Origin of the sequence: Pseudomonas sp. Pseusp11, assembly GCF_047304405.1 — a bacterium.
GTDB lineage: Bacteria > Pseudomonadota > Gammaproteobacteria > Pseudomonadales > Pseudomonadaceae > Aquipseudomonas.
In genome coordinates this window covers 1-113,417 of sequence record NZ_JBGLZF010000021.1, presented here as the reverse complement: position 1 = coordinate 113,417, position 113,417 = coordinate 1, and the positions used below count along the sequence as shown (strand labels likewise).

98 protein-coding genes are annotated in these 113,417 nt (G+C 60.3%); 52 read left to right on the top strand and 46 right to left on the bottom strand.

From position 1 onward, the window contains the following. Positions 1–170: 170 nt before the first annotated feature. Genes pepN through ACCC96_RS18615 form a run of 6 tightly spaced genes read right to left on the bottom strand, consistent with a single transcriptional unit; the run spans position 171 to position 6,685 of the window. Positions 171–2,828: an aminopeptidase N gene (gene pepN, locus ACCC96_RS18640; protein WP_413696561.1), complete on the bottom strand. Its 2,658-nt coding sequence runs from the start codon at positions 2,826–2,828 to the stop codon at positions 171–173. 10 nt (positions 2,829–2,838) lie between these two features. Further along, positions 2,839–3,669, bottom strand: a complete 831-nt coding sequence (locus ACCC96_RS18635; RefSeq protein ID WP_413696560.1) for a DUF2797 domain-containing protein — start codon at positions 3,667–3,669, stop codon at positions 2,839–2,841. Then, positions 3,666–3,926, bottom strand: coding sequence for a YeaC family protein (locus ACCC96_RS18630; RefSeq protein WP_007937782.1), 261 nt, complete (start codon positions 3,924–3,926; stop codon positions 3,666–3,668). The genes ACCC96_RS18635 and ACCC96_RS18630 overlap by 4 nt, the downstream gene beginning before the upstream one ends. A gap of 31 nt (positions 3,927–3,957) precedes the next feature. Beyond that, positions 3,958–4,827, bottom strand: a complete 870-nt coding sequence (locus tag ACCC96_RS18625) for a rhomboid family intramembrane serine protease (protein ID WP_258668661.1) — start codon at positions 4,825–4,827, stop codon at positions 3,958–3,960. Continuing rightward, a complete protein-coding gene (locus ACCC96_RS18620) occupies positions 4,824–5,798 on the bottom strand; it encodes a metallophosphoesterase (protein WP_413696563.1) in 975 nt (324 codons plus the stop codon). Before ACCC96_RS18620 ends, ACCC96_RS18625 begins: the two co-directional genes overlap by 4 nt. Further along, entirely contained in the window at positions 5,795–6,685 is an 891-nt protein-coding gene (locus ACCC96_RS18615) for an NAD(+) kinase (RefSeq protein WP_007906781.1), read from the bottom strand. Before ACCC96_RS18615 ends, ACCC96_RS18620 begins: the two co-directional genes overlap by 4 nt. A 123-nt stretch (positions 6,686–6,808) precedes the next feature. On the opposite strand from ACCC96_RS18615, the gene ACCC96_RS18610 reads away from it, so the two are divergent. Next, complete coding sequence (locus tag ACCC96_RS18610) at positions 6,809–7,759, top strand: DUF1853 family protein (protein ID WP_413696559.1); 951 nt, start codon at positions 6,809–6,811, stop codon at positions 7,757–7,759. Between the two features lie 158 nt (positions 7,760–7,917). Here the strand turns inward: ACCC96_RS18610 and ACCC96_RS18605 are convergent, their stop codons facing one another. Beyond that, positions 7,918–9,201, bottom strand: a complete 1,284-nt coding sequence (locus ACCC96_RS18605) for an arsenic transporter (RefSeq protein WP_258668665.1) — start codon at positions 9,199–9,201, stop codon at positions 7,918–7,920. Between the two features lie 143 nt (positions 9,202–9,344). Beyond that, a complete protein-coding gene (locus ACCC96_RS18600; RefSeq protein WP_018929616.1) occupies positions 9,345–9,905 on the bottom strand; it encodes an NADPH-dependent FMN reductase in 561 nt (186 codons plus the stop codon). Between the two features lie 184 nt (positions 9,906–10,089). Between ACCC96_RS18600 and ACCC96_RS18595 the strand changes: the two genes are divergently transcribed. Both ACCC96_RS18595 and ACCC96_RS18590 read left to right on the top strand, forming a co-directional pair. Beyond that, a complete protein-coding gene (locus tag ACCC96_RS18595; protein WP_018929617.1) occupies positions 10,090–10,326 on the top strand; it encodes a hypothetical protein in 237 nt (78 codons plus the stop codon). Between the two features lie 88 nt (positions 10,327–10,414). Further along, positions 10,415–11,308, top strand: a complete 894-nt coding sequence (locus tag ACCC96_RS18590) for a LysR substrate-binding domain-containing protein (protein ID WP_019579322.1) — start codon at positions 10,415–10,417, stop codon at positions 11,306–11,308. Here the strand turns inward: ACCC96_RS18590 and ACCC96_RS18585 are convergent. The 5 genes from ACCC96_RS18585 to ACCC96_RS18565 form a co-directional block, all read right to left on the bottom strand. Beyond that, on the bottom strand, positions 11,274–11,888 hold the full coding sequence (locus tag ACCC96_RS18585) for a GNAT family N-acetyltransferase (RefSeq protein WP_007937773.1): 615 nt from the start codon (positions 11,886–11,888) through the stop codon (positions 11,274–11,276). The genes ACCC96_RS18590 and ACCC96_RS18585 overlap by 35 nt on opposite strands. Before the next feature lie 14 nt (positions 11,889–11,902). Further along, positions 11,903–14,158 carry an Orn/Lys/Arg decarboxylase N-terminal domain-containing protein gene (locus ACCC96_RS18580; protein WP_019648958.1) on the bottom strand — a complete coding sequence of 752 codons (2,256 nt, stop codon included), beginning with the start codon at positions 14,156–14,158 and terminating at the stop codon, positions 11,903–11,905. Between the two features lie 314 nt (positions 14,159–14,472). After that, positions 14,473–15,231 (bottom strand): DNA polymerase III subunit epsilon, encoded by a 759-nt coding sequence (gene dnaQ, locus ACCC96_RS18575; protein WP_007937771.1) that lies wholly within the window; start codon positions 15,229–15,231, stop codon positions 14,473–14,475. A 211-nt stretch (positions 15,232–15,442) separates the two neighbouring features. After that, positions 15,443–15,895 (bottom strand): ribonuclease HI, encoded by a 453-nt coding sequence (gene rnhA, locus ACCC96_RS18570; RefSeq protein ID WP_003180633.1) that lies wholly within the window; start codon positions 15,893–15,895, stop codon positions 15,443–15,445. Positions 15,896–15,988: 93 nt separating this feature from the next. After that, positions 15,989–16,747 (bottom strand): methyltransferase domain-containing protein, encoded by a 759-nt coding sequence (locus ACCC96_RS18565; RefSeq protein WP_007937770.1) that lies wholly within the window; start codon positions 16,745–16,747, stop codon positions 15,989–15,991. A gap of 65 nt (positions 16,748–16,812) precedes the next feature. Between ACCC96_RS18565 and gloB the strand changes: the two genes are divergently transcribed. The 8 genes from gloB to fabI all read left to right on the top strand — a co-directional run bounded on the left by gloB (position 16,813) and on the right by fabI (position 27,618). After that, the gene (gene gloB, locus ACCC96_RS18560) at positions 16,813–17,580 is read left to right on the top strand and encodes a hydroxyacylglutathione hydrolase (RefSeq protein WP_413696558.1); all 768 of its coding nucleotides are present in this window, start codon (positions 16,813–16,815) and stop codon (positions 17,578–17,580) included. Positions 17,581–17,679: 99 nt separating this feature from the next. Beyond that, positions 17,680–19,134, top strand: a complete 1,455-nt coding sequence (locus ACCC96_RS18555) for a transglycosylase SLT domain-containing protein (RefSeq protein WP_413696557.1) — start codon at positions 17,680–17,682, stop codon at positions 19,132–19,134. A gap of 309 nt (positions 19,135–19,443) precedes the next feature. Further along, a complete protein-coding gene (locus ACCC96_RS18550; protein WP_408981126.1) occupies positions 19,444–21,252 on the top strand; it encodes an extracellular solute-binding protein in 1,809 nt (602 codons plus the stop codon). Further along, the gene (locus tag ACCC96_RS18545) at positions 21,249–23,090 is read left to right on the top strand and encodes an extracellular solute-binding protein (RefSeq protein WP_413696556.1); all 1,842 of its coding nucleotides are present in this window, start codon (positions 21,249–21,251) and stop codon (positions 23,088–23,090) included. Before ACCC96_RS18550 ends, ACCC96_RS18545 begins: the two co-directional genes overlap by 4 nt. Before the next feature lie 4 nt (positions 23,091–23,094). Beyond that, positions 23,095–24,168, top strand: a complete 1,074-nt coding sequence (locus ACCC96_RS18540) for a microcin C ABC transporter permease YejB (RefSeq protein WP_413696555.1) — start codon at positions 23,095–23,097, stop codon at positions 24,166–24,168. Between the two features lies 1 nt (position 24,169). Further along, positions 24,170–25,189, top strand: coding sequence for an ABC transporter permease (locus ACCC96_RS18535; RefSeq protein WP_007906755.1), 1,020 nt, complete (start codon positions 24,170–24,172; stop codon positions 25,187–25,189). A 1-nt stretch (position 25,190) separates the two neighbouring features. Beyond that, entirely contained in the window at positions 25,191–26,801 is a 1,611-nt protein-coding gene (locus ACCC96_RS18530; RefSeq protein ID WP_018929627.1) for an ABC transporter ATP-binding protein, read from the top strand. Positions 26,802–26,823: 22 nt separating this feature from the next. After that, positions 26,824–27,618 carry an enoyl-ACP reductase FabI gene (gene fabI / locus ACCC96_RS18525; protein WP_007937760.1) on the top strand — a complete coding sequence of 265 codons (795 nt, stop codon included), beginning with the start codon at positions 26,824–26,826 and terminating at the stop codon, positions 27,616–27,618. Between the two features lie 69 nt (positions 27,619–27,687). On the opposite strand, the gene ACCC96_RS18520 is transcribed toward fabI, so the two are convergent. Continuing rightward, positions 27,688–28,542 (bottom strand): LysR family transcriptional regulator, encoded by an 855-nt coding sequence (locus ACCC96_RS18520; protein ID WP_018929628.1) that lies wholly within the window; start codon positions 28,540–28,542, stop codon positions 27,688–27,690. Positions 28,543–28,656: 114 nt separating this feature from the next. Here ACCC96_RS18520 and ACCC96_RS18515 point away from each other — a divergent pair, with 114 nt between their 5' ends. Both ACCC96_RS18515 and ACCC96_RS18510 read left to right on the top strand, forming a co-directional pair. Continuing rightward, positions 28,657–29,082: a VOC family protein gene (locus ACCC96_RS18515; protein ID WP_019579332.1), complete on the top strand. Its 426-nt coding sequence runs from the start codon at positions 28,657–28,659 to the stop codon at positions 29,080–29,082. Further along, entirely contained in the window at positions 29,079–30,356 is a 1,278-nt protein-coding gene (locus ACCC96_RS18510; RefSeq protein ID WP_413696554.1) for an amidase, read from the top strand. Before ACCC96_RS18515 ends, ACCC96_RS18510 begins: the two co-directional genes overlap by 4 nt. Here the strand turns inward: ACCC96_RS18510 and ACCC96_RS18505 are convergent. The 4 genes from ACCC96_RS18505 to ACCC96_RS18490 all read right to left on the bottom strand — a co-directional run bounded on the left by ACCC96_RS18505 (position 30,347) and on the right by ACCC96_RS18490 (position 34,265). Further along, positions 30,347–30,955 carry a GGDEF domain-containing protein gene (locus ACCC96_RS18505; protein WP_413696553.1) on the bottom strand — a complete coding sequence of 203 codons (609 nt, stop codon included), beginning with the start codon at positions 30,953–30,955 and terminating at the stop codon, positions 30,347–30,349. The two genes, ACCC96_RS18510 and ACCC96_RS18505, sit on opposite strands and share 10 nt — an antisense overlap. 74 nt (positions 30,956–31,029) lie before the next feature. After that, the gene (locus ACCC96_RS18500) at positions 31,030–31,608 is read right to left on the bottom strand and encodes a hypothetical protein (RefSeq protein ID WP_413696552.1); all 579 of its coding nucleotides are present in this window, start codon (positions 31,606–31,608) and stop codon (positions 31,030–31,032) included. 1 nt (position 31,609) lies between these two features. Continuing rightward, positions 31,610–33,778: a molybdopterin cofactor-binding domain-containing protein gene (locus ACCC96_RS18495; RefSeq protein WP_413696551.1), complete on the bottom strand. Its 2,169-nt coding sequence runs from the start codon at positions 33,776–33,778 to the stop codon at positions 31,610–31,612. 31 nt (positions 33,779–33,809) lie between these two features. Beyond that, entirely contained in the window at positions 33,810–34,265 is a 456-nt protein-coding gene (locus ACCC96_RS18490; protein WP_413696550.1) for a (2Fe-2S)-binding protein, read from the bottom strand. 377 nt (positions 34,266–34,642) lie between these two features. Here ACCC96_RS18490 and ACCC96_RS18485 point away from each other — a divergent pair, with 377 nt between their 5' ends. From ACCC96_RS18485 to ACCC96_RS18475, 3 genes are all read left to right on the top strand, one after another. Further along, positions 34,643–35,146 (top strand): VOC family protein, encoded by a 504-nt coding sequence (locus ACCC96_RS18485; protein ID WP_413696549.1) that lies wholly within the window; start codon positions 34,643–34,645, stop codon positions 35,144–35,146. Between the two features lie 34 nt (positions 35,147–35,180). Beyond that, positions 35,181–36,014: an AraC family transcriptional regulator gene (locus ACCC96_RS18480; protein ID WP_413696548.1), complete on the top strand. Its 834-nt coding sequence runs from the start codon at positions 35,181–35,183 to the stop codon at positions 36,012–36,014. Between the two features lie 171 nt (positions 36,015–36,185). Continuing rightward, on the top strand, positions 36,186–39,869 hold the full coding sequence (locus ACCC96_RS18475; RefSeq protein WP_413696547.1) for a hypothetical protein: 3,684 nt from the start codon (positions 36,186–36,188) through the stop codon (positions 39,867–39,869). 22 nt (positions 39,870–39,891) lie between these two features. Here the strand turns inward: ACCC96_RS18475 and ACCC96_RS18470 are convergent, their stop codons facing one another. After that, positions 39,892–40,479, bottom strand: a complete 588-nt coding sequence (locus tag ACCC96_RS18470) for a LysE family translocator (RefSeq protein WP_413696546.1) — start codon at positions 40,477–40,479, stop codon at positions 39,892–39,894. A gap of 268 nt (positions 40,480–40,747) precedes the next feature. Between ACCC96_RS18470 and ACCC96_RS18465 the strand changes: the two genes are divergently transcribed. Beyond that, a complete protein-coding gene (locus ACCC96_RS18465; protein WP_007937743.1) occupies positions 40,748–40,960 on the top strand; it encodes a DUF1059 domain-containing protein in 213 nt (70 codons plus the stop codon). Between the two features lie 188 nt (positions 40,961–41,148). Next, positions 41,149–41,769 carry a LysE family translocator gene (locus tag ACCC96_RS18460; RefSeq protein ID WP_413696545.1) on the top strand — a complete coding sequence of 207 codons (621 nt, stop codon included), beginning with the start codon at positions 41,149–41,151 and terminating at the stop codon, positions 41,767–41,769. Between the two features lie 3 nt (positions 41,770–41,772). On the opposite strand, the gene ACCC96_RS18455 is transcribed toward ACCC96_RS18460, so the two are convergent. After that, positions 41,773–42,186: a VOC family protein gene (locus ACCC96_RS18455; protein ID WP_019648941.1), complete on the bottom strand. Its 414-nt coding sequence runs from the start codon at positions 42,184–42,186 to the stop codon at positions 41,773–41,775. Between the two features lie 126 nt (positions 42,187–42,312). Here ACCC96_RS18455 and ACCC96_RS18450 point away from each other — a divergent pair, with 126 nt between their 5' ends. From ACCC96_RS18450 to ACCC96_RS18440, 3 genes are all read left to right on the top strand, one after another. Continuing rightward, positions 42,313–43,395, top strand: a complete 1,083-nt coding sequence (locus ACCC96_RS18450) for a bifunctional transcriptional activator/DNA repair enzyme AdaA (protein ID WP_413696544.1) — start codon at positions 42,313–42,315, stop codon at positions 43,393–43,395. A gap of 60 nt (positions 43,396–43,455) precedes the next feature. Continuing rightward, on the top strand, positions 43,456–44,268 hold the full coding sequence (locus tag ACCC96_RS18445; RefSeq protein ID WP_019579343.1) for an isocitrate lyase/PEP mutase family protein: 813 nt from the start codon (positions 43,456–43,458) through the stop codon (positions 44,266–44,268). A 74-nt stretch (positions 44,269–44,342) separates the two neighbouring features. Beyond that, positions 44,343–44,960: a DNA-3-methyladenine glycosylase family protein gene (locus tag ACCC96_RS18440; RefSeq protein WP_413696543.1), complete on the top strand. Its 618-nt coding sequence runs from the start codon at positions 44,343–44,345 to the stop codon at positions 44,958–44,960. Positions 44,961–45,002: 42 nt separating this feature from the next. Here ACCC96_RS18440 and ACCC96_RS18435 read toward each other — a convergent pair whose 3' ends face one another. After that, the gene (locus tag ACCC96_RS18435; protein WP_018929644.1) at positions 45,003–45,899 is read right to left on the bottom strand and encodes a LysR family transcriptional regulator; all 897 of its coding nucleotides are present in this window, start codon (positions 45,897–45,899) and stop codon (positions 45,003–45,005) included. A 128-nt stretch (positions 45,900–46,027) separates the two neighbouring features. On the opposite strand from ACCC96_RS18435, the gene ACCC96_RS18430 reads away from it, so the two are divergent. From ACCC96_RS18430 to ACCC96_RS18410, 5 genes are all read left to right on the top strand, one after another. Next, positions 46,028–46,693 (top strand): RraA family protein, encoded by a 666-nt coding sequence (locus tag ACCC96_RS18430; RefSeq protein ID WP_018929645.1) that lies wholly within the window; start codon positions 46,028–46,030, stop codon positions 46,691–46,693. A 10-nt stretch (positions 46,694–46,703) separates the two neighbouring features. Then, positions 46,704–47,912, top strand: a complete 1,209-nt coding sequence (locus ACCC96_RS18425) for a pyridoxal phosphate-dependent aminotransferase (protein WP_019579346.1) — start codon at positions 46,704–46,706, stop codon at positions 47,910–47,912. A gap of 95 nt (positions 47,913–48,007) precedes the next feature. Then, on the top strand, positions 48,008–49,279 hold the full coding sequence (locus ACCC96_RS18420; RefSeq protein WP_413696542.1) for a cation:dicarboxylate symporter family transporter: 1,272 nt from the start codon (positions 48,008–48,010) through the stop codon (positions 49,277–49,279). Positions 49,280–49,428: 149 nt separating this feature from the next. Next, complete coding sequence (locus tag ACCC96_RS18415; RefSeq protein WP_413696541.1) at positions 49,429–49,917, top strand: GFA family protein; 489 nt, start codon at positions 49,429–49,431, stop codon at positions 49,915–49,917. Positions 49,918–50,018: 101 nt separating this feature from the next. Further along, positions 50,019–50,561 carry a hypothetical protein gene (locus ACCC96_RS18410; protein WP_413696540.1) on the top strand — a complete coding sequence of 181 codons (543 nt, stop codon included), beginning with the start codon at positions 50,019–50,021 and terminating at the stop codon, positions 50,559–50,561. On the opposite strand, the gene ACCC96_RS18405 is transcribed toward ACCC96_RS18410, so the two are convergent. The 3 genes from ACCC96_RS18405 to ACCC96_RS18395 form a co-directional block, all read right to left on the bottom strand. Continuing rightward, positions 50,558–51,844 carry an ATP-binding protein gene (locus tag ACCC96_RS18405; RefSeq protein ID WP_413696539.1) on the bottom strand — a complete coding sequence of 429 codons (1,287 nt, stop codon included), beginning with the start codon at positions 51,842–51,844 and terminating at the stop codon, positions 50,558–50,560. The two genes, ACCC96_RS18410 and ACCC96_RS18405, sit on opposite strands and share 4 nt — an antisense overlap. Next, complete coding sequence (locus ACCC96_RS18400; RefSeq protein ID WP_413696562.1) at positions 51,845–52,552, bottom strand: winged helix-turn-helix domain-containing protein; 708 nt, start codon at positions 52,550–52,552, stop codon at positions 51,845–51,847. Positions 52,553–52,712: 160 nt separating this feature from the next. Then, positions 52,713–53,321 (bottom strand): tRNA-(ms[2]io[6]A)-hydroxylase, encoded by a 609-nt coding sequence (locus ACCC96_RS18395; RefSeq protein ID WP_008010271.1) that lies wholly within the window; start codon positions 53,319–53,321, stop codon positions 52,713–52,715. Positions 53,322–53,481: 160 nt separating this feature from the next. Between ACCC96_RS18395 and ACCC96_RS18390 the strand changes: the two genes are divergently transcribed. Next, a complete protein-coding gene (locus ACCC96_RS18390; RefSeq protein WP_413696538.1) occupies positions 53,482–54,345 on the top strand; it encodes a universal stress protein in 864 nt (287 codons plus the stop codon). A 154-nt stretch (positions 54,346–54,499) separates the two neighbouring features. On the opposite strand, the gene ACCC96_RS18385 is transcribed toward ACCC96_RS18390, so the two are convergent. Next, a complete protein-coding gene (locus tag ACCC96_RS18385) occupies positions 54,500–54,970 on the bottom strand; it encodes a DUF1289 domain-containing protein (protein WP_007937731.1) in 471 nt (156 codons plus the stop codon). Positions 54,971–55,379: 409 nt separating this feature from the next. Between ACCC96_RS18385 and acnB the strand changes: the two genes are divergently transcribed. Continuing rightward, on the top strand, positions 55,380–57,989 hold the full coding sequence (gene acnB / locus ACCC96_RS18380; protein ID WP_019648931.1) for a bifunctional aconitate hydratase 2/2-methylisocitrate dehydratase: 2,610 nt from the start codon (positions 55,380–55,382) through the stop codon (positions 57,987–57,989). A gap of 148 nt (positions 57,990–58,137) precedes the next feature. After that, the gene (locus ACCC96_RS18375; RefSeq protein WP_413696537.1) at positions 58,138–58,818 is read left to right on the top strand and encodes a glycosyltransferase; all 681 of its coding nucleotides are present in this window, start codon (positions 58,138–58,140) and stop codon (positions 58,816–58,818) included. Between the two features lie 12 nt (positions 58,819–58,830). Here the strand turns inward: ACCC96_RS18375 and ACCC96_RS18370 are convergent, their stop codons facing one another. Continuing rightward, positions 58,831–60,111, bottom strand: coding sequence for a serine/threonine transporter (locus tag ACCC96_RS18370; RefSeq protein ID WP_019648930.1), 1,281 nt, complete (start codon positions 60,109–60,111; stop codon positions 58,831–58,833). Between the two features lie 565 nt (positions 60,112–60,676). Here ACCC96_RS18370 and ACCC96_RS18365 point away from each other — a divergent pair. Then, positions 60,677–61,648, top strand: coding sequence for a 2-hydroxyacid dehydrogenase (locus ACCC96_RS18365; RefSeq protein WP_019648929.1), 972 nt, complete (start codon positions 60,677–60,679; stop codon positions 61,646–61,648). Here ACCC96_RS18365 and tssA read toward each other — a convergent pair. The 5 genes from tssA to ACCC96_RS18340 form a co-directional block, all read right to left on the bottom strand. Further along, positions 61,645–62,742 carry a type VI secretion system protein TssA gene (gene tssA, locus ACCC96_RS18360; protein WP_349747296.1) on the bottom strand — a complete coding sequence of 366 codons (1,098 nt, stop codon included), beginning with the start codon at positions 62,740–62,742 and terminating at the stop codon, positions 61,645–61,647. The two genes, ACCC96_RS18365 and tssA, sit on opposite strands and share 4 nt — an antisense overlap. After that, positions 62,739–66,557: a type VI secretion system protein gene (locus ACCC96_RS18355; protein ID WP_413696536.1), complete on the bottom strand. Its 3,819-nt coding sequence runs from the start codon at positions 66,555–66,557 to the stop codon at positions 62,739–62,741. Before ACCC96_RS18355 ends, tssA begins: the two co-directional genes overlap by 4 nt. Then, complete coding sequence (locus ACCC96_RS18350; protein WP_258668698.1) at positions 66,554–67,321, bottom strand: DotU family type IV/VI secretion system protein; 768 nt, start codon at positions 67,319–67,321, stop codon at positions 66,554–66,556. The genes ACCC96_RS18355 and ACCC96_RS18350 overlap by 4 nt, the downstream gene beginning before the upstream one ends. 18 nt (positions 67,322–67,339) lie before the next feature. Then, positions 67,340–68,671, bottom strand: a complete 1,332-nt coding sequence (gene tssK / locus ACCC96_RS18345) for a type VI secretion system baseplate subunit TssK (protein WP_413696535.1) — start codon at positions 68,669–68,671, stop codon at positions 67,340–67,342. Positions 68,672–68,737: 66 nt separating this feature from the next. After that, positions 68,738–69,187 (bottom strand): hypothetical protein, encoded by a 450-nt coding sequence (locus ACCC96_RS18340; protein ID WP_018929661.1) that lies wholly within the window; start codon positions 69,185–69,187, stop codon positions 68,738–68,740. Positions 69,188–69,415: 228 nt separating this feature from the next. Here ACCC96_RS18340 and tssB point away from each other — a divergent pair, with 228 nt between their 5' ends. The 11 genes from tssB (at position 69,416) to ACCC96_RS18285 (ending at position 83,631) form a co-directional block, all read left to right on the top strand. Continuing rightward, a complete protein-coding gene (gene tssB, locus ACCC96_RS18335) occupies positions 69,416–69,964 on the top strand; it encodes a type VI secretion system contractile sheath small subunit (RefSeq protein WP_026331704.1) in 549 nt (182 codons plus the stop codon). 29 nt (positions 69,965–69,993) lie between these two features. Continuing rightward, positions 69,994–71,481, top strand: a complete 1,488-nt coding sequence (tssC, locus tag ACCC96_RS18330; RefSeq protein WP_019648924.1) for a type VI secretion system contractile sheath large subunit — start codon at positions 69,994–69,996, stop codon at positions 71,479–71,481. A gap of 259 nt (positions 71,482–71,740) precedes the next feature. Then, entirely contained in the window at positions 71,741–72,238 is a 498-nt protein-coding gene (locus ACCC96_RS18325) for an Hcp family type VI secretion system effector (RefSeq protein WP_007937704.1), read from the top strand. Between the two features lie 15 nt (positions 72,239–72,253). Continuing rightward, positions 72,254–72,697 (top strand): type VI secretion system baseplate subunit TssE, encoded by a 444-nt coding sequence (gene tssE / locus ACCC96_RS18320; protein ID WP_258668705.1) that lies wholly within the window; start codon positions 72,254–72,256, stop codon positions 72,695–72,697. Next, complete coding sequence (gene tssF / locus ACCC96_RS18315) at positions 72,681–74,474, top strand: type VI secretion system baseplate subunit TssF (RefSeq protein ID WP_413696534.1); 1,794 nt, start codon at positions 72,681–72,683, stop codon at positions 74,472–74,474. The genes tssE and tssF overlap by 17 nt, the downstream gene beginning before the upstream one ends. Beyond that, entirely contained in the window at positions 74,438–75,463 is a 1,026-nt protein-coding gene (gene tssG, locus ACCC96_RS18310; protein ID WP_413696533.1) for a type VI secretion system baseplate subunit TssG, read from the top strand. Before tssF ends, tssG begins: the two co-directional genes overlap by 37 nt. 2 nt (positions 75,464–75,465) lie before the next feature. Further along, a complete protein-coding gene (tssH, locus tag ACCC96_RS18305) occupies positions 75,466–78,009 on the top strand; it encodes a type VI secretion system ATPase TssH (protein ID WP_413696532.1) in 2,544 nt (847 codons plus the stop codon). Positions 78,010–78,099: 90 nt separating this feature from the next. Beyond that, on the top strand, positions 78,100–79,035 hold the full coding sequence (locus tag ACCC96_RS18300; protein WP_258668710.1) for a hypothetical protein: 936 nt from the start codon (positions 78,100–78,102) through the stop codon (positions 79,033–79,035). 148 nt (positions 79,036–79,183) lie between these two features. After that, on the top strand, positions 79,184–80,914 hold the full coding sequence (locus ACCC96_RS18295) for a hypothetical protein (RefSeq protein WP_413696531.1): 1,731 nt from the start codon (positions 79,184–79,186) through the stop codon (positions 80,912–80,914). 152 nt (positions 80,915–81,066) lie between these two features. Continuing rightward, positions 81,067–83,076, top strand: a complete 2,010-nt coding sequence (gene tssI, locus ACCC96_RS18290; RefSeq protein WP_413696530.1) for a type VI secretion system tip protein TssI/VgrG — start codon at positions 81,067–81,069, stop codon at positions 83,074–83,076. A 12-nt stretch (positions 83,077–83,088) separates the two neighbouring features. Then, positions 83,089–83,631 (top strand): toxin-antitoxin system YwqK family antitoxin, encoded by a 543-nt coding sequence (locus tag ACCC96_RS18285; protein WP_019648916.1) that lies wholly within the window; start codon positions 83,089–83,091, stop codon positions 83,629–83,631. Positions 83,632–83,814: 183 nt separating this feature from the next. On the opposite strand, the gene ACCC96_RS18280 is transcribed toward ACCC96_RS18285, so the two are convergent. Beyond that, complete coding sequence (locus tag ACCC96_RS18280; RefSeq protein WP_018929674.1) at positions 83,815–84,210, bottom strand: DUF4280 domain-containing protein; 396 nt, start codon at positions 84,208–84,210, stop codon at positions 83,815–83,817. A 188-nt stretch (positions 84,211–84,398) separates the two neighbouring features. Between ACCC96_RS18280 and ACCC96_RS18275 the strand changes: the two genes are divergently transcribed. The 3 genes from ACCC96_RS18275 (at position 84,399) to ACCC96_RS18265 (ending at position 87,626) form a co-directional block, all read left to right on the top strand. Next, entirely contained in the window at positions 84,399–85,466 is a 1,068-nt protein-coding gene (locus tag ACCC96_RS18275) for a phosphotransferase family protein (RefSeq protein ID WP_413696529.1), read from the top strand. A 25-nt stretch (positions 85,467–85,491) separates the two neighbouring features. After that, positions 85,492–86,259, top strand: coding sequence for an SDR family oxidoreductase (locus ACCC96_RS18270; RefSeq protein WP_018929676.1), 768 nt, complete (start codon positions 85,492–85,494; stop codon positions 86,257–86,259). 251 nt (positions 86,260–86,510) lie between these two features. Next, positions 86,511–87,626 carry a Gfo/Idh/MocA family protein gene (locus ACCC96_RS18265; RefSeq protein ID WP_413696528.1) on the top strand — a complete coding sequence of 372 codons (1,116 nt, stop codon included), beginning with the start codon at positions 86,511–86,513 and terminating at the stop codon, positions 87,624–87,626. A 547-nt stretch (positions 87,627–88,173) separates the two neighbouring features. On the opposite strand, the gene ACCC96_RS18260 is transcribed toward ACCC96_RS18265, so the two are convergent. Together ACCC96_RS18260 and ACCC96_RS18255 are read right to left on the bottom strand one after the other, a co-directional pair. Beyond that, positions 88,174–88,422, bottom strand: a complete 249-nt coding sequence (locus ACCC96_RS18260; protein WP_413696527.1) for a DUF1652 domain-containing protein — start codon at positions 88,420–88,422, stop codon at positions 88,174–88,176. Positions 88,423–88,615: 193 nt separating this feature from the next. Continuing rightward, positions 88,616–90,112, bottom strand: coding sequence for a PAS domain S-box protein (locus ACCC96_RS18255; protein ID WP_413696526.1), 1,497 nt, complete (start codon positions 90,110–90,112; stop codon positions 88,616–88,618). A gap of 168 nt (positions 90,113–90,280) precedes the next feature. Between ACCC96_RS18255 and ACCC96_RS18250 the strand changes: the two genes are divergently transcribed. Further along, the gene (locus ACCC96_RS18250; protein ID WP_413696525.1) at positions 90,281–90,715 is read left to right on the top strand and encodes a YeeE/YedE family protein; all 435 of its coding nucleotides are present in this window, start codon (positions 90,281–90,283) and stop codon (positions 90,713–90,715) included. Positions 90,716–90,717: 2 nt separating this feature from the next. Further along, complete coding sequence (locus ACCC96_RS18245; RefSeq protein ID WP_413696524.1) at positions 90,718–91,131, top strand: DUF6691 family protein; 414 nt, start codon at positions 90,718–90,720, stop codon at positions 91,129–91,131. A gap of 21 nt (positions 91,132–91,152) precedes the next feature. Here the strand turns inward: ACCC96_RS18245 and ACCC96_RS18240 are convergent, their stop codons facing one another. After that, positions 91,153–92,436 (bottom strand): Zn-dependent hydrolase, encoded by a 1,284-nt coding sequence (locus ACCC96_RS18240; protein ID WP_413696523.1) that lies wholly within the window; start codon positions 92,434–92,436, stop codon positions 91,153–91,155. A 227-nt stretch (positions 92,437–92,663) separates the two neighbouring features. Continuing rightward, the gene (locus ACCC96_RS18235; protein ID WP_413696522.1) at positions 92,664–94,148 is read right to left on the bottom strand and encodes an NCS1 family nucleobase:cation symporter-1; all 1,485 of its coding nucleotides are present in this window, start codon (positions 94,146–94,148) and stop codon (positions 92,664–92,666) included. A 621-nt stretch (positions 94,149–94,769) separates the two neighbouring features. Between ACCC96_RS18235 and hydA the strand changes: the two genes are divergently transcribed. From hydA to preA, 3 genes are all read left to right on the top strand, one after another. Further along, positions 94,770–96,209, top strand: coding sequence for a dihydropyrimidinase (gene hydA / locus ACCC96_RS18230; RefSeq protein WP_018929684.1), 1,440 nt, complete (start codon positions 94,770–94,772; stop codon positions 96,207–96,209). 211 nt (positions 96,210–96,420) lie between these two features. Continuing rightward, positions 96,421–97,788 (top strand): NAD(P)-dependent oxidoreductase, encoded by a 1,368-nt coding sequence (locus tag ACCC96_RS18225; RefSeq protein WP_413696521.1) that lies wholly within the window; start codon positions 96,421–96,423, stop codon positions 97,786–97,788. Further along, a complete protein-coding gene (preA, locus tag ACCC96_RS18220) occupies positions 97,789–99,063 on the top strand; it encodes an NAD-dependent dihydropyrimidine dehydrogenase subunit PreA (protein WP_413696520.1) in 1,275 nt (424 codons plus the stop codon). 78 nt (positions 99,064–99,141) lie between these two features. Here preA and ACCC96_RS18215 read toward each other — a convergent pair whose 3' ends face one another. After that, entirely contained in the window at positions 99,142–99,762 is a 621-nt protein-coding gene (locus ACCC96_RS18215; protein WP_007937670.1) for a TetR/AcrR family transcriptional regulator, read from the bottom strand. Between the two features lie 139 nt (positions 99,763–99,901). Between ACCC96_RS18215 and copC the strand changes: the two genes are divergently transcribed. Both copC and copD read left to right on the top strand, forming a co-directional pair. Continuing rightward, positions 99,902–100,267 (top strand): copper homeostasis periplasmic binding protein CopC, encoded by a 366-nt coding sequence (gene copC, locus ACCC96_RS18210; protein WP_349747308.1) that lies wholly within the window; start codon positions 99,902–99,904, stop codon positions 100,265–100,267. Between the two features lie 3 nt (positions 100,268–100,270). Then, positions 100,271–101,131 (top strand): copper homeostasis membrane protein CopD, encoded by an 861-nt coding sequence (copD, locus tag ACCC96_RS18205; RefSeq protein WP_413696519.1) that lies wholly within the window; start codon positions 100,271–100,273, stop codon positions 101,129–101,131. 152 nt (positions 101,132–101,283) lie between these two features. On the opposite strand, the gene ACCC96_RS18200 is transcribed toward copD, so the two are convergent. Both ACCC96_RS18200 and ACCC96_RS18195 read right to left on the bottom strand, forming a co-directional pair. Beyond that, entirely contained in the window at positions 101,284–102,429 is a 1,146-nt protein-coding gene (locus ACCC96_RS18200) for an HlyD family secretion protein (protein WP_413696518.1), read from the bottom strand. Further along, a complete protein-coding gene (locus ACCC96_RS18195; protein WP_413696517.1) occupies positions 102,426–104,090 on the bottom strand; it encodes an MFS transporter in 1,665 nt (554 codons plus the stop codon). Before ACCC96_RS18195 ends, ACCC96_RS18200 begins: the two co-directional genes overlap by 4 nt. Before the next feature lie 332 nt (positions 104,091–104,422). Between ACCC96_RS18195 and ACCC96_RS18190 the strand changes: the two genes are divergently transcribed. Then, positions 104,423–105,373, top strand: coding sequence for a polysaccharide deacetylase family protein (locus ACCC96_RS18190; RefSeq protein WP_413696516.1), 951 nt, complete (start codon positions 104,423–104,425; stop codon positions 105,371–105,373). Between the two features lie 61 nt (positions 105,374–105,434). Here ACCC96_RS18190 and ACCC96_RS18185 read toward each other — a convergent pair whose 3' ends face one another. From ACCC96_RS18185 to ACCC96_RS18155, 7 genes are all read right to left on the bottom strand, one after another. Next, positions 105,435–107,162: a NahK/ErcS family hybrid sensor histidine kinase/response regulator gene (locus tag ACCC96_RS18185; protein WP_413696515.1), complete on the bottom strand. Its 1,728-nt coding sequence runs from the start codon at positions 107,160–107,162 to the stop codon at positions 105,435–105,437. Continuing rightward, positions 107,146–108,309: an alcohol dehydrogenase-like regulatory protein ErcA gene (gene ercA / locus ACCC96_RS18180; RefSeq protein ID WP_018929698.1), complete on the bottom strand. Its 1,164-nt coding sequence runs from the start codon at positions 108,307–108,309 to the stop codon at positions 107,146–107,148. The genes ACCC96_RS18185 and ercA overlap by 17 nt, the downstream gene beginning before the upstream one ends. A gap of 116 nt (positions 108,310–108,425) precedes the next feature. Then, positions 108,426–109,559 (bottom strand): pyrroloquinoline quinone biosynthesis protein PqqE, encoded by a 1,134-nt coding sequence (gene pqqE / locus ACCC96_RS18175; protein ID WP_413696514.1) that lies wholly within the window; start codon positions 109,557–109,559, stop codon positions 108,426–108,428. Then, positions 109,556–110,308, bottom strand: a complete 753-nt coding sequence (gene pqqC / locus ACCC96_RS18170; RefSeq protein ID WP_413696513.1) for a pyrroloquinoline-quinone synthase PqqC — start codon at positions 110,306–110,308, stop codon at positions 109,556–109,558. The genes pqqE and pqqC overlap by 4 nt, the downstream gene beginning before the upstream one ends. Positions 110,309–110,350: 42 nt before the next feature. Continuing rightward, on the bottom strand, positions 110,351–111,265 hold the full coding sequence (pqqB, locus tag ACCC96_RS18165) for a pyrroloquinoline quinone biosynthesis protein PqqB (protein ID WP_413696512.1): 915 nt from the start codon (positions 111,263–111,265) through the stop codon (positions 110,351–110,353). 53 nt (positions 111,266–111,318) lie between these two features. After that, positions 111,319–111,390, bottom strand: coding sequence for a pyrroloquinoline quinone precursor peptide PqqA (gene pqqA, locus ACCC96_RS18160; protein ID WP_081499480.1), 72 nt, complete (start codon positions 111,388–111,390; stop codon positions 111,319–111,321). A gap of 267 nt (positions 111,391–111,657) precedes the next feature. Next, positions 111,658–113,178, bottom strand: a complete 1,521-nt coding sequence (locus ACCC96_RS18155; protein WP_413696511.1) for an aldehyde dehydrogenase family protein — start codon at positions 113,176–113,178, stop codon at positions 111,658–111,660. Positions 113,179–113,417 lie beyond the last annotated feature (239 nt).

The window sequence follows — 113,417 nt, the reverse complement described above, 5'->3', positions numbered from 1 at the left end:
TTTAGGCGCTTGTAAAAAAGGGAGTCGCCGTAAGGGCGAAACCATAAGTAGCCGTTACCGCAGAAACGGATATGTACACCATCAAAAACCCGGCCGGCCATCAGGCCGCCTTCGCGGGCAAGCCTCGCTCCTACAGGGTCCAAGTGAACCCTGAGGGAGCAAGGCCAAACTCAGGCCAGGCTTTTGCTGACCACTTCGTACACGTCGCTGGACAGCTGCCCCGAAGCGAGAATCCGCTCCAGTTCGCCTTTCATCAACGCCTGACGGGCGCTGTCGTACTTGCGCCAGCGGGTCAGCGGCGCCAGTTGGCGAGAAGCAATCTGCGGATTGAAGCCGTTGAGCTCAATCACCAGATCCGCCAGGAAGCGATACCCGGAACCATCCGCCGCGTGGAAGTTGATCAGGTTCTGCCCGGCAAACGCGCCGACCAGTGCCCGCACCTTGTTCGGGTTCTTGATGTTGAACGCCGGGTGCTGCATCAAGGCTTTGACCCGCGCCAGACCGTCTGGCAATACACTGCCGGCCTGAACGCTGAACCACTGATCCATGACCAGCGGATTGTCCTTGAAGTGCTCGGCGAAGCTCGCCAGTGCCTTGGCTTTCTGCGCTTCGAACGGCGAATTCACCAACACGGCCAACGCGGTCAGGCGCTCGGTCATGTTGTCGCAGCTGTCGAACTGTTCAAGGGTTGCCGCCAATACTTCTGGCTTGTCGCTGAGCATCAGGTAGGACAACGCAATGTTCTGCAGTGCGCGGCGGGCGAAGTGCTCGGCCTCGGCCACATACGGAGTCTTCTTCGACAGATCACGATTGGCCTGATAACGCAGCCACAGCGCTTCGAACAGCGTGTCCGCCAGTTGCTTGCGCGCAAATTCGCGAGCGGTGTGGATCGCTTCGACATCAGCCACTTCGCTGATTTCAGTCAGGTACGCCTCGCTTGGCAGCGAGAGCATTTCAGCGACCATCGCCTGATCCAGCGTCTCGTCGGACAGCACGGTACGCAGGGCTGCAACCAGACGCTGATCCAGCACCAGCGCCTCGCCCTTCTGCTGCTGGGCGATCAACTCTTGCAGCACCTGCACCGACAACTGCTGGCCGGCATCCCAACGGTTGAAACCGTCGCTGTCATGCTGCATCAGGAACATCAGTTGATCGCGGTCGTACGGGAAGCTCAGTTTCACCGGCGCCGAGAAGCCGCGCAGCAACGACGGCAGTGGTTTTTCAGCAATGTCGACGAAGGTGAAGGTCTGCTCGGCTTCAGTCACCGAGATCACCCGCGAAGTGCCTTGAGCACTGGCTTCACCGGACAGACGCAATGCAATTGCCGCGCCTTTCGAATCAAGCAGACCCAGCTCCACCGGAATCACGAACGGCAGCTTCTCAACCTTGTCCGGGGTTTCCGGGCAGCTCTGGCGGAAGGTCAGGCTGTAGGTTTTCGCCGTGGCGTCGTAGGACTCGCTCACCGCCAGACGCGGTGTGCCGGCCTGGCTGTACCAGCGCTTGAACTGGGTCAGGTCGACGCCATTGGCATCTTCCATGGCCTTGATGAAGTCGTCGCAGGTCACGGCCTGGCCGTCATGGCGTTCGAAGTACAGGTCGCTGCCTTTGCGGAAGCCATCGGCCCCGAGCAAGGTGTGGATCATGCCGACCACTTCCGAACCCTTTTCGTACACGGTCAGGGTGTAGAAGTTGGAAATCTCGATGAAGCTGTCCGGGCGCACGGCATGGGCCATGGGGCCGGCGTCTTCGGCGAACTGGTGGGTGCGCAGGTACGCCACGTCCTGGATGCGCTTGACCGTGGCCGAGTTCATGTCGGCCGAGAACTCCGAATCGCGGAACACGGTGAAGCCTTCCTTGAGCGACAGCTGGAACCAGTCGCGGCAGGTCACGCGGTTGCCCGACCAGTTGTGGAAGTATTCGTGGGCGACGATCGCTTCGACCCGCTGGTGCGCGGCGTCGGTAGCGGTTTCGGCACGGGCCAGCACGGCGCTGGAGTTGAAGATGTTGAGGCCCTTGTTCTCCATGGCGCCCATGTTGAAGTCGTTGACCGCGACGATCATGAAGATGTCCAGGTCGTACTCGCGACCGTAGACTTCTTCGTCCCAACGCATGGACTTCTTCAGGCTGTTCATGGCGTGCTGGCACTTGTCGATGTTTTCTGGCTCGACATAAATGCGCAGCGCCACGGAGCGCTCGGTCATGGTGGTGAAAGTGTCTTCGACACACCACAAGTCACCGGCCACCAACGCGAACAGGTAGGCAGGCTTCTTGAATGGGTCTTCCCAGGTCGCCCAGTGGCGGCCGTCTTCGCCGGGACCGGAGGCAATCGGGTTGCCGTTGGACAGCAGCACCGGATAGCTGTGCTGCTCGGCGACCACTGTTGTGGTGAACGTGCTCATCACGTCCGGGCGGTCGAGGTAATAGGTGATCTTGCGGAAACCTTCGGCCTCGCACTGGGTGCAGAACATCGTGCCGGATTTGTACAGGCCTTCCAGGGCGGTGTTGGTTTCCGGGTGGATCCGGACGCTGGTGTCGACCGTAAAGCTCGTTGCGGTCGGGTGCAGGGTCAGATGGTTCTCGGTCAGTTGGTAGTCGGCGGCGCTCAGCTCCTGGTCGGCCAGGGTCACCGACAACAGCTCGAGTTGCTGGCCGTCGAGCACCAGCGGCGGCAGGCCCGGGCCACGTTCAGGGTTGCGGCGCATCACCAGTTGCGCATGGACCAGGCTGTGGTCCTCGAACAACTCGAAGGTCAGGTGCGTCTCGTCGATCAGGTACTCGGGCGCCTGATAGTCCTTCAGGTAAATCATCTTCGGTTGTTCGGTGCGCATACTGGAGTCCTTACTGATGCACGGCGAGCTGGTAGGCCGTGTATTTACGAATATTGATCACGCCGGTGTCGAAAATCAGGTATTGACCCTTGATCCCCAACAGCGTGCCTTCGGCAATCGGGTTCTTGTCCAGGTTGAAGCTGACGATTTTGGCCGGGTACTGCTCGACCGGATAGCGGATTTCCAGAGGTTCGACATCGGTAATCGTCTGGATTGCTTGTAGGCCGAATCGCTCCTGCAAACTGTGCAAACCTTCAGCGCAGCTTTCAAACAGCTGATCGCGAACCTGCGCCAGGTCCACCGACACCGCATCGCCCTTGAGCAAAGCACGCCAGTTGGTCTTGTCAGCGACCTGACTGCGGAACAGGTCTTCGACGAAGCCCGACTGCTGGCGGGTCGAGACGCGCACGATCGGCAAGGCCTGGCTGGCACCCTGATCGAGCCAACGGGTCGGCAGTTGGGTGGCGCGGGTAATGCCGACCTTGATCCCCGACGAATTGGCCAGGTAAACCACGTGGTCGGTCATGCAGAACTTCTCGCCCCACTCAGGCTCCCGGCAAGTGCCAGCGTCGTAGTGGCAGCGCTCCGGGCTCATGATGCAGACGTCGCACTGGGCCAGTTTGGTCATGCACGGGTAGCAGTAACCCTGGCTGAAACTGGTTTTGGTCTTGCGTCCGCAATGGGTGCAGTGGATCGCCCCCAGATATTCCAGGCGCACCGTGGTGCCGATCAACGGATTGACCGGCACCTCGACGTCGCCCAGACGAAAAGCGTACTGCACGTTCGGCCCGTCAAGGCGCGCCGACATTTTGCTGATTGCACCGCGGCCAATCTCGATCAATGGATGGCATCCGACTTGAACAGAATATTCGGCACTTCGATCGACTTCGACGCGCACTCCTGCGGGCCCATGTAGCCGGTGCGCTGTTCCTCGGGCAGGTTCTGGATTTCCCAGGCGATCATCGCTTGCAGGGAAAGTTCGCGCTGCTCGGCGGTGAGCTTGCCACCGTCGGACCATTTGCCGATTTCCACCGCCAGTTTCAGGCTCTGGTAGATATCCGGGGTAATGTTTTTGATCATTTCGTTAAAAGAGGACATCAAGGGCTCCGCGCTCTTCATTCATAACTGTTTAGACGGCCAGTTTACGGCGGTTGTACAAACCGCCCAACAAACCGGTGAAGCATCCGATGAGTAACCCGCCGACGTGGGCCGCGTTGGCAATCTCGCCGAAGCCGATCATCGAGACCAGCCCCGACAGGCACAACAACAGCCACACCAGCATCATCACCAACACCCCTCGGGGCAGGCGATAAGCCGGGTTCGGCGACAGAAGCTGGAAGATCCAGCAATGCCCGAGCAGGCCGTACAGCACCCCGGACAACCCGCCAAACAGGGTCGGGCCGCTGAAATAGAACTGGGCATAGTTGGACACCAGGCTGAACAGCAACGTCAGGCCGATCAGGTTGATGCTGCCCTGCCGCGACTCGATGCGCCGCCCCAGTTCCCAGTACCACATGCCGTTCATGGCCAGGTGCAGGATACCGAAGTGGATCAGCATTGGCGTCACCAGACGCCACCACTGCCCCGCCGCCAGGCTGTCGGCCAGTGGTGTGAAATGGATGTATTCGCCGACCACGCGGAAATCGAGGAAGGTCAGCCAGCGCATCGTCTCGAGGTTCTCGCCCAGCAGTGTCACCACGCCGACGATCAGGCTCAGCAACAGCACGAACGCCGTGGCCTTGCTGTGGCGCAACTGCTCGACAAAACCCGGACGCTGCAGGGTCGGCGCCACCGGGATATCCAGTTGCTGATCGGGGTCGCCGGCCGGAAAGCGTTCATACAACGAGCGCACGTCTTCGCTGATGCTGGCCGGCACCCACAGCACCTGCTCGCCCGCCTCTTCGCTGACCCGATGGGGCACTTGCATGCGCTGCAGCAGTTTGACGAACCCGCTCAAATCCACCGCCAGCGGCAGGCGCAATACCGCCACCGCCGTCATTGCATCACCTCCGGCCGCTCGACATCCACCCAGACAAATTTATGCGGGTCGAGACGGGTTTCCTGATCCAGACGATACGCCACCAGTTTGCCGTAGAGCACCGCGCTGTAATCCAGGCACGCCAGGTTCGGGCGGATCGGCGCCGGTTTGCCGCTGCGCCAGTAGTGACCGACGAACAACATCGGCTCATCGATACCGTAGCGCAGCAGGTTGTCTTTTTCACTGGACGACAGCGGTGTGCGGGCCACCGGCTCGGGCAAGGCGTCGGGCTGGAACACGATGTCTCCGTAGGTTTGCGGGTCGTCTTCCCAGAATTTGGTGCGGAAGAAGGAACGGGTCAGGCCGTCGCCGCTGGTCATGGTCAAGCCGTGGGGCAAGCGCATGTCGGTGCCGCGCAGCAGGCGATCGAACACGGTGCAGGCGAAACTGCCGGGCACCGCGGAGGCCTGGAGGAAATGCTCGTCGATGCAACCGTCGGGGAACAACCCGCGCAACGGCTCGATGAGGCTGGCATCCCAACAGGCATGCACCACGCGGAAACGCTCGGCATCGACGAACAATGGCAGCTTGTAGAACCATTGCAGGAAGTCGTGCCAATCCTGGGGGTGATCTTCGAACTGGGTCAGGGTTTCCTGAAGCAGGCGGGCGTGGCGCGGGGTGTGCTCGCGCACGAACTGTTTGCCGCTGCCCGGCAGCGCCGGCGTGCTCCAGCCGAGGGCGTTGAATTCATGGTTGCCCATGATGCACAGCGCCTGGCCGGCCTCGACCATGTCGTGGACGATGTGCAGCGCCTCGCGAATCCGCGGGCCGCGGTCGATGATGTCGCCGAGGAACACCGCCATGCGCGACGGATGCCGCCAGACACCTGCCTGTTTGTGGTAACCGAGCCGGTCGAGCAAGTGCTCAAGGGTCAGAGCGCAACCGTGCACGTCACCGATCAGGTCGTAGCTACGCGCGGGATCGAGCATCAGTCGCCTCCACCACCCAACTTGCTGCCCCAGCCGAGCTTGGTCCGGCAGACTTCGTAGTAGTTGTGGTCGAGTGGGTGAATCAGCCGCAGCTTCTGCGCTTTCTTGCTGATGGTGATGGTGTCACCGGGCGCGCAGGTGAAGTGGTTCTGCCCGTCACAGGAGACTTGCGGGTAAATCTGCATATCTTTGGACACGACGATTTTCAGCTCACTGTTGCCATCGACCACAATCGGCCTACCCGACAAGGTATGGGGGTACATCGGCACAATCACAATAGCGTCGAGCTTGGGATGCATGATCGGGCCGCCCGCCGACAGCGCGTAAGCGGTCGAACCGGTCGGCGTGGCAACGATCAGGCCGTCGGCCTTCTGGCTGCAGACGAACTGGCCGTCGATGTACAGCTCGAACTCGATCATTCGCGTCGACTTGCCGGGGTGCAGCACTACATCGTTCAGCGCATCGCCCTGGCCGATGGCCTCGGCGTGGCGCCGGACTTCGGCTTGCAACAGGAAGCGGTTTTCCACCAGGTAATGGCCGTCGAGCACTTCGGCGACTTTGACTTCCAGCTCATCGGGGCGAATATCGGTGAGGAATCCCAGGCTGCCACGGTTGATGCCGAGCACCGGGATGTTGTGCCGGGCCAGCGCCCGGGCAGCGCCCAGCAGGCTGCCGTCACCACCGACCACAATCACCATGTCACAGACTTCACCGAGCATCTTGCGCGACGAAGTTTGCAGGCCATGGCCCGGCAGGACTTCGGCGATGGTGTCTTCGAGGATCACGTGCAGGTGACGATCGAGCAGAAACCGTTTCAGTCGGCGGACGGTATCCAGCACCTGAGAACTGCCCAGGCGACCGATGATGCCGATATTACGAAATTGCTCCATGGGGCTCCTATTGGGACGCGGCGGCCTGCGACGGCGAAAAACACGATTATGGGCGAAAGCGCGGCGTAGACAAAACCCTTTCAGCTACAACGGTGTGCTCTAGTTTCGGGCTATGCTCGCAAGATGATCCTATTTCCAGACTTGCTCCAGTTACCTCACCAGTTGCGCCACCCTGAAGTGCGCGACCTGGCTTGGGTCATCCTCGCGCCGCCGATGCTCGACGCCACCCCGTGGCCGCAGCGTCACCCCCTGGCCGGCAGTGATTGGGTGCAGGCGCCGGAGCGCCTGGAACACTGGCTCAGGCAACTGGATCGTGACAGTTACGATTTGCTGCACTGGCTGGCCCAGGCCAGGACCCGGCGCCTGGGTTTGTACTACGAACGGCTGTGGCAGTACGCCGTGCGGCACGCGCCGGGGATCGAGCTGATCGCCGCCAACATGCCGATCCGCCGTGAAGGCCACACCTTGGGTGAACTGGACATGCTGCTGCGCGATCGCGATGGCGTGCATCACCTGGAACTGGCGATCAAGCTCTACCTCGGCCCGCAGAACGGTGACGGCCATGACACCGCGCAGTGGCTCGGACCGGGTTGTCATGATCGGCTGGACCGCAAACTGGAACACCTGAGCCGGCATCAATTGCCGATTTCCGCGCGGGCGGAGAGCCGTGAGGTGCTGGCGTCGCTGGATATCCAGCAGTTCAGCGCGCATCTATGGCTGGGCGGTTATCTGCTCTATCCGTGGCCAGGGCAGGCCGAACCACCGAGCGGCGCACACCCTCAGCATTTGCGCGGTAGCTGGCTGCACCAGAAGGACTGGGCGGAGTTTGTCGTGCAGCGTCCGTTCGGTCGCTGGCAACCTCTGCCCCGCCACGCCTGGTTGGCGCCGGCGCACTATCCCAAGGAGCAGACCTGGAGCGCTGAACAGCTGGACACGTGGCTGAGCGATCTGGACCCGCTGGCACCGGCGCAATTGATGGTGCGGCTGACAGAGAATGCCAAAGGGGATTGGGAAGAGGCCGAGCGGCTGTTTCTGGTGTCCGATCTTTGGCCGAATGTGCCGGGCCAGAGTTGATTCGATTTTTGTAGGTACAGCAAAAAAGATCGCAGCCTTCGGCAGCTCCTACAGGAATCGGGCATGACCGCGGAAATTGGGTCGTCCACGGTCAACGTAGGAGCTGCCGAAGGCTCGGGCCGCGTTCGGACGATCTTTTGATCTTGATCTTCAGCAACCTAAAAGGACAACCGCAACGCCAAGGCCGCCAACGTCACCAACAACACCGGCACCGTCAGCACAACCCCGACCTTGAAGTAATACCCCCAGCCAATCCGGATATTCTTGCGCTGCAGCACATGCAGCCACAGCAAGGTCGCCAGACTGCCGATCGGGGTGATTTTCGGCCCCAGGTCGCTGCCAATGACGTTGGCGTAGATCATCGCTTCTTTCGCCACGCCGGTCGCCTGACTGGCATCGATCGAGAGCAAGCCGATCAGCACGGTCGGCAGATTGTTCATCACCGACGACAGCAACGCCGTCAGCACCCCGGTGCCCATGGCCGCGCCCCACACGCCGTAACCGGCGAAGCCATCCAGCCAACCGGCCAGATACCCGGTTAGCCCGGCGTTGCGCAGGCCATACACCACGAGGTACATCCCCAAGGAAAAAATCACGATCTGCCACGGCGCTTCTTTCATCACCTTACGCGTGGAAATCTTGTGGCCACGGGCGGCAATGGCCAGCAGCAATGCAGCGCACACCGCGGAGATCGCGCTGATTGGAATGCCCAACGGCTCAAGGGCAAAGCAGCCGAGCAGCAGAATCACCAACACCACCCAACCGGCATAAAACGTTGCGGTGTCGTGAATCGCGGTGGCCGGGTCTGCCAATTGCTCGGGATGGTAATCACGGGGGATGTCGCGACGAAAAAACACCATCAACATCGCCAGGGTCGCTGCCACGCTTACCAGATTGACCGGGATCATCACCGCGGCGTAGCGGTTGAAACTGATCTTGAAGAAGTCAGCCGAAACAATGTTCACCAGGTTCGACACCACCAGCGGCAGGCTCGCGGTGTCGGCGATGAAACCGGCCCCCATCACGAACGCCAGGGTCGCCGCCGGGGAAAAACGCAACGCCAGCAGCATGGAAATCACGATCGGCGTAAGAATCAGCGCCGCGCCATCATTGGCGAACAACGCCGAGACCAGTGCGCCGAGCAGCACCATATAAGCAAAGAGCTTGCGCCCGCTGCCCCGCCCCCAACGGGCCACATGCAACGCGGCCCAGGCAAAGAACCCCGCCTCATCCAGCAGCAGGCTGATGATAATCAGCGCAACGAAGGTGCCGGTGGCATTCCAGATGATCTGCCATACCAGCGGAATATCGCTCAGGTGCACCACCCCGGACAGCAGCGCCAGCACCGCGCCGAATACCGCACTCCAGCCGACGCCCAGGCCTTTGGGTTGCCAGATCACCAGGGTGATGGTCAGCAAAAAAATCAACGATGCGATGAGCATATAAACCCGGTTCCAGCCCGACGGAAAAACGAAGCGCGGAATATAGGGAGGTTTGAATAGACCGTAAAGTGAAGGCTGGATGAAATGCCTGATGTAGCAGCAGCCTCGCAGGCTTGGCAGCTGCTACAAGCTACAAGGCAGGGTCATGGCTTTTTATGCTGCTCGACCCACTGCGCATACGCATTGATGAATTTCTGCAGGAACGGCTTGAGCGACTCCGACAATTTGCCCGCCTCATCGAACGCTGAACCCGCGCCGCCCAGATAAGCTTCCGGCTGCTGCATGCACGGCACATTGAGAAACACCATCGACTGGCGCACATTGTGGTTGGCGCCAAATCCGCCGACGGCGCCCGGTGAAGCGCTGATCACCGCACCTGGCTTGCCGTCCCAGACACTCTGGCCATAGGGACGCGAACCAACGTCAATCGCATTCTTCAACGGCGCCGGCACCGAACGGTTGTATTCCGGGGTCACGAACAGCACCGCGTCGGATGAACGCACCTGTTGTCGGAAAGTGCTGTAGGCTGCCGGCGGTGAATCGCCATCGATGTCTTCGTTGTACAGCGGCAAATCGCCGATTTCGACGATAGTCAGCTTCAGATTGGCAGGCGCCAGCTCGGCCAGCGCCAGCGCGACCTTGCGGTTGATCGATGCTTTTCTCAGGCTGCCGACCAGAACGGCGATCTCGTAGACGTTGCTCATGGAAGATACTCGACTGTTCGATGGAAAGAGCTTCTAGTTATAGATGATCAAATGACGATTCAACCAGCGGGCGACGGAAAATCACCGCCCCTGACTATTTTTTTCCTGTAGGAAAACTTACCTCGCCCAACCACGGTCTACAGAGCCGCAAATTGAGTGATTTATCTCCAGAGGTTCTAAGCAGATGGCAGCAGTACTCGTCGGTCAGTTCCATGCAAGAGACGCGGAAGGCCGTGTTTATTCCGTGCATGAGTTCCAGGAATCCACCCTGTCGCACGACGGCCTCGCCGGCTCTGCGCCTGTCACCACCTATAAACTGGCCATTGGCGATCGGGTCAACAAACTCGACGACAACGCGTTTGTGCTGGTGCAAACCGGTGTCACCCTCATTCGCGAACCTGAAACGAACGTCGCTTCATAACCCGCTGTTATGAGCAGAAGTCATATGCGCGCACTTGAGTTAGGATTCAGTCACTGACTCCCTCACCTGCTGAACATGGACTTCACGCATGCGTTTACGTCATATCGAAGTGATCCAGGCGCTCCTGCAGACCGGTCACCTGGGCACCGCCGCCGAATGGTTGCAGTTGCCCGTGACCGAGGTTGAACGCACGCTGCGCGATGCCGAGGATCAGTTGGGTTTCATGCTGTTTGCCAGCGTGCGTGGCCGTCTGCAAGCCACGCGCGAGGCGCGGGAGTTGCAGGTCGAGATCGCCCGCGTCTACGAGGCCCTTGAGCCGGTCCAGCGACTGGCCAGCAGCCTCAAGCAATATCTGGCCCCACCCTTGCGAATCATCTGCACCCCGCCATTGGCGCAACAGCTGTTGCCGCAAAGCATTGCGGCGCTGCGCCGACGCCTCCCCGATGCACCTTGCACCCTCCTGAGCCAACCGACCCGCGAGATTGTCAGAAGCCTGCTGCTGCGCGAAAGCGATCTGGGCCTGAGCCTGCACGACCCGGATCATGCCGATATCGATTGCCAGGTCATCGCCCAGGGCAAGCTCCAGCTATTGGCACCCCATGGCTGGCTGCAACCGAAACAGAAGTACATCTCGCTGCAAGACCTGGCCGGCCAGTCAATGGTTGGCCTGGAAGGTCACGACCCGCTCAGCCCGGCGCTGGACAACAAGCTGCATGCGCTGCGCCCTGCCCCGGTCATCCAGACCCGAGTGCAGACGCATCAAATGATGCGCAGCATGGTCGAGGCCGGTGAAGGCCTGGCGATTGTCGATCCGTTTACCGCCCTCGGCGCCAAATCGGCCGGGCTCGATGCCTGCCCGCTGGCACCTGCGGTACCGGTCAGCGTCTACGCCCTGCGCCTGAAAAACGCCGAGCCCTCTCCGGCGGTTCAGACGCTGCTGGACATCATCACGGAACAAGCCGTGGCGATGCTGGCGAGCTGATCGGTTTTTCCAGCGGGTTATCGAACAATCGATACCAGAACAATGCGACTTCGGCGGTGTTCGGGTCGATCCCGCGATAACGCAGATGATCGATCCCGCCAACCACGTAGCCACAGCGTTCATACAACCGGCAGGCCCCAAGATTATTGTTCTGGGTTTCCAGCATGATGCCCGGCAGCTTTTTCTTGCGGCTCCAGAACTGCGCTACGTCCAGCAACGCCTTGGCCACGCCATGGCGACGCGCCGGTGCATGCACCGCCAATTCATCGATATGGGCGAAACCGTTCCAGTTGGTGCTGACCACCAGGTGGCCCACCGGCTCATCATCCAGATAGGCCATGAAAATCGCACTGTCGGCGGCGTCGCGAAAACTGCTGAACTCTTCGGGATCGATGCCGTAGCACTTTCGATACGGGGTGATTGGCGTTACCGGCCACTGCGCCACCGGCTTGCCGATTTCTGCTGCGCCATAGGCGGCGACTTCAAAACTGAAATCACTGCCCCAGATATAAGCCGCAAAACCCTCATCGGCGACACGCACCGAGAGGCCCGGGTATTTGGGATTCATGACGGGCTGCATACTCGCAAAGGTCCTCATTCCTTGATGCAATCGACGGTGTAGTGCCGTCCATTGCCCTCGTCTTCATGTTGCAAGCCATGCACATCGGCGACAAACCCGGGGAAGCTGCTGTCGAACGCCCGGGCAAACTTCAGGTAATCGATAATCGAGCGGGTCGACTCGGTGAAACGCTCACCGGGCATGATCAACGGGATCCCCGGCGGGTATGGCACCAGCATCACTGCCGCGATCCGCCCGTCCAGGGCATCGATCGAAACGGCCTCCACTTCCCCGCGTACCAATTGATCATAGGCGTCCGCTGGCTTCATCGCGACTTCCGGCAACACTGTGTACATGCGTTTGAGGTGTTTGGCCGTGGCATTACTGCGATAACAGGCGTGCAATTGATCGCACAGATCGCGCAACCCCATGCCTTGATATCGGGCCATGTTCTGTTGCGCCACGCACGGCAGGCAGGTAGCTAGGCTGACGTTGGCGTCGTAGCTGCGCTTGAACTCCAGTAACTCGGTCAGCAGCGTGCTCCATTTGCCCTTGGTAATGCCCATCGAGAACAGCACCAGGAACGAATACAGCCCAGTCTTTTCCACGACCAGCCCGCGCTCCCAGAGGAACTTGCTGACCACCGCCGCCGGAATCCCGCGCGCACTCAGCGCGCCGCCCGCCGTCAGCCCCGGCATTACCAGTGTGACCTTGATCGGATCGAGCAGCACGTAGTCGTCGGTCACGCCGCCAAAGCCGTGCCAGTCAGCGTCGGGTTGCAGCAGCCAGTCTTCGCTGACCACCTGCTCGATCGCTTCCGCCGAGGGCGGCTGCCAGATGGAAAACCACCAGTCATCGGCGGCGATATGCTGGCGCAGATTGGCCAGCGCCCGGCGAAAACTCAGGGCTTCGTCGAACATTTCCTGTAGCAGCGAACGACCGGCCGGCCCTTCCATCATCGCCGAGGCCACGTCCAGCGAGGCGATGATGCTGTACTGCGGCGAGGTCGAGATGTGCATCATGAACGCTTCGTTGAAACGGTCGCGATCCAGCTGCCGCGCACCGCCGTCCTGCACGTGAATCATCGATGCCTGGCTGAACGCCGCCAGCAGTTTGTGCGTGGAGTGGGTGGTGAACACCAAGGGGCTGTCTTCGCTGCGGGACGTGCCCATGCCGTAACGGCCGGCGAAGAACTCGTGGAACGCCGCGTAAGCGAACCAGGCCTCGTCGAAATGCAGCACCTCGACACTGTTGCCCAGGCTCTGCTTGATCAGCTCAGCGTTGTAACAGAGGCCGTCGTAAGTCGAGTTGGTCACCACCGCCAACTTGACCTTGGGCTCGCGCCCCTGAGTCAGTGGACTCGCGTCGATCTTGGCCTGGATCGATTCGCGGCTGAACTCACTCAACGGGATCGGGCCGATGATCCCCAGCTCATTGCGCTCCGGGCACAGGTACAGCGGAATCGCGCCGGTCATGATGATCGCGTGCAACACCGACTTGTGGCAGTTGCGATCCACCAGCACCAGATCATCGCGGGCCACCATGGAATGCCAGACGATCTTGTTGGCGGTCGAGGTGCCGTTGATCACAAAAAAGGTGTGATCGGCGCCGAAGTTGCGTGCTGCTCGCGCTTCCGCCTCGGCCAAGGGACCGGTGTGATCGAGCAGCGAACCGAGTTCCGGCACCGACACCGACAAATCCGAACGCAGGGTGTTTTCCCCGAAAAACTGGTGAAACGCCTGCCCCACCGGGCTTTTGTGATACGCCACACCGCCGCCATGCCCCGGCGTGTGCCAGGAATAATTGGAGTCGGCGGTGTGCTGCACCAGCGCCTTGAAGAACGGCGGCAACAGGCCATCCAGGTACTTGCGCGCCGCACGGGCAACCTGACGGGCGAGGAATGGCACGGTGTCTTCGAACAAATAGAGAATGCCGCGCAGCTGATTGAGCTCGGCCATGGCGTCGGCCGGAGCATTTTCCAGGGTGACTTGCTCGCCCAGGGCGAAAATCGGCAGGTCCGGCGCCCGAACCCGTGCCAGGCGAATCAGCTCGGCCATGTTATGCAGCAGATGGGCGTGGGTGCTGGCGTCTTCGGCGGCAATCAACATGCAGGCAAGGCCGTGATGGGTCGAGGCAACCAGACGCCCCTCGGTGTAATCAACCGCCGAAACGATACTGAAACCTTCCTGCTCCAGCTCCCGGGCAATGCCACGCACACGATCACCGGCAACGGTGTCGGCCTTGATGTCGCGGTGGACGATCAGGACCGGGAATTTCAAATCTTTATACATGAGGCTCGGCGTCCTGAAGCGGCAGATCGTGGCCTGCCAATTACCTCAGGGTAGAGGGTTGGAGCGCATGTGGCGAGGGGGCGTGCCCCGTGGCGGGTCGGCTGACGCACCAATATGTGGCCTGACACCCCGGATGAGAGAGGATTTTTGTAATGGAGATTTTGGAGGGACAGGTTTTTCTGTGGCGAGGGGGCTTGCCCCCGTTCGGCTGCGCAGCAGTCGTAAATCCTGCCAACGCGGTGAATTTGAAAAAATCCGGGGCCGCTTCGCGCCCCAACGGGGGCAAGCCCCCTCGCCACAAAAGCCCATCACGATCAGGCCTGAGCCTTGGCCTCGGCCAGTTGCTGCCACAGCGACGGCGCGCCGGCGGATTTGGCAATGGCTTCCAGGCGCGCAACGTGTTGGGCCAGATCCTCTTCACTGGCGCGGATGATCCGGGTCGGCTGACGATCGGCCGGCAGACGACGGATTTCCGTGGCGGAATTATCGGCGCCTTCGCCCGAACCGTTGCCATCGGACGCGTTACCGGCCAGCGACAGGCTGGTCTGACCGCCGGTCATGGTCAGGTAAACGTCGGCGAGAATCTCGGAGTCGAGCAAGGCGCCGTGCAGTTCACGGCCGGAGTTATCGACGCCATAGCGTTTGCACAAGGCGTCGAGGCTGTTGCGCTGCCCCGGGTGACGTTCCCGGGCCATTATCAGGGTGTCGAGGATCGTGCAGTGCTGTGTGATGTCCGCGCGATCGTGCTGGCCCATCAAGGCAAATTCGTTGTTGATGAAGCCAACGTCGAACGCCGCGTTATGGATGATCAGCTGTGCGCCCTTGATGAACTCGAAAAATTCATCGGCCACTTCAGTGAAACGCGGTTTGCCCACCAGAAATTCGTTAGTGATGCCGTGGACGCCGATGGCGCCTTCGTCACTCTCGCGATCCGGTTGCAGGTAAACGTGGAAATGCCGGCCGGTCAGGCGCCGACCGATCAACTCGACACAACCGATTTCGATAATCCGGTGGCCGTCGGTCACCGGCATGCCGGTGGTTTCGGTATCGAGTACAACGGATCTGGTGGCCATCAGTGCTCAGCTCTCAACGGGTCAATCGTGCAAAAGCGGCGATGTTAACACGCTCGCGGGATCGGGCGGGCGTCCGCCGCTCTGCCTGATCGTTCCCACGCTCCGCGTGGGAATGCATCCCGTGACGCTCTGCGTCACATCCGAAGCGGAACGCGGAGCGTCCCTGGCGGCATTCCCACGCAGAGCGTGGGAACGATCATCAGTAGAGGGTCTAGGCCTGCTTGTACCCGCGCACTTCATCCACGCCACGGTTGGCCAGTTGGTCGGCCCGTTCGTTGCCATGATGGCCGATGTGCCCGCGCACCCATTTCCAGGTGACGTTGTGGCGGTTGACCTGCTCGTCGAGCAGTTTCCACAGGTCGGCGTTTTTCACTGGTTCCTTCGCGGCGGTTTTCCAGCCGCGTTTCTTCCAGTTGGCCATCCACTCGTTGATGCCTTTCATCACGTACTGGGAGTCGGTCACCAGCAGCACGTCGCAAGAACGCTTGAGCTCTTCCAGGCCACGGATCGCCCCCATCAGCTCCATGCGGTTGTTGGTGGTGTTGGCTTCGCCGCCCCAGAGTTCTTTTTCGACGCCCTTGCACACCAGCAACGCGCCCCAGCCGCCTGGGCCAGGATTGCCCTTGCAGGCGCCATCGGTGAAGAGTTCTACGCTATCGCTCATGCCAATCTATCCAGAAAATGCGCTGGCTCGCCGATCGGTGACCGACGATGCCCGAGGCCGGGGCATACCCGGCCGGGAATATAAAAAAGTGTATTACGGCTCGATGTGACGACGATTGACCTTGGCCATCGGCAACGGAATCAGCTTGCCCATCGGTTCGCGCCGTACCTGGCGCACCGGCCGCAGCCCCACCACGATCTTGCGCGCGACTAATAAATAGAAGCCGCCACCCGACAATTGCCAGTCACCGGCCTTGCGCTCCCAACCGGCCAGACGAGCTTGCCAGGCAGGTGACGCAAGCGGCGGACGATAGCACCCGAAGCGGCGTTTCTCCAGCGCGAAGCCCAGCAGGTTCAGCCAGTCGCTGACCCGCGACGGCGAAATGCAGCGGGCCTGGCGCAAGGCGTCATGGGCGAACACATGACGCAGGCCCCAACTGCTCCAGGGGTTGATTCCGATAATCAGCAGATGCCCGCCGGGGCGCACACTGCTCGCCGCTTCGCGCAACAAGCCGTGTGGCGACAGGCAAAAATCCAGCCCATGCTGCAACACCACCACATCGGCGGCATGCTCGCTCAAGGGCCAGGCCTGCTCTTCGCAGACGATCTCGACCCCCGGCAACGGCGCGCCGAGTCGCACATTGCGCTGCACCTGCGGCGCCGACGGTGGCGTCTGTGCCGAGGGGCCGTAATGCACCAGATAGCCACCGAAGAAGCGCCCCAACTCGTCTTCGAGCATGCGTCGTTCTTCGTCCAGCAAAAATTGCCCGATGGGACCGGACAGCCAGTCACGGGCCGCGCTGATCAATGCCAGCCAGTCAGGATCAGCCTGAGCGAACGCTTTATCGGTCATTGCATTCTCCAACGCGCCAGGAAGCTCTAAGATGCGCCAATGTTTTCCGCTTGGCGAATCCGACGATGATACAGATCAGTGCCCTGCCCGCCTTCACCGACAACTACATCTGGTTGTTACAAGACCACAGCTCCCATCGCTGCGCCGTAGTCGATCCGGGCGACGCCGCGCCCGTAGAGGCGTGGCTCGCGGCGCACCCGGGTTGGGTGTTAAGCGATATTCTGATCACTCATCACCATCATGACCATGTCGGCGGCGTCGAGCGGCTGAAAAAAGCGACAGACGCAACCGTCCATGGCCCGGCCAGCGAGACCATCCCGGCACGGGACGTGGCCCTCAAGGACAGCGACCGGATCAACGTGCTGGGCTGGGACTTCGATGTCATCACAGTACCGGGCCATACCCTCGGGCATATCGCCTATTACCACCGTGGTCATTTGTTTTGCGGCGACACCCTGTTCGCTGCCGGTTGCGGACGCTTGTTCGAAGGCACGCCCGAGCAAATGCATCACTCGCTGAGCCGCCTCGCGGCGCTTCCCGAAGACACGCTGGTCTACTGCACCCACGAGTACACCCTGAGCAATCTGAAGTTTGCCGTGGCGGTCGAACCGGGCAATCCCGACACCCTCGAACGACTGGCCAAAGTCACCCGTCAACGGGAAGCCGGAATCATGACGCTGCCTTCGACCCTGGCGCTGGAAAAGCTCACCAATCCGTTTTTGCGTACCGGCGAAACATCCGTTAAAGAAAAAGTGGACGAACGGAATGGAACCGAAAACCGGGCGCCGAGTGCGGTCTTTGCTGCATTGCGGGCTTGGAAAGATACGTTCTAAGCTGCCTGCGCAATGGTACAAAAATTCTGAATGGTTGACCGCAGGGGGTGTGCTTTCTAGAATCGCCCGACATTTTCGCCCGGAACTTACTTCCAGCCAATGTCGTCACCTATTCGTAAAGCCACCAATTCAGACGCATTGACCCGCTTGGCTCAAGCCATCGCGGTGGCTGTGTCCGCCACTTTGGCGGGCTGTTCAAGCCATGTGCCGCAGACCGAAGCGACGCACACACCGAATATCGCCGCGCGAGCCAAGCAAAAACCAATCTGGCTCAGCGAAAAACCAACACCGCAAGTTCCCCAGGACGTCTGGGAGCGCATGCGCCAGGGCTTCCAGTTGCAAGACAACCTGGGCGTCAACCCGCGCATCGAGCAGCAGCGCCTGTGGTTCGCCAGTAACCCGTCCTTCCTCGAAAACGCCGGCGAACGCGGCAGCCTCTACATTCACTACATCGTCGAACGCCTTGAAGAACGCAACATGCCGCTGGAACTGGCGCTGTTGCCAGTGATTGAAAGCGCCTACAACCCGATGGCCTATTCCCGGGCCGACGCGGTGGGTCTTTGGCAATTCATTCCTTCCACCGGGCGTTACTTCAACCTGCGTCAAACCCGTTTCTATGATGGCCGTCGCGATATCACCGCCTCGACCACCGCGGCCATGGATTACCTGACCCGCCTGCACGACATGTTCAACGGTGACTGGCTACTGGCCCTGGCGGCCTACAACGCCGGCGAAGGCACGGTCAGCCGGGCCATCGAGCGCAACGAGAAGCTCGGCCTTCCAACCGATTATTGGAACCTGCCGCTGCCAGCGGAAACCCAGGCCTATGTGCCGAAGCTGCTGGCGTTGTCGCAAGTGGTGTTGGCGCCCGATGCCTATGGCGTGAACCTCAAGTCGATCGCCAACGAACCGTACTTCCAGGTCGTCGAAATCAACCAGCGCATGGACCTGTCCAAGGTTGCCGCGGTGGCCAACATCGACGAAGACGAACTGTTCCAGCTCAACCCAGCCTTCAAGCAACGCACTACCATCGACGGCCCCCAGCATCTGCTGGTGCCGACGTCCAAGGCGCAACTGCTGACTGCCAGCCTGTCGACCATGCGTCCTGAAGAGCTGATCAGCCAGCGGCCGCTCAAGCCGGTGTTCGAAGGTGCCGACGACAGCGAAATCGCCAGCATCAAGCGCGCCTACCGGGTCAAGCGCGGAGAAAATCTGGCCTCCATTGCCAGGGCCAACAAGGTCGACGTCAAGGACCTGCAACGCTGGAACAAGCTGAACGGCAAGAACCTCAAGGTCGGCCAGACCCTTGTGATGCAGGACACCAGCAAGCGCAGCGGCGGTCGCATCAACACTGTCATGGCGGCGAACAGCAAAACCAGCGGCAAGTCAGACAAACAGAAACCGCAGACCCAGTACAAGGTCCAGCAAGGCGACTCGTTGTACATGGTTGCCAAACGTTTCAATGTCGAAATGCAACACCTCAAGCGCTGGAACCCTCGGGTAGGCCAGGCGCTGAAACCGGGTCAGATGCTGACGGTTTCTTCCCCGCATTAAACAGCACGCCCTGCCTAGGGGCTTTTGTGGCGAGGGAGCTTGCTCCCGCTGGGTTGCGAAGCAGCCCCAAAACCTGAAATCCGGTAACTTCTGACACGCCGCGTACTAGGGTTTACGACTGCTTCGCAGCCGAGCGGGAGCAAGCTCCCTCGCCACAGGTTCTGCGATCCGCAGGGCTATCGAGGCAGCGGTTAACAACGCATTAAGCCCCCGTCTTTTTCCTGTCGATACAAGCTGTTACTGTACGGCCCACAAAGCCCAAGCCGCCTGGATCGGATCTCTGACTTGAAGCGTCCCCTCCTCCTTCTCCTGATCAGCCTGGCCTTGAGCTCCTCCGCAAGCGCGACGATCAGCGAAAGCCACGGTTATGCGCAGTTCGGCACGCTCAAGTACCCGGCCAGATTTACCCACTTCGACTGGGTCAACCCGCAAGCGCCCAAGGGCGGTACGTTGCGGGTGATGGCGTTTGGCACCTTCGATACGCTCAACCCTTACACCTTCAAAGGTTCGAGCCCGGTTTCCACGCCCAACTTCCTGCAATACGGCATCAACGAACTCAACGAACCGCTGATGGTCGGCACCGGCCAGTACGCGCCGTCGGGCGATGAGCCGACGTCCAGTTATGGCCTGATCGCCCAATCGGTGGAATACAGCGAGGACCGCAGCTGGGTGGTGTTCAACCTGCGCCCCGAAGCGCGCTTCCACGATGGCACGCCGATCACCGCCTATGATGTCGCGTTCTCCTATCGCCTGCTGCTCAAGGAAGGTCATCCGCAATACCGCACCAACCTGCAGGAAGTGTCGCGGGTCGACATCCTCAACCCGCAGCGCATTCGCTTCGTCTTCAAGCGCTCCGGCAATCCGTTGCTGATCCTGCGCCTGGGCGAGTTGCCGGTGCTGCCCCAGCATTACTGGAAAGATCGCGATTTCAAGGCCACCACCTTCGAGCCGCCATTGGGCAGCGGGCCGTATCGCATCACTTCGGTAACCCCCGGGCGGCAGATCGTCTTCGAACGGGTCAAGGATTACTGGGGCAAGGACCTGCCGGTCAATCGCGGCAAATACAACGTCGATCGCATGGAAGTCGAGTTCTACCGTGACAGCGACGTGGCCTTCGAAGCGTTCAAGGCCGGCGAGTTCGACATCTACATCGAGCATCAGGCAAAAAACTGGGACAACGGCTACGACTTCCCGGCCGTGCGCCGTGGCGAGGTGATCAAAGCGCAGATCCCGCACCAGATCCCGACCCAGAGCCAGGGCCTGTTCATGAACACTCGGCGGTCGACCTTCGCCCAGATCAAGGTCCGTGAAGCGCTGGGGCTGATGTTCGATTTCGAGTGGACCAACCGCACGCTGTTCAGCGGCGCCTACACACGCGCCATGAGTTACTACCCCAACAGCGAGTTCTCTGCCACGGGACTGCCGGTCGGCCACGAGTGGCTGTTGCTCAAGCCCTATCGCGATCAGTTGCCCGCCAAGCTGCTCACCGAGCCGTTCAGCCTGCCGCAAACCGAAGGCCGCGGCATTCCGCGCGAAACCATGCGCAAGGCCTTGGGCCTGCTCGCCGAAGCCGGCTGGAAGCTCAATGGCCAGCGGCTGCAGAACAGCATCGGCCAACCGCTACGCTTCGAGATCCTGCTGGTCAACCCGAACCTGGAGCGGATCCTTCAGCCTTACGTCGAGAACCTCGCCAGCATCGGTATCGACGCACGGCTGCGCACGGTCGATCGCGCCCAGTACAAACAGCGCCTCGATCAATTCGATTTCGACATGATCCTGATGACCCTCAACCAGACCCTCAGCCCGGGCCTGGAGCAATGGCAGTACTTCCACTCCAGCCAGGTCGGGATCAAGGGCAGCAAGAACTACGCAGGCATCGCCGACCCGGTGGTCGACCATTTGCTCGAACAGCTGCTCGGCGCCCAGACCCGGGATGAACAAGTCGCCGCCGGCAAGGCGCTCGACCGGGTGCTGCTATGGCAGCACTACATCATTCCCAACTGGTACCTCAATTATCACCGTTTGGCCTACCGCAACCGGTTCGCCTTCGTCACCACGCCGCCCTATACCCTGGGCCTGAGCGCGTGGTGGCTGAAATCTTCGGAGAAAGATCAATGACTCCCTTACGCGCCCTGCTCTTGCAGGCCAGCGGTCTGTTGTTCGCCGGGCTGGCCTGCGCCGCCCCGCAACATGCCTTGACCCTGTACAACGAGCCGCCGAAATACCCGGCCGACTTCAAGCACTTCGATTACGTAAACCCCGACGCGCCCAAGGGCGGGATCTTCCGTCAGGCCGGGTTCGGTGGCTTCGACAGCCTCAATCCGTTCATCAGCAAAGGCGTGCCGGCCGACGACATCAGCATGATCTACGACACCCTGGCCAAACAGGGTCTGGATGAACCCTTCACTGAATACGGCCTGATCGCCGGCAAAATCGAGAAAGCCCCGGACAACAGCTGGGTGCGCTTCTACCTGCGTCCCGAAGCTCGTTTTCACGACGGCCACCCGGTGCGCGCCGAGGACGTGGTGTTCAGCTTCCAGACCCTGATCAAGGACGGCGCCCCGCTTTATCGCGGCTATTACAGCGACGTGGAAGAAGCGATCGCCGAAAACCCGCTCACCGTGCTGTTCAAGTTCAAGCACACCAACAACCGCGAACTGCCGCTGATCCTCGGCCAATTGCCGGTATTGCCCAAGCATTGGTGGGCCACCCGCGACTTCAACAAGGGCAACCTGGAACTGCCGCTCGGCAGCGGCCCGTACAAAGTCAGCGAAGTGAAGGCCGGGCGTTCGGTGCGCTATGAACGGGTCAAGGACTATTGGGGCAAGGACCTGCCGGTCAATCGCGGGTTCTACAACTTCGATGTGATGACCACTGACTATTACCGCGACAACACCGTTGCGCAGGAAGCGCTCAAGGCCGGTCAATTCGACTACTGGCTGGAAATGTCCGCGAAAAACTGGGCCAAGGCCTACAACATTCCGGCGGTGACCGAAGGGCGGCTGATCAAGGAAGAGATCCCCAACGGCAACCCCACCGGCATGCAAGGCTTCGTGTTCAACCTGCGTCGTCCGGTGTTCCAGGATGTGCGCGTGCGCCAGGCGCTGACTCTGTTGCTGGACTTCGAGTGGACCAACAAGCAACTGTTCAACGGTGCCTACGTGCGCACCCGCAGTTACTTCGAAAACTCGGAGATGGCCGCCACTGGCCTGCCGGACGCCGATCAACTGGCGATTCTCGACCCGTTCCGCGGCAAGATTCCCGAGCAGGTGTTCAGCGAGGCGTTCCAGAACCCGCTGACCGACGCCAGCGGAATGATCCGTACCCAGCAGCGCAAAGCCTATCAACTGCTGCAAGAGGCCGGCTGGCGGATCGTCGACGACAAGATGGTCGACGCCACCGGCAAACCGGTGACTATCGAGTTCCTGCTGGCCCAGACTGAGTTCGAGCGGGTACTGCTGCCGTTCAAGCGCAACCTCAGCGACTTGGGCATCGACCTGGTGATCCGTCGGGTCGACGTCTCGCAATACATCAACCGCGTACGCTCCCGGGACTTCGACATGATTGTCGGCAGCTTCCCGCAATCCAACTCGCCGGGTAACGAACAGCGTGAGTTCTGGATGACCGCCGCCGCCGACAAACCCGGCAGCCGCAACTCCATGGGCCTGAAAGACCCGGTGGTGGACCAACTGGTCGAGCAACTGATCAACGCCGATTCACGCAAAAGCCTGGTGGCCCACGCCCGGGCGCTGGACCGGGTGCTGCAATGGGGCTATTACGTGATCCCCAACTGGCACATCAAGACCTGGCGCGTGGCGTACTGGAACCACATCGGCCACCCGAAGGTTTCGCCCAAATATGACATCGGCATCAACACCTGGTGGGTCAAGCCCGACGCGACACCTGCGATAGAAGTCGAAACCAAACTGCAAGCCGACCCTGCGGGCACGGAGTAATCAGATGCTGGCGTATATTTTTCGGCGACTGCTGCTGATCATCCCGACCCTGTTTGGCATTCTGCTGATCAACTTTGTGATCATCCAGGCCGCCCCCGGTGGGCCGGTGGAACAGATGATCGCCAAGCTCGAAGGCTTCGAAGGCGCCACCAGCCGCATTGCCGGCGGCGGTGCCGAAGTGTCGGTGGCCGGCTCGGCCTATCGTGGGGCGCAAGGCCTGGACCCGGCGCTGGTCAAGGAAATCGAGCACATGTACGGCTTCGACAAATCGGCGCCGGAACGCTTGTGGATCATGATCAAGAACTACGCCACCCTGGATTTCGGCGACAGCTTCTTCCGCGACGCCAAGGTCATCGACCTGATCAAGGAAAAGATGCCGGTGTCGATCTCTCTCGGGCTATGGAGCACGCTGATCATGTACCTGGTGTCGATCCCGCTGGGGATCGCCAAGGCGACGCGACACGGCAGCCACTTCGATGTGTGGACCAGTTCAGCGATCGTTGTCGGCTACGCGATCCCGGCGTTCCTGTTCGCCATCCTGCTGATTGTGGTGTTTGCCGGCGGCAGCTATTTCGACTGGTTCCCGCTACGGGGCCTGACCTCGAACAACTTTGATGAGCTCAGCACCGGCGGCAAGATCCTCGATTATTTCTGGCACCTGTCTCTGCCGGTCACTGCACTGGTGATCGGCCACTTCGCGACCATGACGCTGCTGACCAAAAACAGCTTCCTCGACGAAATCAACAAGCAATACGTGGTCACCGCCAAGGCCAAGGGCCTGACCCGTCACCGCGTGCTCTACGGCCATGTGTTTCGCAACGCGATGCTGTTGGTGATCGCCGGCTTCCCTTCAGCGCTCATCGGGATCTTCTTCACCGGCTCATTGCTGGTGGAAGTGATCTTCTCCCTTGACGGCCTCGGCCTGATGAGTTTCGAAGCAGCGATCAACCGCGACTACCCGATCGTCTTCGGCACGCTGTTCATCTTCACGCTGCTGGGGCTGGTGCTCAAGCTGATCGGCGACCTCACGTACACCCTTGTCGATCCGCGCATCGACTTCGAAAGCCGGGAGCATTGAGATGAACCTGTCCCCTCTCAATCGCCGACGTTTCGAGCTGTTCAAGGCCAACAAGCGAGGCTGGTGGTCGTTGTGGCTGTTTCTGATTCTGTTCGGCGCAAGCCTCGGCGCCGAGCTGATCGCCAACGACAAACCGCTGGTGGTGCATTACGACAACGCCTGGTACTTCCCGGCGCTCAAGCGCTATCCGGAAACCGCGTTCGGCGGCGAATTCCCGCTGGAAGCCAACTACAAGAGCCCGTACATCCGCGAACTGCTCAAGGCCAAGGACGCCTGGGTGGTGTGGGCGCCAATCCCCTACAGCTACCAGAGCATCAACTACGACCTGAAAGTCCCGGCCCCCGCGCCGCCGTCCGCCGACAACCTGCTGGGCACCGACGATCAGGGCCGCGACGTGCTGGCCCGGGTGATTTACGGTTTCCGGATTTCGGTGCTGTTCGCTTTGACGCTGACCATTCTCAGCTCGATCATCGGCGTGATCGCCGGCGCCTTGCAGGGCTTTTATGGCGGCTGGGTCGACCTGGCCGGGCAGCGTTTCCTGGAGATCTGGTCCGGGCTGCCGGTGCTGTACCTGCTGATCATCCTCGCCAGTTTCGTGCAGCCGAACTTCTGGTGGCTGCTGGGGATCATGTTGCTGTTTTCGTGGATGAGCCTGGTGGATGTGGTACGCGCCGAGTTCCTGCGCGGGCGGAATCTGGAATACGTGCGCGCGGCCCGGGCGCTGGGCATGCAGAATGGTGCGATCATGTTCCGCCACATTTTGCCCAACGCCATGGTCTCGACCATGACCTTCATGCCGTTCATCCTGACCGGCGCCATCGGTACGCTGACCGCCCTCGACTTCCTTGGCTTCGGTTTGCCGCCGGGCGCCCCGTCGCTGGGTGAGTTGGTGGCGCAGGGCAAATCCAACCTGCAAGCACCGTGGCTCGGTATGAGTGCGTTTGCGGTGCTGGCGTTGATGTTGAGTCTGCTGGTGTTTATAGGCGAGTCCGCTCGCGATGCCTTCGACCCGAGGAAGTGAAATGAATCAGGACAATCTGATCGAAGTGCGCGACCTGGCCGTCGAATTTGTCGTTGGCGAGCACGTTCAGCGGGTGGTCGAAGGCGTCAGCTTCGACATCAAGCGCGGCGAAACCCTGGCGCTGGTGGGTGAAAGCGGCTCCGGCAAATCGGTGACCGCCCACTCGATCCTGCGGCTGTTGCCCTACCCGCTGGCCCGGCATCCGTCCGGCACCATCACCTATTCAGACCGGAACCTGTTGGAGCTGAAAGAGAAAACCATCCGCCACATCCGCGGCAACCGGATCGCGATGATCTTTCAAGAGCCGATGACCTCGCTCAACCCGCTGCACTCGATCGAGAAGCAGATCAACGAGGTATTGGGCATCCACAAGGGCCTGACCGGCAAAGTCGCGACCAGGCGCACGCTGGAGCTGCTGGAGATGGTCGGCATCCCGGAACCCGAGAAACGTCTCAAGGCCCTGCCCCACGAATTGTCCGGTGGCCAGCGCCAGCGGGTGATGATCGCCATGGCCCTGGCCAACGAGCCGGAACTGCTGATCGCCGACGAACCGACCACCGCGCTGGATGTGACTGTTCAGCTGAAAATCCTCGAATTGCTCAAGGAATTGCAGGCCCGCCTGGGCATGGCGTTGTTACTGATCAGTCACGATTTGAACCTTGTACGAAGAATTGCGCATCGCGTATGTGTCATGCAGCGCGGTTGCATCGTCGAACAGGCATCGTGCGAAGAATTGTTCCGCGCGCCGCAGCATCCGTACACCCGGGAACTGCTGGCAGCGGAGCCCAGCGGCAAGCCTGCGACCAATGTAATTGGCCCGCCATTGCTGCAGGTCGAGGACCTGAAAGTCTGGTTCCCGATCAAGAAAGGCTTTCTGAAAAAGACCGTCGACCACATCAAGGCGGTGGACGGCATCAATTTCAGCCTGCCCCAGGGACAGACTCTGGGGATTGTGGGAGAAAGCGGTTCCGGCAAGTCGACGCTAGGTTTGGCGATTTTGCGGCTGATCGGCAGCAAAGGGGCAATCCGTTTTGAAGGCAAGCAGCTAGACTGCCTGACGCAGCAACAGGTTCGGCCGCTGCGGCGGGAAATGCAGGTGGTGTTCCAGGACCCTTTCGGCAGCCTGAGCCCACGGATGTGCGTGAGCCAGATCGTCGGTGAAGGCCTGCGGATCCACAAGATGGGCACCGAGGCCGAGCAGGAACAAGCGATTATTGCGGCACTCAAGGAGGTAGGCCTGGATCCGGAAACCCGGCACCGCTACCCCCATGAATTTTCCGGTGGGCAGCGGCAGAGAATCGCCATTGCCCGGGCTTTAGTGCTAAAACCGGCGTTGATTCTGCTGGACGAGCCGACTTCGGCCCTCGACCGCACCGTGCAACGCCAAGTGGTGGAGCTGCTACGTTCACTGCAAACCAAGTACAACCTGACGTATTTGTTTATCAGCCATGACCTGGCTGTCGTCAAAGCGCTGAGCCACCAACTGATGGTGGTCAAGCATGGCCAAGTGGTCGAACAGGGAGACGCGCAAAGTATTTTTGCCGCCCCCCAACATCCGTATACACAGCAGTTGCTGGAAGCCGCTTTTCTGGCACCAGCCACTGCGCAATAAACCTGAAAGAGAGGAGCAACACATGGGTTTTCTCGCCGGTAAGCGCGTACTGATCGTCGGTGTCGCCAGCAAGCTGTCCATCGCATCCGGCATCGCTGCCGCCATGCATCGCGAGGGCGCTGAGCTTGCCTTCACTTATCAGAACGACAAACTCAAGGGTCGTGTCGAAGAGTTCGCACAAGGCTGGGGTTCGAGCCCTGAGCTGTGCTTCCCGTGCGACGTGGCCAGCGACGCAGAGATCGCCAAGGTCTTCGAAGAGTTGAGCAAGAAGTGGGACGGCCTGGACTGCATCGTGCACTCCGTCGGCTTCGCACCGGGCGACCAACTGGACGGCGACTTCACCGAAGCCACCACCCGTGAAGGTTTCCGCATCGCTCACGACATCAGCGCCTACAGCTTCGTGGCCCTGGCCAAGGCTGGTCGCGAAATGATGAAAGGCCGCAATGGCAGCCTGCTGACCCTGTCGTACCTGGGCGCCGAGCGCACCATGCCGAACTACAACGTAATGGGCATGGCCAAGGCTTCCCTGGAAGCTGGCGTACGTTACCTGGCCGGCTCCCTGGGCCCGGACGGCACCCGCGTCAACTGCGTATCGGCTGGCCCGATCCGCACCCTCGCCGCTTCCGGCATCAAGAACTTCCGCAAAATGCTGGCCGCCAACGAAGCGCAAACCCCGCTGCGTCGTAACGTCACCATCGAAGAAGTCGGCAACGCCGGCGCCTTCCTGTGCTCGGACCTGGCGTCCGGCATCAGCGGCGAAATCATGTACGTAGACGGCGGCTTCAACACCACCGCCATGGGCAACATCGAAGAGTGATCTTCGGCTAGCCGTTAAAAAACCCGCCTCTTCAGGCGGGTTTTTTTTGCCTTCAAATTCAAAAGATCTTCACAACAAACACTGGGCAAACAACTGCTGGATCGGCTGTGTACGCTGGCTATAACGCTGCAACAGCACGATCTCCCGGTAGAACGTCAGCTCTCCCAGCGGGATGATCCGGACCTTCGCCCCATGCTCAAGCCACAGCCCCGCCTCGGGCAGCAGTGAAACGCCGAGTCCACATTCAACCATCTTCACGATCGCTTCCAGCTCGTCGAGCTCCAGCGCTACTTGCACATCAATCTGCTGCTCGCGCAAAAAGCGCGTCACCAATCGCCCACCGAATGAATTGCGGTCGTAGCGTACGTGGGGATGGCTGGCGAGTAACTGCAGCGGGTCATCCCCCTCGAGGTCGGCCGGCACGATCAGCACAAACGGCTCCCGGCGAATGACTTGCACCGATAATTCCTTGGGTAATTCAAACGGCGGCTTGATCAGAATCGCCAGGTCCACTTCGCCAGTGTCCACCTGGCTCAGCAGGTTCAGGGATACCCCCGGCACCAGTTTCGCCTCCAGCAATGGCGCCTGTTGCCGGAGTCGCAACAGCGCCCGTGGCAACAAACCGGTCTGGACGGTAGCCACCGCGCCGATCTTCAATTCGCCACGAAACTCGCTGATGTCATCACTAACGGCCATGCGACTGAAGATCTCGAGCATTTCCTGAGCCATCGGCAACGCTCGTTGCCCTGCGGCATTGAGGAGCGCCTGACGCCCGGTGCGATCGAACAGACGTATGCCCAACGCCTGCTCCAGATTGCGGATCTGCGCGCTGACCGCCGACTGAGTCAGGCCGATGTGCATGCCTGCCGCTGCGAACGTGCCATGGCGCGTCACGGCAATGAAGGTTTTCAGTTCCCGCAGCATACGGCTCCCCAATTGATCGAAATAATTTGAGCTCGCTGCAAAAACTATCGTCTTTTAATCAAAAAGCACAGGACTAAACTCAGCCTCAACGCTCAACCCGTCGAGGCACATCCGATGCAACTGTCCCCTTTTCATTTGGCCATCCCGGTTTACGATCTGGACGCTACCCGGCGTTTCTATGGCGAGGTGTTCGGCCTGGAAGAAGGTCGCTCCAGCGATCACTGGGTCGATTTCAACTTTTTCGGCCATCAACTGGTGATTCATCTGGCCCCGAAAAACGCTTCTCAGGAGGCCGCCCATACCAACGCCGTGGATGGCCACGACGTACCGGTGCCGCATTTCGGTGTGGTATTGCCGATGGAAGAATGGGAGGCGCTGGCCGAACGCCTGAAAGCCCTGGGCACACACTTCGTGATCGAGCCGGGCATCCGGTTTCAGGGATTGGTGGGCGAACAGGCCACGATGTTTCTCTTCGATCCCTGCGGCAATGCCTTGGAGTTCAAGGCATTCAAAAATATCAATCAGTTGTTCGCCAAATGATCCGCCCATCCCTTGATGCCACCACCCTCAGTGAAGCGGTGGTCAATGGCGAGACCACCGCTGCCATCATCGCCGAAACCTTTCTTGAGCGCATTCAGGCGCGGGAGCCGGATATCCAGGCTTTTGTCTCGTTCGACGCCCGGCAGGTACGCGCCGATGCGGCGCAGCACAACGGCCGTGGCCTGCTGGCCGGCGTCCCCGTGGGCATCAAGGACATTTTCGACACCGCTGCCTACCCCACACAGTTCTATTCACCCATTTATACCGACCATCAACCCTCCCGGGACGCCCACGTCGTGACGCTGCTGCGCCAGGCCGGGGCGCTGATCATGGGCAAGACCCATACCACCGAGTTTGCGTACATGCACACCGGTCCAACCCGCAATCCCCACGACCTTACGCGAACACCGGGCAGCTCCAGCGCGGGCTCGGCGGCCGGGATGGCAGCAGGGTTCTTTGCCCTGGCGCTGGGCACCCAGACAGCTGGCTCGTTGCTCAAGCCGGCATCCTACTGCGGCCTCTTCGCTTTCAAACCGTCGCTGGGGCTGGTGTCGCTGGAAGGGGTAAAACCGTTGGCGCCGAGCTTCGACACCGTGGGTTGGTATGGCCAGTCAGTGCGCGACCTGCACCTGGTAGCGCGCGTGTTGATTCCCGGGTTTGTGATGCCTGACATCGAGGGGCGTCCACTGCAATTGGGGTTCTGCCGCACATCACGCTGGAATCAAGTGGACCCCGACGTGGTCCTTGCCCTGGAACAGGCGGTGGATCAGTTGCGCAGCGCCGGCCATCACGTGAGCGACGTACGGCTGCCGGATGAGTTTGCCGGTGTATTCGACGATCATCAGTTGATTAACGATTGCGAAGGTGCCCGCTCGCTGGCGAAGGAGTTTCAACAACACCGAACACAATTGAGCCCTTCGACCCTGGCCATGTTCGAGCGGGCGGCGACCACAACCTGGCAACAGGAATCCGCTGCCAAGGCGCGCCTGGCTGATCTTGCCCCACGCTTGAGCGAGCTTTGCCGCCCTTTCGACGCCATGCTCGGCGCCTCTTGCGGGATGGTCGCGCCGGTCGGCCTGGAAAGCACCGGGCCGTCGGACTTCATCAAGTTTTGGGGGGCGTTTGGCTTGCCGCAACTGAACATCCCGCTGAGGCCCGGCCAAGCCATGTTGCCTGTCGGGCTACAGATGATCGGAAGGTTCAGAGAGGATGGTCAGCTGTTACGAACGGCCGAGCACGTTGCAGCGGTTTTGCAAGGCGCCATTCAAGAATGACGAGCTTCGAACTGTCGGGCACGCAACGCCTTATCGACCAGAGCCAGCAGGTCTTGCGCCGTTTGGGTTAGCTGGGCATCAAACTCGATCTGCCCGACACTGAAGCGAATGTCATAGCCACGATGCACCGTGGCATTACGCTCATCGAGTATTTCTTCGAGGCGCGCCCTGATTGCGGCAATCTCCACCGTGTTGGCGCCGGTCAACAAGGCAGCAAACTCATCGCTGCCCAGCCGACCGATCACATCGCTTTCACGAAAAGCGATGCGCAACACGTCGGCAAAGGTTTTCAGGGCGTTGTCGCCCTCGGCACGCCCATACAACCGGTTGATGTGCTTGAAGTCATCAAGGTCGAAAAACAACAGGGTCGCAGGTTGGCCCAGCTGTCGACAGGCCTCCAGCGCCAATTCGGACAGAGCCTCGAAGCCATGACGATTGGACAGCAGCGTCAACTCATCCATGCTCGCCATCTGCACGCCCATCAGTTCTTGCTCGGCCTTGCGCGCCAGGTCGCGCAGTACATCGCGGTCCTGCACGGCGCCGTCGAGGACGTTCGGCGTGCCCGCGCCGGGTTTGAGCGGTTTGTCTGGGGTTAGCATTACTCACTCCCTTGATGGATATAAACGTTAGAGTCGTTCACACCCGGTTTGACTCCTTATAAACGCGCCGCTGGTCAGCTACCCGCCACCGGACACGGCCCTCCAGCGTCCGCCCAGAGTTTGAACTGGGTGACGAAAATGTCGTGGGGCACCGGCACCGGCGTCCGTCCCTCACCTGGATGCCAGCCCCAGAGCACCAGTTTGTCCTCGCTGACATGTTTGATCAGTGCCGCAAAATCACGATCACCATTACTGGAACGGTCCTTGATCATCGCGCACAACCTGTCGGGCGGCAGGCCGATCCAGGCCATTTTGTGCGCGGCCGGCGGCAGGCTCCAATGCGGCGCTCCGGGCGGTGCGTGAGGCCCATAACTGGCGGGCGGATTGCTTTCGGCATGGCAACTGGCGCACGGCAGACCGGCCGCCCCTTTGCCATCCATCCCGCGAACCACCCTCATCGCGTGAGGATTGCCGGCATCGAACTGTAAAGGCGAATCGCCGGGGATATGGCAGTTCTGACAGCGGGGGCTCTGGAACACCTTCTGCACCGTTTCGAACGCCCCCAACGCAGCCTTATCGTCAGCGAACAGGTCCGAGGCATAGCCAGTCAGCCCGATCAGTACCACCGCGCCCAGCACCAGATGTCGTTTCATGTCACACCCCCGACAGTTGCAGCGGCAGTTCCCGCAGGCGCTGCCCAGTCAGGGCAAACACCGCGTTCGCCACGGCCGGCGCCACGGGCGGAACACCGGCCTCACCGATGCCACCGGGTTTGTCGGTGCTGGGGACGATGTGCACCTCGACCACGGGCATTTCGTTCAGGCGCAGCACCTGATAGTCGTGAAAATTGGACTGCTGCACCTGACCGTTCTTGAACGTCAGTTTGCTGTGCAAGGTAAATCCGAGGCCGAAGGTGATGCCTGACTCCATCTGCGCGGCGATGCTCTGCGGGTTGACCGCAATGCCGCAATCCACCGCACACACCACCCGGTGTACGCGAATCGCCAGGTTGTCCTGCGACACCTCCGCCACATGGGCGACGTAGCTGCCGAAAGACTCATGCACCGCTACGCCCAAAGCGTGGCCGTCCGGCAATGGGGCTTTCCAGTCGGCTTTCTCCACCGCCAGATTCAGCACCCCCAGATGCCGTGGATGCGCCTTGAGCAAGGTTCGTCGGTATTCCACCGGATCCTTGCCGGCCGCCTCTGCCAGCTCATCGATCAACGACTCCATGACGAATGCCGTATGGGTATGCCCCACCGACCGCAACCACAGCACGCTGATGCCGGTTTGCGGGGAATGCAGGTCGATCAGGTGATTGGCCAGCCCCTCAAAATAGGGACTGTCGGCCACACCTTCGACGGAGGTTTTGTCGACGCCGTCCTTGACCATGGTCGCCTCGAACGACGTGCCGGCCATGATCGACTGCCCGACCAGCACATGCCTCCAGGCGATCGGCATACCGTCGGCGTCCAGCCCGATGCGTGCCTGATGCAGGAATGCCGAGCGATAGTAACCGCCGCGAATGTCATCCTCTCGGGACCAGACGGTTTTCACCGGTTCGCCCGCCGCTTTGGCGACGTACACCGCCTCGCTGACAAAATCCGAGGTCGGGTTGGCCCGACGCCCGAAGCCGCCACCGAGGAATTGGGTGTGGATCTCGACCTGTTCGGGTTTGAGCCCGGTGATCTTCCCCGCGATCATCTGATCCAGGGTCTGGAACTGCGTGCCGGTCCAGATTTCGCATTTGTCCTTGGTGATTTTCACCGTGCAATTGAGCGGTTCCATCGGTGCGTGGGCCAGGTACGGCACGCTGTATTCGGCCTCGATAGTCTTCGCCGCTCTGCCCAACATCACCGTCGCGTCCCCGGCCTGGCTGACCGAGGTCCCGGGGGTGGCGGCGAGTTTACGGAAGCTTTCCAGCAGTTGCTGGCTGTCGAGCCCGGCGTTCGGCCCCGGTTCCCATACAACCTTCAGCGCATCGCGCCCCAACTTCGCCGCCCAATAATGATCGGCAATCACCGCGACTCCCGTGGGCACCTGCACCACTTTGTGCACGCCCGGCACCGCCAGCGCTTCGGCGCCTTCGAAGGATTTGACGCTGCCACCGAACACTGGCGGCCGAGCGACCACCGCGGTCATGAGCCCGTCGAATTGCACGTCCATGCCGAACTTCGCCTGCCCGGTGATTTTCTCCGGGGTGTCGAGACGCTTGGTGGGTTTGCCGATGACCTTCCAGTCCTTGGCCTCCTTGAACTTGATCGAGGCTGGATCCGGCACCGGCAACTTGCCGGCGTCATCCGCCAGTTCACCGTAAGTGGCGCGTTTGTCGCCGGCAATGACCACGCCCGATTCGGTGCGAATCTGCGAAGGCGCCATGTCGAATCGCTTGGCCGCCGCCTCGATCAGCATCAAGCGCGCCGCTGCGCCGGCCTGACGATAGCGATCGAACTCCATCCAGGTCGAGGTCGAACCGCCGGTGATCTGCATTCCGCCAAACGCCGGCAGGCCATACTCGGCGGCCGAGGCTGGCGCGTGTTCGACGCGAATTTTCGACCAATCGGCGTCCAGTTCTTCGGCGATCAACATGGTCAGGCCGGTCCAGATGCCCTGGCCCATTTCCGAATGGCCGAGCAGCACAGTGACGCTGTTGTCGTTGCCGATGCGTAAAAAGGCATTGGGCGCGAACACCTCTCCTTGATTCTCGGCGCCGAGGGCAAAGCGATGGCTGCCAGGGATGACAAACCCCACCACCAGACCGCCACCCAACACGGCACTGCTCTTGAGAAAACCGCGACGCGAGACAGAGTTGATGCTGTGCATGGCTCAGACTCCCTTCAACGTGGCTTCAACCTCAACCGATCTCGGCGGCGCGTTTGACCGCCGCGCGGATTCTTGGGTAGGTGCCGCAGCGGCAAATGTTGCCGGACAACGCCTGGTCGATGTCGCTGTCGGTAGGCTTGGGGATCTTCGCCAGCAACGCGGCCGCCGACATGATCTGCCCGGACTGGCAATAACCGCATTGAACCAAGTCGAGTTCGGCCCAGGCCTGCTGCACTGGGTGCGAGCCGTCGCTGGACAGACCTTCGATGGTGAGAATTTTCTGCCCGTGGGCCACTGCCGTAGCGGGCGTGATGCAGGAGCGCAGCGGCGCGCCATCGACGTGGACGGTGCAAGCGCCACACTGGGCCATGCCGCAACCGAATTTGGTGCCCGTCAGGTGCGCGACATCGCGCAGAACCCAGAGCAACGGCATGTCCGCGGGGACATCCAGTTCCTGGTCCTTGCCATTGATGTTCAGGGTCAGCATGGCTGATTTCCTCAGACTCACGGTGTTCTGAAGGGGCGCCGCTGTGGCAGCGAAATACCTACGCGGCGCCTTGGGTCATCCCTACAGCTAAGCGCAATTTGACCCACAAGCCATGTTCATCGACCACCGGTCGCTCCCGTCCCGTAGCAGCTGCCGAGCTGCACGAGGCTGCGTTCGGCTGCGAAGCAGTCGTGAAATCAGCTAACGCGGTGTGTCAGGTGAACCTTGCAGGCAGGGTTTGCGACGGCTGCGCCGCCGAACGCAGCCTCGCGCAGCTCGGCAGCTGCTACGGACTTGTCGATCTACGGCGCCACCCGTCTACTGCGGACTGGCTAATCTGATAATCCAGTGTGTACAACCTGCCGAGGACAACCGCCATGCAACGCTTTCCAAAAATCACGCCCTGCCTGTGGTTTGACGATCAGGCCGAAGCGGCGGCGAAGTTTTATTGCTCGATCTTCGATCACTCGAAAATCACCGCCATCACCCATTACGGCAAGGCCGGTCAGGAAATCCACGGCCGCCCGGAAGGTTCGGTGATGACGGTCAGCTTCGAGCTTGATGGCCAGACCTTCACCGGTCTCAATGGTGGGCCAGTGTTCACCTTCAACGAATCGGTGTCGTTCCAGGTCAATTGCCAGAACCAGGAGGAAGTCGACCACTTCTGGGGCAACCTGACCGCCGGCGGGCCTGTGCAGGCGCAGCAATGTGGCTGGCTCAAGGATAAATTCGGCGTGTCGTGGCAAATCGTGCCGGTGGCGCTGATGCACATGATGCAAGACCCCGACACGGCAAAATCCCAGCGTGCCATGCAAGCGATGTTGCAGATGAAAAAACTCGACATCGCCGAACTGGAACGAGCCTTTGCCGGCCAGAGCTAATACACTGAGGTACTGGCCCGCCAAGGACACCGAGATGAAGCACATCGTCGCCAAAGATGCAGACAAAGCCCCGCGTTTCTGGCGCGACGACGCCCTGCCCTTCATCGAAGCCCGCTCCATCGCCGACGGCCGTGAGGTCTGCTACGCCCGGCATTCCCACGAACACTTTTCCATCGGTGCAATCACCGCCGGACGCAGCACCTACATCCATGAGCAATCGGAGTTTCAGGTCAGCGCCGGCACTGTGGTGCTGATGAACCCCGGCGATGTGCATGCCTGCAATCCGATCGATGATCAGCCCTGGTCGTACCTGATGCTGTACGTCGAGACGCCGTGGCTGACTGACTTGCAGCATCAGCTCGGCTTCAGCCAGGACTCGGCGTTTCGCCGGTTTTCCATCACCCACAATCGCGATGTCGAGCTGTTCGCCGGCCTGAAGAACTTGTACGAGGTGTTGGTCGATCGGCAGCAGGATGTGCTGCACAAGCACAGCGCGGCGGTGGAGTTTTTCACCGAGGTGCAACAGCGGCTCAACCCTATAGATCAACCGTTGCGCGAGCCTAACTTCAAGCTGGAGCGGGCCGCCGACTACATCCGCGATAACTGCACGCACCAGCTCAAGCTCGAAGACATTTGCGAAGCGGCGCAACTGTCGCCGTCCTACCTTATTCGCGCCTTCAAACAGCATTACGGCATGACGCCCCATGCATTTCTGGTCAACCGGCGCATCCAGTTCGCCCGGGATCGACTGCGCAATGGGCGATTAATTGCCGATGTGGCGTTAGAGGCGGGTTTTGCTGATCAGGCGCATTTTCAGCGGGCGTTCAAACAGCATCTGGCGGCGACGCCTGGGCAATATCGCGGATAAGTTAATACATCGACAAGTTTCCCTATCAAGAACAGGTTAGTTAAAACCAACTCACAACCCTTGCCTGCAAAAGTCATATGAAGTCATATAAATAAAATGACAACGCGCCGAACTCTTATCTAAGCTCCCTTCCCACGCTACAACCCAACATCAGAAGATGGAGCTTCTTACTTGAACACGCAAAATAACTACGCATTTCATTCCAGCAACCAACGCGAGAAACAATCAGTCATTGAAGCCATTACCAACTTCCTCAGCGATGAAGACGTCATGGCAGCCGTTGGGTGGTTATGGGACCGTGTATCAGTTATCTGCGACCCGGATTCCGACTTCTCCCAACTACATCGTCCAGCTACTACCTGCCTGGCGAGGCTCATCCGGCAACCCGACTTCAAAAAAATCGGCGCTGAACAAGGCATCCCCCAAACAAACATCTTTCATGTCAACGAACACGGTCAACTCTTTTACTCCTATAACAACATCAGTACCCGTGAAGTCAACGGCGAGCTGGTCACCGTTGGTTTCTTCTCTGAGCGTAACGACATCGCCCGTCACTTCACTGGCGTTGCCGACATCGATGAACAGCTGCGCCTCCTTTCAAGCAGTGCCAAGCTGACCGGCGGATGGGTGACGTCCACCGAAAAAATCACAATAAGCCAGTGGTTGCGTTTTCACGGCTTGCCACTTCCGGCCAGCGTGGAAAGTGCGAAAGAGTTAATTGATTTACTGAATGCCACCACACTTCCAGTACCGTCGCCCTATGGGAACTACTGGCAGTTACTGATTTCCCCCAAAGACTCACCATTCGAACTCACGGAGAAAAATCGCGCCCTCATTCGCGATGTGATCGAGGAAGAAACCGGAGGCGAACTTCCTTTGGTTTCGCTCTATGGCCATTCGCTGAAACTTGAAAGCTTTTCCGCCGACAAACTGCCCACCAGCCAAGGTTACCGGCTGACACGGCTGATCGATATTGCAGTGTCGAGCGCGAATAATGGGCATGCGTTCATGACGGCATTAGGCTGGTTCTCTGATGAAAACGGCCCCAAGCCAACCGCACAGTTCATCGAACAGCTGATGATTGCGGTGATGCTGCTTGACCTTGATCCGGAACTGGACAGCGCCAATACCTCATTTGCAGGTTTTGACCTCTACTCGAAACGCTATTTGCTGCTTCCCCCCTCAGCGGTCCGCACGCGACTTGAACAGCATCTGGTCAGCCAACTCAAGCTCGACGCCATGATTGCCCCGCTCGTCGCGGAACTGGTCCTGGGAGGCATGGCGCCGGAATATCTTGCCGATGAGCTGCCGTCAAACCTGCGTATTGGCACACCGGCCTGGGTCGTCTTCACGCAAGCCGTACACTTTGCCGAAGCGATCGTCCCCGGTGTTTCCCGGAGCATGACCTACCAACACCTGCTGGGGTTCGCCCGCGCATCGCAGTTGACCCCTGAACTCAAAACAGTGTTTGCCACGCACTCGGCTGACCCGGTGATCACCTGGGCGCTGATGAACGATCTGATCGCCCGGGATTCAGAGGACAACCTCAACCTGCAAGCCGTTACGGTGGCGAAGGATGAGTACAAGCAACATGCTGACATGATGACGAGCTCCTTGATTGATCTGGGCAAACCGCTGCCCCATCGCAAGGCGCTCGCACTTAAAGAACTCAAATCCCAGGTGCCGGATTGTGACCCTGAGGAACTGTTGGTCAAACATCGCGGAACGGGCGGTGGTGCAGGAAGGCGGGTATCGGTTGTCGATCTTTACCTGGGCGACGAGCTTCACACCCAGGATTGGGACCGAACCAAAGGGAGCAGTATTTACGAGGCATTCCCTGATCTGACTGACCTGTACCCCATTGCAGGTCTATTTGAACAAGCGATCCACAATCATTACAACTCAATGACCGAAGCGTTGTCGGCCATTATCAAAGTTACATTTTCGCAACTAAGCCTGACGGACAGGTCGTTCATTGAGGACGGCCACCTGGGTCTCTATTGTGTTCAGGAATATACCACCACCCGATTTACTAATATCCCCAACCCGACGGGTGCTGTAAGACCGGCAACGCCCACCCCCGGAAAGACCGGTCGTTATGGCGTTATCATTTGTGCGGTACTTGATTCAGAGCTTCGTTGTTATCAACTATTTCCGATGAGGACGGAATGCGTATACAGCGAGGAGCTTAGCGAAGTGTTTCGCCCTCTCTTCATGGCCAGTGGGTCCGCTGCCGCGACATTTGTGAACCACAAACAACATTTGGAAGGCCGTCTGGATATACAGGCTTATCAAGCGAACACGGCCTCCCGCAGCTATGCAAAATCCGCTTTTTTCATCCGCAAAATCGGTGAATTCAACCCATCAGCAAGTGCAGACACCACCACGCCGAACCCCTACTTTCGTTCAACGCGAAAAGAAGCAATCAGTAACCTTATTGCAAAAGAAAACCCCTATTTCACTGAAGATGAACTGATGCAACTGGGCCTCGACCAGACCAAACGTGAAAAAGCGATTGAAAAGACCGAAGCCATCTTCACTTTCATTGTGAACCTGATCATTCCGTTCAAGGAATGCGTAGAGGAGCTTTCCTCGGGGGTGCCTTCCCGACAAAAAAACGCCATTTTCGGCTGCGTCATGGATGCCGCGGCCCTCGCTGTTTCCGTTGCCGTCATCGGCATTAAAGTGGCCGCTATCAGCGCGAAGGCCACAACCCTGGTCTCGAAACTGCTTTCCACTTCCAAAGTGGTTGGCAGTACCGTCATCAGCCTCTTCGCTCCCATCGACAATCCTACAAAGTTACTCACCGGTGGCAGCCAGCTGCTGGCTCGAGGTGTAATGAAGTTGAGCGGCCACGCCCGCTCCGCTTCTCACCTGGCAAGACAGCAATTGCGTTTTATGTCCGGTGCAAACGGCTACGACTTGATCAAGGCCATCAACCATTCCGGCTCGGCTCCCCGGATCCGCATGTCACTGGACACGGTTGCCCATGGTCGTGCGCTGTTCAAGGACGACAGCATCGAAACCGTCGAACAGATTGTGACCCTTTTGGGGAACAAAGACAGTCGTTTGCCGAGTAACGTAACCAACATTGAACTAGAACATCTGTTCAACAATGCAGTTGTTGAATCGACAACAAAACTCAAGTCAGCACAAGATTTGGAGGCTTTGATTGGCCGAGCGGCCGTAGATGATCTGTTCAAGACCTACCTCAAAAATTTACCACACGACTACATCTCCGCCCGACCAGGATCAGGAGCCGATAATTATGGCGAGGCGCTGAAAGTCCTGGCCCAGCTCGACACGAAAAATGTCACCTATGTAAAAAATTACCAGCAAAATGTGTTGAAACAAGATCTGGGCAAGGCGCCTTTTGGCCAAATCATGCCGGAATCGGCTTTCAACCCAAGCGGCTTTACAGATAATTCGCAAAGGGCGGGAGCCTGGATCGTGAACGGTTCAACCACTCCAACTAACGACCTCGACAACATCGTTGCGGTATTGCGTGAGTATGCCGGGAATAAAAAGTCGCTGACCGATCCGGCATTGATCAGAGAGCTGAACGTCCGGATTGCACCAGATGCCGCAGGCATCGAGCGCATCGGACTACATTTTGAAACGACATACCCTAGCAATATCAGTGGGTTCGCTGCGATGAAGGAGCACCTGAAATTACTCAACACCAGCCATGAGCATTTCGATAAACATTTGCTCGCCACCGTCGTGGGCTTCCACGGTCTGGGCAACGGTAACGGCCGAACCGGTCGTGCGCTGTATGCCATCAGCCAGCTACGAAACAACCGGTTCACACCGCTGACAAAAAACGAGTTCAGCTTGCTACACGGCCTCGAATGAAATGATTGTCTGGGGGATGGTGCTAGGAAAACAGCAAATACGCTGCACTCCCCCCCAGCAATCCCGCCATCACCCAGTTGAACAAACGCATGCTTGCAGGATTATTCAGATAACCCTGCAGGCATGTCCCGGCATATGCCCAACAGCCGACAGACACATAGCAAATCACCAGATACACCGCCGCAAACTGCCACACCAACCGTGCTTCGCCGTCGGCAACAAACGCGCCCATCCCCGCCACACAGGCCAGCCAAGCCTTGGGGTTGAGCCATTGCATCACCGCGCCATACAGCATCGACGGTGCCCGGCGCGACTCTTTTGCATCGATGCGACCATCGTCCGCCGCCAGCTTCCAGGCCATGAACAGCAGAAACGCTACACCCGCCAGTTGCACCATCTGCGTCAGCGCCGGCCATCGCTGCAACACCTCATGCAACCCCAGGCCCATCAGCACCAACAGCAACACAAACCCCAGAGTCGCCCCGGCCACATGCCGCTGACTGGCGCGAAAACCGAACTGCGCCCCCGAACTCAACGCCACAATGTTCACCGGCCCCGGTGTAATGGAAGCGACCAAGGCAAACGCCGCCATCGAAAGAATCAGACTCATTGCATACCTTCTTCAATTCAGTTGAACCAGGGCTCAAGGTAAAGAGCCAGGGGAATGCTGTATTGAAGAAAACAACCCTTGCCTGTTCCGCGATGCATGTCGCTCCCTGTAGGTTGCAAGACTGTCACGAAGCACCTTATGGCGGGCCTATACTTCAAGAGTCGGCACACTCGATGCGACAGGCAATCGTGTTTGATACAGGGGGTGGCGCGTCGAGTGATCGTTCACGCAGGCCACGGCCTGCCTTCATCGTAGGGAGGAGAAGATCATGGCGCGTAAATACATCGACTGCCGCGAGTTCCCAAGCGCTTCCAAATGCTCGGTCGCCCTGTCCGCAGACTCTGAAAACGAACTGCTGGAGGCCGCGGCACAGCATGCGGTCAGTGTTCACAAGCACACCGATTCACCAGAACTGCGTGCGCAACTGAAGACAATGTTCCACGACGGCACCCCGCCCGTAGAAGCACCACGTCCGGCGTAGGAGCTGCCGAAGGCTGCGATCTTTTGATTTCCCCGTAAAAAGGGACGGACCACGATTCAAGGCAAATGCCGAACAATCGTGGTCTGTCCCGTGTTTTTCTCTGTACGGCTATTTGCATCCACCGCTGTATGGGCCAAATCACCAACCACCCGTGATAAAAATACCGCTCTCGTTCCTGGAGCCCGTTCATGGACCTCGCCACCCTCTTCCTGTTTTTGCCGGCCTGCTTTGCCCTGAACATGGCCCCCGGCCCGAACAATCTGCTGTCAGTCAGCAATGCCACCCGTTACGGCTATCGTCGCGCCTGTGTGGCCGGCGTCGGGCGTTTGCTGGCGTTTGCCGGGATGATCGGCCTGGCCGCCGCCGGATTGTCGGTGGTGCTGAAAACCTCGGAATGGCTGTTCTACGCGATCAAGATCATCGGTGCCGCTTACCTGTTGTACCTGGCGTGGCAACTGTGGCGTGCCAATCCCGAGGCCGAGCAGCACATCACCGGCACGCCGGTGGGGATCCTGGCCCTGGCGCGGCAGGAGTTTCTGGTGGCAGCGGGTAATCCCAAGGCCATTTTGCTGTTCACCGCCTTCCTGCCGCAGTTCGTCGACCCGACCCAGGCGGTGGCGCCACAATTCGCGGTGCTCGGCGCATTGTTCCTGCTGCTGGAATGGATTGCCATCAGCGCCTACGCCTACATGGGCCTGCACATGCGCCGCTGGTTCGCCGAACCACGGGGCAAGCGGATGTTCAACCGTTGCTGCGCGGGATTGTTGTCGGCGGCGGCTTCGGTGCTGTTGATGGCGAAACGGGCCTGACCTTTACGCTTGGGACGGTCCTTTCAGTTCGACCTGGTTGCCGTCCGGATCGAAGCAATAGATAGACAGCCCGTTGCCTTCGGCGCCGAAACGCACGGCGGCTTTCTCGGGTTTCAGGCCAAAGGACTGCAAGTGACTGACCAGTGCTTCCTCGTCAAACGGTTCGATACGCAAACAGAAGTGGTCGACGTTGCGCCGTTCGCGACCAGCGGCAGCACCGCCCGTGCGGCCGATTTCGCCCTGGATGTCGACGAGGTCGATCATCGAGGTGCCCGCACGCAAATGCACCAGGCCCAGATCGTCGCGACGCTTGACCAGTTCGGCGCCGAGTACCTCGCCGTAAAACGCGATGCTGCGTTCGAGGTTCTCGACGCGCAGGACGATGTGATCGATGTGTTTAATCGTGAATGCTTGCATTGGGATGGATTCCTGAAAATAGCGTTTACAGCATTGCCGGTGACCCGATGACTGTAGCTCAGGGTACAAAAATTCTCTGTCGATTTTCCGGTGGAGACGCCAGGCGACGCGGCTTATGCTCAGCCCATGAACCTACAAAACGCTGTGCTGCCACCCCACGCCGAGATGGTTCGCGCCATGCTCGAACGCGACACCGCCTACGAGGGGGTGTTCTTTACCGCGGTCAAAACCACCGGCATCTTCTGCCGCCCCAGTTGCACGGCGCGCAAACCGAAGCCGGAAAACGTCGAGTTCTTCGCCCATGCCGATGAGGCGATGTCGGCGGGTTATCGGGCCTGCCTGCGGTGCAAGCCGCTGGACGCCGCGGCCATTGCGCCGGACTGGGTGCAACGACTGCTGAAATCCGTCGACGCCGACCCCGACCTGCGCTGGACTGATGCCCAATTGCTCGCCGAGGGCATCGAGCCGCTGAAACTGCGGCGCTGGTTCAAGCAGCATTTCGGCATGACCTTTCACGCCTGGCTGCGCAGCCGACGCCTGGGCATCGCCCTCGGTGGCATCAAGCAAGGCGAATCCATCGACAACGCGGCGTTCGATTCCGGCTACGAATCCTTGAGCGGTTTTCGCGATGCGTTTCAAAAGTCATTCCACATCACGCCCGGTCGCGCCGCCCACAGCGAGCCGCTGCTGTTCACCCGATTGACCACGCCGCTGGGGCCGATGATCGCCATGGCCGAACAGCGTGGGCTGGTGCTATTGGAGTTTCTCGACCGACCGGCATTGACCAAGGAAATCGAAGAACTGCAGAACCATTATGGCTACGCCGTGGCCCCCGGCCACAACGGGCATTTGCAGCAGATCGAAGAGGAACTGGCGCAATACTTCGCCGGCAAACGGAGCGAATTCAACGTGCCCCTGCACCTGCCCGGCAGCGCGTTCGCCAAGCAGGTGTGGAGCGAATTGATGAAGATCCCCTACGGCCAGACCAGCACCTATGGCGCGATTGCCGCGCAACTGGGCAAGCCCGGCGCCAGTCGCGCCGTGGGCATGGCCAACGGACAAAACCGTCTGGCGATTGTGCTGCCCTGTCATCGGGTGATCGGCGCAGACGGCTCGTTGACCGGCTATGGTGGTGGACAACCGCGTAAAGCGTTTCTGCTCAGGCTGGAAAGCGCCGCGGTGCAAATCACCCAACAACTGGCATTCTGATCACTCCACGGCTTTTCAAAAAAAGGTTTTCCAATAAAGAGTCATAAGGAAGGACATTCGATGGACACACTCGACACTCAATTCCATCAACTGCACCAGAGCGGGCTGTTGATTCTGACCAACGTCGCCGATGCCACCGGGGCGCGACTGGTGGAACAGCTGGGCAGTAAAGCCGTGGCCACCAGCAGCGCTGCGGTGGCCTGGGTGCATGGTTATCCGGATGGCAACACCTTGCCGCTTGAGCGGCTGGTTTCCACCGTCGAATCCATCGCCCGGGTCATCAGCGTGCCGTTGAGCGTGGACATCGAGGCGGGTTATTCCGATGACCTGGGGCGAGTTGCGCAAGTGGTCGACGCGGTGATCGCCGCCGGTGCCGTGGGGATCAATATCGAGGACGGTGCTGCCCCGCCCGACCTGCTGGCCCGCAAGATCGAAATCGCGCGCCAGGTTGCCAATCGCCGGGATGTGAAGCTGTTCATCAATGCCCGCACTGACGTGTACCTCAGGGGGCTGGTGCCGGCCGAAGATCGTGTCGCCGAGACGCTCAAACGCGCCGCGTTGTATCAGGCGGCCGGTGCCGACGGACTGTTCGCCGCTGGCGTCACGGCGGCGTACGAGATCGACGCCCTGTGCCACGGCACGACGCTGCCGCTGAACGTGCTCGGCTTCCCGGGCCTGCCGTCGCCTGAAGAACTGCAAGCCCTTGGCGTACGCCGTTTGAGCGCAGGCTCCGGCATCGCCGAATTCCTCTACGGCGCCATGGCCGGCCTGGCCAAAAGCTTTCTGCAAACCGGCACGCTCGACAGCAGTCACCTCAAGGCCTTCACCTACAGCCAAGTGAACGCCCTGCTGGCCCCGACCGGCAAAGTTTGACCGCAAGCAATGGAGTGCGGCGCTGCGGGGAGACGACTAGTCTTCCCGCAGCCACCCGCCCCTCAGGATGCTCCATGCCCGACACCTATCAACTGGCCAGCGAATTTCTCTCGGCCCTCGATACCGACTGGCAGCGCCACATCAGCGCCATCGGCCCCTGCCTGCATCAACCCCATGCGGCGCGCGATCCTTATGAGTCGCTGGTGCGGGCGATTGCCTATCAGCAACTGCATGCAAAGGCTGGCGATGCGATTGTCGGCCGGCTGCTGGCGTTGTTTCCCGCGAGCACCTTCCCCAGACCCGAGCAGATCCTGGCGACCGACTTCGAGCAGATGCGCGGTTGCGGCTTTTCCGCCAGTAAGATCGCGACCATTCAGGGCATCGCTCAGGCGGCGCTGGACGGCGTGGTGCCGGACTACGCCACGGCGCTGGCGATGGACGATGAAGCGTTGATCGAGCGCTTGATCACCTTGCGCGGAGTGGGCCGCTGGACCGTGGAAATGCTGCTGATCTACAGCCTGGAGCGGCCAGACGTTTTGCCGGCCGATGACTTCGGGGTACGTGAGGGTTATCGCCGGTTCAAGGGGCTGGAACAACAGCCGAGTCGCAAGCAGATGGTGGATATCGGGTTGGCGTGGAGCCCTTATCGGACGGTGGCGGCGTGGTACTTGTGGCGGGTGCCTAACCGGTAGACCGTGTAATCGTTCATCGCGGGCAAGCCCGACATCTGACGTTCAGAGCAACAACCGCGAAAAGTCGCAACACTGCAGCGCCAGTTGCGCGACATCCTGGTTCAGACCGAATTGACGATCGGTGCGGTGCAGCGCGGCGTAGCGAATCCGCGGCAGGCCCGGCGTCGTCACCAGAGCGCGCAATGCGCCTCGTTCGATCAAGTGCGACAGGCAAGCCTTGGGCAAGTAACTCACGCCGACTCCAGACAGGGTCAATCCGACCTGCACCAGCAAGTTATGGCTGGTGATGGTTTTAGGCATCTGCACATTGTGGGAAGCCATCCAGCGCTCGTAGATCAAGCCTGTCCCGGACTGGGATCCCTGGGTCAACACCGTGCAACCGGCCAGGCGCTCGATACTCACCGGGTCCGGGTCGGTAATCAGACCTGGCGCGCACATCCAGGCGTTTTCGACGGACTTCAGTGGGGTGCTGACGAACCGCGCATCGTTGTAGACATCCGGGACGATGACCAGATCGAGTTGATCGTTTTCCAGTTTGCGAAACAGTTCGCTACTCAGCTCCACCGAAGGCTCGATCTGCACCTTGGGGTAAGCCTGCCGCAGCGACTCGACCAGCGCCGGCAACCAGGTCAACGCCGTCAGTTCGGTGACCCCGAGGCGAAACCTGCGCACCAATACTTCACGGGCGCTGACCCGCTCCAGCAAATAGTCACGGCGTTCCAGCAAATCCTTGGCGTAATCCAGCAGTTCGCCGCCCTTCTCGGTCAGCCGTGCGTTGCGCTTGCTGCGGTCGAAAATCTCCACGTCGAAGGTTTCTTCCAGCTCCTGGATACGTTTGGAAATCGCCGACTGAGACATGTTCAGCTTGTTCGCTGCCGCTTCGAAGCTGCCCAACTCGGCAATCCAGAACAACGCGTCAATCTGCTTAAAGGTGATCATTGCAAACACCACATGAAAAAAAGCGATACTACCGCATAATAAAATATCGCTAAAACTGTTTGTTTATCACTCCTAAGATCGAGCCACAGCCCTGATCGGCTGCTAACTCATTCTTCAGGAGATCAGCCATGTCCTTGCCCGGTTCACGCATTCTTCCCAACCCACCGCTGGCCGCTGCCGAAGTGCTCGAAGCGTTCGCCAATGTGGTCACGCCGCACATCAGCGACAACCTCGGCCGGCACATTGGTGCTCGCGGCCTGACCCGCTACAACCGCAGCGGCAAATTGGTCGGCACCGCCCTGACCGTCAAAACCCGTCCAGGCGACAACCTGCTGATCTACAAGGCCATGAGCATGCTGCAACCCGGCCATGTGTTGGTGGTGGACGCCCAGGGCGATACCAACAACGCGGTGATCGGCGAACTGGTCAAGCTCTACGCCCAGCAGCGTGGCTGCGTCGGTTTCGTGATTGACGGCGCGATTCGCGATGTCGCCAGTTTCGACGATACCCCCTGCTACGCCCGCGGCGTCGTGCACTGCGGCCCTTACAAGAGCGGTCCGGGCGAAATCAACGTACCGGTGTCGATTGGCGGCATGCTGGTTCAACCGGGCGATTTGCTGGTCGGCGACGAAGACGGCCTGGTGGCGTTTTCCCAGGCCGATGCGGCCGAAGTGCTGCGTCGCGCCGCACAACATGCGGCCCACGAAGAACAAGTCAAAGCCGAAATCGCCACCGGCGCCCTGCGTCAGAGCTGGATGGACAAGGTCTTGCAGCAGGCCGGCCTGGCCGATTAAGGGGAACACAATGAGCACTTCATTCTTGTCTGATCGGGTGCTGGGCATTCAGCCTTCGCCGAGCATCGCCGCCAACGCACTGGTGACCGAGTTGCGCGCCCAGGGTCGGGACATCGTCAACTTCACCATGGGCGAACCGGATTTCGACACCCCGGCACATATCCTCGACGCCGCCAGCGCCGCGATGCACAGCGGTGACACGCACTACACGGCCACCCACGGCACACTCGCCTTGCGCAAAGCGATCTGCCTCAAGCTTGAGCGCGATAACGGTCTGCATTACGGGCTCGACGAAGTGGTTACCGGCTGCGGCGGCAAGCACATCATCTACCACGCCCTGGCCGCAACACTGAACCTGGGCGATGAAGTGATCGTGCACACGCCGTACTGGGTGTCTTACCCGGACATCGCCCGGTTGAACGACGCCACGCCAGTCATAATTCCCGGTGATGAATCCAACGGCTTCAAGCTCTCGCCAGCGGCGCTGGAGCAGGCAATCACCCCGCGCAGCAAATGGGTGATCCTCAACACGCCGAACAACCCGAGTGGCGCGGTCTACAGCGAAACCGAGCTGTTGGCACTGGCAGACGTCCTGCGTCGGCATCCTCACGTATTGATCATGGCCGACGAAATCTACGAGCAGTTCGTCTATGGCGATGCCCGGCACGTGCCGCTGACCCGACTCGCCCCAGACCTCAAATCGCGCACGCTGATTGTCAACGGCGCGTCCAAGGGTTACGCCATGACCGGTTGGCGTCTTGGGTTTGGCGCAGGTCCGGCGTGGTTGATCGGTGCCATCGGCAAACTGCTGTCGCAGACCACCACGTGTCCGAGTTCGGTCAGCCAGGCGGCTGCGGTCGCGGCTTTCGCCGGAGATCAGGCACCGATTGCCGGCATGCGCGAGGTTTACCAACAACGCCGTGACCGCATGCTCGAACTGTTGCAACCGATCAACGGCCTGAGCTTTACCCCACCGGACGGGGCGTTCTATGTGTTCGCCAACGTCAGCGGGTTGATGGGCAAAACCACCACCAGTGGCGAGCGCATCGACAGCGATTCGCAACTGGTCGCCTACCTGCTCAAGGAGCACGGCCTGGCCACGGTCAGCGGCGCCGCGTACGGCATGTCGCCGTATATCCGTCTGTCGTTTGCCAGTGCGCTGGACGTGATCGAAGAAGGTTGCCGTCGTCTCAAAGAAGCGTGCCAACGCTTGCGTTGACGGCTGATCGCAATACCCGACAGCCATCGGACGGCTGCCCATTGACTGCCTAGAACAACACTCATAATCATCGTCATCAAATGAGGCATCCCCCCATGCACAAGCCCCGCATCGCGCTGGTCTGGCAAATCATGATCGGTCTGCTCGCCGGCATTGCCATCGGCGCCCTGCTGCACAGCTTTCCCGAGTCTCGCCCGTGGCTGGTGAACAACCTGCTGCAACCGGCCGGCGACATCTTCATCAAGCTGATGAAGATGATCGTCGTACCCATTGTGTTTTCCTGCATGGTGGTCGGCATTGCCGGTCACGGTGACGGCAAATCCCTGGGGCGGATCGGGGTCAAGTCGCTGACGTATTTCTTCAGCATCACCACCCTGGCAATCATTGTCGGACTGGTAATCGGCAACCTGCTCAAACCCGGTGCCGGCACTGATCTGGCGAGCCTCAAGGCGGCCGCCGTTACCCTGCCGACCAGCAGCGCAGCCGGAGGGCACAGCCTGGGGCAGATCATCGTCGGTATTATTCCGGACAACGTCATCAACGCGATGGCCCAGGGCAGTCTGCTGTCGGTGCTGTTCTTCGCCGTGATGTTCGGCCTCGGCGTTTCGAAGCTTGGCAACGAACGCAAGGAGCCGTTGATCACGTTGCTGCGCGGTGTCTCGGAAGCGATGTTCAAGGTCACGTCGATGATCATGGCCTACTCGCCGATCGGTGTGTTCGGGATGATTGCCGTGACCGTGGCCAACTTCGGTTTCAGCTCTTTGCTGCCACTGGCCAAGCTGATCATGGTCAGTTACGTGGCGATTGCGTTCTTCGTGCTGGTGGTGCTCAACCTGGTGGCGCGACTGTGCGGGATCAACCTGTTCGCGCTGATGCGCCACATCAAGGATGAACTGGTCCTGGCCTTCTCCAGCGCCAGCTCGGCGGCGGTGATGCCGCAACTGATGAAGAAACTCGAAACCTATGGTGTGCCGCCGTCGCTAGTCAGTTTCGTGGTACCGGTGGGTTACTCCTTCAACCTTGACGGCGCATCGCTGTTCCTCGGCATCGGCACCTTGTTCGTCGCCCAGTTGTACGGCATCGACCTGAGCCTGGGCGATCAGGCGTTGCTGGTGGTGACCATGGTCCTGACTTCCAAGGGCGCCGCGGGTGTACCGGGGTTCATGTTCGTGATTCTCTCGGCCACCCTGGCCAGTGCCGGATTACCGCTGGAAGGCATCGCGTTCATTGCCGGGGTTTACCGGTTGATGGAGATGCCGACCACCGCCCTGAATGTGCTTGGCAATGCGCTGGCACCACTGGTGATCGCCAAGTGGGAGGGTCGCGAGGCTCATTGCCTGAAGGTGCCGCAGGGGCAGTGCTCGTAACTGAGACCGCGTCATCGTTCTTCGCGAGCAAGCCTGCTCCCACATTTGGCTTGCCCGCGAAGGCGCCCGAACGGCCACCATAAATTCAAGTGCAGAAACGCTTACGGTCTAGTCTGTCTTGAGTCATCCCAACCCCATCGGAGGCTCCCATGCAGCTCGAAGGCTCCTGCCATTGCGGCGCGGTGTCGTTCAGCCTGACCAGCGCCCACCCCTATCCTTATCAACGTTGCTACTGCTCGATCTGTCGCAAGACCCAAGGCGGTGGTGGTTATGCGATCAACCTCGGCGGCGATGCCCGGAGCCTCAAGGTGCGCGGTCGCAAGCACATCTCGATTTACCATGCGCGGCTCAAGGACGAAGGCGATAAGCGCGCCCGGCGCAGCACCGCCGAGCGGCATTTCTGTTCCCTGTGCGGTTCGGGGTTATGGCTGTTCAGCCCTGAATGGCCGGAGCTGATTCACCCGTTTGCCTCGGCCATCGACACCCCATTGCCGGTGCCGCCCGAGCACACGCATCTGATGCTCGGTTTCAAAGCGCCGTGGGTGAAAGTCGAGGCGCATCCACGCGACCAGCAATTCGAGGTTTACCCCTCAGAATCCATCGCCCAGTGGCATGTTCGCCTGGGTTTAAGCCGCTAAGTCCGTTCACAGTCTTTGACAGTTTCCCGACAAAGCTGTCGAAGATTGCTAGTCGGCACCCGCCTAGCATGGCCGCATCCAACTTCCCTTCGGGTGCTGCCATGTTCCGTTCGTTGTCTCTGTCGTTGGCTTCATGCTGCCTGCTCTTCCCCGCCGACTCATCGCACGCCGAAGAGTGGCGTTACAGCGGCAGCGACGAACGTGTAGTGGCGCCGCTGCCGGGGGCAAAGATCAGCAGTCCTTATGGAGTTTTCCTCGATACCCATAAAGGTTCGGGCTTGGCGTTTGATGAAGACGATTTCGGTTTGAGCGTGTACGTCGGCGCCAGTGATGTGCGCAAGGATCTCAAGAGCGGATTCAAAGGCTCGGATGAGCTCGACGGCATGGGCCCGATCAAGTCGCGCTCGCCACTGGGGCTGGATGGAACCTATCAGATGGGGCCGATCATCCTCGGCGCTACCTTCGAATATGCGAGTCGCGGAGCGGATTTTAACTGGTCATTGCCGGTCAATGATCCGTGGAGTTTTTCGACGGTGCTGGCGGCGCAGTGCCTGGCCAACGATGCGGCCGACAGCCCGACTGTGCAACGACGGATGCAGACGTCGTCGGTTGGACAGGTGGATTGGTGTCCCAAAAAAACCTAATCCAGGTGCGCCCAGGTCATGCGAAACGACGCCCCGCCCCACGGCGAATCCGCCACTTCCACTTGCCCGCCATGGGATTGAGACACCCGCCGCACCAGCGCCAGGCCCAGGCCGAAACCACCGGTGCGACGGTCGCGGCTGGCATCGAGGCGCGAGAACGGTTCGAAGATTTTCTCCCGTCCGTCCAGCGGCACGCCCGGCCCATCATCGTTGACCTGCACTACGTAATGATCACCGGTGCGCACCAACGACACTTCCACCCGCTCGTTGGCATAGCGAATGGCATTACGCAGCAAATTGATCACCGCCCGGGCCATGAAACGCGGTTCGATGCGAACCTCGTCAACCTGACATTCGACAATCAGCAATTGCACCCCGGCGGCTTCGGCCTCCAGCGCCACGCTACCCACCACACTGTCGAGCCAATGGCTGGCCTGAATGTTCTCCCGCGAAATTACCGTAGCGCCACGCTCAAGGCTGGCGTACGTCAGCAACTCGGAAACCATTTCTTCCAGTTCGCCGAGGTCGGCGTACATGTCGGCAATCAACTCGCGGTTCTGGGTCGGATCCGGTTGTTGCTTGAGTTGATCGAGTTCGAACGACAACCGTGCAATCGGCGTGCGCAATTCGTGGGACACCGCGTTAGTCAGCTCGCGCTGATTGGCGATCAGCCCCTCGATGCGCGCGGCCATCAGGTTGAAGTGTTCAGCCAGGTCACGAATGTTCGAGCGCTTGGACAGCTGGATGCGCGCCGACAGGTCGTTGTCGCCAAAACGTTCGGCGGCCAGGCGCAGTGTCTCCAGATCGCGCCAGTGCGGGCGTACCCAGAAATACAGCACGAAACCGATCATCACCGCGATCATCAGATAGGCCGCGGCAATGTAGAACGGCATCAGACTTGGCTCGGCCGGCAGCTTGATGCTGAGCAGCTGCGAACCTTCGTCAATGCGCGAGATGAACTGCGTGTACTTGTCGCGCATTACCAGCAGGCCCTGGGCCAACTCGGCTTGTTCCTGATCGGTCAGAGACAATTGATCGGTCTCGACCAGAGCCAGGCCCAAGCCGTAGTGAGGGCGTATGGCTTCCAGCTGTCGCTCCCGGGCCGGACTGTCCAGGCCGCGCAACTGCTCGACCAGCGACCAGGCCTGGCCACGCACCGCCTCTTGGTTGTAGCTGCGCATCTGGCCGTCGAGCAGCGCATCAAACGTGCGCTCGACGGTTTGCAGCCCCAGTACCAGGCCAACCGTCATCACCAGAAACAGTCCCAAAAATAACCGCAGCATTTACAGCTCCCACGCAAACGGATTGAACAGATAACCCTTGCCCCACACGGTCTTGATGCACATCGGTTCGCGCGGGTTGTCCTTGAGTTTGCCGCGCAATTTGCTGATGTACACGTCGACACTGCGGTTGAGGCCGTCGAAGGCGATACCGCGCATGCGATTGAGGATGTCGTCGCGGGACAGCGTCTTGCCGGCGGCGCTGGCCAGCAACCACAGCAGTTCGAATTCCATGGTGGTGAGCTCAATGCCCTCGCCCGCCAGGCGCACTTCGCGGCAACTGCGATCGATAATCAGATGACCGAACTGCAGCGAGCTACACATACTGCTGTCCGGCAGCTGACGGCGTTGCAAAGCGCGCAATCGGGCGAGCAGCACGGGGGGTTTGATGGGTTTGATCACGTAGTCGTCGGCACCGGATTCCAGGCCGAGAATGTGATCGAGGTCGTCTTCCTTGGCGGTGAGGATGACGATGGGTGTGTCGGACACACTGCGGATTTCGCGGCACACGTGCAGGCCGCTCTGCCCCGGCAACATCAGGTCGAGCACAACGACTTTCGGTTTGAATTCAAGGAAAGCGGCTACCGCGAGGTCACCGCGGTGCACCTGTCGAACTTCAAAACCGTGTTGGGCCAGGAAATGCGCAATCAGCCCGGCGAGCTTCTCGTCGTCTTCCACCAGCAATACTTTGCCAAAACCCAGGCTCTCCATGATGACCGTCTGCCAACCCTTGAATGAAATGGCCGGCATTATGGCGCCAATCGATGAAGAGACGGTTATCGCAGACAGCAAAAACCGGCCATGGAGGCCGATTTTTGGCGATGTTTCATTCTTTTAAGAGTTTTTTACAATTATTGAAGATGAAACGCTGTCACGCCGCGACCGGCACGCCACTGTGAAACCGGAACTCCACATCCGGCGACTCGATCAACGCCTGTTCGGCATCACGCACCTTGTCGATCACTTGGGCGATGTCCTTGGCGTCACCGTATTGATAAGCCAGTTTCAGATACCCCTGGAAATGCCGGGCCTCGCTTTTCAGCAGGCCGAAGTAGAACTTGCCCAGTTCCTCATCCAGATGCGGCACCAATGCCTCGAAACGCTCGCAACTGCGAGCTTCGATGAACGCGCCGACCACCAGCGTATCCACCAGTTTCACCGGCTCGTGGCTGCGCACCACTTTGCGCAGCCCCGAGGCGTAACGCCCGGCGGACAGCTGACGCAGTTCAATCTTGCGCTTTTTCATCAGGCGCATGACCTGCTCGTGGTGCACCAGCTCTTCCCGGGCCAGACGCGACATCAGGTTGATCAGATCGACGTGGGAGTGATACTTGGCGATCAGGCTCAACGCCGTGCTGGCCGCCTTGAATTCGCAGTTTTTGTGGTCGATCAGCAGCGTTTCCTGATCGGCCAGCGCGGCCTGGACCCAACCGTCGGGCGTGCGGCAGCCAAGGAACTCGTGAATTTCGGGAAGGATCATGGGGCTCACGGATAAAAGGTTCAAAACGAAGGGCGCCGATTATACCGGCCTGCCGACAGACCACCAGTCGCCACCGTTGATATGCATCAAGTCCCCGAATCGCCGGCAGCAACTATAGTTGTGCAACGCCGTGCTTTTTCATTTTCAGGAGATCCCGATCATGCAAGCCGTACGCAGCATTCTGGTGGTCATCGACCCCGAACACTCCGAAAGCCTGGCGCTCAAACGGGCCAAATTGATTGCAGGCGTGACCCAGGCGCATCTGCATCTGCTGGTGTGCGACCCCAAGCATGATCACAGTGGCATGTTGGGGGTGCTCAAGGCCGCTTTACTGGCGGACGGTTACAACGTCACCACCGAACAGGCCTGGAATCAGAGCCTGCATCAAACCATCATCGATGTGCAGCAGGCTGAAGGTTGCGGGCTGGTGGTCAAGCAGCATTATCCCGACAGCCCACTGAAAAAGGCCCTGCTGACCCCGGCGGACTGGAAACTGCTGCGCTACTGCCCGACTCCGGTGCTGCTGGTGAAAACCGCCAAATCCTGGGCCGGCGGCGTGATCCTCGCGGCCATTGATGTCGGCAACATGGACGGCGAACACCGCACCTTGCATGCCAGCATCATCGATCATGGCTACGACATTGCCAGCTTGGCCAAGGCCCATCTGCACGTGATCAGCGCCCATCCGTCGCCGATGCTGTCGGCGGCCGACCCGACGTTGCAGCTCAAGGAAACCATCGAGGCCCGCTACCGCGAGCAATGCAAGGCGTTCCAGGCCGAGTTCGACATCGACGACGACCACCTGCACATCGAGGAAGGCCCGGCGGATGTATTGATTCCGTTCATGGCCCATAAGCTGGGGGCCTCTTTGACGGTGATCGGCACGGTGGCGCGGACCGGGTTGTCCGGGGCGTTGATCGGGAATACGGCGGAAGTGGTGCTTGATGCGCTGGAGAGCGATGTGCTGGTGCTCAAGCCGGACGACATCATGGATCATCTGGAAGAGATCGTGACCCGGCATTGAGGCCACGAAGACTTGTGGCGAGGGAGCTTGCTCCCGTTGGGTTGCGAAGCGACCCCAAGTCGGTCGGCGCAGTGTGTCAGACAAAAATCATTGGCCGATTGACGACTGCTGCGCAGCCGAACGGGAGCAAGCTCCCTCGCCACAGGTTAAGCAATCAGCCGCCGAAGGCGTCTTTTAGGAACCCCGGCGCAATGTAGCGCTGGTAATGCGCTTCCGAGAGCAGGAAAAACTCCCGATCAATGGCATCGCGCAATTCCGGCAGGTTCCAGTCGCGAAACTCCGGCAGCAGCACCATTCCGTAGGCTTCCAGATTATTGATGACCCGCGCGCCCCGGGCGATCAGCTGATAAGCCCAGCAATATTCCGACTGATGCGGCACAAAGCGAATCTTGCGCTGTTCCAGCTGCATTCTTAGCAGCGCAGGATCGAAAATTTCTACCTTGGCGGCCATCACCTGGGACAACAACTGCTCAAGACGCAACCACACCGCGCGTTTTTCTTCCTCGTTGTAACCGTTCCAGTGGATCACTTCGTGATGGAAACGCTTGCAGCCACGGCACACCAAATCACCGTAAACAGTGGAGCAGAGGCCGACGCAGGGGGTCTTGATGGTCTGATTGGGCATAGGTAGACAAAACACGGGAAAGCAGAACAGGTCGGCATGTTAGCCCTTTGTCTAACATTCATCACCCCTCAAAGTTTTGGACCTAACTTACCTTTCAAATTTTTTTGCCGTAGAATCAGCCAGCCTTTTAAGGCGCCAATGTCCGTCAAGAAGCTGTTTTCAAAGCGTCACGAGCACAGTCGTTCCTTCAGAGCGGTGTTGGCGAAGGGTTTTTCCAGCGGGGAAAAGCCCAACGCCAACCCTCATCAGCTCCCCGTTCTGCAGGCGTAAAACTTTGAAAGCAGCTTCTGTAAGGAATTGCCGGTAATTCTGGCTAAGCGGCCCACAACGCCACGCAGCGCATGAGTACGGCAATTTCGGGATGAGCGTCCCGGACACCCATTTGGGACCACTGATGAGGGTAATAACTGTGCTTGAAGCCTACCGCAAACATATCGAAGAGCGTGCAGCACTGGGTATCGTTCCCCAGCCGCTTAACGCCGAACAAACTGCAGGCCTGGTCGAGCTGCTGAAGAATCCCCCGGCTGGCGAAGAAGCTTTCCTCGTTGACCTGATCACCAATCGCGTTCCGCCAGGAGTGGACGAAGCCGCCTATGTAAAGGCCGGTTTCCTGTCTGCCCTCGCCAAAGGCGAAGCAAAATCCCCTCTGATCGACAAGAAACGCGCTGTTGAACTGCTCGGCACCATGCAGGGCGGCTACAACATAGTGACCCTGGTAAACCTGCTGGACGACGCCGAACTGGCGCCAGTGGCTGCCGAAGAACTCAAGCACACCCTGCTGATGTTCGATGCCTTCCACGACGTGGCTGAAAAAGCCAAGAACGGCAACGTTCACGCCAAAGGCGTCCTGCAATCCTGGGCCGACGGCGAGTGGTTCAAGAAGCGCCCGGTGCTGGCCGACAAGATCAGCCTGCGCGTCTTCAAGGTGACCGGCGAAACCAACACCGACGACCTGTCCCCTGCTCCAGACGCCTGGTCGCGTCCCGACATCCCGCTGCACGCCCTGGCCATGCTGAAAATGGCCCGTGACGGCATCGTTCCGGACGAGCAAGGCAAGACCGGCCCGATGAAGCAGATCGAAGAAATGCGCGGCCAGGGTTTCCCTATCGCCTACGTCGGTGACGTGGTCGGTACCGGTTCCTCGCGTAAATCCGCTACCAACTCGGTACTGTGGTTCTTCGGCGACGACATTCCTTACGTGCCGAACAAGCGCGCTGGCGGTTTCTGCTTCGGCAGCAAAATCGCTCCGATCTTCTACAACACCATGGAAGATGCCGGCGCACTGCCAATCGAGTTCGACGTTTCCAACATGAACATGGGCGACGTGATCGACCTGTACCCGCATGCTGGCAAAGTCACCAAGCACAACAGCGACGAAGTCCTGACCACCTTCGAAATGAAGACCCCGGTGCTGCTGGACGAAGTCCGCGCCGGCGGCCGTATCCCGCTGATCATCGGCCGTGGCCTGACCGAGAAGGCTCGCGCCGAGCTGGGTCTGCCGCCGTTCGACCTGTTCAAGAAGCCTGAAGCTCCGGCCGAAAGCACCAAGGGTTTCACCCTGGCACAGAAAATGGTCGGCAAGGCTTGCGGCCTGGCAGAAGGCAAAGGCGTTCGTCCTGGCACCTACTGCGAACCGAAGATGACCACCGTAGGTTCCCAGGACACCACCGGTCCAATGACCCGTGACGAACTGAAAGACCTGGCGTGCCTGGGCTTCTCCGCTGATCTGGTGATGCAGTCCTTCTGCCACACCGCGGCGTATCCGAAGCCGATCGACGTGACCACCCACCACACCCTGCCTGACTTCATCATGACCCGCGGCGGCGTTTCCCTGCGTCCGGGCGACGGCATCATCCACTCGTGGCTGAACCGCATGCTGCTGCCAGACACCGTGGGTACCGGTGGCGACTCGCACACCCGTTTCCCGATGGGCATCTCGTTCCCGGCCGGTTCCGGTCTGGTCGCGTTCGCCGCTGCCACCGGCGTCATGCCGCTGGACATGCCGGAATCGATCCTGGTGCGCTTCAAAGGCAAAATGAAACCTGGCATCACCCTGCGTGACCTGGTTCATGCCATTCCTTACTTCGCCATCCAGAACGGTCTGCTGACCGTCGAGAAGAAAGGCAAGAAAAACGCCTTCTCCGGCCGCATCCTGGAAATCGAAGGCCTGGAAGGCCTGACGCTGGAACAGGCTTTCGAGCTGTCCGACGCGTCGGCCGAACGTTCGGCTGCCGGTTGCACCATCAAGCTGTCGAAAGAGTCGATCACCGAGTACCTGCAGTCCAACATCACCCTGCTGCGCTGGATGATCGGCGAAGGCTACGGCGATGCACGTACCCTGGAGCGTCGTGCTCAAGCGATGGAAGCCTGGATCGCCAACCCGCAACTGATGGAAGCCGATGCCGACGCCGAATACGCCGAAGTCATCGAAATCGATCTGGCCGACATCAACGAGCCTGTGCTCTGCGCACCGAACGACCCGGACGACGCCCGTCTGCTCTCCAGCGTTGCTGGCGAGAAGATCGACGAAGTGTTCATCGGTTCGTGCATGACCAACATCGGTCACTTCCGCGCTGCCGGCAAGTTGCTGGAACAGGTCAAAGGTCAGCTGCCAACCCGTCTGTGGCTGTCGCCGCCGACCAAAATGGACGCTCACCAGCTGACCGAAGAAGGCTACTACGGCATCTACGGCAAGGCCGGCGCACGCATGGAAATGCCAGGCTGCTCGCTGTGCATGGGTAACCAGGCACGTGTAGAGCCGAACTCCACCGTGGTGTCGACGTCGACCCGTAACTTCCCGAACCGTCTGGGTGACGGCGCGAACGTCTACCTGGCTTCGGCCGAGCTGGCGTCCGTTGCGTCCATCCTGGGTCGCCTGCCGACCGTCGAGGAGTACATGGAATACGCTGGCAAGATCGACAGCATGGCGGCCGACGTTTACCGCTACCTGTCCTTCGACCAGATCGCCGAGTTCCGTGAAGCTGCTGCGAACGCCAACATCCCGGTCGTTCAAGCCTAACGCTACAAAGCCATAAAAAACGCCGCCCATCGTGAGATGAGCGGCGTTTTTTTATGCCTGACGCCAATTACCCAGCTATCTTTGCCTGATGTCGGCACCAGGACGGCGTGCCACGAGGCTCTCGCGGGCCTTATCTCAAGGAGGAGTCATGCGGGTCATCCTGATCGCCATCGGTTCGCCCGGTGACGTTTTCCCCTTCATTGGCCTGGCCAATGCGCTGAACCTGCGCGGTCATCGCGCGACCTTGTGCAGCCTGCCGGCGTTCAAAGCCACCGTCGAACAGTACGGGCTGGAATTCGAGCCGTTAGGTCAGCAAACCTGCGACGACACGCCCCGCCCGCGAGACTCGAAAAGCGCTTTGGCGGAGCAGTGGAACGCGGTCTCGCACCTGCTCGAACCAACCTATGACTACATCGCAGCGCGGCGCCATGAGGATATCGTGGTGGTGGGCTCGTTTTGGGCGTTGGGCGCACGTGTGGCCCAGGAGAAGTTTGGCATTGCCTACCTTTCGGTACAGATTTCACCGTTCTTGCGCGAGGCCCATCGGCTGGCGCTGGACCAGCTCTGTGCGCCATCGCTTAACGCCTTGCGCGCCAGAAAGGGCCTGGGTGGGACGGTTCAACACGTTATCAGCCAATGGATGCATTCGCCGGACGGCGTGATCAGCTTCTGCCCCGAGTGGTTCGCACCGCAGCAAGCCGCAGCGCCCGCCACACTGTGCAAGGCCTGCGAAAAAGCCGTTGCGGCTATCGAGCATTGCCACCAGCGAACCAAAGGTCGGCTGGCCGGGCATTCGAAGGGGACGATCAACCGGGGCAGCCCCGATTGATCGCCCGCTGCTTCAGGCGCTGAGCGAGTAGATCAACGCCGTAATCGCCACCAGGCCCACCAGTGTCACGAAGACGTTGGAGGCTTGGCCACGGTAACGCGCCATGGCCGGCACCTTGCGGATCGCGTACATCGGCATCAGAAACAGGATCGCCGCGATGACCGGGCCACCGAGGGTTTCGATCATGCCAAGAATGCTCGGGTTCAGGGTCGCGACGATCCAGCAGACCACCAGCATGAACGCGGCGACGATACGGTCCAGGGTCTTCGGCGCCGGGCGTTTGCCGCTCTTGACGATCAAGCCCTTCAAGCCTTCGCTGGCGCCGATGTAGTGGCCCAGGAATGACTTGGAAATGGCCACGAAGGCAATCAACGGCGCCGCGAAGGCGATGGTCGGGTTGCTGAAGTGGTTGGCCAGGTACGACAGGATCGACAGGTTCTGCGCCTTGGCTTCCGCCAGTTGCGCCGGCGACAGGGTCAGCACGCAGCTGAAGACGAAGAACAGCACCATCACCACCATCAAGAGGTGGGCGCGGGACAGGATCTGCGAGCTGCGCTCTTGGGCATGAGTGCCGTAGCGACGTTTCTGGTCCACCGCGAACGCCGAAATGATCGGCGAATGGTTGAACGAGAACACCATCACCGGAATCGCCAGCCACAGGGTGTGCAGCAGCGCCGACGACTCAGGCAGCGTGGACGCGGTGCTGAGGATGCCGCCATTCCAGTGAGGAATCAGGAACACCGCCAGGAACAGCAGCGCGACGATGAACGGATATACCATCAGGCTCATGGCCTTGACGATCACCTGCTCACCGCAACGCACCACCGCCAGCAGGCCGAGAATCAGCACGAACGACAGCACGGCGCGCGGTGGCGGCATGATGTGCAGCTGATGTTCGAGGAAACTGCCCACGGTGTTGGTCAGGGCCACGCTGTAGATCAGCAGGATCGGGAAGATCGCGAAGAAATACAACAAGGTGATCAGCGCGCCGGCCTTAATGCCGAAATGTTCTTCCACCACTTCGGTGATGTCTGCACCTTCACGACCGGACAGCACAAAGCGGGTCAGGCCACGGTGCGCGTAAAACGTCATGGGGAATGCCAGCAACGCCAGGATCAGCAACGGCCAAAAGCCGCCCAGCCCCGCGTTGATGGGTAAAAACAGGGTACCGGCCCCGATTGCCGTGCCAAACAGGCCCAGCATCCAGGTGGTGTCATGGCGATTCCAGCTTTCGAGGCTCGCTGGTGTCGCCGCTACATAGCGTTCGTCGACGCTATTGGCCTGATCATTCATCCGGTCGGATCTCCGCTTTCCGGTCACTTGCCACTCGGTCAGGACGCGTCGGAAAAAACCGACAGACATGCTCCGGCCGAAACAGGGGCGGGATTCTCCGCGATAAACGAGCAGAAGCAAAGGCTTAGCTGAGCAATGGTTGTCCGGAGCAGATCAAAGGCCTGTCGCTTTTAGAAAAATAACTGTCGGTAGCGGGTATGCGATGTGTCGTTTTCTGACACGCTTTAGTAAGCCCTAATCTACGGTGTGCCTGACGGACCGCAGTGCCTGATTTTACGACTGCTGCGCAGCCGAACGCAGCCTCGCAAGCTCGACAGCTGCTACACCCGAGCGCAGCCTCGCAGGCTCGACAGCTGCTACGGCAATTTCATCGCGGACAAATCCTCTCCACCTGCCGCGCACTGATCTAGTGTTGTATCTAAGAAGCTCGCCTGTATCGCCAACGCCTGCACAGGTGCTTGCCAACCAATAGCCTATGATCTCGGACCATTGCCAATCTGCTCTGGAGTCAGCAATCTGACGCGACGTTCGAGCCCCGACACTCCGCTGCCCACAGGAGCCCAGCATGACCGCAACCGTTCTGGTACTGGTTGAAACCATCAATGAATACCTGCCGATTCTCGAACATCAGGGGTTTCATTTGATCCTGGCCCCAACCCCGGCCGAGCGCGCTGCCGCCATTGCCCGCCAGGGCAGCCAGATCGATGCGGTGCTGACGCGTGGCCCGTTGGGCCTGTATGCCAATGAAATCGCCGCCCTGCCCAACCTCAAGATCATTTGCGTGATCGGCGCCGGTTACGAACACGTCGACCTGCAGGCCGCCGTCAACCGGGGCATCACTGTCACCAACGGTGCCGGCGTCAATGCCTCTTCCGTTGCCGATCACGCCATGGCGTTGCTGCTGGCACTGGTTCGTGACATCCCTCGGGCCGATGCTGCCGTCCGTCGGGGCGAGTGGCCGAAAATCATGCGTCCTTCGCTGTCCGGCAAACACATAGGCATCCTCGGCCTCGGTGCCGTTGGCCTCGCTATCGCCAAACGTGCCGCCAACGGCTTCGATATGAGAGTGAGTTACCACAACCGTCAGCATCGCAGCGATGTGCCGTACAGCTATTGCTCGACGCCTACCGAGCTGGCACGCCATTCAGACTTTCTGATAGTTGCCACCCCAGGCGGGATCGGCACCCAACACCTGATCAACCGGCAAGTGCTCGACGCCCTGGGGCCCAACGGATTCCTCGTCAACATCGCCCGAGCCAGCGTGGTCGTCACGGCGGACCTGATCACCGCGCTTGAACAGCGGCGGATCGCCGGTGCCGCGCTGGATGTCTTCGACCACGAACCCCAGGTACCGGACGCCCTCAAGGGGTTGGCCAACGTGATTCTGACGCCGCATGTCGCCGGATTGTCCCCGGAGGCCACCCAAGGCACCGTCGAACTGGCCGGCAAAAACCTGACGGCGTTTTTTTCCGGTCAACCGGTACTGACGCCCATTGCGTTGCCGCCACCGTCGACAACCACCCGACTCAATCACTAAAGAACGCCCAACAGTGTCCAGAGTCGTCGGGATTCGGCATCGGCGCTGATCAGTTCGCCCAGCAGCTCGCTCAGGGGTTTGTTGCCCCACTCCACTCCCCGCTTGATCAGATAGGGCACCGGGCTGTGGGGTTCGGTGCGCGCCAGGTACTCGGCGATCAGCAGCAACTGCCGGTACGCCTCTTCACGATTCGCCGGTTCGCTGAACACCTGGGGCACTGCAAGGACTTCAGGCGCAGCGGTCGAGCTGGGGCTCGATGCAGCCACCACTGGCGTTTCGACCGGAGGTGCCGGGGTCGGTTTTCGTGGATGCATGGCGATAAACTCCTGAACCAGCGTCAACAACGCGTCGATCACGTCCTGCAGCGCCTTGAAGCCTGGGGCCTGATTTCCGAGAAAAGCGTCGCTCCACACCTCCAGGCGCTGCAAGTGCTGCTGGCTGAGCAGCAGACTTCCCTGGCTGCGCAACCAGAATGACAACGGTGTGGCGCGAATCTGTTCGGTGATTTTTTTCTGTTCGTTGCGCGCGTTCTCGGCCGAGGTCTTGGCCGCTTTACTGTCGCTGCCCTGCACCTGTTGCAACTGCAACCGGCGCCAGGCGTCCAGACAGAACCCATCGAATTCGTGGTTGCGCGGTTCGAACAACGGCACTCGGGTCAGCAACACTTCAGCGTAGCGTCGAGCCAACCATTCCAGCGGTATCACTCGCCACGACAGGTCGCCATCCTCAGCCTGTGGGTGCAGGTGTTCGGGATAGCGTTCGCACAACCCGGCCACCAGCGCCAGGCTGCCCGGCAACCCATCGAGCCCGTCCTGATGCAGCCAGGCCTCCCCCAGCCAGGCGCTGAGCATCAAATCCTTGCTGCGTTCGAGCAGCAGGCTCGTGGCCAGTTTTTCCAGCTCCGGCCACTGGGCGCGCTTGATCGACGACTGCCACACCCCCGTCGGCAAACTGGTGTCATCCTCGCGGCGCAATTCGCGCAACCGGTCGAACTCGGGTTCATAACGCAAATCCTGACCACAAGGCGCCTCCTTGCTGATCGGTTCGAGCAGTTGCGCAATCAGTTCCGGCAACGGTGTTGATGGTTGATTCACAGGCCCTCCTCCTCATGGGATTCAATCGCCGCGGTTGAGCGCGTCACCAGGAACGGTGAACGCGGAGCCCGGGTCGGCAAGGGCTGGATGGACAACGGCAATTTCGAGCCCTGGGTCATCAACGACAGGCGCACAAACATCAGGGTTTGCTCCGCTGCGCTGGCCTGCGTGGTCACGGGCAGGCGCAAGGTCAACGGAAAATCCGTGTAGTCCATGCTGGGTTGGCGTTGCACCGACATGTGCGAACGCATCAAGCGCAACAGCGACCATGGACCGCTGTACTCCCAACCTGCTTCCAGATCCCGCACCACCAGGCTCGGCTGTAACGGATCGTTGGCCGGACGCTGATAGCCATTTCTGGCCCAACGCAAGGTCAGCCGGACCGGTTGGCCGACCATCCAGCGCAGGTTCTGCTGAGCCTCGCCGGGGTAGCTGATTTGTTGATTACCAGCATTCAAGCCCCAGGCAATCACCTGGTCGGCACCGCGCTCTTCCTCTCGATCGGTGCGCCAGCGCACATCCATCTCCACCCCCAGCACGCCGCTCTTGTCGCGCACGAACATCGGCCCCAGCCAGGTGCTGGCTTGCTTCAGACGATTGAGAAAGTCCTCGGCGGCCAAGCGTTCCGGGGTCTGGCTCAGGGCCAATCCGGCCTGCGCCACCGGCAAACGCTTGTCGATCAGCTCCAGCAAATGCTGGACCCGGGCCGGGTCGGCGTCGCTGGCCTGCAAGCCATTGGCAAACGGAAAGCGCTCTGCCAGGTACTGGTTGAAATAGTTGGCCAGCTCATTCCACGCCGCCGCGGCCTGTTGCTGTTGCAAGGACTGGCAGCGCTGCATGGCGGTTTGTTGCAGTTCCACGGCGCGCAATGCCAACGTTCCGCGCCCGCCGGACAGGTTGGCGGTTTGCAGGATCTGGCCACAGGACGCGACGTCCATTTCGATGAAGTCGCGGCTCACCAACTGCTCGATCTGCGCTGGCGAACTGGCGGGGTTCTGTTCTTTGTATTTGAGCAGTTCATCGTTGAGCGCACTGAACTGCGTCACCCGTTCGTAATCCAGCGCCGAGAGGTTCTGTTGCTGGACTTTCAGCCATTCCAGCGCCGAAGTGCGGCGTTCGGTGATGCCGAGCATGGTGTTGAACTGCTGCTTGAGGCTCAGCTTCAGATCCTGCACGTCATTGGCGCCGTACAGTTGCAGGCCGAAGTTTTTCGAGCCGTCCCACTGGCTGATTTCGGTGCGCCCGCTGAACAGCGGCTGGGCGACGATTTCATCGAGGCCACTGACGATGTCGGCCAGGGCGCGGCGGTTCAAAGCGGTTTGCAAACGCGTGGCCAGATCGCTGCGGCGCACCTCGACAAAGGCTTTCTGCAAGGCAATCGCCTGGGCTGCCTGCACATTGAAGACGCCGCTGTGGACCTGCGCATTATGCTCGCGCAGACTCGACAACATGGCCTTGACCACCGCGCCTTCGGCCGCTTGCAGCAACGCGCCACGATACGCCGGGGGGATGCGCGGCAGCTCTTCGGCGGCATAACTCTTGTAACTGGCGAAGTAGTTCAGCGCACTGTCGAGGTCGTCGCCATCAACACCGCGCCCCTGCCCATCCGGGACGTCGGACTGATCCGCCTGCAAGGCGATGGCGACAAAATCACGCTTGAACAGTGCCTGCACGGCGTTGTTCAACTGCACCACATGCTCCTGCAAGACCAGTTGCCCGCTGCCTTGCTGAATCAGCAAATTGTCCCTGGCCCCGGCCTGGGTGATCCACTGGTCACGAAAGCTCTGCTGCAACTTCGACGCCTGTTGATCCAGTTGCTGTTCGACCTGCGGGCCAAGCAATGTGCTTTGGCGCACCTTGTCCATCATCGCGCGGTAACCGGGCACCAGATCCTGTCCCTTGCCCCGGCTCCACGCCGAGTTGGTCAAGCCGACCAGCGCTTGCAGGTCGTCGATCAACGCCCGCAGATCTTCCAGTTCGGTGAGGGAATTGCCGCTGCCGGCCTCCAGTCGCTCCAGGTGCAATCTCAGATAACCGGCCTGACGCACGAAGTTATCGGCAAGGAAATACTGGTCCAGCCAGCGCTCCATGAGCCCGAGGAAGTTTTCCTCGATCTGCGCGCGCTCGACGGTCAGGTCAAGTGGTTTCAACTCACTGTTGTCGACATCCAGCAGCGCCCGGTTGTAAAAACCGGCGCGGTGCAACGTGCCAGCGTTGAGGTTCAGCGACAGGGCGTTGTTGCTCAGCAACACCAGGTCTTCGAGCGGTGCCTTGGTGTTGTTCAGCGCCTGACTGAACCACTGGTTCTGCTGCTCCAGACTCACCGCACGCTCGACCAGCTCCGTGGCCTTGACGTAGTTTTGCCATTGGGCCGGGTCTTCGCTTTCGACGTTGCCCCGTCGTTCGGTGTTGCGAATGGTCTTGAGTTGCGCCAGATCCGCGCTCAACAAATCGCGCAGCGGCAGCAACAAATGGCTGTGGGCGGTGAGGCGCAATTCGTTCTCCAACTGCGCATCCAGCGAGGAGAACCAGGAGGTCGGAAACACCACCGAGGTGAAGCGCCAGCGCTGCGCCTTCTCCAGCACCCGCCAGAAACCCTGGACGTTACGCCGGGTCGCCTCCCGCCGATGAGATTCATCCGTGACCGCCACGTAATTTTTCTGCGCCCCTTGCATCAGGCGCGACAACTCATGGGCATCCTTTTCCGAGTCCTGCCACACCCACAGCATGCCAGCGCCCCAGAGCAGCGCGACCACCAGCGCCACCCCACCGGTCACGCGCTGCCAGCGCTGACGCAGGCGTAACAGACGCGGCACCACCTGAGCCAGACCGCGCTCGGCGACCACCCGCCGCTGCCACAGTTGCCGGGCGAAAGCGCTCTGCTGCAAGCCGGTGTCGTAGGCCGAAAACCCGTCGGCGCTGTCGTCCGAGGGCTGGTTGGCGGTGAAATAGACACCGCGAAAACGTGGCGCCTCGCCTTGCGCATTACCCTGGAAAACCGGTTCCAGCAAGGATTGCAGATGCCGCCGCAAGGCTTCGAAGCGTTCCGGCAAGCCGTACAGATCGACGCTCAACTGCCCGGACAAGGCGCCGATTTCGATGATCGATTCCGCCAGGGCCCGGTTGACCTGATCCAGCGCCTGATCGCTCCATTGCGCTTGCCACACCGCATCGGGTCCGTGGGGCGAGGACCAGCCGAGTGTGCGTTCGCGAGCCTCGACCGGCAGCGCGCTAATCAACTCCTGAAAACCCGGCAAATCTTCCATGCCGGTAACGACCACGTACACCGGCAGACTCAAACCGAAGCGCTGCAACAGATCGATAAAACGTCGACGCGCCGCCAGGCCGAGGGCCGCCGCCTGCTCGGCATTGCCCAGCCGACTGATCGGCACCGTCCAGATCACGCCGTCCAGCGGACGCTGACTGCGCAAGCGCAGGATCAACCCCAGCAAGCGCCACCAGCCACCCCGTTGCAGGTGCATGCCTTCATCCGGCAAAAACAGCGCCTGGGGCACCACCAATACGGCACCTTCGGGGTCCGACCACCAGCGACCGAACCAGCTCGGTTTGTCGGTGGGCTGCAAGCGCCACTGGGTGCACAACTGCGTGCCCTGAGTCTCGTTGCCGAGCATCAGCAGCCAGGGAATCTGGTAACGATCCCGGGTGCCTTGCTCCTGCTCCATCTGCCGCACCGCCAGGTAAAAACTGCGGATCGCCGCGCCGCTTTGCGTGCGCAACCACCAGACCGCCACGGAGACAATCGCCAGCACCAACAGCACGACGATGATCAGACCGATAATCCCCAGCGTGCTCATGAGTCTTGCTCCGAGGTGGCCACCGAATCGGTCAGTTGCAAGACCGGTTCGAGCTCCTGGCGAATGTCACGCCAGAACAACTGCCCCAAACCGGTCAGCAACAGGACCACGGCAAGAATTCCCAACCCCAGGCGAAAGCCATCGGGCAACGAAAGACGCACCGGCAATTGCAGCGGCGTCACCGCCGAAGGTTGTTCGAGCCGGGCACTGACGTCGGCATAATCCGCCTCGTGCTGCCAGGCAAAGGTGAACAGCGCCAGGCGCCATTTTTCATGCTGGGCCTGATTCTGTTCGCCCCGCAGACGCCCCTGAAAGCCCAGCACCAGGCACTGCAAATAGACATTGGCCAGATCGCGAGTGGTAGGGATTTGCTCATCCAGCAGCTCCTTGATCGCCAACGGTATCCGCTCGCCGGCCTGGCGGCTGGCGTACATTCGCGATTCCAGGGGTTTATCCTGCCAGGCCGACTGGCCCGGCCACGGCGTGAACAGCAAGGTTTCATCGACCAGCGCGACAAAGGCATAGACCAGCGCTTTGACTTGTTCAGTGGCGGCGTCACCGACTTTGGCAAAAGCGGTTCGCCAGAGTCGCTGGGAGATTTGCGTGGAGAGTTCGACCACCGCTTCCACCAGCGCTTCGTCTTCGCTGTCCTTGGGCAACTGGCTCCAGTCCTGGGACCATTGCTGCCAGGCCTGGCGAAAAGCACTGCTCAGCGGCGCTTCGTTCAGGCCTCGTGTACCTGTCCCGGCATTCCCCTCAGACATATGACGTTCCTTCCTCGATCAAGCACTTTCACTCGCCTGGGCCACAAACAACACCACTTGCCATGGACTGCTGGCCAGCCTGGAAGCCGGTGCGGCAATCAGCAACGGCAACTGCCCGTCGAACCATTGGCCTTCGGCCGTCACCACGAACAACCGCGTATCGTCGCCGACGCCGTAGGCCACTTGCTCATTGCGGCTCATGGCCTCATGGGACAAACCGCTCATGCGCTGACGGCTGAGCAACGGGATGTGCGGCTGCGAGGCGATGATCGCTCCGCTCAGCCATTCGCTGGCGGCCTGCTCGCTGGCGCCATTGGGCATGCGCAAACCGATGACCAGCCGTTGGCTCGGCTGGTCGTCGGGCAATTGAATCGAGAAGGATTGTTCGTTGCGTTCGAACGCCAGGCTGCGATAGCCGGCGCGGATCAGTTCGAGGGTCTTTTCCAGCCAGTCGAGCACCGTTTCATAGCCGCGCTGCAACTCCAGAAAATCCAGCGGGGCGAACGCCGGAACACCCGCCAATGGATCGAGCGCCGACCAGGCGCCGGCCAACCCGAGCAGCAAGCCATACAGCGCCTGCGGCGTGGCCACGCGACTGTTCAGCAGACCTTCGACTTCCGGCAGTCGCGCCCAGAGCGCCGTCAACTGACGCCGAATTTCCATCGCGTCGTCCTGATTGCCGGCCTGCTGCGCCTGGCGCAAACGACCGGCGAGGAACATGCATTTCTCCCGCGCCCTGGCACACAGTCCCGCCACGCGCCGGCCCACCACCGACTCGGGCAACAGGCACGGCGTCGGCGGTGTGTAAGGCAACGCAAGAAAGCCGCCACCTTCCTTGCGAATCCTCAGCAGCGGCAGGCAGACCGAATCGGCCTTGTTCAGTTGCGTGCACAAACGCGGATTCGGACGCCACACCGTGATCGATTCGGGGTACTCGCCGCTGGTGAGATCCGGCAAAGCGTCGCCGACGACGGACTGCAATCGCCCCTTGAGCGGCAGCAACTGACCGGCACGCCACAGCGGGCTGACCGCCAGGTAAACGGTGACGGTGGCATTGTCCGTGGCATCGATCGCCTCACTGACGTCGAGCTCCAGCATCGGCCCGACACCGGCCTGCAAATTGACTGGTAAACCGTCCGGCAACGTCGCCTGCAAATTGATTAGACGCACCAGCCCGGCGCTCAGTGCCGAGGGATCGAATTCAACGCGGGTCACGCCCCAGAACCATGGATTACACGCCTGGGCGAAATGCGCTACCAACGCCTCGGCCCGCAGCCCTTGCAACTGAAAATGCTGGGGCAGCAACTGCATGCCCTCATGCCAGCAAACCGCGTCAGGAAGCAGACTCATACGATTCCCTTCGACCTCTTGTGGTGCCTGGCTTGAACATCAGCCCTTGTGGGAGCAATCCTGTGTTCAGTTCGGGTGGTCGCTGACCAGTGTCATCTCGCGACTGTCGAACTTGAGCCAGGCGTTGCTTTGATCGTCCAGCCGCAACCGGTGTGCTCCGGGAGTGGTATAGCTGGCGAAGACTAAAAGTCCAGCCGCCCGCTTGCCCCCCAACGGGAAGGGTTGTTTGTCGATGAATTGACCGGGCACCAGCTCCAGTCCCCAGACCGTCATCAGCTGCCGGTAGTCGCGCTGATACTGCTCCCGTTCGGCGAACCACTGGCGAGCGGTGATGCCCGACAATTGCTTGAGCAGATCCGCGTCGTTCACCGCAATGAAGTCCACCGCAATCGGGGTGTCGTCGTTGGCGCGGGGCGCGACGTCCAGCGTCAGGTTATCGAGATCGACGCGAGGTCCGAACAACGAACACCCGGCGAACGACAGGAGCACAAGCAAAGAAAAAAGACGTGCGTACAAAATGAATTTTCCTTTTCTCGACACGGTCCAAAAACGTTTTTCGTTTGCTTTTTTATAGACCTGTTCTAGCGTCTTGGGTAGTTCGGTCGGCACGACGAATGTGGAAGGTTCGTCAAAGGAATGACAGGTCCTCTGCCCTCCCTTTCTAACCTACGGTCCAGTAAGGGAATGCGATGAAACGGGCCTCCCGATGCATTGCTCCCGCCTCATGCATCGGAGTCAGCCACCATGGCAGAAAGTACTCAGCACAAGCTAGACAGGGTTCGCCCACCCCGGGTGCAAATCACCTACGACGTCGAAATCGGCAACGCGATCGAGAAGAAAGAATTGCCATTGGTTGTCGGTATTCTTGCCGACCTCTCCGGCAAGCCTCTCGAACCACTCCCGAAATTGAATGAACGGCGTTTCACCGAAATCGACCGCGACAACTTCAATGAAGTCCTCGCCTCGATCGGCCCGCGCGCCACCTTGCAGGTCAACAACACCCTCAGCGGCGACGACAGCAAGCTCAACATCGAGCTCAACTTCAAACACATCGATGACTTCGATCCGGTCAAGGTGGTCGAGCAAGTCACTCCGCTGCGGCGCCTGTTCGAAGCGCGTCAACGTCTGCGCGACCTGCTGACCAAACTCGATGGCAACGATGATCTGGACAAGCTGCTGCGTGACGTCATTGCCAACACCGAGGGACTGCAAGAGATCAAGTCGGCTCGTCCGGACACCGCCGCTCCCGCTCCTGCTGGCGACAGCGAAGCACCGGCTGAACCGCAAGCCTGATCGCTCATCCACCCAGGGAGAATTTTGCCATGCCCGCCTCATCCGCCGCCCAGACCCAAGCCAGTGACAGTGCAAGCGAGACCTTGTCCTTGCTCGATGAAATAATCGCCAAAGGCCGCATGGCCCATGACGACAGCCAACAGGATTACGCCCGCGACATGCTCGCGGAATTCGCCACCCAGGTCCTCGATGAGGGCATGGCCGTCGACAAGGACACCGTGGCGATGATCAACGACCGCATCAGCCAGATCGACGAGCTGATCAGCGCTCAACTGAACGAAGTGCTGCACCACCCGGACCTGCAGAAACTTGAAGCCTCCTGGCGCGGCCTGCATTTGTTGGTAAAGAACACCGAGACCAGTTCCCGGCTGAAATTGCGCCTGCTCAACGTGACCCAGAAAGAGCTGCAGAACGACCTGGAAAAAGCCGTCGAGTTCGACCAGAGCGCACTGTTCAAGAAGATCTACGAAGAGGAATACGGCACCTTCGGTGGCCATCCGTTCAGCCTGCTGGTGGGTGACTACACCTTCGGTCGGCACCCGCAGGACATCGGCCTGCTGGAGAAACTGTCGAACGTTGCGGCGGCCGCCCATGCGCCATTCATTGCCGCCGCCAGCCCTCGGTTGTTCGACATGAACAGCTTCACCGAACTGGCCGTGCCACGGGATCTGTCGAAAGTGTTCGAGAGCCAGGAGCTGATCAAGTGGCGCTCGTTCCGTGAAAGCGAAGATTCGCGCTACGTATCGTTGGTGCTGCCGCACTTCCTGCTGCGCCTGCCTTACGGTCCTGACACGTCGCCGGTGGAAGGCATCAACTACGTCGAAGACGTCAACGGCAGCGACCACGGCAAATACCTGTGGGGCAACGCCGCGTGGGCCTTGTCGCAACGGATCACCGAAGCCTTCGCCAAATACGGCTGGTGCGCGGCGATTCGCGGTGCCGAAGGCGGTGGTGCGGTGGAAGGCCTGCCGGCCCATACCTTCCGTACAACCTCCGGCGACCTGTCGCTCAAATGCCCGACCGAAGTGGCGATCACCGACCGTCGCGAGAAAGAGCTCAACGACCTCGGCTTCATCGCCCTGTGCCACAAGAAAAACAGCGACGTGGCGGTGTTCTTCGGCGGCCAGACCACCAACAAGTCCAAGGTCTACAACACCAACGAGGCGAACGCCAACGCGCGTATTTCGGCGATGCTGCCGTACGTGCTCGCGGCCTCGCGTTTCGCGCACTACCTGAAGGTGATCATGCGCGACAAAGTCGGCAGCTTCATGACCCGCGACAACGTGCAGACCTACCTCAACAACTGGATCGCCGACTACGTGCTGATCAACGACAACGCGCCGCAAGAGATCAAGGCGCAGTACCCGTTGCGTGAAGCCCGGGTGGATGTGACCGAGGTCGCCGGCAAGCCGGGAGCCTACAAGGCCACGGTGTTCCTGCGGCCGCACTTCCAGCTTGAGGAACTGACCGCATCGATCCGCCTGGTCGCGACCCTGCCGCCACCGGTAGCCGCCTGACCACTGCAACCTGTGGCCCCATTGAGGTCTGTGGTTCCACTAAAACTTGTGGCGAGGGAGCTTGCTCCCGCTGGGGTGCGAAGCGGCCCCAAAAAATGGGACTGCTACGCAGTCCAGCGGGAGCAAGCTCCCTCGCCACGGGTTCGGTGTGTGGCCTTACAGGTTCGGTGTTCGGCTTAACAGGCTCAGTGTTTGGCTTAATTGATTGAATTGGGCATTCACCCCCACTTATCGCGATAATCTTCAGGAGTTTCATGCGATGGATGCAATCATTCTCGACCTCGGCGGCGACATCAAAGGCGATAGCCTGCTTGAGGGTTACAAGGACAAGATCGAAGTCATGTCCTACAGCCACAACGTGGCCATGCAGGTGACCAACGACGTCAGCAACTCGGAGCGGACCTCCGGCAAGCCGCACATCGGCGAGTTCACCCTGACCAAATTCGTCGACAGCTCGACGCCCTCCCTCAACGAATATTGCTGCGCCGGCAAACCGATCCCGGAAGCCAAGATCACCATCGGCCGTAACGCCGCCGAAGGCAGCGGTCAGTTGATGCCGTTCATCATCTACACCCTGACCAACGTGGTGCTGTCCAACGTCAGCGTCAGCGGCGGCACGGGTGGCAAACCGGTGGAAACCATTTCCCTGAACTTCACCAAGATCAAGTGGGAGCTCACCGCCCAGAAAGACGACGGCACCAAGGAAGGCACGGCCGCCTCGACCTGGGACATGGCCGCCAACAAGCTCGTCAAGTAAGCGGACGCGTCGGCCATGGCAGGCACCGGCATGCTCCCACCGTTGTTCGAGCGCCTCGCCGCCAGCGAGGTCGACACCGTGCAGGTGTTCGATCGCCAGGGGCTGCTCGACTCGGTGCACACGGAGTTGCTGCGCCTGTTCAACACCCGACGCGGCTCACGTCCGCTGACCTCCCCGCCGAGCATTCTCGACTACGGCATCGCTGACTGGACCGCCTTGCAACAGCAGCGCAGCGATGACCGTCGTCAGTTGGCACGGGAAATCCGCGAGGCCATCAGCCATTTCGAACCGCGCCTGCAACTGGGCGAGGTCCAGGTCAATCCGGTCCCCGGCCATCCGCAGCAACTGAGCATTCGGCTGGTGGGCGAGTTACGCAGCGGCCAGCAGCACTGGCCCGTGGCCTTTGTCATCGAGAAGGCCAGCCATGGTCTTGAGGTGCGTCATGAGCGACTCGATTGACCCGCAACTGCTCGATTACTACCAACGCGAACTGACCTGGCTGCGCCACGCCGGGAGCATTTTTGCCGAGCGATATCCCAAGGTCGCCAGACGCCTGGAACTGTCCCCCGGTGAATGCCCCGACCCACATGTCGAGCGGCTACTTGAAGGTTTCGCCCTGCTCGCGGCACGCCTGCAACGGCGGCTCGATGACGACTATGCCGAGTTCAGCGACGCCTTGCTCGAACAGCTTTACCCGTTGGCCATGCGGCCGTTGCCGTCCTGCGCGATCGTGCAGTTCGAGCCGGACCCGAGCAAGGGCAACTTGAACGATGGTTATCCATTGCCCCGCGACACACCGCTATTCGTCACCACCAGCAAAGGCGAGAGCATCCACTTTCGCACCAGCGCCGCGGTTCGATTGTGGCCGGTGGAAATCAACGAAGCGCTGCTGCTGGGCAGCGATGAAGCCCAGGCCCTGACCGGTGTGGCGCAAGCACGCTCGGCCTTGCGCCTGAGCCTGCGTTGCCTGGGTGAGAGCCAGTGGTCGACGCTGGCCATCAAACAATTGCGCGTGCACCTGGCCGCCTCACCGGTGATCAACGCCTGCCTGTATGACCTACTCGGCGCCCACGCGGTGAAGGTGCTGGCCGGACCGGTCGGCAGCGTGCCGGTCATGCTGGCGGGGTTACCGCAAATCGTCGGTTTTGCCAGCGACGAAGTGCTGTTGCCGGACGAGGACGGCGTGCATCCGGGCATGCGCCTGCTCGCCGAGTACTTTGCGTTCCCGGACAAATTCAACTTCTTCGACATTCCATTGGCCGGCGCCTCCAGCGACAGCCAGACGCTGTACCTGTACATCGTGTTCGACCGCGCCCCGGCCAACCGCCTGCACCTTCAGGCCAGCGACTTCGCCCTGGGCTGCGCACCGGTGATCAACCTGTTTCCACGTACCTCGGAACCACTGCGCCCGGACGGCACCCGCAGCGAGTATCGCCTGGTCGCCGACAGTCACCGGGAAAACAGCGTCGAGATCCACAGCATCCGCGCCATGCGCGCCAGCTCAAGCCAGGGCGTGCAACGGGTGCCAGCGTATTACGGCAGCCAGCATATCGGCGGCGACAAACAGTGCTATTGGCATGCGCGACGGGTCAGCGGCATGACCCCGAATCGGCTGGGCACCGACCTGATGGTGAGCCTGGTGGACACCCGGCTCGATCCGCTGACCGAGGCCAGCGAATACAGCCTCACCGCCGAACTGCTGTGCACCAACCGGCATCTGGCCCAGAGCCTGCCGGCCGGCACGCCCCTGGGTTTCGAACGACCGGGGCCGGTGGCCTGGGCCCGTTTGCGCAACCCGCCGAGCCCGCAGAGTCTGCCGCGACTGGATGGCGAATCCCGTTGGCGGCTGGTGTCGCAATTGACCCTCAATCATTTGTCACTGGTCGAGGGGCCGCAGGCGCTGGATGCCCTCAAGGAAATCCTCCAGTTGCACAACCTGCGTGACGAGGCCAGCGCCTTGCGGCAAATCGACGGCTTGTTAAGCCTCGGCTGCGAACGAGTGATCGCCCACGTCGGCGAAGACGCGTGGCGCGGCTGGCGCAATGGGCTGGAGGTTCAGCTGCAACTCGATCCGCAGCATTTCGTCGGCAGCAGCGCGGTGTTGTTTTCCGCGGTGCTGGCGCAGTTCTTTTCACTCTATGCCACGGCCAATCGCTTCGTGCGCACGGTTCTGGTCCAGTCAGACAAGGAGGTCAAGACATGGCAACCCCAAGCCGGCATGCCGCTGTCCCTCTGAGCCTGAGTCAGAAGCTGCGGCGCGATCCGCAGGCGTTCCAGTTGCTGCAAGCATTGTTGCTGCTGGAGCGCGAACACCCGCAAGCCGAATCCCTGGGCAGCGGCACCGCCCCTCAAGCGGAAGCCTTGCGCCTGCGCGGGCCGCTTACGCCGCTGTTTTCCGCCAGTGAAATCGAAAGCCTGACTCAGGAAGCTGACCAGCCCCCGACGCTCACGACACCAGTGTTTGGCCTCGGCGGGCCGGACGGCCCCCTGCCCTACGCCTATCAGGAATGGCTGCAACAACGGGCCCGCGCCAAGGACTATGCCCCGGCCGAATTCCTCGACCTGTTCCAGCATCGCTTGCTCAGCCTGCTGTACAAGGTGATGCGCAAACACCGGATCGCCGTCGGCTTCACAGCCCCCGGCGCGTCGCCGGTGCAGGCGCAACTGCGGGCGCTGACCGGGCTGTTGCCCAAAGCCTTGCAGGAACGCCAGGCCGTACCCGACTCTGCGGTACTGGCGTGCAGCGCGCTATTTGCCGACGGTCGTCGCTCCCTGGCCGGTTTCGCCGCGATCGTGCGCGAGCACTTCGAACTGCCGGTAGAACTCAGCGCCTATGAAGGTGCCTGGCGGGAGATTCCGCCGGCCAGTCGCAGTCGACTGCAACCGGGCGGGCGCAATCTGCAACTGGGCCGCAGCGCGGTGGCCGGCACTCGGGTCTGGGATGAACACGCCGGCATCCGCCTGACCCTCGGCCCGCTGACCTCGGCGCAGGCCGCGTGGTTTCTGCCGGACGGTGAAGCCCATCCGGCGCTGGCCAGTCTCAGCGCGCTGTATTTCGGCCCCGACCTGGATTGCACACTGGTGCTGTTGGTGCGCGGTGCCAGTCCGATGAAACTCGGTCGCCAGGCCCCGCCCTTGCTCAGTTGGAACGGCGGCCTGCAACGCCAGACCAGCCTTGCCGTGCAACGGATCGAAACCCGCCTTCGTCAGCTGGAGATCACCTGAACATGGAACTGGCCAGCCTGATCGGACGCCTCAACCCGGATAACCGCCGCGCCCTCGAACGGGCCGCGCAGCGCTGCCTGCAACGGGGTCATCATTACGTCGAAATCGAACACTTGCTGCTGGAGTTGCTGGACATCGAGGGCGGTGACTTCGCCTGGCTGCTGCCGCGTTTCGGACTGGAGCGCGATGCCCTGACGGCGGAAATCAACAAGGCCCTGGAACTGTTCAAATCCGGCAGCACCCGCACCCCGGCGCTTTCGGCGCACACCATCGGCCTGCTTGAAGACGCGGTGGTTCAGGCCAGTGTGCTTGGCCTGGAGAGCATCCGCTCCGGTTTGCTGCTGCTGGCCCTGCTCGACCGTGATGAACGTCGCAGCTTGCTGCTCAATAGCGCCTCGTCGCTGTTGAAAATTCCACGGGAAGCCTTGCGCAGTAATTTGCTGGAGTGGACCGAAAACTCGCGCGAACACGTTGGCGGCACGCGGCCGGTCAGTACCGGCCATCCGCAACCGAAACAGGATTCGGTGCTCGACCAGTTCACCCAGGACCTGACCGCCGATGCCCACGCCGGGCGCATCGACCCCATCGTCGGCCGCGACGGCGAGATTCGTCAGTGCATCGACATCCTGCTGCGCCGTCGGCAGAACAACCCGATCCTGGTCGGCGCACCGGGGGTGGGCAAGACGGCGGTGGTCGAAGGCCTGGCGTTGCGCATTGCCGCCGGCGATGTGCCGCCGTCGTTGCAGGAAGTCAGCCTGCGGGTACTCGACCTCGGTCTGTTGCAAGCTGGCGCCGGGGTCAAGGGCGAGTTCGAGCAGCGCCTCAAAGGCGTGATCGACGCGGTGCGCAGCGCCGACAAGCCGATCATTCTGTTCATCGACGAAGCCCACACGCTGATTGGCGCCGGCGGCGCGGAAGGCGGCAGCGACGCGGCCAACCTGCTGAAACCGGCGCTGGCCCGTGGCGAGTTGCGCACCCTGGCCGCGACCACCTGGCTTGAGTACAAGAAATACTTCGAGAAAGACCCGGCCCTCGCCCGGCGTTTTCAGTTGGTGCAAGTCGAGGAGCCGGACGAAATCACCGCCGTGGAAATGCTCCGTGGCGTGGCCGCGAAACTGGAACAGCATCACGGTGTGCAGGTGCTGGACGCGGCGATCCACGAAGCGGTGAAACTGTCCCACCGCTACATTTCCGGGCGCCAGTTACCGGACAAGGCCATCAGCGTGCTCGACACCGCGTGTGCCCGGGTCGCCCTCGGCCAGCATGACGTGCCGCCACCGCTGGAAAGCCTGCGTCATCGCCAGCAAAGTCTCAAGGAGGAAGTCGAACGCCTGCGCCGCGAACAGGCCACCGGGCTTGATCACCGTGAACGCATCACCCTGCTGGAAACCGAATCCGTGGGTAACGTGCAGGCCATTCGCGAACTGGAAACCCGCTGGAACGAAGAACGGATCGCCGTGCGCGAACTGCTGGAAACCCGTCGCGAATTACTCACCTTGAGCGAACGCGCCGACAACGATAAACCGGACGAAGCCACCGACAGCCGCATCGATCATCTGGCCGCCGAACTGGTGCGCCTGGAGGCCGGTCTGGACGCCATTCGCCAGGACGACCCGCTGGTACCGGAACAGGTCGACGGCAAAACCGTGGCCGCCGTGATCGCCGGCTGGACCGGCATCCCGGTGGGCAAGATGCTCGCCGACGAAGCCCACGCCGTGCGCACCCTCGGCCAGCGCATGGGCCTGCGCGTCATGGGCCAGAGCACTGCGCTGAACACCATCGCCCAACGCCTGCAAGCCTATCGCGCCGGCCTCACCGACCCGCAAAAACCGGTCGGCGTGTTCCTGCTGGTCGGCCCCACCGGCGTCGGCAAAACCGAAACCGCTTACGCCCTGGCCGACGCACTGTATGGCGGCGAACGCAACCTGATCAGCATCAACCTTTCCGAATACCAAGAAGCCCACACCGTCAGCCAACTCAAAGGCGCCCCGCCCGGCTACGTCGGCTACGGCAGCGGCGGTGTACTCACCGAAGCGGTGCGGCGCAAACCCTACTCAGTGGTGCTGCTCGACGAAATCGAAAAGGCCCACCCGGACGTGCTCGAAGCTTTCTACAACGTCTTCGACAAAGGCGTGATGGAAGACGGCACCGGGCTGGTGGTGGACTTCAAAAACACCGTGATGCTGGCCACCAGCAACGTCGGGGCTGAGTTACTGCTCGACACACCGACCGCGCAACTGGGCACCGATGCCTTCAACGAATCGCTGCATCACGTGCTGCTGAAAGCCTTTCGCCCGGCGTTTCTGGCGCGCATGACGGTGGTGGCGTATCGGCCGCTGGATGAAACGACGCTGGAAGGAATTGTGTTGGCGAAGCTGGAGAAATTGCGCGGCCGGTACAAGGCCGCGACCGGCAAGCAGTTTGAGTTCGATGCCGGGATTGTGCAGGCGGTGTTGGCCAAGTGCAGTGCTGCCGGGGCAAGGGATGTTGAGAATGTGTTGATGACCCAGGTGACGGGGAAGTTGGCGGAGTGGGTGTTGGAGTAATGCCAGGACGACCAGACTGAAACTTCTACTTATTGACTCACCGAGCGGACACAACTAATGGAGCACTTCCAGTAATCAAAGGAGATCCTCGTGAGACGACTAACCACTCGTGTGGACCCGCAGGAATTAATGGCCATCTATAGCCCGATCAGAGCAAGCATAGTCTCAACGACACTGCAACATCAGGGAGTGTTGCCGGTACAGAGGCTAGCCTCTGGGGTAAAGGTTGCCAGAATTATAGAAAGACGCCATGTCGACACTTTCGGAAAGCCCGATAAAAGCAAGGTAACTGTATTTGACAACAGCCTGAAGCCTTACCGATATAACGGGAACTCCCCAAACTCATTCCCACCCATACAGCAATTACTTACCGACTCAAAAATCTCTTTACCTAACCCCCAACCTGGCACTTACGTCGCTACAAAAGGAAACAACAATCTTTTTGCCAGCCTGGCTGCAGAACGTGCGTATTACCGGGATAACGAAACTTATAAAGCACTCTTGAGCGGAGACAAAAGAAAATTGCGCGAGTACTTCGACATGGAAAATCTTATGGAAGACAGGTACATCCTGGAACAAGAAGTCACCCGCCCAATCAATTACATCAACACAGCAGACCCTTCCACCCGACGAGCCATGCAGGAAATATACAAAGAACACATGAAAGAGCTTCTCTATCTTTATAAGGACTTCAACATCCCCAATCTGCCCGACGCCAATGAACCGAACGAATTATTGGATTTTTTTCTCTCAGGCCCTACTTACGATCTTTCTCAACCCATTGGCAATACGCTACTGAGCAACTCACTTGCGATTAAGTTTCCGTCTGCCCGAACGAATGCCGCCCCCACTCCGCTATATTTCGAGGGCTCCAGCAATTTTGTCATACCCAACAACCTGTTTGGTAGCCTTGAATACAACAATACTTACTATGCCCTTAACAACAAAACCCTTATCAAGTCTTCTAATGGAGAAGAAAGCGCCATAGCCAAAATAAAAGACAACACCAAACAAGGTGAACCATGACGAACAACCAAGTATAAACGGGACTTATTTATTTTTAAAACCACAGCTTAATTAGGCGACACTAAAAATAAACCTGTCCCCTTTCCAAAGCACAGACCCAAAAGGCGAACCAACCCGAGCGCCCATAACAATATCAAGGATGTGAATCATGCCCAGTACAATTGTCATTGGAACAGGTATTTCGGCGGCAGCCTATCTCATCTCAATCCAACAGTACTTAAAGTCCATCAACAAAACGCTGGGGGATATCCATTTACTGGGCGGCCCCGATCTGTGGCAAAAAATGTCACCACACCATGCCATGGGACAACCACAGCAATTACTAACGGGTAACCTTTTAGGTACTGGTCGCGAAGACCGTGGTTTTTCCAATCAGCCGGTTCCGGGAGCCGACTTCATGAAGGCGGGTCTATTCTCGACCGTTATAAAGTACTATCTAAACCAACATTGCCATGTCCAGATCCCCTTCTCTTATGTCACCAACATAAGTAAAGCCGGGGCTGCTTACTCACTGAAACTGGACGGCCGCGTGGGTGGGCGAATTACCTGTGACCAGGTAATTATCGCAATGGGCCCTGGCACCCCGCGCGCATTGATGGAAGAGGACGGCAAGCCCTCCGAGGTCAATGTCGAGGCATTCAAGGGCTCGATAGTCGGGGGCAATGAATTCATGGATCCGGACTGGACAATGCCTGACGACTCAAATATCGCTGATGCGACTGTTGCCGTTTACGGTGGTTCGGCGACAGCATCATGGGTGGTAGAGTTGGCCGCCATGAGAAAAATGCAAGTTCTTTTATGGTTCACTCGTCCCGGAAGCGGCGAGAATCCATGGGACGCTGAAGCTCGTTTTAGCGAAGCCTTTCCCGCCGGCAACAGAAACAGCGCGATAGAAAAAGACTTCGAGAAAGTCAGGGACGTTTTAAAACTTACGAAAGTTGTGCGCGATCCAGAGACAGGCAAACTGAAACTGACACTTAAAAACAAACATGGACAATCCGTAGTACAACTTGTCGACCTATTCGTCTATGCACTAGGAGCAGACCACCTGACAAAAGGAATAAAAACAATTCTAGACCCTGGCATTCACTCCAGTCTGGTTGCCTTTTACGACAAAAATTTTGCGATCAGTTCAAAGCCCTCATTGCTGGCCATCGGCACTGAAAACCGTTCTCTCATTATCGTCGGCTCGGCAATGAGCAGTGAAGCCGGGTTCGGCAAGGACACACTATGGTTGCAAGGTGACCCGCAAAGACTTATTGAAAACAATACCAGAAGCATCAAGCTGGCCAGCTATAAAGATATCAGCAACACACTTCCTGCTGCTGCCAGACCCACAGAAGGAATCGCCATGGTTATGGCAAGTATTGAGGCACTCAATGAATATATGCCTGTCACGGTTTCCTCGCAAAGACGTCTCGTCATGCATTCAACACCCGACTTCACAACCAGTGCTGGCGTACTCCCCAAAGGCTCACCGAATCCAGACGCCGGGCATGATCGCCTGCATGATATAGATTTTGAATGGGATATAAACTTCAACACCAGCAACCGTACACAACTGGCAGCCTATATCGCTCAATCCACGGACCTTTCGCCATTTTCTGCAAACTTTGCGGTGGCGCTGATCGTGCACTTACGAACACGACCCGGAAACGTTCTGGGTTTAAGCGACCCCCAAGTCCACTTCGTCATCTCAACTGCCGAACGCTTCACTCAAGCGCTGATAAAACTAAATCCGCACATCAATTACGGTGCCACCCGCCTGGTGTACGACAAACTGTGGGGACCTGACAAATACCTGGAGATATGCATCGAATACATCACCACACCCGAAGAGTGGAAACAATACTGGAAAGTTAACGGGATAGAGTGCTGACGGAGTAAAAGATGAAGACGAATCCAGGACAGATCAATATCTATAAAAAATATCGAAATAGCGAAAAGCTTATGCAGCCACTTTACTCAGGTCCGTTATAGGCTGGCTGCATGAGGCGGCTGATTCTATGTTACTGATGACAAAGGTGCTCCATGGCCCGCTCGATTGATACCAACACCAGCCTGTCGCTCATCGCTGCGTCCTTGGCGGCGCTTTACCCTGAATCCATTTCGGGCGAGGAAGCGCTCAACCGATTGGGCCGGCAGACACTGAACGGCCTCAACGACGGCGCAACTCTCTCCCTGACCACCGCCGTCGCCACCCACGTCACCGCCACCCTGCACAACGACGCCCTGACTCGCCCGTTGGACGCGCTGGTCGCCGAAATCCGTCAATTGCCCGCCGATGCCACCGCCGAACGCTATCAGCTTGTTTTAAGGCCATGGCTCTGGTGGCTGACCCTCGCCAGTAACAACCGTGTGTTCCAGAACCTCAGCACTTCGGACATCGTCACCACGATTTTCAAGGCCCACGCCTTTACCGACTTCAAGCTCTCACTCAGCGGCAGCTACACCCCGCGCGAATACTGCGTGCAGTACGGCGAAACCGATTTCGCGTTCGTCTCGCGGTTGCTGGAGGAAGAAGGGATTTTCTGGTTTTTCACCCATGAGGACGGCAAGCACACGCTGGTGCTGGGTGACAGTAACGATGCGTTTGTGCAGATCCCCAATGGGCCCAAAGTGAGCTATCTCGGCCAGCAGTTGGGCGAACGTGAGCTACACGGTATTCGTTCCGGGCAGGTCTGCGTGCAGGCGGTGGCCGGAGTGTACCGGGCGACGGATTACGAGTTCACCACGCCGACCACATCGCTTTACGGCCAGGCCGAAGCGGTGGCCGGGCCGCGTTCGATGTACGAGCATCCGGGCGGCTACAACGCCAAGGCTCGGGGTGATGAGTTGACCAAGCAGCGGGTCGACGGCTTGCGCAGTCAGGAGAAGCGTTTTGTCGGTGAGAGCGACTGCCGCTGGCTCGTGCCGGGGCACTGGTTCACCCTCGCCGGGCACGATGATTCAACGTTGAACATCGATTGGGTAGTGACGGCGGTGACACATGACGCCAGTCACGACAGCTATCGCAATCGCTTCGAGGCAATCCCCAAGGCCACGCCGTACCGCCCGGAACGCATCACCCCCAAACCGCGCATGCACCCGCAAACGGCAATTGTCGTCGGCAAGTCGGGCGAAGAAATCTGGACCGACGAATACGGCCGGATCAAGCTGCAGTTCCCTTGGGACCGCGACGGCAAGAACGACGAAACCAGCTCCTGTTGGGTCCGGGTGGTGCTGCCCTGGAGCGGCAAGGGCTTCGGCATGCAGTTCGTGCCGCGCATCGGCCAGGAAGTGATCGTGACCTTTATCGATGGCGATCCGGATCGACCGCTGGTAACCGGCTGCGTCTACAACGGTGACAACGCGCTGCCCTATGCGCTGCCGGCGAATCAGACCCAGTCGGGAATCAAGACCCAATCGTCCAAGGGCGGCGGCGGTTTCAACGAGTTGCGCTTCGAGGACAAGAAAGACGCCGAAGAGGTGTTTTTGCAGGCGCAGAAAGACCTGAAGATCAACGTGCTCAACGACAGCACCGCCACGGTCGGCCACGATGAAACCCTGACCGTGCAGAACGCCCGCACGCGCACGGTGAAAGAAGGCGACGAGACCGTGACGCTGGAGAAAGGCAAACGCAGCGTGACCATCCAGACCGGCAGCGACGCGCTCGATGTGAAGGACAGTCGCACGGTAACCGTGGGCGCTGACCAGACTCACAGCACCGGTGGCAATTACACGCACAAGGTCACCGGTGATTACAGCCTGACGGTGGACGGTAACCTGACCATCAAAGTGACTGGCAGCCTGACCCTGCAAAGCGGCGGCAGTTTTTCGATCAAGAGCGGCGCCGATCTGGCGGCCGAGGCCAGTACTTCCATCAGTCAGAAGGCCGGGACCTCTCTGAGCAATCAGGCTGGTACCTCACTGGAAAACAAGGCCGGCACGACCATGACCAACGATGCCGGGATCAGCCTGACCAACAAGGGCGCCGCTTCGCAGACCGTGGATGGCGGCGGCATGCTGACCATCAAGGGGGGTCTGGTGCAGGTCAACTGACAAGGAGAACCCATGGCCATCACGCCGCTGGATTTGCAACAGAACGATAAACAGCTCAAAGGGCGCCTGCTCGATGGCCAGCTCGACGGTGCGCTGCACATCAAGGATGACGGGCGCGCGCAGGCTGATTTGCACTACAACCGGGGCGAGCTGCAAGGCACCACCCTGCTCTACCACCCCAATGGCAAGGTCTCGGCGCAGTTGCCGTTTGTGCGTGACAAGCTGCAGGGGGTTGCCAGTTTCTATGCCCCCGAAGGCAGTCTGCAGCGCAAGGCGACTTACCACCGGGGGCTGCTGCATGGCGAGGCGTTCAATTACTTTCCCGATGGGCAACTGGCGGAGGTCGAGTTTTACCGCGACGGCGTGCGCGACGGGCGCTATCAACGCTTTCATCCGAACGGCAAGCCGGCCGTCGAAGCCCGGTATCTCAACGGTCAATTGCTGGAACCGGAACAGGGCTTCGCCAGCGACGGACGACCATTGGACGCCGACGGCAAGCCGATCTCACGAGTGCGCTGGTGGTTCAGGCGCTGGAGCGATCCCGAGCAAGCCTGAGCTCTGTAGCAGCTGCCGAGCAGCGCGAGGCCGCGTTCGGCTGCGAAGCAGTCGCAAGTCCGGCTGACGCAGTCTGCCTGATGTACCGCAGTCTCAGGTTTTACGACTGCTTCGCAGCCTCGCAAGCTCGACAGCAGCTACGGCCGAACGCAGGCTTCGCCAGCTGTTACAAAGATTGTGGGATCAGGGAATCAGCATCTGCATCTGCCCCGGCATCACGATTTTGATCACTCCGGCCCAGTTGCACATCAAGGTGCTGTTGGCATCGATGGCCGGCATGCCGCCCAGCAGCAGGGTCGGCGCGCCGCCGGGGATCCACGGGGTGGCGGTGGCCGGGATGCACGGCATCGGCGTCAGCACGCCAAGTGCCGCGGCGGTGGCGGCCGCGACCATCGGGTTGGCCATGCTCATGCACGTGCCGAACGGCATGACGTTCACCAACGGAATGTGGTCCATGATGTTCGCCGCCGGCATGCCCCCGGTCATTGTGCGGTTCACTGGCAGCACGTTGAGTACCGCCGGCGCCGCGCCGAAACTGCATTGCAGGGTCGCGGTGGCGCAAACTTGCGGACAGCCCATGTCGAATCTCCTTCCTGGAAGCGACGCTCCCTGAACCATAGTCCGCCGCGCCTGTTCGCGCACATCAGGAACGCTGATTATCCGGCAACACGCTAACCTATAAGACCGTGCCGCGCTTGTGGCCCCCCCAGCGCGCCATTAGATTAGCCAATGATGTCTGGCCTCCAAAATAAGCAGAAGGGATAAGCATGGCGCTTACTGACCAGTCCACCCGTATCCGCTCTGGCGAAGAACTCGATGCCAGCCTGATCGATCCGTACCTCAAGGCGCACATTCCGGGCCTGAGTGGCTTGCCTGTGATCAGCCAGTTTCCGGGCGGTGCGTCGAACCTGACTTACCTGCTGGAATACCCCGAACAGGAATTCGTCCTGCGTCGGCCGCCGTTCGGCCACAAAGCCAAGTCCGCCCACGACATGGGCCGCGAATTTCGCATCCTCAATCAACTGCGGGACGGTTTTCCCTACTGCCCCAAAGCCTATGTGCACTGCACTGACGAATCGGTGATCGGCGCCGAGTTCTATGTGATGGAACGGGTAAAGGGCATCATCCTGCGCTCCGAACTGCCACCGGAACTGGGTCTTGATTCAGCGAAGACCGAAACCCTGTGCAAGAGCTTCATCGACAAGTTCGTCGAATTGCACCGAGTCGACTACAGGGCTTATGGCCTGGGTGATCTCGGCAAGCCCGAAGGTTATGTCGCGCGGCAAATCAAAGGCTGGAGCGAGCGCTACGAAAAGGCCCTGACCCCTGACGCGCCGAAGTGGGAAGCAGTAAAGGCCTGGCTCAACGACAAGATGCCAGCCGATCACCCGACGTCGAGCATCGTCCACAACGATTACCGCTTCGACAACGTGATCCTCGATCCGAACAACCCGATGCAGATCATCGGTGTGCTGGATTGGGAGCTGACCACCCTCGGTGACCCGCTGATGGACCTGGGCAACACCCTCGCCTACTGGATCGAAGCCGACGACCCGGCACCGGTGCAACTGATGCGCCGCCAGCCAAGCCACGCCCCTGGCATGCTGACCCGCCGCGAATTCGTCGATTACTACGCCGAGCGCGCCGGCATCCAGATCGACAATTTCGACTTCTACTACACCTATGGCCTGTTCCGTCTGGCCGGCATCGTGCAGCAGATCTACTACCGCTTCTTCCATGGTCAGACCCAGGACAAACGCTTCGCACAGTTCATTCACATGAACAAACTGCTGGAGCAGATGAGCTTGCAGGTCATTCAGAAATCCAGCCTCTGATCAGGCCCCATAACAAGGAAAAATCATGTCCAAGACTCAGTTGTTCGACCTCGACGGCAAGATCGCTTTCGTCTCAGGTGCCAGTCGCGGCATCGGTGAAGCCATCGCCAAACTGCTGGCGCAGCAAGGTGCCCACGTGATCGTGTCGAGCCGCAAGCTCGACGGCTGCCAGCACGTCGCCGACGCGATCATCGCCGCTGGCGGCAAGGCCACCGCCATTGCCTGCCACATTGGTGAAATGGAACAGATCACCCAGGTATTCGCCGCCATCCGCGAACAATTCGGGCGCCTGGATATCCTGGTCAACAATGCCGCGACCAACCCGCAGTTCTGCAACGTGCTGGACACCGACCTCAGCGCCTTCCAGAAAACCGTCGACGTGAACATTCGCGGCTACTTCTTCATGTCGGTGGAAGCCGGCAAGCTGATGCGCGAACACGGCGGCGGCAGCATCATCAACGTCGCCTCGATCAACGGCATCTCGCCGGGGATCTTCCAGGGCATCTACTCGGTGACCAAGGCAGCGGTGATCAACATGACCAAAGTGTTCGCCAAGGAATGCGCGCAGTTCGGCATTCGCTGCAACGCCTTGCTGCCGGGTTTGACCGACACCAAGTTTGCATCGGCGCTGGTGAAGAACGAGGCAATTTTGAACACCGCATTGCAGCAGATTCCACTCAAGCGCGTGGCGGATCCGAGTGAAATGGCCGGTGCGGTGTTGTACCTGGCGAGTGATGCTTCCAGCTATACGACCGGGGTTTCGCTGAATGTGGATGGCGGGTTCCTGTCCTGATTCGGTTCACCAGATACACAAAAGGCAGCCTCAGAGCTGCCTTTTTAGTTTTCAGTACTCACCACTGATCGTTCCCACGCTCTGCGTGGGAACGATCAGATCGCAGCCTTCGGCAGCTCCTACGGTGGGATCGGCGTTTCCGCAGGACGTATCGGCCCCAATACAAGAATATTTATTCCACCATTTGCATTTTGAGAATTTTTATTCCATAAATAGCCCTCCTGAAAATAAAAATCCAAAGGACCCCGGCTATGCGCGAACTCGGTATCGGACTCATCGGCACAGGTTTCATGGGCCGCGCCCACGCCCTGGCCTTTCGCAATGTCAGCGCTGTTTTTGAATTGCCGCTGAAGCTCAAACTTGCCGCCCTTGCCGACGCCGACCCGCAGCGCGCCCGCCACTGCGCCGACGCCTGGGGCTTCGATGCTGCTCACAACGACTGGCAACAGCTGATCGATGACCCCAAGGTCAACCTGATCGCCATCACCACCCCCAATCATCTGCACTACCCCATGGCCATGGCTGCCATCGCCGCCGGTAAACCGGTGTACTGCGAAAAGCCGCTGGCGGTGAGCCTCGAGCAGGCCAGTACCATGCGCCTTGCAGCCAAAGCCGCAGGCGTGGTGACGCGGGTGGGTTACAACTATCAGCACAACCCGATCATCGGCCTGGCTCGGGATTTGATTCAAAACGGCGCGCTGGGGCAGGTCATCAGTTTCCAGGGCGAGTTCAGCGAAGACTTCATGGCCGATCCCGTTTCACCCTGGTCCTGGCGCTGCGACGCCAATTACGCCGGCGGCGCCCTGGCGGACCTGGGCAGTCACTTGCTGGCCATGGCCCGTCATCTGCTGGGCGACGTCGAGGCGGTGTGCGCGGATACCCAGACCGTGCATGCGCAGCGCCCCGTGACGGCGGGTGGTCAGGAACGACGCGAGGTCGCGGTCGACGATCAGGTCCACGCGTTGCTGCGGTTCGCCAATGGCGCGCGAGGGACGTTCAGCAGCAGTTGGCTCAAACACGGTTATAAGAATCACCTGAGTTTTGAAATCAGCGGCACCCAAGGCACCCTGGCGTTCGATCAGGAACGCTTGAATGAACTGCGGCTGTATCGTGCCGGGCAAGGCGGTTTCCAACGGCTGCTGGCGGGGCCGGATTTGCCGGGTTACGCCGCCTTCAGCCCGGCGCCGGGGCACCAGTTGGGTTACAACGAACTCAAGACCCTTGAAGTGCATGAGTTGGTGATGGCGCTGGCCGGTCTCGGCCAGGACGGGACCGATTTCGAGAAGGCGTGGGAAGTCGAACGCCTGGCGACGGCGATTCGTCTGGCGGCACGGGAGTCGCGGTGGGTCAGGATCGAGGAAGTCTGAACCGACGCTCAGGTCATACACCGCCAGTTGCACGTGCTACTGGCGGTACACCAGACCCGGTTTACTGAGTGACGCAACGGGTCAGGGTCGTGGTTCGGGTCACCTGCCCTTCAGCCCTCATATCACCCTGCACATCGGTACTTTCGGTGGTCGAACAGGTACGAACCGGTGTCGGTGGCGGTGCGGCCGGGGGTGGAGGCGGCGGACTGGCGCAACCACCCAGAATCGCCACGCAGAGTGCGAGCGACAGTGGTGAAAAAGCACATTTCCCAAAATTGTTCATAGGCTGACCCGCGGTAAGTAATCGACATTTTCCGCGACTCGAAAACCATCCCGCGAACCCGCGGCCCTGTCACAGAAAAGAAATACCCTCGCATTCCTTATAGCCCAGCCACTCACCAATGCCAGAAAAACAGCGGCCGTCACCGCAGGAATGGATATGCGCCCTGTCAAAAATCCCGGGCGCTCGCTCCCACATTATTTGAACTGCATCCCCCCGTAGGAGCTGCCGAAGGCTGCGATCTTTTGATCTTGCCCTTAGGCGGCCTTACAAAGCACCGGACCGATGCAGTCCACTGCTCTCAAGCTCATACCGCAACTCATCAACCAAAGCCGCCACTGCCTCAGGTGTCTTGAGCGTTGCCACGTTCAAACCGCTGACCACCAGATCCACCTGCCCCGTCGTCGGATGATAAAGCTTCACCGTCAACGAATTATCCCCCGTGAGCGTACATTCACAGGCCAACGGCGAAAAACCAAGCTCCAGTTGAGTACGCAATTGCGCCAGATAAATCATCCCGATTCACCTTGGCGACGGAGCAAAATCGACCATATGTTTGTTCTGTTCGCACCCATGTGGCTGTTCCTTTAGCTGCATCGAAGAGGACGCGATACCGGGCCCAAGCCACGTCTCGCACCCCGACAGCCTAGAAAAAGCCCCATCTGATCAATACATGAAATTGCACCACCCGCACTAGTGCATTTGCACCTTAACGTTGCCCCTTGATCCGCTTCACGCCGGAGAACAGACCTCGCTCGCGAGCCCAGACAATCGCCTCGCTACGGCTATGCACATCGAGTTTGGAATACACCGTCGACACATGATTGCGCACTGTATTGGGCGCGAGTTTCAGGCGCGCGGCGATCTCCTTGTCGGCCAGGCCTTCACAGATCAGGCCGAGCACATCGCGCTCCCGGGTGGTCAGGTCGGTGAACGACACACTGGGCAACTGCGGCGAATTGACGTTTTTCACATTGGCCAGTTTTTCGATCAGCGTACGGCTGAACCAGGACGCATCTTTCATCACCTCTTCGATCGCCGACACCAACTCCAACTCAGTGCGTTTGCGCTCGGTGATGTCCATCAACACCAGCAAGTAGCAAATGCCGTCCTGAATGTTCACGGTGTCCGCCGAGACCGCACAATCAATCAGCCCGGCATCCTTCCGGCGCACCCTGACATCGATACGATCCACGCTCCCGGTTTTCTCCAGGGCTGCAAACAGTCGCGCGCGAGCGCCCGCATCATCGATGAAACCGAGTTGCGCCACGGTCTTGCCGAGCACTTCATCATTGGGAAATGCGAGGGACTCGAGGAAGGCTTCGTTGACGTCCATCACCACTTGGTCGGCGGCGCGGCACACCAGGATTGGCACCGGAGTGAGGCGAAACGCTTTGGCGAACCGTTCCTCGCTCTGGCGCAGAGCAATTTCGGCCTTGTGCCGAAGCTCCATGTCGACGAAGGAAAACAACATGCAAGCTTCGTCGTTAAGCTCAAGCGGTTGCCCGGCAACAATCACCTGCTTGCTGCCACCGTCGGGCAATTGCAACTCGGCCTGCATCTGCGGAATCGTGGCCCCGTCACGCAAACGCTGCTTGGCCAGGTCCATATTCTCGGCGCGATCCAGCACATCCAGTTCATAGGTCGAAGTGCCGATTACTTGATCGCGGGTATAACCGGTCATTTCCAGGAAGCCGGAATTGACTTTGATGTAGCGCAAGTCACTGAGGCGACAGATCACCGCCGGGGCCGGGTTGGCGTTGAAGGTCTTTTCGAAACGCTGCTCGGCGCTGGCCCACTCGGTGACGTCGTTCATGATCAGCACCAACGATTCCGGCTCACCGGCGCGATCTGCCAGCACCATGCTGCGCACGCTGTGAACCCAGGTGCGCTCTTCATTTCCCAGTTGCGTCACCTCCACCATCACATCGCTGAACGTCTCGCCATGGGCCACGCGGCTGATCGGATAGTTCTCGATCGCTACCGGATGATTGTTGCGATAACGCAAGGCAAAACGCTTGGCGTACTCCCCGGCATTGGCCCCCAACTCGCCAATCTCGCTGACACCGTGCATGGCCAGTGCGGCGTCATTGGCCCAGAGAATGGTCTGGTCGAGCTCCAGCAGAATCACCCCATCGGACAGGCCAGCGATGATTTGCTGCAACTGACGGCGATTGGTTTCAGTGCTCAGGACGTCCTGGCTCATTGGAACTCCACAATTGCGGCGGCACTTTTGCGCGCTGCCCAGTGAAGATTACGACCGCAGGCGTTTGTGATAGTGCAAAGCCCGGCACCCGCGGCCTCCCAAAGTAGCCCTATGCTCAATACGGAAAGAGTGGTTTAGTGCCGCTTTTTGTCTATACGGAGAGTTGCCATGGTGTTTGATTCTCTTCACTTCACCCCCTGGTCTGCCCTCGCGGGAGGAGCGCTGATTGGCCTCGCCGCAAGCGTAATGGTGGTGGCCAACGGGCGAGTTGCCGGGATCAGCGGGCTGTTGGGCAGCCTGCTTGAACGTAATGATTCAGGACGAGGTGAAAAAGCCCTGTTCCTGCTCGGACTGTTGGCGGCACCGTTGGTGTGGGCGCTGTTTCATGTGTGGCCGGCCATCGAATTCAAAACCGGTACGGTGGGGCTGATCATCGCCGGATTGTGCGTCGGCATCGGCACTCGTTATGGCTCCGGCTGCACCAGTGGCCACGGCGTGTGCGGTATCTCGCGCCTGTCACCACGCTCCATTGCCGCGACATTGAGTTTCATGTTCACAGGCTTCGTGACCGTGTTCGTCCTGCGTCATCTGCTGGGGTATTGAACATGCGCAAACTGACCGCTTTCCTCGCCGGCCTGCTGTTCGGCATCGGCCTGTTGCTGGCCGGCATGGCAAACCCGGCCAAAGTGCTGGGTTTTCTGGACATTGCCGGCCTGTGGGATCCGTCACTGGCGCTGGTCATGATCGGCGCCATTGCCGTGGCTTGGGGGCCGTTTCACTGGGCCATGAAACAATCGACATCCTTGCTGGGTGCGCCTATGCAATTGCCGGTCAGCCGTGAGCTGGACCGACGCCTGATCGGTGGCAGCCTGCTCTTCGGCATCGGTTGGGGTATTGCCGGCATCTGCCCCGGCCCGGCACTGGTGTTGTTGCCGACTGGGCACTGGCAGGCCTGGGTGTTCGCCATCGCCATGCTGGCGGGGATGCTGATGTTCAAAGCGCTGCAAACCCGCCGTTGAGCATCCCCGCCAGGCCAGTGGTCAAGCCGCCTGCTTACCACTGGCAATCGCCTGCGACGCCGCCAGCATCGCCCGCAACAACACGGCGCACCCGGCGGCCAGATCATCCGGCGCGGCGTTTTCGATTTCGTTATGGCTGATACCACCTTCACAAGGCACGAAGATCATCCCGGCCGGGCCGAGTTCGGCGAGGAAGATTGCGTCGTGCCCTGCCCCGCTGACGATGTCCATGTGCGACAGACCGAGCCCTTGAGCCGCACCGCGTACCGCTTCGACGCAACCCTTGTCGAAATACAGCGGCGGGAAGTCGGCGGTGGGTGTCAGTTCGAAGGTCAGGCCGTGTTGCTCGCAAGTGGTTTCAATGACCTCGCGGACTTCGGCGATCATTGAGTCGAGTCGCGCCGGTTCCAGATGACGGAAGTCCAGGGTCATGCGCACTTCGCCGGGAATCACGTTGCGCGAGCCGGGATAGGCTTGCAGGCAGCCGACAGTGCCGCAGGCGTGGGGTTGATGACCGAGGGCTGCGCGATTGACTGCGCCGACGATCACCGCGGCGCCGACCAGCGCGTCCTTGCGCAAGTGCATTGGCGTCGGGCCGGCGTGGGCTTCGACACCGCGCAGTTTCAGGTCGAACCATTTCTGGCCCAGCGCGCCCATCACCACGCCGATGGTTTTGTGTTCGTCCTCAAGAATCGGCCCTTGCTCAATGTGCGCCTCGAAGTACGCACCCACAGCATGACCGCTGACCTTGCGCGGCCCGGCGTAGCCAATGGCATTCAGGGCTTCGCCGACGGTCACGCCCTCGGCATCGACCTTGGCCAGGGTTTCCTCGAGGGTGAATTTTTCCGCAAACACGCCGGAGCCCATCATGCACGGGGCGAAGCGTGAGCCTTCCTCGTTGGTCCAGACCACCACTTCCAGCGGCGCTTCGGTTTCCACGCCGAGGTCGTTGAGGGTGCGCAAGACTTCGACCCCGGCCAGCACGCCGAAGCAGCCGTCGAACTTGCCGCCGGTGGGCTGAGTGTCGATGTGGCTGCCGGTCATTACCGGTGGCAGGTTCGGATTGCGCCCCGGACGACGGGCGAAGATGTTGCCGACGGCGTCGATGCTGACCGTGCAACCGGCCTCCTCGCACCACTTCACGAAGATATCGCGCGCCTGGCGGTCGAGGTCGGTCAGGGCCAGCCGGCAGACACCGCCCTTGACCGTCGCACCGAGCTTGGCCAGCTCCATGAGCGACTGCCACAAACGGTCGCGGTTGATGTGCTGATGGGTGGATTGCAGAACGTCTACGGCAGCGTTCATGGTGATCTCCTCAGGCAGTTGTTATTGGGTCATTCAGGCGAATTTTTGGTGTATTTGATGCTGTCTTCGCGAGCAAGCCCGCGCCCACATTTGGAATGTTTTCCCCCTGTAGGAGCTGCCGAAGGCTGCGATCTTTTCGGGGCCGCCCAAGAGCAAGATCAAAAGATCGCAGCCTTCGGCAGCTCCTACATTGGAAATGCGATCCCCTGTGAGAGCAGGGCCACCTCTCACACCGCAGATTTCACGACAGTCGGACTCGGCCGCATCGAACTCAACCCGTAATAAATCAGCCCTCCCAGGGCCGAGCCGGTGAACCAGCCGTAGCTGTAGAACCAGCTGAAGGCATCGCTGCCCAGCGACAGCAGCGTCAACACCACCGGCACGCCGAACGCGATGAAGCCAAACCCGTTCCACGCCGGGTACACGTCGTCACGGTAGAGGCCGGCCAAATCCAGTTGCTGTTTCTTGATCAGGAAATAGTCCACCACCATGATCCCGGCGATCGGCCCCAGCAGGCTCGAATAGCCGAGCAACCAGTTGGAATACACCGTCTCCAGGCTCAGATCCGAGACAATCAGCCCGAGCTTTTTCAGCAGTTCATGGGCCATCAGCGCCAACCCGACCAACCCCGTGAGCATCACCGCCGTGGTGCGGTTGATGTACTTGGGCGCGACGTTCTGGAAATCGTTGGTTGGCGACACGATGTTGGCCGCAGTGTTGGTGGACAAGGTGGCGATGATGATCAGCGCCATGGCCAGTGCGACCCAGACCGGGCTCTGGATATGGCCGATCAGGGTGACCGGATCAGAGACAGTGACACCCACCAGTTTGACCGACGCGGCCGTCATTACCACGCCGAGGGAGGCGAACAGGAACATGGTCAGGGGCAAACCGATGATCTGCCCGACGATCTGGTCCTTCTGGCTTTTCGCGTAGCGGCTGAAGTCCGGGATGTTCAGCGACAACGTGGCCCAGAAGCCGACCATGGCCGTCAGCCCGGCGGCAAAGTAACTGACCACGCTGGCGCCTTCCGGACGTTTGGCCGGGATCGCCAGCAGCTCGGTCATCGACACGTTTGGCATGGCCCACACCAGCAGGCCCACGCCCACCAGTACCAACAACGGCGCAGAGAGGGTTTCCAGCCATTTGATCGAGTCCGCGCCGCGAATCACCACCCACAGGTTCAAGGCCCAGAACAGCATGAAGCCGATCACCTCACCGGTACCGCCGAGGGCCTTCCAGTCATCGAACACCGAGCCGAGAAACAGGTGAATCGCCAGCCCGCCGAACATGGTCTGGATGCCGAACCAGCCACACGCCACCAAGGCGCGGATCAGGCATGGAATGTTGGAACCGAGAATGCCGAAGGACGAGCGCAGCAATACCGGAAACGGAATGCCGTACTTGGTGCCGGGGAAGGCGTTCAGGGTCAGCGGGATCAGCACGATGATATTGGCGAACAGAATCGCCAGCAGCGCTTCGCCCACGGTCAGGCCGAAGTAGGCCGTGAGCACTCCGCCGAGGGTGTAAGTCGGCACGCAGATCGCCATGCCGACCCACAGCGCGGTGATGTGCCATTTGTTCCAGGTTCGTTCGCGCACCTTGGTCGGTGCCATATCGTGGTTGTATCGGGGACTGTCGAGGACATCGCTGCCGGCTTCGAGCTCAAACAAGCCGTCGCGCTCGGTCACTTGCGATCTGATCTGTTGCATGGCCGCTCCACTGTTCTTTTGATTATTTTTGCTCATCAGAGGCTGGCGCAATGCGCGCGAGCCGGACGATGGCCGGAGAAACTGACAACTTTTACGGACCGGCCACGGTGTCAGCGGCGGCATCAATAAACGTGCCGGGTGCCCCGCTTGCGCCTCGGGCAGTGCCATAAAACTTTGCTAACCAACTGATGTTAATCAGCTTTATCTATCCAACTAGCGAGTCCCCGGTCAGTTGCCATGTCACTCAGGCCGAATGACAGGCAAGTTGTCCGAACAGTCAGGACTCAATCTGGTGCGTCGATCTTTTTTGAAAGGTTGCGCATCAACCATAGACCATCCTCAACCGGCTGATTTCACATAGAAAATCTTGACCATATTTCCAACCTGTCAAGTGCGTCAAAATGGTGATCGGCCTCACCATTTTGGTGATTTTCATTTTTTATCCTTATTTTTCAATCAGTTAAATCAGTAATAAGCTTATAAAAAATAATCTTGCTCAATTCATGAACTGCAGCTAGCGTCTATTCTTGACAGCGATGACAGGAATACACCGATTGGCGTCTGCTGCATATAAAACATCTAGAACCGGCAATAGTCGGTCATGCCTGCGAGGAACTCGGAATGTCTCTGTTGATCCGTGGCGCCACCGTTATTACCCATGATGAAAGTTACCGCGCCGACGTCTATTGCGCCGACGGCGTGATCAAAGCCATCGGTGAAAACCTCGATGTTCCCGCCGATGCGCAAGTGCTCGACGGCAGCGGCCAATACCTGATGCCCGGTGGCATCGACCCACACACGCACATGCAACTGCCCTTCATGGGCACGGTGGCCAGCGAAGACTTTTTCAGCGGCACCGCTGCGGGACTGGCCGGCGGCACCACGTCAATCATCGACTTCGTGATACCCAACCCGCAGCAATCGTTGATGGAGGCCTTTCATCAATGGCGTGGCTGGGCGGAAAAGTCGGCGTCGGACTACGGCTTTCACGTCGCCATCACCTGGTGGAGCGAGCAGGTTCGCGAGGAAATGGCCGAGCTGGTCAGCCAGCACGGGGTCAACAGCTTCAAGCACTTCATGGCCTACAAGAACGCGATCATGGCTGCCGACGACACCCTGGTCGCGAGTTTCGAGCGTTGCCTGGAGTTGGGCGCGGTGCCGACCGTGCACGCGGAAAACGGCGAGCTGGTCTATCACCTGCAACGCAAGTTGATGGCCCAGGGCATCACCGGGCCGGAAGCGCATCCGCTGTCGCGGCCTTCGCAGGTGGAAGGTGAAGCCGCGAGCCGGGCGATCCGCATCGCCGAAACCCTCGGCACGCCGCTGTACCTGGTCCATGTCTCGACCAAGGAAGCCCTCGACGAAATCACCTATGCCCGCGCCAAGGGCCAGCCGGTTTACGGCGAAGTACTGGCCGGGCATCTGCTGCTGGACGACAGCGTTTACCAACACCCGGACTGGCAGACCGCCGCCGGTTACGTGATGAGCCCACCCTTCCGCCCGCGCGGTCATCAAGAAGCCCTTTGGCACGGCCTGCAAGCGGGCAACCTGCACACCACCGCCACCGACCACTGCTGCTTCTGCGCCGAGCAAAAAGCCGCTGGCCGTGACGATTTCAGCAAGATCCCCAACGGCACCGCCGGTATCGAAGACCGCATGGCGGTGCTTTGGGATGAAGGGGTGAACACCGGGCGTTTGTCGATGCAGCACTTCGTAGCGCTCACCTCCACCAACACCGCGAAGATCTTCAACCTCTACCCGCGCAAAGGTGCGATCCGTGTCGGTGCCGATGCCGATCTGGTGCTCTGGGACCCGGAAGGCACGCGGACGATTTCAGCCAAGACTCACCACCAACAGGTCGACTTCAACATCTTCGAAGGCAAGACCGTGCGCGGCGTGCCGAGTCACACCGTCAGCCAGGGCCGTGTGGTGTGGGCCGATGGTGATTTGCGCGCCGAGCGTGGCGCGGGCCGGTATATCGAACGGCCGGCGTATCCGGCGGTGTTTGATTTGCTGAGCAAGCGGGCTGAGTTGCACAAGCCGACAGCAGTGAAACGTTGAAATCGAGGCCTCGGCCTTCGCGGGCAAGCCCGCGCCCACAGGGGTATGCATTCCCCTGTAGGAGCTGCCGAAGGCTGCGATCTTTTGACTTTGTTTTTTAAGATCAAGATCAAAAGATCGCAGCCTTCGGCAGCTCCTACACGGTAACCGAGCACGACTCAAACCAATGCCCACCAGAGGCAGTACCTCAATTAACCGTGAGGCCAACACCGTGATCAAGACTTTGAACCACCTCCCGCATCCCCATGAGGACGCGGTCGCCCTCGCCGGCCATTTCACCGACCTGGCGCCGCCGCTCAACGACCGTCAGGCACATCTGGAAGCCTCGCGCTGCCTGTATTGCTACGACGCGCCGTGCGTGAACGCGTGCCCAAGCGACATCGACATTCCATCGTTCATCCGCAATATCCATCAGGAAAACGTGCAGGGTGCGGCGCAGAAGATCCTCTCGGCCAACATCCTCGGTGGCAGCTGTGCCCGGGTCTGTCCGACGGAAATCCTCTGCGAGCAAGCCTGCGTGCGCAACAACGCCCAGGAATGCGCCCCAGTGCTGATCGGCCTGCTGCAACGCTATGCCGTGGACAACGCACACTTCAGCGAACACCCGTTCCAGCGCGCCGCCGCCACCGGCAAGCGTATTGCCGTGGTGGGGGCAGGCCCGGCCGGTTTGTCCTGCGCGCACCGCAGCGCCATGCACGGCCATGACGTGGTGATTTTCGAGGCCCGGGAAAAGGCCGGTGGCCTCAACGAGTACGGGATCGCCAAGTACAAACTGGTGGACGATTACGCGCAGAAGGAACTTGAATTCCTGATGGGGATTGGCGGGATCGAGATTCGCCACGGACAGAAACTCGGCGACAACCTGACCCTCAGCGAACTGCATCAGCAATTCGACGCGGTGTTCCTCGGCCTCGGCCTGGCCGCCAGCAAACAACTGGGCCTGACCAACGAGGATGCCCCCGGCCTGCTCCCCGCCACCGACTACATCCGCGAACTGCGCCAGGCCGATGACCTGACGCAACTGCCGCTGGCCGAACGCTGCATCGTCCTCGGTGCCGGCAACACCGCCATCGACATGGCCGTGCAAATGGCCCGCCTCGGTGCCCGGGACGTCAATCTGGTGTACCGCCGCGGCGTCGCGGACATGGGCGCCACCAGTCACGAACAGGACATCGCCAAGGCCAATCAGGTGCGGCTGTTGACCTGGGCGCAACCCGAAGAGGTGCTGCTCGACGATCAAGGCAACGTGCGCGGCATGCGCTTCGCCCGCACCCGATTGGTGGAAGGTCGCCTGCAAACCACCGGCGAAACCTTTGAACTGGCCGCCGACGCGATCTTCAAAGCCATCGGCCAGACCTTCGACACTTCCGCCCTCGCCGACCCGCTGGCCCGTGAACTCAAGCGTCAGGGCGATCGCATCCTCGTCGACGAGCAGCTGCGCACCAGCATTCCCGGCGTGTATGCCGGTGGCGACTGCACCAGCCTCGATCAGGACCTCACCGTGCAAGCCGTGCAGCACGGCAAGCTGGCCGCCGAGGCGATCAACGCTCAACTCATGCTCAACGTGGAGGCTGCGTAAATGGCCGATCTCTCGATTGTCTTCGCCGGCATCAAGGCCCCCAACCCGTTCTGGCTCGCTTCCGCGCCGCCGACCGACAAAGCCTACAACGTGGTCCGTGCGTTCGAGGCTGGCTGGGGTGGCGTGGTCTGGAAAACCCTGGGTGAGGACCCGGCGGCGGTCAACGTGTCGTCACGCTACTCGGCGCACTTCGGGGCTAACCGTGAAGTGATGGGCTTCAACAACATCGAGTTGATCACTGACCGTTCGCTGGAGATCAACCTGCGGGAAATCACCCAGGTCAAAAAGGACTGGCCGGACCGCGCACTGATCGTGTCGTTGATGGTGCCCTGCGTTGAAGAGTCGTGGAAAAGCATCCTGCCGCTGGTGGAAGCCACCGGCGCCGATGGCATCGAGCTGAATTTCGGCTGCCCCCACGGCATGCCGGAACGGGGCATGGGCGCGGCGGTCGGCCAGGTGCCGGAATACGTCGAACAAGTCACTCGCTGGTGCAAGACCTATTGCTCGTTGCCGGTGATCGTCAAGCTCACGCCGAACATCACCGACATCCGCGTCGCCGCCCGTGCCGCACACCGTGGTGGCGCCGATGCGGTGTCGTTGATCAACACCATCAACTCGATCACCAGCGTCAATCTGGAGCGCATGGTCGCCAATCCCGCCGTCGGCAGCCAAAGCACTCACGGCGGTTATTGCGGTTCGGCGGTGAAGCCGATCGCGTTGAACATGGTCGCCGAGATCGCCCGCGACCCGCAGACCCAGGGCTTGCCGATCAGCGGCATTGGCGGCATCGGCAGTTGGCGCGATGCGGCGGAATTCATAGCCCTGGGCAGCGGCTCGGTGCAGGTGTGCACGGCGGCGATGCTGCATGGCTTCCGGATTGTCGAGGAGATGAAGGACGGTTTGTCACGCTGGATGGACAGTCAGGGCTACGCCAGCGTGTCGGATTTTTCTGGGCGCGCAGTGGGCAATACCACGGACTGGAAGTACCTGGACATCAACTATCAGGTGATTGCCAAGATCGATCAGGAGGCGTGCATCGGTTGCGGTCGCTGCCACATCGCTTGCGAAGACACCTCGCACCAGGCGATTGCCAGTCTCAAACAGGCCGATGGCACGCATAAATATCAAGTGATCGATGAGGAGTGCGTGGGCTGCAACCTGTGCCAGATCACTTGCCCGGTACAGGATTGCATCGAGATGGTGCCGGTGGATACGGGCAAGCCGTTTCTGGATTGGAACCATGATCCCCGCAATCCGTATCACGTTGTGGTTTGAGAGTTAAAGATCAAGAGATCGCAGCCTCGTTTCACTCGACAGCTCCTACGGAGTGCAACGAGGCTGCGATCTTTTGATCTATGGCTCCAACCCGATCCCGCGCAAGATCACACTGGTCACCGTCTGCACCGCCCGTTCGAACTGCATGTCCGACAACGGCTGATGATCATTAAGAATGTTCACCTGATGATCGAAGTCGGCATAGTGCTGGGTCGAGGCCCAGATCATGTACAACAGGCTGGAAGGCTCTACCGGCAGGATGCGTTTGTCTTCCACCCACTGGCGAATTTTCGCTTCTTTCATCTTGGCCCAGTCGTACAGGCTCGCGTCCAGCTTCTCACCGAGGGTCGGTGCGCCGTGGATGATTTCGTTGGCCCAGACTTTCGAACCGTACGGCCGGCTGCGGGAATGGTTCATCTTGGCGCGGATGTAGCTGCTGAGCACCACTCGCGGGTCGTCGAACATTTCGAAGCACAGGGCGTCCTGCTTCCAGACCTCCAGCAACCCCAGGAGCACCGCGCTGTACAGCTCACTCTTGGTGCTGAAGTAGTAATGCAGGTTGGAGCGCGGCAGTTGCACTTCAGCGGCGATGTCGGCCATGGCGGTGCTGCCGAACCCTTTTTCGGCGAAGACCTTTTCGGCCGCCAGCAGGATTTTTTCGACGTTACTGCGACGAATCTCGATCTTGTGATTGCCCATGAGGGCTCCCTGACAACAGCGTTGGTCAAGACTAGCATCCGCTCTACGTCGCGGCGACAGGGGAAAACGAAACTTCGTACAGCGGCCCTGCGGGAGGTAAACTGCCCGCCACTTTGAACCTGCCTGCGAGGTCTTCACGATGCTGCTCAAGAACGCCCTGACCACCGCTGCCCTGCTCGGCTCGCTTCTCGCCGCCTCATCGGTGTTTGCCCACGCCCATCTGAAAAGCCAGACCCCGGCGGCCGACAGCACCGTGCAGGCGCCAACGGAACTGCGCCTGGTGTTTTCCGAAGGGGTTGAAGCAACGTTCACCAAAGTGAAAATCAGCAAGGACGGTGCCGACGTACCGGTAAAAAGCCTCGCCACCGAAGGCAGCGACAAGAAAACCCTGGTCGTCACCCCGGCAGCGCCGTTGGCCGCAGGCGATTACAAAGTCGAGTGGCACGCCGTGTCGGTCGACACCCATAAAAGTGAAGGTGCCTACCGCTTCAAGGTGGGTCAGTAATTCATGACCGAGGCGCTGGTGCTGTGCCGCTTCCTGCATTTCACCGTGGTGCTGATGCTGTTCGGAGCCTGGGTATTCAGGCCTTTGCTGTTGGGCCGTGAAACGGCGCTGCTGGATCCGGCACTGGCGAGGGTGACCCGCTGGCTCAGCGTGGTGGCGTTGCTTAGCGGCGTCGGCTGGTTGCTGCTGATCACCGCCAGCATGGCCAGTTCCCCGGAGGCGGCATTCGACCCGGCGATGCTGAGCCTGGTGCTGAGCAATACCTTTTTCGGTCAGGTATGGCGCTGGCATCTGCTGCTCAATCTGTTGCTCGTGGCTCTGCTGCTGACGCCCTGGCGCTCCAGCATGCCCTTGCGCATCGGCCTTTCCAGCCTGCTGCTGGCGACGCTGGCCCCGGTCGGTCATGGCGCCATGCTCGATGGCCTGCAAGGCCAACTGTTAATCCTCAACCAGATTGTTCACCTGACGTGCGTCGGCGCCTGGCTCGGTGGGTTGATGTTGCTGGTGATGATCCTGCGCCAACCGGACGCTCATCCCTTGAGCGCAATACTGCAACGCTTCAGCGGGATCGGTTACGCGTTGGTGGCGGGGTTGGTGATGACCGGCCTGATCAACGTGCGCGTACTGACCGGCGTGTTCTGGCCGACGCCGTTGCTGTCCGGGTTTGCGCTGATTCTGTTGATCAAGGTTGTGCTGGTGATCGCGATGCTGGGGTTGGCGCTGTTCAATCGGCTGCGGGTCAAGGATTGCCAGCAGCGTCCGGGGCTGTTGCGCACCAGCGTCATGCTGGAATGGATACTGGGGATCGGCGCGGTAGCGGCGGTTTCACTGCTGGGCACCCTGCCCCCAATGATCGCCTCCTGAAACACACCCCACCTGTAGGAGCCCCCTGTGGCGAGGGGGCTTGCCCCCGTTGGGCTGCAAGCAGCCCCAAAATCTCCGTTGTACCAAAAATCTTGTGAGCGCTACGCACTCAAACGGGGCGGTGCGGCGTTCCGACAAGCCCCCTCGCCACATCAGGGGGTATTGGGATCCCCTTGCGCAGCGGTATCAATACTCACCACCACCGACATCCCCGGCCGCAGCCGCTCACTTTGTTCCTGATCGGCATCGACGCTGATCCGCACCGGCACCCGCTGGGCGATCTTGACGAAGTTGCCAGTGGCATTGTCAGCCTGCAGCAGACTGAACTCGGAGCCTGTGGCCGGTGAAATCCGCTGCACCCGCCCGTGGAATTTCTGGTGGTTCAGCGCATCGACGGTGAAGCTCACCGGCTGGCCAACCCGCACGTTGTCCATCTGGGTTTCCTTCATGTTGGCGATCACCCACAACTGGTTCGGCACCAACGCCATCAGCTGCGCCCCGGAGTTGACGTAGGCGCCGAGGCGCACGCCAATCTGCCCGAGTTGACCGTCGCGCGGCGCCACCACGCGGGTGTTCGACAGGTCGATCCGCGCCAGTTGCACCGCCGCCTCAGCACTGGCCACCGCCGCTTCCAGCGAGCCGCGATTAACGATCACCGTTTGCAGATCCTGGCGGGCGATGTCCAGATTGGCCTGGGCTTGCGCCACGGCGGCAACGGTCTGGGCGTTGGCGGCCAAGGTCACGTCCAGCTCGCGTTTCGACACCGAGCCATCACCGACCAGCTCTTTGTTGCGGCGCAAATCCGCTTCACTTTTGCGCAACTGTGCCTGGGCGTCGGCGACTGCGGCCTGACGCAATTTGATGGTCGCTTCGGCGCTGTTGCGTTGCTGCACCACGTTGGCCAGCGCGGCTTTCTGCACCGCCAGTTGCGCCAGGGACTGATCGAGACGCTGCTTGTAGATGCGGTCGTCGAGGCGCACCAGCAAATCGCCGGCCTTCACGAACTGGAAATCCTGCACCGGCACTTCGTACACGTAACCGCTGAGCTGCGGGCCGATGATCGTCACCTGCCCGCGCACCAGGGCGTTTTCCGTGGTCTCGACCGCGCTGCTGAACGGTGGCAGTTGCCAGGCGTACAACACGATCAGTACACCGACGAGAGCAATCGCCGCAAAGCCCAGGGACGAGATGATCCGCACCCCCAGCGAGCGCGGTTCAGAGCCCGGCGAGGATGGCGGCGTCACGCCTTCGGGGGTGGCGGCAATAGTGTTGGTGGTCGTGGTGGTCGGTTCGGTCATGAAGAAGTGGCACCGCTGGATTGTTTGGTTGGAGTGGCAGGCGCCGGGGCAACGGCTTGGGTAGTGCTCATCAGCCACAGGGCGCGAATGGAAATCCAGATCATAGTCAGCACCGCGATCACGGCAATCAGCATGAACACATCGTTATAGGCCAGGACATTAGCCTCCCGGGTGGCGGCGGCGGCCAGGCTGCGAATGCCCTGCAGGTTGCGCAGGCTCGGGTCGGCAATCATTGAGCCGACCGCATTGCCGCCGCTCTGGACCCGCGCCGCCACACGCGGGTCAAGCAACGTCAGTTGCTCGACGATGTGGCTGGAATGAAACTTCTCGCGCGCGATCTGGAACGTCCCCAGCAATGCCGCGCCAATCAGGCCGCCGAGGTTCTGGCAGATACCGAACAGCACCGAGAAACTCACCAGGTTGCGCGGGCTGGACAGCACGTTACGCATGCCGTAGACCATGGTCGGCCCGAGGAAAAACGTCCCACCAAAAGCCAGCAGAAACTGACTGATATACAGGTTTTCCGGGCGGGTCAGGTTGTTCGAATAACTGTCCATCACCGAACCGACCGCCATCAGTGCCAAGGAGATGTTCAGCGGCATGATCAGGTGCTTGGGGTCGATGGTCAGGGCGCTGGTGGCAAGGCCGGCGATACTGCCGATCAACATCACCACATACAGGCTGTGCAGCTGCTGACTGCTCATGTTCAGCGCCTGCATGAACCCCACCGCGCCGGTGGACTGCTCCGACGTCACCATGCGGATCAGGATCACCGCCAGGGCCAGGCGAATCATCGCCCCGCTGCCAAGCCAGCGGGTCATCAGCATCGGGTTGCTGCGGTTATGCTCGATGGCCAGGCCCGTGAGGATCAACACGATCGAAGCCGCCGAGGCCACTCCGATCCACTGCGCCTCGAGCCACCAGTCGATCCGCCCCAAAGACAACACCGCGCAAAGCAAGGCCACGCCGCTGGCATGGATGGCGAAAGTCAGGAAGTCGAGTTTTTCGAAGGTCTTGAAGCGATCACCCGGCGGCAGTTTCAGCAGAAACACGCAGCCCAGGGACAACAGCGCCATGCCCAGTTCGAACAGGTACAGCCCGCGCCATTCGGCGATCTGCAGCAGGTCTTCGGAAAACAACCGCGCCATGGGCAAAGCCAATTGCGAGGTGCCGAGGCCCAATACCAGCGCCTTCATCCGCCATTTCGCCGGGAAGGCCTGGATCATGTAATACAGGCCCAATGAACTCAGCGCCGCGCCGACCATGCCGTGGGCCGCGCGCACGGCGATCGCCGAACTCAAGTCGTTGACGAACAGATGGCCGAAAGTCACCAGCGCATAGAGCATCAGGAACACTTCGGTGAACGCCCGCAGGCCGAACTGCTGACGAAACTTCACCAGCAGCAGGTTCATCGACACGTTGGTCATCACGTAGGCCGCCGGCAACCAGGCCATCTCGGCCGTGGTCGCCCCCAACGCGCCTTGCAGGTAAGGCAGGTTGGCGACCACCAGCGAGTTGCCGAGACCACCGGTCAATGCCACCAACACACCCACCAGCGCGTAGGCCAGCCGCCTGGGGTTGGAGTGCAACGGCGTCGAGGGCGAACCGGGCAGGCTGGGTCGCTCGTGGGGCTGCCAGTCGCGCGGGGTGTAGTGATTCATTCAGTGGCCTTGGTTCAAGGAGTGTTGTCAGTTTGCCGCAAAATCACGGGGAGAACACACCCTTGCAAACACGAGCCTGTGGCGAGGGGGCTTGCCCCCGTTCGGCTGCGAAGCAGTCGCAATTCAGACAACTCGACATGCAGGAAAAAATAGGGGCCGCTTCGCGCCCCAACGGGGGCAAGCCCCCTCGCCACAGGACTTCTCCCACACTGGACTGTGTATTCGGCGGGATTCGTAAATTCTGTTTAAAAGTCTTCTCGCCCGCAGCGGATTTTTCCGGGGCAATCCGAATGACACCCTCACGGCACTGTTCAACTCAAAAGGTGCCCCCTATGACCACTGCCCGTTGGCAACGCTCCCCCCGCCTGCTGAAAAATCTGCTGGCCGCCGCCCTGCTGCTGCCGTCCCTCGCGTTCGCCCAGGAACGCCCGTGGCCGGATGGCTCGCAACTGGTGATTTCGTTCTCCATGCAATTCGAAACCGGCGGCCAGCCCGACGGTGCCGAAAGTCCGTTCTCCGGCACTCCATTGCCCAAGGGTTACCCGGACATGCCGGCACAGACCTGGTTCGACTACGGCTACAAGGAAGGCCTGTGGCGGATGCTCGACCTGTGGGACCGCAACGGCATCAAGGTCACGTCCCATGTGGTGGGCGAAGCGGCATTGAAACACCCTGAACTGGTGCGGGCGATCGCCGATCGCGGCCATGAAGTCGCCGCCCATGGCATGCGCTGGGCCGACTCCTACAACATGAGCTACGAGCAAGAGAAGGCCTTCATCGGCGACGGTGTCGAGGCGGTGCAGAAACTCACCGGCCAGCGCTCGGTGGGCTACAACGCCAATTGGCTGCGGCGCAGCCCCAATACCCTGAAAGTGCTGCAGGATCTGAACTTCACCTACCACATCGACGACGTCAGCCGTGATGAGCCGTTTGTGACGCTGGTCCGTGGCAAGAAATTCGCCGTAGTGCCATACACCCTGCGCAACAACGACATTGTGCTGATCGAAGGCCGGCACTTCTCGGCGCAACAGTTCTACCGGCAATTGGTGCTGGAATTCGACCGCCTGTACGCCGAAGGCGCCAACCGGCGGCGGATGATGTCGGTGAGCCTGCATGATCGTATCGGTGGCACCCCGGCGATGGTCGAGGCGGTGGAGCGCTTTATCCGTTACGCCAAGTCCCATCCGAAGGTCAGCTTCATGCGCAAGGATCAGATTGCCCAGATCGTGCTGACCGAAAAGAACCCGCTGATCGATAACACCGAGGCGGTGTACAACCACTGAGCCAAATCAACGCCAAAACCGGAATGAAAAGATCGTAGACAGCGATCTTTTCAACGGCTCGCTACGCCAACAACTGACTCAACACCGCACGCAACTTGCCGGGCTTCACCGGTTTATTCAGCAGCGGCGCGTCGAGTCGCTGCAACGAGCGTCGACACTGATCGGTGCGGTCGGCAGTGATGATCACCGCCGGTATCGTCCGGCTGAAATGCTCGCGCAAATGCCGGACCACTTCACAGCCCACCACCCCGTGATCGAGGTGGTAATCCGCCAGAATCAGTTCCGGCGCCTGCCCCTGCAAGGCCACCAGCGCGGTAGCCTCGTCGGTGGCGGTGACCACCTCGCAGCCCCACTGCCCGAGCAGTGCGCTCATGCTTTCAAGGATGCTGACTTCGTTGTCCAGCACCAGCAGGCGCCGACCCGGCAGCGGGTTGCCGGTGCTCGGCTGCGGCGCGGCCTGGCTGATCGGCAGTGGAATCTCACGGGAAATCGGCACCTCGATGCTGAACATCGAACCGCGTCCTGGCCGCGAATGCACCTGAATCCGGTAATCGAGGATCTTGGCGATGCGTTCGACAATCGCCAGTCCCAGGCCCACGCCCTTGCGGTCGGCGGCGCGGCCAACGTCCAGTTGGTTGAATTCAAGGAAAATCGAGTCGAGACGATCCGCCGGGATCCCGCGCCCGGTGTCCCAGACTTCGATTCGCAGCGCGTTGCCCCGGCGCCGGGCACCCAGCAGGATGCTGCCGTCGTCGGTGTAGCGGCAGGCATTGCTGAGGAAGTTGCGCAGAATCCGCGTCATCAGGCGCAAGTCGGTATGAATGGCGAAATCGCCCATGTGCACCCGCAGGTTCAACCCGGTCGCCGCGGCCACCGACTGAAACTCCGAGACCAGAGGCGCGAACAATTCATCGAGGCGGTACAGGGCGATGTCCGGCTTTACCGCGGCCTGATCGAGCCGGGAAATATCCAGCAGGTCGGTGAGCAGGTCTTCAGCCCCTTCCAGTGCCTGATGGGTGCGCTCCACCAGTACCTGTTCGACGTCGGGCAAATGCCGTTCGCGCAAGGTCGAGATCAACAAACGCGCGGCATTGAGCGGTTGCAGCAGGTCGTGGCTGGCGGCGGCGAGGTATTTGTCCTTGCTGCGATTGGCCGCCTCGGCGGCATCACGGGCGTCGCGCAAGGCTTCGGCGATCTGTTTACGCTCGGTGATCTGCTGTTGCAGATTGCGGTTGGCGTCCAGCAACTCATTGGTGCGCGCGGTGACCCGTTGCTCCAGCTGGTCATTGAGCTGTTGCAAGCGCTCCTGGGCCTGCTTTCGTTCGGTGATGTCGGCGACAAAACCCTCCACCAGGCCTTGCTGATCCGGCTTGAGCAGCAGGTTCATCAACACGTCGAGGACAGTGCCGTCCTTGCGCCGCAGCTGGGTTTCATAGCCCAGCAGGCTGCGCTCACGCTGGAGGGCTTCGCCGATGCCTTCCAGCTCTTGCGCGCCGCCAACGAACAGCGTGCCCGCCAGGTCCGTCAGGGAAAACAGCACCTCCTGCGGGTCCTGATAGCCCAGCATCCGCGCCAGCGCCGGGTTGGCGGCGCGCATGCCTTCCTGCAGGCTGGCCTGGAAGATCCCGTGCACGGCGTTTTCGAACAGCCATTTGTAGCGGTTGCGTTCGGTTTCCAGCTCGTCCAGGCGCGCGGCCAGTTCCGGGTAATGACTCTTGCGCGCCGAGTGGTTACCCAGGCCGAGTAACCCGGTCAGCGCCCGTTGCTGTTCGTCAGAGGGCTTCGCCATAGACGACCTCGACGTCGCGCTGGCTGGACTCGCGCGGGTTGGTAAGGATGCAGGGGTCATCCATGGCATGTTGCGACAGGAACGGAATGTCCGACGTACTCACCCCGTGCAGGCCCAGGGTTTCGTGGAAGCCGATGGCGTGTTTGAGGGCGATCAAGTGGTCGACCAGACGCCCGCAGATCTGCCGGTGGTTCAGGCCGCGACAATCGATGCCGAAGGTCTCGGCGATCACTTTGAAGCGCTCCGGCGCCGAGCTGTAGTTGAACGCCACTACGTGCTCCACCAGCACCGCGTTGCACAAGCCGTGAGGCAGATCGAGGAATCCACCGAGGCTATGGGACATGGCGTGCACCGCGCCAAGAATCGCGTTGGAGAACGCCAGCCCGGCCTGCATGCTGCCGAGCATGATCTTTTCCCGCAGGGCGATGTCGTTCGGGTTGGCGATCATCTGCACCAGATTGCCGTTGATCAGCCGCATCGCCTCCAGCGCATGGGGATCGGTGAGCGGCCCGTGGCCGGTGGAAACGAAGGCCTCGATGGCGTGGACCAACGCGTCGATGCCGGTACAGGCCGACAGGAACGGGTCCATGCTCAAGGTGGTTTCCGGGTCGATCAGCGACACGTCCGGCACCGCAGCCTTGCTGACGATGGAGAATTTCATGCGTTCTTGCTGATTGGAGATGATCACGAACTGCGACACATCGGCCGACGTACCGGCGGTGGTCGGGATCAGGATCAGCGGCGGGCTGGGCATGCGCAGGGTGTCCACGCCCTCGAATTCAAGGATGTTGCGCCCGTGGGCGACGACGATGCCGATGCCCTTGCCGCAATCCATCGGGCTGCCGCCGCCGACCGCGACGATCACATCGCAATGATTCTCCCGGTACAGCTCGGCGCCGAGCATCACTTCCTCGATCCGCGGGTTGGGCGAAACGTCGCTGTACACAAAGTAATCGATGCCCTGGGCTTGCAGGCTGGCCTCGACATCCGCGACCCAACCGGCAGCAATCACCCCGGGGTCGCTGACCACCAGCACCTTGCGGGCGCCGAAGGTCTTGGCGTAGTTGCCGACGTTATGCCGACAGCCGGCGCCGAAAATGATTTCAGGCGAAACGAATTTACGCAGTTGACTGAGATTCTGGCTCATTGGAAAGCCTGTTTTTATTGTTTTGAAAGGTAAAGCCAACACTAAAGCATCCGGCTGCGAATGCAATCAGACCAATGGGTAGCAACTGCCTGGGGTGGGGGCTTCGCGTTCGCAATTTATCCGCGATAGATCAGCCGCGAAGCTTTTTCATTGCGCAACGTCAGGTGTTCCATGCCCTGCCCCGGTGCTTCGGCTTCGTCCCGGGCCTTGAGAATAACGTTATGGTGCGGCGACTTGCTGCACACCGGGTCGGCGTTGCTCGCGTCCCCCGTTAGCATGAACGCCTGGCAGCGGCAGCCGCCCAGGTCCTTATGTTTTTCATCGCAGGAGCGGCATGGTTCTTTCATCCAGTCATCGCCGCGAAAACGATTGAAGCCAAAGGAGTCGTTCCAGATGTGTTCGACGCTGTGCTCGCGCACATTGGGGAACTGCACCGGCAGCTGCCGCGCGCTGTGACAAGGCAACGCCGTGCCGTCCGGGGTGATGTCGAGAAACAGGTTGGCCCAGCCATTCATGCAGGTTTTGGGGCGTTCTTCGTAGTAGTCCGGGGTAACGAAAATCAGTTTGCACGGGTGGCCCTCGGCCTCAAGCCGCTGGCGATACTCGTTGGTGATGCGCTCGGCGCGCTGCAATTGTTCGCGGGTCGGCAACAGGCCGACGCGGTTGAGTTCGGCCCAGCCGTAGAACTGACACGTCGCCAACTCGACGAAATCCGCCTCCAGCTCCAGGCACAGTTCGATGATCTGCGCGATCTGGTCGATGTTGTGCCGATGGGTGACGAAGTTCAGCACCATCGGGTAGCCCTGGGCTTTCACCGCCCGGGCCATGGCCAGTTTCTGGGCGAAGGCCTTGCGCGAGCCGGCGAGCATGTTGTTGACCGCTTCGTCGGCGGCCTGAAAGCTGATCTGGATGTGGTCCAGCCCGGCGACCTTGAAGTCGCGGACCTTCTGGTCGGTCAGGCCGATACCCGAGGTGATCAGGTTAGTGTAGTAACCCATGTCCCGCGCCGCCTTGATCAGCTCGGCCAGGTCCTGGCGCACCAATGGCTCGCCACCGGAAAACCCCAGTTGTGCGGCACCCATCTCCCTGGCCTCGCGAAATACCCGAATCCACTCTTCTGTACTCAACTCCTCACCCTGTTGGGCGAAATCCAATGGGTTGGAGCAATACGGGCATTGCAGCGGGCAGCGATAGGTCAGCTCCGCCAACAGCCACAACGGTGGGCCGGGTTGCTGCTCGATCGCGTTCACAGGGCGATCCCCCGGTGCCAGACGCGCTCGGCGGTGACGGTGTGATACGGCGGGCGGTCCAGCTCATAGGCCATGCTCATCGCGTCGAGCATGCTCCACAGCACATCAAGCTTGAACTGCAGAATCTCCAGCATGCGCTGCTGGCCCTCGACCGTGACGTAATGCGCCAGGGTGATCCGCAAACCATGCTCGACATCGCGCCGGGCCTGGCTCAGGCGCGTACGGAAATAGTCGTAACCGGCCGGGTCGATCCATGGGTAATGGCTGGGCCAGGCGTCGAGCCGGGACTGATGGATCTGCGGCGCGAACAGTTCGGTCAGCGAACTGCTGGCCGCTTCCTGCCAGCAAGCACGGCGGGCGAAATTGACGTAGGCGTCCACGGCAAAACGCACACCGGGCAGCACCCGTTCTTGAGACAGAATGTGCTGACGATCCAGGCCCACCGCTTCGCCCAGACGCAACCAGGCTTCGATGCCGCCTTCGCTGCCGGGGACGCCGTCATGGTCGAGAATCCGTTGCAGCCACTCCCGACGCACGTCGCGGTCCGGACAGTTGGCGAGAATTGCCGCGTCCTTGAGCGGGATGTTCACCTGGTAATAGAAGCGATTGGCGACCCAGCCCTGGATCTGCTCGCGGGTGGCGCGCCCGGCGTACATGGCTTGGTGGAATGGATGGTGGATGTGGTAACAGGCGCCTTTGGCACGTAGGGCCGCTTCGAATTCGGTGGGGGTCATGGGGGTGTCAGTCATTGCGGTTCTCCGGATTTCGCGGCGTCTGGTCTGGCGCCTTCGCTACAGCACAATGTCCATGCCGTCATAAGCCACTTCAATCCCCCGCCGTTCCAGCAACGCCCGCTCGGCCGAGTCTTCGTCGAGGATCGGGTTGGTGTTGTTGATGTGGATCAGCACCTTGCGCTGGCGATTGAAGCCCTCCAGCACTTCGAGCATCCCGCCGGGGCCGCTTTGCGGCAGGTGGCCCATTTCGCGGCCCAGGCTCTGGCCGACTTCGCACACGCGCATTTCATCGTCGCGCCACAGCGTGCCGTCCAGCAGCAGGCAATCGGCGCGCTGCATCCAGCTCAATACTTCGGCGTCGACCTGCCCCAGACCCGGCGCATAGAACACCGAGGCACCGTTGCGCAGGTCTTCGATGAACAGGCCGATAGTGTCCCCCGGCTGCGGGTTGCCACGATTGGGGGAATACGGCGGCGCGTTGCTGACCAACGGAATCGCCCGAAATTGCAGATGTGGGCAGGCAGCGATGTTGAACGGCTCGCGGTCCAGTTCGATGGGTTGCCACTGCAAACCACCGTTCCAGTGTTTGAGCATGCTGAACAAGGGAAAACCGCAGCTCAGGTCTTCATGCACCCGCTCGGTGCACCAGACCGAATGCGGGCAGCCTTCGCGCAGGCTCAACAGGCCGGTGCAATGGTCGATCTGACTGTCCAGCAGGACCACGCCGGCAATCGCCGTGTCACGCAGCCGCCTGGCCGGTTGCAGCGTCGGGAAGCTTTCGAGTTGTGCGCGGATGTCTGGTGACGCATTGCAGAGTATCCATTCCACTCCGTCGTCGCTCAGGGCAATGGACGACTGCGTGCGGCGTTGTGCGTGCAGGCTGCCGTGACGCATCGCCGCGCACTGGCGGCAGTTGCAGTTCCATTGCGGAAAAGCACCACCGGCGGCGGAACCGAGAACGCGGATATGCATGGCAGGCTCCAGAAAGCAGGCCCGGCCAACGCGACGGCTGACCGGGCGATCAATCAACGGTTGGCGAAATACATCGTCACTTCGAAGCCAATGCGCAGATCGGTAAACGCGGGTTTATGCCACATGGGTCATTCCTCTTCTTGTGCCGGACGATTCCGGTAGAGCCATTAATGCACGGGGCGCCGAGTGCCCGAATGCTACTTTCGAAGGAGGCGGCGGCGTGCGTTGGTAGGGGGTGTTGCAAGGCCTTCAAGCACACACAGAACCAATGCGGGAACGGGCTGATGTGGCCAGGGGGCTTGCCTGTGCTGAGGGAGCTTGCTCCCTCAGCACAGGCAAGCCCCCTGGCTACAAAGGCTCGCTCCCACAGGGTTTGTGGTGTGTTTACGGGGTTAGAAGAACCCCAGCGGATTGATGTCGTAGCTCACCAGCAGGTTTTTGGTCTGTTGGTAATGGTCGAGCATCATCTTGTGGTTCTCACGGCCGACACCGGACTTCTTGTAGCCACCGAACGCGGCGTGGGCCGGGTACAGGTGGTAGCAGTTGGTCCAGACGCGCCCGGCCTTGATCGCCCGGCCCATGCGGTAGGCGCGGTTGATGTCGCGGGTCCACAGGCCGGCACCGAGGCCAAACTCGCTGTCATTGGCGATCGCCAGGGCTTCGGCTTCGTCCTTGAAGGTGGTGACACCCACCACCGGGCCGAAGATTTCTTCCTGGAACACGCGCATTTTGTTGTGGCCCTTGAGCAGCGTCGGCTGGATGTAATAGCCGCTGGACAAGTCGCCTTCCAGCCGCTCGGCCGCGCCGCCAGTGAGCAGCTCGGCGCCCTCCTCCTGGGCGATTTTCAGGTACGAGAGGATCTTGTCGTATTGCTGCTCGGACGCCTGGGCGCCGACCATGGTCTCGGTGTCCAGCGGGTTGCCGCGCTTGATCTTGACGATCTTCTTCATCACCTCGGCCATGAACGGCTCGTAGATCGATTCCTGCACCAGTGCCCGCGACGGACACGTGCAGACTTCGCCCTGGTTGAAGAACGCCAGCACCAGGCCTTCGGCGGCTTTTTCGATGAACGCAGGTTCTGCGCTCATGATGTCTTCGAAGAAGATGTTCGGCGACTTGCCGCCCAGCTCAACGGTGCTTGGAATGATGTTCTCGGCGGCGCAATGCATGATATGCGCGCCCACCGGGGTGGAACCGGTGAAGGCGATCTTGGCGATGCGCTTGCTGGTGGCCAACGCCTCACCGGCTTCGCGACCGAAACCCTGGACGATGTTCAGCACGCCGGCTGGCAGCAAATCGGCGATCAGCTCGGCGAACACCATGATCGACAGCGGCGTTTGCTCGGCGGGTTTGAGCACGATGCAGTTGCCGGCGGCCAGGGCCGGGGCGAGTTTCCACGCGGCCATCAGCAGCGGGAAGTTCCACGGGATGATCTGCCCAACCACACCCAGCGGTTCGTGGAAATGATAGGCGGTGGTCAGTTCGTTGATTTCGGCGGCGCCGCCTTCCTGGGCGCGGATGCATCCGGCGAAGTAACGGAAGTGGTCGGCGGCCAGCGGCACGTCGGCGTTGAGGGTTTCGCGTACGGCCTTGCCGTTGTCCCAGGTTTCGGTGACGGCGAGGATTTCCAGGTTCTGTTCGATGCGGTCGGCGATCTTCAGCAGCACCAGCGAACGGTCCTGCGCCGAGGTTTTGCCCCAGGCATCAGCGGCGGCATGGGCGGCGTCGAGGGCCTTGTCGATGTCGGCGGCGCTGGAGCGCGGGAACTCGGCAATCACTTCACCGGTGACCGGTGAGGTATTGGTGAAGTACTCGCCATTGACCGGGGCGACGAACTCGCCGCCGATGAAGTTGCCGTAGCGTGGTTTGAAGGAAACGATGGCGCCGGGTGTTCCAGGTTGTGCGTAGATCATGGTGGGCCTCTGTCTGGGTCGATGCCTGTCAGGCCAACAGGCGATGAACCGATAGTAGAGAGCCCCGCCTGCCAGACGAATGCGCCGTTGGCAGGGGGACTCTCGTTATTTGGTAGTAGAAGGCGCCGCTGTGTCAGCAGGCTTTTGTGGCGAGGGAGCTTGCTCCCGTTCGGCTGCGAAGCAGTCGTAAATCCAAACGACTCGGTTGGGGCCGGGAACGTTGGGGGCTGCTTCGCAGC

Excerpts from the sequence above, each read along its gene's own strand:
- pepN (WP_413696561.1), bottom strand. The coding sequence starts at position 2,828 with ATGCGCACCGAACAACCGAAGATGATTTACCTGAAGGACTATCAGGCG.
- ACCC96_RS18630 (WP_007937782.1), bottom strand. The coding sequence starts at position 3,926 with ATGTCCTCTTTTAACGAAATGATCAAAAACATTACCCCGGATATCTAC.
- ACCC96_RS18625 (WP_258668661.1), bottom strand. The coding sequence starts at position 4,827 with ATGACGGCGGTGGCGGTATTGCGCCTGCCGCTGGCGGTGGATTTGAGC.
- ACCC96_RS18615 (WP_007906781.1), bottom strand. The coding sequence starts at position 6,685 with ATGGAGCAATTTCGTAATATCGGCATCATCGGTCGCCTGGGCAGTTCT.
- ACCC96_RS18610 (WP_413696559.1), top strand. The coding sequence starts at position 6,809 with ATGATCCTATTTCCAGACTTGCTCCAGTTACCTCACCAGTTGCGCCAC.
- ACCC96_RS18605 (WP_258668665.1), bottom strand. The coding sequence starts at position 9,201 with ATGCTCATCGCATCGTTGATTTTTTTGCTGACCATCACCCTGGTGATC.
- ACCC96_RS18600 (WP_018929616.1), bottom strand. The coding sequence starts at position 9,905 with ATGAGCAACGTCTACGAGATCGCCGTTCTGGTCGGCAGCCTGAGAAAA.
- ACCC96_RS18595 (WP_018929617.1), top strand. The coding sequence starts at position 10,090 with ATGGCAGCAGTACTCGTCGGTCAGTTCCATGCAAGAGACGCGGAAGGC.
- ACCC96_RS18590 (WP_019579322.1), top strand. The coding sequence starts at position 10,415 with ATGCGTTTACGTCATATCGAAGTGATCCAGGCGCTCCTGCAGACCGGT.
- ACCC96_RS18585 (WP_007937773.1), bottom strand. The coding sequence starts at position 11,888 with ATGCAGCCCGTCATGAATCCCAAATACCCGGGCCTCTCGGTGCGTGTC.
- ACCC96_RS18580 (WP_019648958.1), bottom strand. The coding sequence starts at position 14,158 with ATGTATAAAGATTTGAAATTCCCGGTCCTGATCGTCCACCGCGACATC.
- dnaQ (WP_007937771.1), bottom strand. The coding sequence starts at position 15,231 with ATGGCCACCAGATCCGTTGTACTCGATACCGAAACCACCGGCATGCCG.
- rnhA (WP_003180633.1), bottom strand. The coding sequence starts at position 15,895 with ATGAGCGATAGCGTAGAACTCTTCACCGATGGCGCCTGCAAGGGCAAT.
- ACCC96_RS18565 (WP_007937770.1), bottom strand. The coding sequence starts at position 16,747 with ATGACCGATAAAGCGTTCGCTCAGGCTGATCCTGACTGGCTGGCATTG.
- gloB (WP_413696558.1), top strand. The coding sequence starts at position 16,813 with ATGATACAGATCAGTGCCCTGCCCGCCTTCACCGACAACTACATCTGG.
- ACCC96_RS18555 (WP_413696557.1), top strand. The coding sequence starts at position 17,680 with ATGTCGTCACCTATTCGTAAAGCCACCAATTCAGACGCATTGACCCGC.
- ACCC96_RS18545 (WP_413696556.1), top strand. The coding sequence starts at position 21,249 with ATGACTCCCTTACGCGCCCTGCTCTTGCAGGCCAGCGGTCTGTTGTTC.
- ACCC96_RS18540 (WP_413696555.1), top strand. The coding sequence starts at position 23,095 with ATGCTGGCGTATATTTTTCGGCGACTGCTGCTGATCATCCCGACCCTG.
- ACCC96_RS18535 (WP_007906755.1), top strand. The coding sequence starts at position 24,170 with ATGAACCTGTCCCCTCTCAATCGCCGACGTTTCGAGCTGTTCAAGGCC.
- ACCC96_RS18530 (WP_018929627.1), top strand. The coding sequence starts at position 25,191 with ATGAATCAGGACAATCTGATCGAAGTGCGCGACCTGGCCGTCGAATTT.
- fabI (WP_007937760.1), top strand. The coding sequence starts at position 26,824 with ATGGGTTTTCTCGCCGGTAAGCGCGTACTGATCGTCGGTGTCGCCAGC.
- ACCC96_RS18520 (WP_018929628.1), bottom strand. The coding sequence starts at position 28,542 with ATGCTGCGGGAACTGAAAACCTTCATTGCCGTGACGCGCCATGGCACG.
- ACCC96_RS18515 (WP_019579332.1), top strand. The coding sequence starts at position 28,657 with ATGCAACTGTCCCCTTTTCATTTGGCCATCCCGGTTTACGATCTGGAC.
- ACCC96_RS18510 (WP_413696554.1), top strand. The coding sequence starts at position 29,079 with ATGATCCGCCCATCCCTTGATGCCACCACCCTCAGTGAAGCGGTGGTC.
- ACCC96_RS18505 (WP_413696553.1), bottom strand. The coding sequence starts at position 30,955 with ATGCTAACCCCAGACAAACCGCTCAAACCCGGCGCGGGCACGCCGAAC.
- ACCC96_RS18500 (WP_413696552.1), bottom strand. The coding sequence starts at position 31,608 with ATGAAACGACATCTGGTGCTGGGCGCGGTGGTACTGATCGGGCTGACT.
- ACCC96_RS18495 (WP_413696551.1), bottom strand. The coding sequence starts at position 33,778 with ATGCACAGCATCAACTCTGTCTCGCGTCGCGGTTTTCTCAAGAGCAGT.
- ACCC96_RS18490 (WP_413696550.1), bottom strand. The coding sequence starts at position 34,265 with ATGCTGACCCTGAACATCAATGGCAAGGACCAGGAACTGGATGTCCCC.
- ACCC96_RS18485 (WP_413696549.1), top strand. The coding sequence starts at position 34,643 with ATGCAACGCTTTCCAAAAATCACGCCCTGCCTGTGGTTTGACGATCAG.
- ACCC96_RS18480 (WP_413696548.1), top strand. The coding sequence starts at position 35,181 with ATGAAGCACATCGTCGCCAAAGATGCAGACAAAGCCCCGCGTTTCTGG.
- ACCC96_RS18470 (WP_413696546.1), bottom strand. The coding sequence starts at position 40,479 with ATGAGTCTGATTCTTTCGATGGCGGCGTTTGCCTTGGTCGCTTCCATT.
- ACCC96_RS18465 (WP_007937743.1), top strand. The coding sequence starts at position 40,748 with ATGGCGCGTAAATACATCGACTGCCGCGAGTTCCCAAGCGCTTCCAAA.
- ACCC96_RS18460 (WP_413696545.1), top strand. The coding sequence starts at position 41,149 with ATGGACCTCGCCACCCTCTTCCTGTTTTTGCCGGCCTGCTTTGCCCTG.
- ACCC96_RS18455 (WP_019648941.1), bottom strand. The coding sequence starts at position 42,186 with ATGCAAGCATTCACGATTAAACACATCGATCACATCGTCCTGCGCGTC.
- ACCC96_RS18450 (WP_413696544.1), top strand. The coding sequence starts at position 42,313 with ATGAACCTACAAAACGCTGTGCTGCCACCCCACGCCGAGATGGTTCGC.
- ACCC96_RS18445 (WP_019579343.1), top strand. The coding sequence starts at position 43,456 with ATGGACACACTCGACACTCAATTCCATCAACTGCACCAGAGCGGGCTG.
- ACCC96_RS18440 (WP_413696543.1), top strand. The coding sequence starts at position 44,343 with ATGCCCGACACCTATCAACTGGCCAGCGAATTTCTCTCGGCCCTCGAT.
- ACCC96_RS18435 (WP_018929644.1), bottom strand. The coding sequence starts at position 45,899 with ATGATCACCTTTAAGCAGATTGACGCGTTGTTCTGGATTGCCGAGTTG.
- ACCC96_RS18430 (WP_018929645.1), top strand. The coding sequence starts at position 46,028 with ATGTCCTTGCCCGGTTCACGCATTCTTCCCAACCCACCGCTGGCCGCT.
- ACCC96_RS18425 (WP_019579346.1), top strand. The coding sequence starts at position 46,704 with ATGAGCACTTCATTCTTGTCTGATCGGGTGCTGGGCATTCAGCCTTCG.
- ACCC96_RS18420 (WP_413696542.1), top strand. The coding sequence starts at position 48,008 with ATGCACAAGCCCCGCATCGCGCTGGTCTGGCAAATCATGATCGGTCTG.
- ACCC96_RS18415 (WP_413696541.1), top strand. The coding sequence starts at position 49,429 with ATGCAGCTCGAAGGCTCCTGCCATTGCGGCGCGGTGTCGTTCAGCCTG.
- ACCC96_RS18410 (WP_413696540.1), top strand. The coding sequence starts at position 50,019 with ATGTTCCGTTCGTTGTCTCTGTCGTTGGCTTCATGCTGCCTGCTCTTC.
- ACCC96_RS18405 (WP_413696539.1), bottom strand. The coding sequence starts at position 51,844 with ATGCTGCGGTTATTTTTGGGACTGTTTCTGGTGATGACGGTTGGCCTG.
- ACCC96_RS18400 (WP_413696562.1), bottom strand. The coding sequence starts at position 52,552 with ATGGAGAGCCTGGGTTTTGGCAAAGTATTGCTGGTGGAAGACGACGAG.
- ACCC96_RS18395 (WP_008010271.1), bottom strand. The coding sequence starts at position 53,321 with ATGATCCTTCCCGAAATTCACGAGTTCCTTGGCTGCCGCACGCCCGAC.
- ACCC96_RS18390 (WP_413696538.1), top strand. The coding sequence starts at position 53,482 with ATGCAAGCCGTACGCAGCATTCTGGTGGTCATCGACCCCGAACACTCC.
- ACCC96_RS18385 (WP_007937731.1), bottom strand. The coding sequence starts at position 54,970 with ATGCCCAATCAGACCATCAAGACCCCCTGCGTCGGCCTCTGCTCCACT.
- ACCC96_RS18375 (WP_413696537.1), top strand. The coding sequence starts at position 58,138 with ATGCGGGTCATCCTGATCGCCATCGGTTCGCCCGGTGACGTTTTCCCC.
- ACCC96_RS18370 (WP_019648930.1), bottom strand. The coding sequence starts at position 60,111 with ATGAATGATCAGGCCAATAGCGTCGACGAACGCTATGTAGCGGCGACA.
- ACCC96_RS18365 (WP_019648929.1), top strand. The coding sequence starts at position 60,677 with ATGACCGCAACCGTTCTGGTACTGGTTGAAACCATCAATGAATACCTG.
- ACCC96_RS18355 (WP_413696536.1), bottom strand. The coding sequence starts at position 66,557 with ATGAGCACGCTGGGGATTATCGGTCTGATCATCGTCGTGCTGTTGGTG.
- ACCC96_RS18350 (WP_258668698.1), bottom strand. The coding sequence starts at position 67,321 with ATGTCTGAGGGGAATGCCGGGACAGGTACACGAGGCCTGAACGAAGCG.
- tssK (WP_413696535.1), bottom strand. The coding sequence starts at position 68,671 with ATGAGTCTGCTTCCTGACGCGGTTTGCTGGCATGAGGGCATGCAGTTG.
- tssB (WP_026331704.1), top strand. The coding sequence starts at position 69,416 with ATGGCAGAAAGTACTCAGCACAAGCTAGACAGGGTTCGCCCACCCCGG.
- tssC (WP_019648924.1), top strand. The coding sequence starts at position 69,994 with ATGCCCGCCTCATCCGCCGCCCAGACCCAAGCCAGTGACAGTGCAAGC.
- ACCC96_RS18325 (WP_007937704.1), top strand. The coding sequence starts at position 71,741 with ATGGATGCAATCATTCTCGACCTCGGCGGCGACATCAAAGGCGATAGC.
- tssE (WP_258668705.1), top strand. The coding sequence starts at position 72,254 with ATGGCAGGCACCGGCATGCTCCCACCGTTGTTCGAGCGCCTCGCCGCC.
- tssF (WP_413696534.1), top strand. The coding sequence starts at position 72,681 with ATGAGCGACTCGATTGACCCGCAACTGCTCGATTACTACCAACGCGAA.
- tssG (WP_413696533.1), top strand. The coding sequence starts at position 74,438 with ATGGCAACCCCAAGCCGGCATGCCGCTGTCCCTCTGAGCCTGAGTCAG.
- tssH (WP_413696532.1), top strand. The coding sequence starts at position 75,466 with ATGGAACTGGCCAGCCTGATCGGACGCCTCAACCCGGATAACCGCCGC.
- ACCC96_RS18295 (WP_413696531.1), top strand. The coding sequence starts at position 79,184 with ATGCCCAGTACAATTGTCATTGGAACAGGTATTTCGGCGGCAGCCTAT.
- tssI (WP_413696530.1), top strand. The coding sequence starts at position 81,067 with ATGGCCCGCTCGATTGATACCAACACCAGCCTGTCGCTCATCGCTGCG.
- ACCC96_RS18285 (WP_019648916.1), top strand. The coding sequence starts at position 83,089 with ATGGCCATCACGCCGCTGGATTTGCAACAGAACGATAAACAGCTCAAA.
- ACCC96_RS18280 (WP_018929674.1), bottom strand. The coding sequence starts at position 84,210 with ATGGGCTGTCCGCAAGTTTGCGCCACCGCGACCCTGCAATGCAGTTTC.
- ACCC96_RS18275 (WP_413696529.1), top strand. The coding sequence starts at position 84,399 with ATGGCGCTTACTGACCAGTCCACCCGTATCCGCTCTGGCGAAGAACTC.
- ACCC96_RS18270 (WP_018929676.1), top strand. The coding sequence starts at position 85,492 with ATGTCCAAGACTCAGTTGTTCGACCTCGACGGCAAGATCGCTTTCGTC.
- ACCC96_RS18265 (WP_413696528.1), top strand. The coding sequence starts at position 86,511 with ATGCGCGAACTCGGTATCGGACTCATCGGCACAGGTTTCATGGGCCGC.
- ACCC96_RS18260 (WP_413696527.1), bottom strand. The coding sequence starts at position 88,422 with ATGATTTATCTGGCGCAATTGCGTACTCAACTGGAGCTTGGTTTTTCG.
- ACCC96_RS18255 (WP_413696526.1), bottom strand. The coding sequence starts at position 90,112 with ATGAGCCAGGACGTCCTGAGCACTGAAACCAATCGCCGTCAGTTGCAG.
- ACCC96_RS18250 (WP_413696525.1), top strand. The coding sequence starts at position 90,281 with ATGGTGTTTGATTCTCTTCACTTCACCCCCTGGTCTGCCCTCGCGGGA.
- ACCC96_RS18245 (WP_413696524.1), top strand. The coding sequence starts at position 90,718 with ATGCGCAAACTGACCGCTTTCCTCGCCGGCCTGCTGTTCGGCATCGGC.
- ACCC96_RS18240 (WP_413696523.1), bottom strand. The coding sequence starts at position 92,436 with ATGAACGCTGCCGTAGACGTTCTGCAATCCACCCATCAGCACATCAAC.
- ACCC96_RS18235 (WP_413696522.1), bottom strand. The coding sequence starts at position 94,148 with ATGCAACAGATCAGATCGCAAGTGACCGAGCGCGACGGCTTGTTTGAG.
- hydA (WP_018929684.1), top strand. The coding sequence starts at position 94,770 with ATGTCTCTGTTGATCCGTGGCGCCACCGTTATTACCCATGATGAAAGT.
- preA (WP_413696520.1), top strand. The coding sequence starts at position 97,789 with ATGGCCGATCTCTCGATTGTCTTCGCCGGCATCAAGGCCCCCAACCCG.
- ACCC96_RS18215 (WP_007937670.1), bottom strand. The coding sequence starts at position 99,762 with ATGGGCAATCACAAGATCGAGATTCGTCGCAGTAACGTCGAAAAAATC.
- copC (WP_349747308.1), top strand. The coding sequence starts at position 99,902 with ATGCTGCTCAAGAACGCCCTGACCACCGCTGCCCTGCTCGGCTCGCTT.
- copD (WP_413696519.1), top strand. The coding sequence starts at position 100,271 with ATGACCGAGGCGCTGGTGCTGTGCCGCTTCCTGCATTTCACCGTGGTG.
- ACCC96_RS18200 (WP_413696518.1), bottom strand. The coding sequence starts at position 102,429 with ATGACCGAACCGACCACCACGACCACCAACACTATTGCCGCCACCCCC.
- ACCC96_RS18195 (WP_413696517.1), bottom strand. The coding sequence starts at position 104,090 with ATGAATCACTACACCCCGCGCGACTGGCAGCCCCACGAGCGACCCAGC.
- ACCC96_RS18190 (WP_413696516.1), top strand. The coding sequence starts at position 104,423 with ATGACCACTGCCCGTTGGCAACGCTCCCCCCGCCTGCTGAAAAATCTG.
- ACCC96_RS18185 (WP_413696515.1), bottom strand. The coding sequence starts at position 107,162 with ATGGCGAAGCCCTCTGACGAACAGCAACGGGCGCTGACCGGGTTACTC.
- ercA (WP_018929698.1), bottom strand. The coding sequence starts at position 108,309 with ATGAGCCAGAATCTCAGTCAACTGCGTAAATTCGTTTCGCCTGAAATC.
- pqqC (WP_413696513.1), bottom strand. The coding sequence starts at position 110,308 with ATGACTGACACCCCCATGACCCCCACCGAATTCGAAGCGGCCCTACGT.
- pqqB (WP_413696512.1), bottom strand. The coding sequence starts at position 111,265 with ATGCATATCCGCGTTCTCGGTTCCGCCGCCGGTGGTGCTTTTCCGCAA.
- ACCC96_RS18155 (WP_413696511.1), bottom strand. The coding sequence starts at position 113,178 with ATGATCTACGCACAACCTGGAACACCCGGCGCCATCGTTTCCTTCAAA.